Source organism: Pedobacter nototheniae (assembly GCF_032678625.1).
GTDB lineage: Bacteria > Bacteroidota > Bacteroidia > Sphingobacteriales > Sphingobacteriaceae > Pedobacter > Pedobacter nototheniae_A.
Window position 1 is genome coordinate 576,402 of sequence record NZ_JAVTSO010000001.1, and the last position, 115,343, is coordinate 691,744.

115 protein-coding genes and 1 tRNA gene (1 of these 116 only partly in view) are annotated in these 115,343 nt (G+C 36.6%); 43 read left to right on the forward strand and 73 right to left on the reverse strand.

The window, feature by feature from the left end:
• The 9 genes from R2Q77_RS02575 to R2Q77_RS02615 all read right to left on the reverse strand — a co-directional run.
• Positions 1-948 carry the 5' portion of a lipopolysaccharide biosynthesis protein gene (locus tag R2Q77_RS02575; RefSeq protein ID WP_316802144.1) on the reverse strand. Its footprint begins 162 nt before the window's first position, so only the first 948 of its 1,110 coding nucleotides appear in the window; the start codon lies at positions 946-948; the stop codon falls past the left edge of the window.
• Positions 949-966: 18 nt separating this feature from the next.
• Positions 967-3,435 (reverse strand): SLBB domain-containing protein, encoded by a 2,469-nt coding sequence (locus tag R2Q77_RS02580; protein ID WP_316802145.1) that lies wholly within the window; start codon positions 3,433-3,435, stop codon positions 967-969.
• 92 nt (positions 3,436-3,527) lie between these two features.
• Positions 3,528-4,664 carry a GDP-mannose 4,6-dehydratase gene (gene gmd / locus R2Q77_RS02585; protein ID WP_316802146.1) on the reverse strand — a complete coding sequence of 379 codons (1,137 nt, stop codon included), beginning with the start codon at positions 4,662-4,664 and terminating at the stop codon, positions 3,528-3,530.
• Between the two features lie 65 nt (positions 4,665-4,729).
• Positions 4,730-6,013 carry a nucleotide sugar dehydrogenase gene (locus R2Q77_RS02590; RefSeq protein ID WP_316802147.1) on the reverse strand — a complete coding sequence of 428 codons (1,284 nt, stop codon included), beginning with the start codon at positions 6,011-6,013 and terminating at the stop codon, positions 4,730-4,732.
• Positions 6,014-6,131: 118 nt separating this feature from the next.
• On the reverse strand, positions 6,132-6,992 hold the full coding sequence (gene rfbA, locus R2Q77_RS02595) for a glucose-1-phosphate thymidylyltransferase RfbA (RefSeq protein ID WP_316802148.1): 861 nt from the start codon (positions 6,990-6,992) through the stop codon (positions 6,132-6,134).
• A 9-nt stretch (positions 6,993-7,001) separates the two neighbouring features.
• Entirely contained in the window at positions 7,002-7,868 is an 867-nt protein-coding gene (rfbD, locus tag R2Q77_RS02600) for a dTDP-4-dehydrorhamnose reductase (RefSeq protein WP_316802149.1), read from the reverse strand.
• Positions 7,861-8,409: a dTDP-4-dehydrorhamnose 3,5-epimerase gene (gene rfbC / locus R2Q77_RS02605; protein ID WP_316802150.1), complete on the reverse strand. Its 549-nt coding sequence runs from the start codon at positions 8,407-8,409 to the stop codon at positions 7,861-7,863. The genes rfbD and rfbC overlap by 8 nt, the downstream gene beginning before the upstream one ends.
• Entirely contained in the window at positions 8,409-9,461 is a 1,053-nt protein-coding gene (gene rfbB, locus R2Q77_RS02610; protein ID WP_316802151.1) for a dTDP-glucose 4,6-dehydratase, read from the reverse strand. Before rfbB ends, rfbC begins: the two co-directional genes overlap by 1 nt.
• An 84-nt stretch (positions 9,462-9,545) precedes the next feature.
• On the reverse strand, positions 9,546-10,256 hold the full coding sequence (locus R2Q77_RS02615; RefSeq protein WP_316802152.1) for a hypothetical protein: 711 nt from the start codon (positions 10,254-10,256) through the stop codon (positions 9,546-9,548).
• Between the two features lie 106 nt (positions 10,257-10,362).
• Between R2Q77_RS02615 and R2Q77_RS02620 the strand changes: the two genes are divergently transcribed.
• The gene (locus tag R2Q77_RS02620) at positions 10,363-11,013 is read left to right on the forward strand and encodes a helix-turn-helix transcriptional regulator (RefSeq protein WP_316802153.1); all 651 of its coding nucleotides are present in this window, start codon (positions 10,363-10,365) and stop codon (positions 11,011-11,013) included.
• A 13-nt stretch (positions 11,014-11,026) separates the two neighbouring features.
• On the opposite strand, the gene R2Q77_RS02625 is transcribed toward R2Q77_RS02620, so the two are convergent.
• The 4 genes from R2Q77_RS02625 to R2Q77_RS02640 all read right to left on the reverse strand — a co-directional run bounded on the left by R2Q77_RS02625 (position 11,027) and on the right by R2Q77_RS02640 (position 15,119).
• Positions 11,027-11,596 (reverse strand): DUF3109 family protein, encoded by a 570-nt coding sequence (locus R2Q77_RS02625; protein ID WP_316802743.1) that lies wholly within the window; start codon positions 11,594-11,596, stop codon positions 11,027-11,029.
• A gap of 2 nt (positions 11,597-11,598) precedes the next feature.
• The gene (locus R2Q77_RS02630) at positions 11,599-12,372 is read right to left on the reverse strand and encodes a DUF3108 domain-containing protein (protein WP_316802154.1); all 774 of its coding nucleotides are present in this window, start codon (positions 12,370-12,372) and stop codon (positions 11,599-11,601) included.
• A gap of 80 nt (positions 12,373-12,452) precedes the next feature.
• The gene (locus tag R2Q77_RS02635) at positions 12,453-12,968 is read right to left on the reverse strand and encodes a DUF2480 family protein (protein WP_316802155.1); all 516 of its coding nucleotides are present in this window, start codon (positions 12,966-12,968) and stop codon (positions 12,453-12,455) included.
• 66 nt (positions 12,969-13,034) lie between these two features.
• Complete coding sequence (locus R2Q77_RS02640) at positions 13,035-15,119, reverse strand: SurA N-terminal domain-containing protein (RefSeq protein ID WP_316802156.1); 2,085 nt, start codon at positions 15,117-15,119, stop codon at positions 13,035-13,037.
• Positions 15,120-15,521: 402 nt separating this feature from the next.
• Here R2Q77_RS02640 and R2Q77_RS02645 point away from each other — a divergent pair, with 402 nt between their 5' ends.
• Complete coding sequence (locus R2Q77_RS02645; protein ID WP_316802157.1) at positions 15,522-16,169, forward strand: hypothetical protein; 648 nt, start codon at positions 15,522-15,524, stop codon at positions 16,167-16,169.
• A gap of 85 nt (positions 16,170-16,254) precedes the next feature.
• Positions 16,255-17,052 carry a hypothetical protein gene (locus tag R2Q77_RS02650; protein WP_316802158.1) on the forward strand — a complete coding sequence of 266 codons (798 nt, stop codon included), beginning with the start codon at positions 16,255-16,257 and terminating at the stop codon, positions 17,050-17,052.
• A gap of 248 nt (positions 17,053-17,300) precedes the next feature.
• Here the strand turns inward: R2Q77_RS02650 and R2Q77_RS02655 are convergent, their stop codons facing one another.
• The 7 genes from R2Q77_RS02655 to R2Q77_RS02685 form a co-directional block, all read right to left on the reverse strand.
• On the reverse strand, positions 17,301-17,873 hold the full coding sequence (locus R2Q77_RS02655; RefSeq protein WP_316802159.1) for a hypothetical protein: 573 nt from the start codon (positions 17,871-17,873) through the stop codon (positions 17,301-17,303).
• Positions 17,873-19,165 (reverse strand): hypothetical protein, encoded by a 1,293-nt coding sequence (locus R2Q77_RS02660; protein ID WP_316802160.1) that lies wholly within the window; start codon positions 19,163-19,165, stop codon positions 17,873-17,875. Before R2Q77_RS02660 ends, R2Q77_RS02655 begins: the two co-directional genes overlap by 1 nt.
• A 1-nt stretch (position 19,166) precedes the next feature.
• The gene (locus tag R2Q77_RS02665) at positions 19,167-19,901 is read right to left on the reverse strand and encodes a type III pantothenate kinase (protein WP_316802161.1); all 735 of its coding nucleotides are present in this window, start codon (positions 19,899-19,901) and stop codon (positions 19,167-19,169) included.
• A gap of 137 nt (positions 19,902-20,038) precedes the next feature.
• Entirely contained in the window at positions 20,039-21,019 is a 981-nt protein-coding gene (locus R2Q77_RS02670; protein ID WP_316802162.1) for a DUF6427 family protein, read from the reverse strand.
• Between the two features lie 63 nt (positions 21,020-21,082).
• The gene (locus tag R2Q77_RS02675; RefSeq protein WP_316802163.1) at positions 21,083-22,075 is read right to left on the reverse strand and encodes a glycosyltransferase family protein; all 993 of its coding nucleotides are present in this window, start codon (positions 22,073-22,075) and stop codon (positions 21,083-21,085) included.
• Positions 22,076-22,101: 26 nt separating this feature from the next.
• On the reverse strand, positions 22,102-22,953 hold the full coding sequence (locus R2Q77_RS02680) for a UDP-2,3-diacylglucosamine diphosphatase (protein WP_316802164.1): 852 nt from the start codon (positions 22,951-22,953) through the stop codon (positions 22,102-22,104).
• Positions 22,954-23,340: 387 nt separating this feature from the next.
• Positions 23,341-25,836 carry a YfhO family protein gene (locus R2Q77_RS02685; protein WP_316802165.1) on the reverse strand — a complete coding sequence of 832 codons (2,496 nt, stop codon included), beginning with the start codon at positions 25,834-25,836 and terminating at the stop codon, positions 23,341-23,343.
• A gap of 223 nt (positions 25,837-26,059) precedes the next feature.
• Here R2Q77_RS02685 and R2Q77_RS02690 point away from each other — a divergent pair, with 223 nt between their 5' ends.
• The 3 genes from R2Q77_RS02690 (at position 26,060) to R2Q77_RS02700 (ending at position 28,399) form a co-directional block, all read left to right on the forward strand.
• A complete protein-coding gene (locus R2Q77_RS02690; RefSeq protein ID WP_316802166.1) occupies positions 26,060-26,566 on the forward strand; it encodes a GbsR/MarR family transcriptional regulator in 507 nt (168 codons plus the stop codon).
• Between the two features lie 86 nt (positions 26,567-26,652).
• Positions 26,653-27,468: a DUF393 domain-containing protein gene (locus R2Q77_RS02695; protein WP_316802167.1), complete on the forward strand. Its 816-nt coding sequence runs from the start codon at positions 26,653-26,655 to the stop codon at positions 27,466-27,468.
• A 4-nt stretch (positions 27,469-27,472) separates the two neighbouring features.
• Complete coding sequence (locus R2Q77_RS02700; RefSeq protein WP_316802168.1) at positions 27,473-28,399, forward strand: TIGR01777 family oxidoreductase; 927 nt, start codon at positions 27,473-27,475, stop codon at positions 28,397-28,399.
• Between the two features lie 201 nt (positions 28,400-28,600).
• Here the strand turns inward: R2Q77_RS02700 and R2Q77_RS02705 are convergent, their stop codons facing one another.
• From R2Q77_RS02705 to R2Q77_RS02730, 6 genes are all read right to left on the reverse strand, one after another.
• Positions 28,601-28,861 carry a DUF4834 family protein gene (locus R2Q77_RS02705; RefSeq protein WP_316802169.1) on the reverse strand — a complete coding sequence of 87 codons (261 nt, stop codon included), beginning with the start codon at positions 28,859-28,861 and terminating at the stop codon, positions 28,601-28,603.
• Between the two features lie 106 nt (positions 28,862-28,967).
• The gene (locus R2Q77_RS02710; protein WP_316802170.1) at positions 28,968-29,480 is read right to left on the reverse strand and encodes a hypothetical protein; all 513 of its coding nucleotides are present in this window, start codon (positions 29,478-29,480) and stop codon (positions 28,968-28,970) included.
• Between the two features lie 3 nt (positions 29,481-29,483).
• Entirely contained in the window at positions 29,484-29,681 is a 198-nt protein-coding gene (locus R2Q77_RS02715; RefSeq protein ID WP_316802171.1) for a YwbE family protein, read from the reverse strand.
• 107 nt (positions 29,682-29,788) lie between these two features.
• Entirely contained in the window at positions 29,789-31,831 is a 2,043-nt protein-coding gene (gene uvrB / locus R2Q77_RS02720) for an excinuclease ABC subunit UvrB (protein ID WP_316802172.1), read from the reverse strand.
• Positions 31,832-32,072: 241 nt separating this feature from the next.
• On the reverse strand, positions 32,073-34,445 hold the full coding sequence (locus R2Q77_RS02725) for a M1 family metallopeptidase (RefSeq protein ID WP_316802173.1): 2,373 nt from the start codon (positions 34,443-34,445) through the stop codon (positions 32,073-32,075).
• 11 nt (positions 34,446-34,456) lie between these two features.
• Complete coding sequence (locus R2Q77_RS02730; RefSeq protein ID WP_316802174.1) at positions 34,457-35,041, reverse strand: HupE/UreJ family protein; 585 nt, start codon at positions 35,039-35,041, stop codon at positions 34,457-34,459.
• 90 nt (positions 35,042-35,131) lie between these two features.
• Here R2Q77_RS02730 and R2Q77_RS02735 point away from each other — a divergent pair, with 90 nt between their 5' ends.
• The 12 genes from R2Q77_RS02735 (at position 35,132) to R2Q77_RS02790 (ending at position 45,667) form a co-directional block, all read left to right on the forward strand.
• Positions 35,132-35,644 (forward strand): DUF6702 family protein, encoded by a 513-nt coding sequence (locus R2Q77_RS02735; RefSeq protein ID WP_316802175.1) that lies wholly within the window; start codon positions 35,132-35,134, stop codon positions 35,642-35,644.
• Between the two features lie 151 nt (positions 35,645-35,795).
• Entirely contained in the window at positions 35,796-37,064 is a 1,269-nt protein-coding gene (locus tag R2Q77_RS02740; RefSeq protein WP_316802176.1) for a DUF7033 domain-containing protein, read from the forward strand.
• Between the two features lie 84 nt (positions 37,065-37,148).
• Entirely contained in the window at positions 37,149-37,793 is a 645-nt protein-coding gene (gene upp, locus R2Q77_RS02745; RefSeq protein ID WP_316802177.1) for a uracil phosphoribosyltransferase, read from the forward strand.
• Between the two features lie 115 nt (positions 37,794-37,908).
• Positions 37,909-38,598: a YjjG family noncanonical pyrimidine nucleotidase gene (locus R2Q77_RS02750; protein ID WP_316802178.1), complete on the forward strand. Its 690-nt coding sequence runs from the start codon at positions 37,909-37,911 to the stop codon at positions 38,596-38,598.
• 73 nt (positions 38,599-38,671) lie between these two features.
• A complete protein-coding gene (locus R2Q77_RS02755; protein WP_316802179.1) occupies positions 38,672-39,379 on the forward strand; it encodes a DUF4476 domain-containing protein in 708 nt (235 codons plus the stop codon).
• A 17-nt stretch (positions 39,380-39,396) separates the two neighbouring features.
• Positions 39,397-39,921 carry a DinB family protein gene (locus R2Q77_RS02760; RefSeq protein WP_316802180.1) on the forward strand — a complete coding sequence of 175 codons (525 nt, stop codon included), beginning with the start codon at positions 39,397-39,399 and terminating at the stop codon, positions 39,919-39,921.
• Positions 39,922-39,953: 32 nt separating this feature from the next.
• Positions 39,954-40,487 carry a hypothetical protein gene (locus R2Q77_RS02765; protein ID WP_316802181.1) on the forward strand — a complete coding sequence of 178 codons (534 nt, stop codon included), beginning with the start codon at positions 39,954-39,956 and terminating at the stop codon, positions 40,485-40,487.
• 32 nt (positions 40,488-40,519) lie between these two features.
• Positions 40,520-41,839 (forward strand): flippase, encoded by a 1,320-nt coding sequence (locus tag R2Q77_RS02770; RefSeq protein ID WP_316802182.1) that lies wholly within the window; start codon positions 40,520-40,522, stop codon positions 41,837-41,839.
• Entirely contained in the window at positions 41,836-42,483 is a 648-nt protein-coding gene (locus R2Q77_RS02775) for an FkbM family methyltransferase (RefSeq protein WP_316802183.1), read from the forward strand. Before R2Q77_RS02770 ends, R2Q77_RS02775 begins: the two co-directional genes overlap by 4 nt.
• A 14-nt stretch (positions 42,484-42,497) precedes the next feature.
• On the forward strand, positions 42,498-43,259 hold the full coding sequence (locus R2Q77_RS02780; RefSeq protein WP_316802184.1) for a class I SAM-dependent methyltransferase: 762 nt from the start codon (positions 42,498-42,500) through the stop codon (positions 43,257-43,259).
• A 3-nt stretch (positions 43,260-43,262) separates the two neighbouring features.
• Positions 43,263-44,174 (forward strand): glycosyltransferase, encoded by a 912-nt coding sequence (locus tag R2Q77_RS02785; protein WP_316802185.1) that lies wholly within the window; start codon positions 43,263-43,265, stop codon positions 44,172-44,174.
• Positions 44,175-44,215: 41 nt separating this feature from the next.
• A complete protein-coding gene (locus tag R2Q77_RS02790; RefSeq protein ID WP_316802186.1) occupies positions 44,216-45,667 on the forward strand; it encodes an alpha-L-fucosidase in 1,452 nt (483 codons plus the stop codon).
• A gap of 76 nt (positions 45,668-45,743) precedes the next feature.
• Here the strand turns inward: R2Q77_RS02790 and R2Q77_RS02795 are convergent, their stop codons facing one another.
• Entirely contained in the window at positions 45,744-46,493 is a 750-nt protein-coding gene (locus R2Q77_RS02795; protein ID WP_316802187.1) for a class I SAM-dependent methyltransferase, read from the reverse strand.
• A gap of 124 nt (positions 46,494-46,617) precedes the next feature.
• Here R2Q77_RS02795 and R2Q77_RS02800 point away from each other — a divergent pair, with 124 nt between their 5' ends.
• From R2Q77_RS02800 to R2Q77_RS02815, 4 genes are all read left to right on the forward strand, one after another.
• Complete coding sequence (locus R2Q77_RS02800; protein WP_316802188.1) at positions 46,618-47,898, forward strand: glycosyltransferase family 4 protein; 1,281 nt, start codon at positions 46,618-46,620, stop codon at positions 47,896-47,898.
• Between the two features lie 184 nt (positions 47,899-48,082).
• Entirely contained in the window at positions 48,083-48,829 is a 747-nt protein-coding gene (locus tag R2Q77_RS02805) for a glycosyltransferase family 2 protein (protein ID WP_316802189.1), read from the forward strand.
• Between the two features lie 79 nt (positions 48,830-48,908).
• Entirely contained in the window at positions 48,909-49,583 is a 675-nt protein-coding gene (locus tag R2Q77_RS02810; protein ID WP_316802190.1) for a phosphatase PAP2 family protein, read from the forward strand.
• Between the two features lie 76 nt (positions 49,584-49,659).
• Positions 49,660-50,220, forward strand: a complete 561-nt coding sequence (locus R2Q77_RS02815) for a type 1 glutamine amidotransferase domain-containing protein (RefSeq protein WP_316802191.1) — start codon at positions 49,660-49,662, stop codon at positions 50,218-50,220.
• Positions 50,221-50,294: 74 nt separating this feature from the next.
• Here R2Q77_RS02815 and R2Q77_RS02820 read toward each other — a convergent pair whose 3' ends face one another.
• From R2Q77_RS02820 to typA, 7 genes are all read right to left on the reverse strand, one after another.
• The gene (locus tag R2Q77_RS02820) at positions 50,295-51,338 is read right to left on the reverse strand and encodes a hypothetical protein (RefSeq protein ID WP_316802192.1); all 1,044 of its coding nucleotides are present in this window, start codon (positions 51,336-51,338) and stop codon (positions 50,295-50,297) included.
• A gap of 246 nt (positions 51,339-51,584) precedes the next feature.
• Positions 51,585-52,778: a serine hydrolase gene (locus tag R2Q77_RS02825; protein WP_316802193.1), complete on the reverse strand. Its 1,194-nt coding sequence runs from the start codon at positions 52,776-52,778 to the stop codon at positions 51,585-51,587.
• 31 nt (positions 52,779-52,809) lie between these two features.
• Positions 52,810-53,724, reverse strand: a complete 915-nt coding sequence (locus tag R2Q77_RS02830; protein WP_316802194.1) for a lysophospholipid acyltransferase family protein — start codon at positions 53,722-53,724, stop codon at positions 52,810-52,812.
• A gap of 89 nt (positions 53,725-53,813) precedes the next feature.
• Complete coding sequence (locus tag R2Q77_RS02835) at positions 53,814-54,740, reverse strand: lysophospholipid acyltransferase family protein (RefSeq protein WP_316802195.1); 927 nt, start codon at positions 54,738-54,740, stop codon at positions 53,814-53,816.
• A 129-nt stretch (positions 54,741-54,869) separates the two neighbouring features.
• Positions 54,870-55,448, reverse strand: a complete 579-nt coding sequence (locus tag R2Q77_RS02840; protein WP_316802196.1) for an NAD(P)H-dependent oxidoreductase — start codon at positions 55,446-55,448, stop codon at positions 54,870-54,872.
• A gap of 61 nt (positions 55,449-55,509) precedes the next feature.
• Positions 55,510-56,073, reverse strand: a complete 564-nt coding sequence (locus tag R2Q77_RS02845) for a Crp/Fnr family transcriptional regulator (RefSeq protein ID WP_316802197.1) — start codon at positions 56,071-56,073, stop codon at positions 55,510-55,512.
• Positions 56,074-56,341: 268 nt separating this feature from the next.
• Entirely contained in the window at positions 56,342-58,138 is a 1,797-nt protein-coding gene (gene typA, locus R2Q77_RS02850; RefSeq protein WP_316802198.1) for a translational GTPase TypA, read from the reverse strand.
• A gap of 261 nt (positions 58,139-58,399) precedes the next feature.
• Here typA and R2Q77_RS02855 point away from each other — a divergent pair, with 261 nt between their 5' ends.
• On the forward strand, positions 58,400-58,750 hold the full coding sequence (locus R2Q77_RS02855) for a DUF4180 domain-containing protein (RefSeq protein ID WP_316802199.1): 351 nt from the start codon (positions 58,400-58,402) through the stop codon (positions 58,748-58,750).
• A gap of 33 nt (positions 58,751-58,783) precedes the next feature.
• Here R2Q77_RS02855 and R2Q77_RS02860 read toward each other — a convergent pair whose 3' ends face one another.
• Entirely contained in the window at positions 58,784-59,230 is a 447-nt protein-coding gene (locus R2Q77_RS02860; protein WP_316802200.1) for a VOC family protein, read from the reverse strand.
• A 219-nt stretch (positions 59,231-59,449) separates the two neighbouring features.
• Here R2Q77_RS02860 and R2Q77_RS02865 point away from each other — a divergent pair, with 219 nt between their 5' ends.
• Positions 59,450-59,815 carry a hypothetical protein gene (locus tag R2Q77_RS02865; protein WP_316802201.1) on the forward strand — a complete coding sequence of 122 codons (366 nt, stop codon included), beginning with the start codon at positions 59,450-59,452 and terminating at the stop codon, positions 59,813-59,815.
• 61 nt (positions 59,816-59,876) lie between these two features.
• Complete coding sequence (locus tag R2Q77_RS02870) at positions 59,877-60,554, forward strand: TIGR02117 family protein (protein ID WP_316802202.1); 678 nt, start codon at positions 59,877-59,879, stop codon at positions 60,552-60,554.
• Positions 60,555-60,562: 8 nt separating this feature from the next.
• Here R2Q77_RS02870 and R2Q77_RS02875 read toward each other — a convergent pair whose 3' ends face one another.
• Positions 60,563-61,372: an alpha/beta hydrolase gene (locus R2Q77_RS02875; protein ID WP_316802203.1), complete on the reverse strand. Its 810-nt coding sequence runs from the start codon at positions 61,370-61,372 to the stop codon at positions 60,563-60,565.
• A gap of 172 nt (positions 61,373-61,544) precedes the next feature.
• Here R2Q77_RS02875 and R2Q77_RS02880 point away from each other — a divergent pair, with 172 nt between their 5' ends.
• From R2Q77_RS02880 to R2Q77_RS02925, 10 genes are all read left to right on the forward strand, one after another.
• The gene (locus R2Q77_RS02880) at positions 61,545-62,252 is read left to right on the forward strand and encodes an esterase family protein (RefSeq protein ID WP_316802204.1); all 708 of its coding nucleotides are present in this window, start codon (positions 61,545-61,547) and stop codon (positions 62,250-62,252) included.
• 171 nt (positions 62,253-62,423) lie between these two features.
• Positions 62,424-63,464, forward strand: coding sequence for a hypothetical protein (locus tag R2Q77_RS02885; RefSeq protein WP_316802205.1), 1,041 nt, complete (start codon positions 62,424-62,426; stop codon positions 63,462-63,464).
• 30 nt (positions 63,465-63,494) lie between these two features.
• Complete coding sequence (locus R2Q77_RS02890; protein WP_316802206.1) at positions 63,495-64,598, forward strand: carboxylate-amine ligase; 1,104 nt, start codon at positions 63,495-63,497, stop codon at positions 64,596-64,598.
• Positions 64,599-64,602: 4 nt separating this feature from the next.
• A complete protein-coding gene (locus R2Q77_RS02895; protein ID WP_316802207.1) occupies positions 64,603-65,430 on the forward strand; it encodes a glutamine amidotransferase-related protein in 828 nt (275 codons plus the stop codon).
• Between the two features lie 111 nt (positions 65,431-65,541).
• On the forward strand, positions 65,542-66,729 hold the full coding sequence (locus tag R2Q77_RS02900; protein WP_316802208.1) for a hypothetical protein: 1,188 nt from the start codon (positions 65,542-65,544) through the stop codon (positions 66,727-66,729).
• Positions 66,730-66,761: 32 nt separating this feature from the next.
• Positions 66,762-66,977 carry a FeoB-associated Cys-rich membrane protein gene (locus R2Q77_RS02905; RefSeq protein ID WP_316802209.1) on the forward strand — a complete coding sequence of 72 codons (216 nt, stop codon included), beginning with the start codon at positions 66,762-66,764 and terminating at the stop codon, positions 66,975-66,977.
• A gap of 12 nt (positions 66,978-66,989) precedes the next feature.
• The gene (locus R2Q77_RS02910) at positions 66,990-67,577 is read left to right on the forward strand and encodes a Crp/Fnr family transcriptional regulator (RefSeq protein WP_316802210.1); all 588 of its coding nucleotides are present in this window, start codon (positions 66,990-66,992) and stop codon (positions 67,575-67,577) included.
• Between the two features lie 166 nt (positions 67,578-67,743).
• The gene (locus R2Q77_RS02915) at positions 67,744-68,274 is read left to right on the forward strand and encodes a YceI family protein (RefSeq protein WP_316802211.1); all 531 of its coding nucleotides are present in this window, start codon (positions 67,744-67,746) and stop codon (positions 68,272-68,274) included.
• 55 nt (positions 68,275-68,329) lie between these two features.
• Positions 68,330-69,208 (forward strand): pirin family protein, encoded by an 879-nt coding sequence (locus tag R2Q77_RS02920; RefSeq protein ID WP_316802212.1) that lies wholly within the window; start codon positions 68,330-68,332, stop codon positions 69,206-69,208.
• Positions 69,209-69,407: 199 nt separating this feature from the next.
• Positions 69,408-72,815 (forward strand): glycosyltransferase, encoded by a 3,408-nt coding sequence (locus tag R2Q77_RS02925; protein ID WP_316802213.1) that lies wholly within the window; start codon positions 69,408-69,410, stop codon positions 72,813-72,815.
• A gap of 57 nt (positions 72,816-72,872) precedes the next feature.
• Here the strand turns inward: R2Q77_RS02925 and ispF are convergent, their stop codons facing one another.
• The gene (gene ispF, locus R2Q77_RS02930; RefSeq protein ID WP_316802214.1) at positions 72,873-73,352 is read right to left on the reverse strand and encodes a 2-C-methyl-D-erythritol 2,4-cyclodiphosphate synthase; all 480 of its coding nucleotides are present in this window, start codon (positions 73,350-73,352) and stop codon (positions 72,873-72,875) included.
• 58 nt (positions 73,353-73,410) lie between these two features.
• A complete protein-coding gene (porV, locus tag R2Q77_RS02935) occupies positions 73,411-74,601 on the reverse strand; it encodes a type IX secretion system outer membrane channel protein PorV (RefSeq protein ID WP_316802215.1) in 1,191 nt (396 codons plus the stop codon).
• 592 nt (positions 74,602-75,193) lie between these two features.
• Here porV and R2Q77_RS02940 point away from each other — a divergent pair.
• Positions 75,194-76,849: an SUMF1/EgtB/PvdO family nonheme iron enzyme gene (locus R2Q77_RS02940; protein WP_316802216.1), complete on the forward strand. Its 1,656-nt coding sequence runs from the start codon at positions 75,194-75,196 to the stop codon at positions 76,847-76,849.
• 102 nt (positions 76,850-76,951) lie between these two features.
• Here R2Q77_RS02940 and R2Q77_RS02945 read toward each other — a convergent pair whose 3' ends face one another.
• The 29 genes from R2Q77_RS02945 to R2Q77_RS03085 all read right to left on the reverse strand — a co-directional run bounded on the left by R2Q77_RS02945 (position 76,952) and on the right by R2Q77_RS03085 (position 104,029).
• A complete protein-coding gene (locus R2Q77_RS02945) occupies positions 76,952-77,452 on the reverse strand; it encodes an acetyl-CoA carboxylase biotin carboxyl carrier protein subunit (RefSeq protein WP_316802217.1) in 501 nt (166 codons plus the stop codon).
• 4 nt (positions 77,453-77,456) lie between these two features.
• Positions 77,457-78,041 carry a DUF4159 domain-containing protein gene (locus tag R2Q77_RS02950; protein WP_316802744.1) on the reverse strand — a complete coding sequence of 195 codons (585 nt, stop codon included), beginning with the start codon at positions 78,039-78,041 and terminating at the stop codon, positions 77,457-77,459.
• Between the two features lie 125 nt (positions 78,042-78,166).
• Positions 78,167-78,871, reverse strand: a complete 705-nt coding sequence (locus tag R2Q77_RS02955) for a 16S rRNA (uracil(1498)-N(3))-methyltransferase (RefSeq protein WP_316802218.1) — start codon at positions 78,869-78,871, stop codon at positions 78,167-78,169.
• A gap of 8 nt (positions 78,872-78,879) precedes the next feature.
• On the reverse strand, positions 78,880-80,235 hold the full coding sequence (locus R2Q77_RS02960; RefSeq protein WP_316802219.1) for a hemolysin family protein: 1,356 nt from the start codon (positions 80,233-80,235) through the stop codon (positions 78,880-78,882).
• Positions 80,236-80,306: 71 nt separating this feature from the next.
• Positions 80,307-80,858, reverse strand: coding sequence for an inorganic diphosphatase (locus R2Q77_RS02965; protein WP_131538358.1), 552 nt, complete (start codon positions 80,856-80,858; stop codon positions 80,307-80,309).
• Between the two features lie 7 nt (positions 80,859-80,865).
• Complete coding sequence (locus tag R2Q77_RS02970) at positions 80,866-81,519, reverse strand: DedA family protein (RefSeq protein WP_316802220.1); 654 nt, start codon at positions 81,517-81,519, stop codon at positions 80,866-80,868.
• A 50-nt stretch (positions 81,520-81,569) separates the two neighbouring features.
• Positions 81,570-82,943, reverse strand: a complete 1,374-nt coding sequence (locus R2Q77_RS02975; protein WP_316802221.1) for an NADH-quinone oxidoreductase subunit N — start codon at positions 82,941-82,943, stop codon at positions 81,570-81,572.
• 3 nt (positions 82,944-82,946) lie between these two features.
• Positions 82,947-84,410 carry an NADH-quinone oxidoreductase subunit M gene (locus tag R2Q77_RS02980; protein ID WP_316802222.1) on the reverse strand — a complete coding sequence of 488 codons (1,464 nt, stop codon included), beginning with the start codon at positions 84,408-84,410 and terminating at the stop codon, positions 82,947-82,949.
• 20 nt (positions 84,411-84,430) lie between these two features.
• Positions 84,431-86,332: an NADH-quinone oxidoreductase subunit L gene (nuoL, locus tag R2Q77_RS02985; protein WP_410479240.1), complete on the reverse strand. Its 1,902-nt coding sequence runs from the start codon at positions 86,330-86,332 to the stop codon at positions 84,431-84,433.
• Positions 86,333-86,345: 13 nt separating this feature from the next.
• Positions 86,346-86,675, reverse strand: coding sequence for an NADH-quinone oxidoreductase subunit NuoK (nuoK, locus tag R2Q77_RS02990; RefSeq protein WP_316802223.1), 330 nt, complete (start codon positions 86,673-86,675; stop codon positions 86,346-86,348).
• Positions 86,675-87,178 carry an NADH-quinone oxidoreductase subunit J gene (locus R2Q77_RS02995; RefSeq protein ID WP_316802224.1) on the reverse strand — a complete coding sequence of 168 codons (504 nt, stop codon included), beginning with the start codon at positions 87,176-87,178 and terminating at the stop codon, positions 86,675-86,677. Before R2Q77_RS02995 ends, nuoK begins: the two co-directional genes overlap by 1 nt.
• Positions 87,179-87,291: 113 nt before the next feature.
• Entirely contained in the window at positions 87,292-87,795 is a 504-nt protein-coding gene (locus R2Q77_RS03000) for a NuoI/complex I 23 kDa subunit family protein (RefSeq protein ID WP_025146332.1), read from the reverse strand.
• 2 nt (positions 87,796-87,797) lie between these two features.
• Positions 87,798-88,835 carry an NADH-quinone oxidoreductase subunit NuoH gene (nuoH, locus tag R2Q77_RS03005; protein WP_316802225.1) on the reverse strand — a complete coding sequence of 346 codons (1,038 nt, stop codon included), beginning with the start codon at positions 88,833-88,835 and terminating at the stop codon, positions 87,798-87,800.
• Complete coding sequence (locus R2Q77_RS03010; RefSeq protein ID WP_316802226.1) at positions 88,835-89,845, reverse strand: 2Fe-2S iron-sulfur cluster-binding protein; 1,011 nt, start codon at positions 89,843-89,845, stop codon at positions 88,835-88,837. The genes nuoH and R2Q77_RS03010 overlap by 1 nt, the downstream gene beginning before the upstream one ends.
• Before the next feature lie 145 nt (positions 89,846-89,990).
• Complete coding sequence (gene nuoF, locus R2Q77_RS03015; RefSeq protein ID WP_316802227.1) at positions 89,991-91,358, reverse strand: NADH-quinone oxidoreductase subunit NuoF; 1,368 nt, start codon at positions 91,356-91,358, stop codon at positions 89,991-89,993.
• A gap of 76 nt (positions 91,359-91,434) precedes the next feature.
• Positions 91,435-91,950: an NAD(P)H-dependent oxidoreductase subunit E gene (locus R2Q77_RS03020; protein ID WP_316802228.1), complete on the reverse strand. Its 516-nt coding sequence runs from the start codon at positions 91,948-91,950 to the stop codon at positions 91,435-91,437.
• The gene (locus R2Q77_RS03025) at positions 91,943-93,157 is read right to left on the reverse strand and encodes an NADH-quinone oxidoreductase subunit D (protein WP_316802229.1); all 1,215 of its coding nucleotides are present in this window, start codon (positions 93,155-93,157) and stop codon (positions 91,943-91,945) included. The genes R2Q77_RS03020 and R2Q77_RS03025 overlap by 8 nt, the downstream gene beginning before the upstream one ends.
• 5 nt (positions 93,158-93,162) lie before the next feature.
• Positions 93,163-93,663, reverse strand: a complete 501-nt coding sequence (locus tag R2Q77_RS03030) for an NADH-quinone oxidoreductase subunit C (protein WP_316802230.1) — start codon at positions 93,661-93,663, stop codon at positions 93,163-93,165.
• Complete coding sequence (locus R2Q77_RS03035; protein ID WP_039472971.1) at positions 93,663-94,205, reverse strand: NADH-quinone oxidoreductase subunit B; 543 nt, start codon at positions 94,203-94,205, stop codon at positions 93,663-93,665. Before R2Q77_RS03035 ends, R2Q77_RS03030 begins: the two co-directional genes overlap by 1 nt.
• A gap of 201 nt (positions 94,206-94,406) precedes the next feature.
• Positions 94,407-94,778 (reverse strand): NADH-quinone oxidoreductase subunit A, encoded by a 372-nt coding sequence (locus R2Q77_RS03040; protein ID WP_131538340.1) that lies wholly within the window; start codon positions 94,776-94,778, stop codon positions 94,407-94,409.
• Between the two features lie 84 nt (positions 94,779-94,862).
• On the reverse strand, positions 94,863-96,575 hold the full coding sequence (locus tag R2Q77_RS03045; RefSeq protein ID WP_316802231.1) for a tetratricopeptide repeat protein: 1,713 nt from the start codon (positions 96,573-96,575) through the stop codon (positions 94,863-94,865).
• Between the two features lie 70 nt (positions 96,576-96,645).
• A complete protein-coding gene (locus tag R2Q77_RS03050) occupies positions 96,646-97,545 on the reverse strand; it encodes a substrate-binding domain-containing protein (RefSeq protein WP_316802232.1) in 900 nt (299 codons plus the stop codon).
• Between the two features lie 236 nt (positions 97,546-97,781).
• Positions 97,782-98,603 carry a TonB family protein gene (locus tag R2Q77_RS03055; protein WP_316802233.1) on the reverse strand — a complete coding sequence of 274 codons (822 nt, stop codon included), beginning with the start codon at positions 98,601-98,603 and terminating at the stop codon, positions 97,782-97,784.
• Between the two features lie 18 nt (positions 98,604-98,621).
• Positions 98,622-99,128: a biopolymer transporter ExbD gene (locus R2Q77_RS03060; protein ID WP_316802234.1), complete on the reverse strand. Its 507-nt coding sequence runs from the start codon at positions 99,126-99,128 to the stop codon at positions 98,622-98,624.
• Positions 99,129-99,131: 3 nt separating this feature from the next.
• Positions 99,132-99,746 carry a biopolymer transporter ExbD gene (locus R2Q77_RS03065; RefSeq protein ID WP_316802235.1) on the reverse strand — a complete coding sequence of 205 codons (615 nt, stop codon included), beginning with the start codon at positions 99,744-99,746 and terminating at the stop codon, positions 99,132-99,134.
• A gap of 78 nt (positions 99,747-99,824) precedes the next feature.
• The gene (locus tag R2Q77_RS03070) at positions 99,825-100,655 is read right to left on the reverse strand and encodes a MotA/TolQ/ExbB proton channel family protein (RefSeq protein WP_316802236.1); all 831 of its coding nucleotides are present in this window, start codon (positions 100,653-100,655) and stop codon (positions 99,825-99,827) included.
• 303 nt (positions 100,656-100,958) lie between these two features.
• The gene (gene pckA, locus R2Q77_RS03075; RefSeq protein ID WP_316802237.1) at positions 100,959-102,554 is read right to left on the reverse strand and encodes a phosphoenolpyruvate carboxykinase (ATP); all 1,596 of its coding nucleotides are present in this window, start codon (positions 102,552-102,554) and stop codon (positions 100,959-100,961) included.
• 180 nt (positions 102,555-102,734) lie between these two features.
• A complete protein-coding gene (locus R2Q77_RS03080) occupies positions 102,735-103,085 on the reverse strand; it encodes a translation initiation factor (RefSeq protein WP_316802238.1) in 351 nt (116 codons plus the stop codon).
• 41 nt (positions 103,086-103,126) lie between these two features.
• On the reverse strand, positions 103,127-104,029 hold the full coding sequence (locus R2Q77_RS03085; RefSeq protein WP_316802239.1) for a diacylglycerol/lipid kinase family protein: 903 nt from the start codon (positions 104,027-104,029) through the stop codon (positions 103,127-103,129).
• A gap of 202 nt (positions 104,030-104,231) precedes the next feature.
• Between R2Q77_RS03085 and metK the strand changes: the two genes are divergently transcribed.
• Positions 104,232-105,482 (forward strand): methionine adenosyltransferase, encoded by a 1,251-nt coding sequence (gene metK, locus R2Q77_RS03090; protein ID WP_316802240.1) that lies wholly within the window; start codon positions 104,232-104,234, stop codon positions 105,480-105,482.
• Positions 105,483-105,537: 55 nt separating this feature from the next.
• Here metK and R2Q77_RS03095 read toward each other — a convergent pair whose 3' ends face one another.
• Positions 105,538-106,065, reverse strand: a complete 528-nt coding sequence (locus R2Q77_RS03095; RefSeq protein WP_316802241.1) for a biopolymer transporter ExbD — start codon at positions 106,063-106,065, stop codon at positions 105,538-105,540.
• 129 nt (positions 106,066-106,194) lie between these two features.
• Between R2Q77_RS03095 and R2Q77_RS03100 the strand changes: the two genes are divergently transcribed.
• On the forward strand, positions 106,195-106,542 hold the full coding sequence (locus R2Q77_RS03100) for a hypothetical protein (RefSeq protein ID WP_131538327.1): 348 nt from the start codon (positions 106,195-106,197) through the stop codon (positions 106,540-106,542).
• A 41-nt stretch (positions 106,543-106,583) separates the two neighbouring features.
• On the opposite strand, the gene R2Q77_RS03105 is transcribed toward R2Q77_RS03100, so the two are convergent.
• Positions 106,584-107,786 carry a redoxin domain-containing protein gene (locus tag R2Q77_RS03105; RefSeq protein WP_316802242.1) on the reverse strand — a complete coding sequence of 401 codons (1,203 nt, stop codon included), beginning with the start codon at positions 107,784-107,786 and terminating at the stop codon, positions 106,584-106,586.
• 124 nt (positions 107,787-107,910) lie between these two features.
• Here R2Q77_RS03105 and R2Q77_RS03110 point away from each other — a divergent pair, with 124 nt between their 5' ends.
• From R2Q77_RS03110 to R2Q77_RS03120, 3 genes are read left to right on the forward strand one after another with little or no spacing between them, the layout of a single operon-like run.
• The gene (locus tag R2Q77_RS03110; RefSeq protein ID WP_316802243.1) at positions 107,911-109,413 is read left to right on the forward strand and encodes a HAMP domain-containing sensor histidine kinase; all 1,503 of its coding nucleotides are present in this window, start codon (positions 107,911-107,913) and stop codon (positions 109,411-109,413) included.
• The gene (locus R2Q77_RS03115) at positions 109,401-110,096 is read left to right on the forward strand and encodes a response regulator transcription factor (protein ID WP_316802244.1); all 696 of its coding nucleotides are present in this window, start codon (positions 109,401-109,403) and stop codon (positions 110,094-110,096) included. The genes R2Q77_RS03110 and R2Q77_RS03115 overlap by 13 nt, the downstream gene beginning before the upstream one ends.
• Before the next feature lie 53 nt (positions 110,097-110,149).
• Complete coding sequence (locus R2Q77_RS03120) at positions 110,150-111,004, forward strand: DMT family transporter (RefSeq protein WP_316802245.1); 855 nt, start codon at positions 110,150-110,152, stop codon at positions 111,002-111,004.
• 72 nt (positions 111,005-111,076) lie between these two features.
• On the opposite strand, the gene R2Q77_RS03125 is transcribed toward R2Q77_RS03120, so the two are convergent.
• Together R2Q77_RS03125 and R2Q77_RS03130 are read right to left on the reverse strand one after the other, a co-directional pair.
• Positions 111,077-111,361, reverse strand: a complete 285-nt coding sequence (locus R2Q77_RS03125) for a putative quinol monooxygenase (RefSeq protein ID WP_316802246.1) — start codon at positions 111,359-111,361, stop codon at positions 111,077-111,079.
• Entirely contained in the window at positions 111,333-111,962 is a 630-nt protein-coding gene (locus tag R2Q77_RS03130) for an NAD(P)H-dependent oxidoreductase (protein WP_316802247.1), read from the reverse strand. Before R2Q77_RS03130 ends, R2Q77_RS03125 begins: the two co-directional genes overlap by 29 nt.
• Before the next feature lie 94 nt (positions 111,963-112,056).
• On the opposite strand from R2Q77_RS03130, the gene R2Q77_RS03135 reads away from it, so the two are divergent.
• Complete coding sequence (locus R2Q77_RS03135) at positions 112,057-112,965, forward strand: LysR family transcriptional regulator (protein ID WP_316802248.1); 909 nt, start codon at positions 112,057-112,059, stop codon at positions 112,963-112,965.
• 6 nt (positions 112,966-112,971) lie between these two features.
• Here the strand turns inward: R2Q77_RS03135 and R2Q77_RS03140 are convergent, their stop codons facing one another.
• A complete protein-coding gene (locus R2Q77_RS03140; protein ID WP_316802249.1) occupies positions 112,972-114,141 on the reverse strand; it encodes a DUF1015 family protein in 1,170 nt (389 codons plus the stop codon).
• A gap of 539 nt (positions 114,142-114,680) precedes the next feature.
• Between R2Q77_RS03140 and R2Q77_RS03145 the strand changes: the two genes are divergently transcribed.
• Positions 114,681-115,148: an Lrp/AsnC family transcriptional regulator gene (locus R2Q77_RS03145; RefSeq protein WP_316802250.1), complete on the forward strand. Its 468-nt coding sequence runs from the start codon at positions 114,681-114,683 to the stop codon at positions 115,146-115,148.
• 83 nt (positions 115,149-115,231) lie between these two features.
• On the opposite strand, the gene R2Q77_RS03150 is transcribed toward R2Q77_RS03145, so the two are convergent.
• Positions 115,232-115,305, reverse strand: a tRNA-Asp gene (locus R2Q77_RS03150).
• Positions 115,306-115,343: the final 38 nt, after the last annotated feature.

Consider the following 115,343-nt stretch of genomic DNA (forward strand, 5'->3'; position numbering starts at 1 on the left):
TTTCAACAAGACCATTTTACTCATTTCCAAGTTTTGTACTAAGGCACCTAAAACGGCCTTATTTGTTTCAGCGGAAAACTGAGCTCTTTGTGTAGGAACGACTCGCTGTACCTGCCTTGTTGGATTAAGGTTTGGAGTAGCATCACTAACAGCCACAGCAGTATAAATGGCACCATTCATTACCGCCCTAACCGAATCGGTCTGAAGCTGCAAAATTCTTACATTATCTTGTGATTTTTTAGTTTTAGTTTGAATATAAAAATCATTAACATTTTTAACCAACTCATCATTAAAAGCTTTGGCAAAAAATTCATCTGGTGCTTTTACATTAACTTGTATGGTACTTAATTTTTTATCTGGCTTAGCAACTAACAGATAATTCTTATTAATATCCATTACAATTACTCCTAAAATGCTATCGCGTAAGCGATTTGGTACTAAGAAACTACTCCTACCCTCTAAACTGTCAACTGAAAAGCGTAAATTAAGTAATTCGGTTTTTTTTACCCATTTTTTTCTTAGTTCATTAAAGTCAATATATTTTTCAACTAACAATTGCTTTTCCCCATTAATATCAATAGGGGTGAGCAATGTTTTCTCAAGCATAGTTCTTGATTTATATAGTTGTAGTATATTATCTCCCTGAAATATACCTCCGCCGGCACCACCTAAATCCACTCCGGCCATTGAAGCAAGCCCAGCGAGATTCCCAAAACCTCCACCACCCTTTTCATCTTCCAAAACAAATGTTGTAGTTGCTGTATAGAACGCTTTTTTACTATAAGCATAATAAAAACCTAAAGCACCACCTAAGAGACCAAAAATTAAAATAATTAACCATTTCGATAAAAGATATCCCCACCACTCATGAATTTTAAGAATAACTTCTCTTAGTGTGATTTCCTCACTCTGCTCAACCGAATTATTTTGTTGACTTGCTGTTGCCATTATTTGTTTAAGATTGAATTAACGGAGTAAACTCACTATAATGGCCCCCAAAGATGCAACCGCAGTCCCGATACCTATCCAGCTTTGCGCACTCAATCGCTCTCTTTCGGCTCGCTTTGGCACTAATATTTCTGCTCCTGGTTTTATTATAGGATTATTGTTAAAGAACAAAAACTTGCTCACTGCTGCTGCAGAACCATTTGCGTATTTAACATATACACCAGATTTGCGTGCGTTTGATGTAAAACCACCAGCACCATTGATATATTGTTTTAAGCTTTTACCAGATAAAAACACGATACTATTGGGATTTAAAACCTCTCCTGTTACTTTTACGGTTTGCAGTGTACGCGGAACACGAATCACATCGCCATCCTCCACAATTAGATCATATTTGGAAAGTGGATTTTCCATAATCCGAACTAAGTTAATTCCAACTAAATCGCTTTGAATTAGTTTCTGTTCTACTTCAGCTTTAACAGTATCTTTCACGCCTGTTTCCTGTGCTCTCTTTAGATTCAAGAATTTTTTATCTTCCTCATCCTTATTATTGATTGCATTTTTATCAGTAGGATTAATCTTTTCTGCGCCTGGTCTTTTTAATGAAGCACCATCAGCATAAGCATAAGAAGTTAAGCCTCCGCCTCTTTTAATCAAGTCTGAAATTCTTTCATTTTTATTGGTGATGGTATAAGTTCCCGGATAAAGAACCTCACCTTCTAATTTAACTTGTTTTTGTACGGTATATCCCTCTGAATTCCGCACAGAAATAATATCAAAGGGTTTAAGTATAAAAGGCTCTCCATCTAATTTAAGATCTGGACTAACATTTACAGTAAATACTTCTGCTGTACGAGCGGCAACAGAAGTGGCATCACTGTTTTTTACCCTTCTGGAAATTTCAATTCGATTTGGCGTCGCGCCTTCCTTAAATCCACCCGCCATTTGAATTACAGATTCCAGTGTCATATTATCTGCGTACTCAAAAGTACCTGGAGCCCTCACCTCACCTTGAATACTTACTTTGTATTCATCTCTTAAATCGAATAAAGATGAAATCGTAATTTTATCTTCTCTTTGAAGTGTAATGTCGCCATCGGCACCTGAGATAATTTTAGCTACATCAAAAGAAATTAAGGATTGGGTGTTATCTGGATTTAAGCGGTTAATGTAACCACGATTTAGAAAAGCATCTTCAGTTAATCCATCTGATTTATTAATTAATCCACGTAAAGTTAATCCTTTATCCAGCTCGTAAACACCGGGGCGGAATACAGCACCTAAAATCTCAACACGATTGGCAAAGCGGTCCAATATCGCTTCAACAACAAATTTATCTCCATTTTTAGGGATATAAGAATTAAAGTCTGCGGCTGGAACATCTAAAATCTTGCGTTCTTTATCCGTATTTTGGAAAGATTTAATTTTTGCAGTGTAAGCCTGTGTTGTAAAACCGCCAGCAAAGTTTAATACACTTTGTAAGGTTTCTCCATTTACGACTTCAAAAAAAGCAGGAACTTTTATCTCGCCGGTAATTTCAACTCTTTTATCAAATACAGGAACATTAATTACATCCTGATCTTGTAACCGGATATTATTTTGTTGAATTCCTTTTAGCAGAAAATCATAAACATCAACTGTTGAAACAACTTTGTTATTTCTAATGACCTGTATTTTACGAAAAGATCCATTGTTAGATGGACCACCAGATGCATAGAGCGCATTATATACAGTTGATAATGAGGATAATGTATAAGTCCCTGGTTTTACCAATTGCCCCGTTAACGTAACCTTTATGCTCCTGATATTACCCAGATTAATGGCCAAACTTGTTCTGCCAGACCTTAATGATGGATAAGTTTTACCCATCGCACTTTTGATTTTTGATTCTGCTTGTTCAATAGTTAAGCCACCCACCGAAATCCGTCCAACATATTGCAGGTTGATAACTCCATCTGGACTAACTAAAAGGTTATAATTTGCTTCGTTATCGCCATTCAGATCAATTAACAATTTATCATCAGGGCCAATGATATAACTTTTAGGTGTAGCTATACGTAAATTTGGTTCAAAAGTTATTGCTCCATTTTTAAACATTTCAGAGCCAAAAATCTTTGGTCCAACTTCTTCGTCCGCTACTTTTTTCTCGTTGTCAACTTTTCCTCCATCAGTTGTTTCGCTAATTTCACGTCCGGTATTCGTTGGTTTATCTTCCGCTTTAACAGCAGAACCTTGTTTGCGAACTTTTTCTACACGTAAACGGAGTTTTGCAATTTCATCTGCTTTCATCCCTTGAGCCGCTGCCATCTGCTCCAATTGAGCATCGCCATAACCTATGGACTCGGCCTTCTTAATCATCTGTAGGATTTGCGCATCGGATAACTCATCAACCTTAACATTGGCGTAATTGGTTTGAGCGATTGCAGCGGTATTAAAACCTATATATATTACAATTAGGACTAATAATTTCAGTATTTTTCTTTCCATAAATAGTATTAATTCAAGCTCCTTATAAAGTTAGGGAGATGAAATTTATTATGTTAACTGGGAGGTTTTTATATGTAATATTAAGAATAATATTATTCAAAATAATTAAGGGTTTTAAATCCACCTTTTTTCAGGTACTCGTCTTTTTTCATAAGTTGTAAATCAGCGTGAGCCATATCTTTCACCAAAGCCTGTAAATCATACTTTGGCTGCCAGCCCAACTGTGTTTTTGATTTCGTAGGATCCCCCAATAATAAATCAACTTCTGTTGGCCTGAAATACTTTGGATCTACCCGAACTATAGTCATACCAGGTTTTAAAAAATCAACTTTAATATCCAATTGGCCTGCAAGTACTTCATCAACATCAATAATCACTCCTTTTTCGTGTTCATCTTTGCCGCTAAACTCAATTTCTATGCCAAGTTCTGCAAAACTCATCCTTACAAATTCTCTAACGGTGGTTGTTACACCAGTAGCAATTACATAATCTTCTGGCTTTTCTTGTTGAAGAATAAGCCACATTGCCTCAATATAATCTTTGGCATGCCCCCAATCTCTTTGTGCAGAGAGGTTTCCAAGATAAAGACAATTTTGCAAGCCTAAAGAAATTTTGGCTGCGGCCCTCGTAATTTTCCGGGTAACAAATGTTTCGCCTCTTAGCGGACTTTCATGATTAAACAAAATTCCATTGCAAGCAAACATTTTATAAGCTTCTCGGTAATTCACAGTGATCCAATATGCATACATTTTTGCAGCTGCATAGGGCGATCTGGGGTAAAACGGGGTAGTTTCACTTTGTGGAACAGCTTGCACTAAACCATATAATTCGGAAGTAGAAGCCTGATATATCTTTGTTTTTTCCGTAAGTCCTAAAATTCTGATAGCCTCTAATAATCTTAAAGTACCAATTCCGTCAGCATTTGCGGTATATTCAGGCATTTCAAAGCTCACATGAACGTGGCTCATTGCAGCAAGATTATAAATCTCATCTGGTTGGGTTTCCTGAATAATGCGTATTAAATTAGTAGAATCTGTTAAATCTCCGTAGTGGAGTTTGAAATTAACATTTTTTTCGTGCTGATCCTGATATAAGTGATCGATCCGATCGGTATTAAATGAAGAGGAACGTCTTTTTAAACCGTGAACAAAGTATCCCTTTTTTAGCAAAAATTCTGCTAAGTAGGCGCCATCCTGGCCCGTTACTCCTGTAATTAAGGCAACTTTCATAAACTATTCCGTAGGTATTAAGCTTGCAAACATACACAATAATTTATTTGTAAAAAAAGACAGTGTTATAATCTGGCATCAACTAAACTCCGATCGATAAAGGATTTTGTATCAAATATGATCGCTCCTTTGTTCTTATAAGTTTTAAAATCTAGCGTTAAAAACTGTTTATGTGCAACGGCTAATATAATCGCATCATAATTCTTTAATGAGTCATAATCGCTTAGATTAATATCATACTCCTTAAAAACATTTTCTTTACTTGCCCAGGGATCGTATACATCCACATCGATACTAAATGAGCTAAGCTCTTTATATATATCAACCACTTTTGTATTTCTGGTGTCCGGACAATTTTCTTTAAAAGCGAAACCAAGAATAAGCACCTTGGCGTGTTTAATGGTTTTATCCCTGGCTATCATCATTTTAATGACTTTATTCGCAACAAATACCCCCATATTATCGTTAACCCTCCTGCCTGAAAGGATTACTTCTGGTTTATAGCCTAATGATTCTGATTTATGTGCTAAATAATAAGGATCTACGCCAATACAATGTCCACCAACCAGCCCAGGTTTATAATTAAGAAAATTCCACTTTGTTGCCGCTGCAGACAAAACATCTGAAGTATCAATATTCATTCGGTCGAAAATCAATGCCAATTCATTTACAAAGGAAATATTGACATCTCTTTGTGCATTTTCGATAGCTTTAGAAGCTTCGGCAACTTTTATGCTTGGTGCAAGGTGTGTTCCCGCTATTATGATGCTTTTATAAAGCTCATCAACCCTTAATGCTGTTTCAGGATTTGATCCTGAAGTAACCTTTTTTATTTTGGTCAGTGTATTTACCTTATCGCCGGGATTAATTCTTTCTGGTGAATATCCGCAAAAGAAATCTTCATTGTATTTCAGTCCAGATATTCGTTCTAAAACAGGAACACAATCTTCTTCCGTACAACCAGGGTAAACGGTAGATTCATACACAACAGTATCCCCTTTTTTTAAAACCCTTCCCACCATTTCAGAAGCACTCAAAAGTGGCTCCAAATTTGGCTGTTTAAGGTGATTAATCGGCGTAGGTACCGTAACAATATAAATATTACTTTCACTTATATCCGGAAGATCAGAACTGAATGTTAGTCCCGAAAATTCATTGCTTTCTTTTAAAACTACAGATAATAACTCCAGATCGGCTTCCTGTGTTTGATCGAGTCCTTCCTGTAATTCTGCCACCCTATTTTTATCAATATCGAAACCGATTACCGGATATTTTTTCGCAAATTCTAAAGCCAATGGTAAGCCAACATACCCTAAACCAATAATTGCAATTTTTGGAAGATCTGTCATTTATTTTGATTCTGATTACAAAGATGCACTTAAACAACTGATTATTGCGCACCACTATTAACAATTTAGCCCAAATCCTTTTCGGAGACTTGGGCTAAATAAATTGACTTATGCTAATTTATTTTATCTGTTTAAGCAAATAACTGCCATAACCACTTTTTATCAATGGCGTAGCAATAGCTTTAAGCTGCTCTGCATTTATAAAGGCCATGCGATACGCGATTTCTTCTATACAACCAATTTTTAAGCCCTGACGTTCTTCAATAATCTGAACAAACTGGCCGGCCTGCATTAAAGAAGTAAAAGTTCCGGTATCTAACCAGGCTGTTCCACGACTTAAAACACCTACTTTCAATTTTCCGCGCTCTAAATAAACCCGGTTAACATCTGTAATTTCGTACTCTCCACGTGGAGAAGGCTTTATATTTTTAGCAATTTCTACCACTTCGTTATCATAAAAATATAAACCTGGAACGGCATAATCAGATTTAGGTTTTGCTGGTTTTTCTTCAATAGAAATTGCTTTTTTATTTTCATCAAACTCAACTACGCCATAACGTTCCGGATCAGAAACTTGATAAGCAAATACTATACCGCCATCCGGATCAGAACTTGATTGCAGTAACTTCGCCATGCCATCTCCATGAAAAATATTATCACCCAACACTAACGCAACTTTATCTTTTCCGATAAACTCTTCTCCAATTACAAAAGCTTGCGCCAGGCCGTTCGGCTCATGCTGTACCGCGTAACTAAATTTACAACCTAAATGACTTCCATCACCCAATAATTTTTCAAAATTAGGCAAATCGTGCGGCGTGGATATAATCAGGATTTCTTTTATACCAGCCAACATCAAAGTAGATAGTGGATAATAAATCATGGGCTTATCATAAACCGGCATCATTTGCTTGCTACATGCCAGTGTTAAAGGATGCAAGCGTGTTCCACTTCCTCCGGCCAGAATTATACCTTTCATATTATAGATTTATGGTTGGTTATTTTTTAATTGTTTTATACATTCCACTAAACTATCTCTCCAGTAAGGAATCGACAAATTAAATGTGGTTTTAATTTTAGTTTTATCCATTACCGAAAATGGAGGACGAACGGCTTTAGTTGGATAGGCTGAACCTGGAATTGGATTCACTCTAACCTTTGTCTCACTAATATCAAAAATAGCCTTTGCAAAATCGAACCAGGAAGTTACCCCTTCATTACTGTAGTGATATAAGCCGTAAGAATTGTTTTCCGAACTAATGATTTCGAAAATGGTATTTGCCAAATCAATTGCATAAGTAGGCGTACCTACCTGATCTGCTATAATATTTAATTCATCCCGATCCGCACCTAATTTTAGCATGGTTTTAACAAAATTGTTTGCAAACTCTGAATACAGCCAGCTGGTACGAATGATAAAATACTGCTCTAAAACGGATTCAATAGCTTTCTCTCCATCAAGCTTGGTAATACCGTAAACGTTAATTGGTTTTGCGAAATCCTCTTCAGACAACAACTTCACCTCATTACCTTCAAAAACAAAATCGGTAGATATATGAATTAATGTTGCATTATACTTTTTGCAAACCTCCGCCAAATTTAGCGCACCTGTTTCATTAACCGCTTTAGCCAAGTCAATTTCATCCTCTGCCTTATCCACAGCGGTATATGCTGCACAATTAATAACATATGCAGGTTTTTCTTTTTCAAACAGAACAGCTAAGAGTTCGGGCTTCAAAATATTGGCCTCCTGCTCTGCAGTAAAAACAATCTCGGTTATCCCTCTTCTCCCGGCAACCGTTTTAAGGCATTGCCCTAACTGGCCACCGGCGCCTATCACTAATATTTTATCCATTTGATAAAGATGAAAATGAATTTAATATAAGGTCTTTTTCTGAAACAGATTCTTTTCCTGAAGGAATCAGCCAATCAATATTTAAATCGGGATCGTTAAACATAATTCCCTGTTCTGATTCTTTATTATAAAAATTATCGCACTTATAAAAAAACTCTGCGGTTTCGCTTAAAACAGAAAAACCGTGTAAAAATCCTCTGGGAACATACAATTGCATCTTATTCTCCGCACTTAGTTTTATGGCAATGTGCTTACCAAAAGTCGGAGAACCAATTCGTGCATCAACAGCTATATCTAAAACCTCTCCCTTTAAAACGCTTACCAGCTTAGCCTGCGCAAATTCGCCAGCTTGTTTGTGCAAACCTCTGATTACTCCATAGGAAGAAAAAGACTGATTATCTTGTACAAAAACGCCAGACAAACCCGTTTTCTCTTCAAAAGTATTGCGATTGAAACTTTCAAAAAAATAACCTCTCGGATCTTCGAACACCCTTGGTTTTATAATTATGCAATCTTTTAACCCCGTTTGCTCTATTTCCATTATTTATTGTTGTACTGTTGTTCGTAATATGATTGATAATTACCAGAGGTAACATTATTTAACCAGTCTTCATTCTGAAGATACCAATCTACTGTTTTAGCTAATCCTTCTTCAAATTGTAAACTTGGTACCCAATCCAGTTGGTTTTGTAACTTGGAAGAATCAATTGCATAACGTAAATCATGGCCTGCACGATCAGTAACGTACGTGATCAACTTAGCTGATTCTCCGTCTTCCCGTCCTAACTTCTGATCCATAATGCTGCATAACAGATTAATTAAATCAATATTTTTCCATTCATTATGCCCACCAATATTATAAGTATCGCCGGTTTTTGAGTTATGAAAAATTACATCGATGGCCCGCGCATGATCTTCTACCCATAACCAATCGCGTACATTTTCACCTTTACCATAAACAGGTACAGGCTTATTATTTTTGATGTTGTTAATTGCTAATGGTATTAATTTTTCCGGAAAGTGATGTGAACCATAATTATTTGAACAGTTAGAAATCACACAATCCATTCCATAAGTATCATGATAAGCCCTTACAAAATGATCAGAGCTTGCTTTTGAAGCCGAATATGGGCTATGCGGATCGTAAGCGGTCGTCTCGGTAAACATACCCTCTTCTCCCAGTGCGCCATACACTTCATCGGTACTTACATGGTAAAATCTTTTTTTATCGTAATCACCTTTCCAAAATTCACGTGCAGCATTTAATAAATTTACTGTTCCGATAACGTTGGTCATAACAAAAGCAGTAGGATCAGTAATAGATCGATCTACATGGCTTTCTGCTGCTAAATGAATAACGGCATCAAAGTTTTCTTTTTTAAACAGTTCACTTATTGCTATTGCATCCGTAATATCTTCTTTAACAAACCTATAATTTGGTTTATTTTCAATATCAGTTAAGTTAGCCAGATTACCAGCATAAGTAAGTTTATCTAAGTTTACAATTTCGTATTGCGGATAATTGTTCACAAAACGACGAACTACATGAGAGCCAATAAAACCTGCCCCACCGGTAATTAATATTTTTTTCACAGTATATATTTTACAGTTTGCTAAAATAACATAGAATTTGCAATTAAGCAATTAATATGCCATGAGTTAATGAACCCTATAATTTTAGTTTAACAATTCAATCTGTTTATCAACCGTTATAATTAAATAAAAACCTTCTAAAATCTTAGTCATCAATTCGTATTGTTCAAACAAGTAAATTGGCTCTAAATCACTTATGTTACTCTTTTTACTTAGCACTGCATATAACCATTCGAGCATTCCATAGCGTAACCTTTGTACCTTTTTAAAAGTAAGGTGATGTTTAAAAAACAAATAGGGATCATTTTTCTCTTTAATACTCAAAAATGAAACATCACACTGACCGTGGTAATAATCTCCTTTTGAAATGGAATTTATCCGGATTTTATCTAACCACTGACCAAATGTTTCTGTATCATTATTAAATACTCTTTTTGGCGAATACTTAATTTGCTTATTAACGATCAAGCACCCAACATTTAGTAACTGCGTAAACATATTGTGAAAGAATACAAAGTTTTGAGAATTAGCGATAGTTCCACTTTCTGTTAGAGATGTTTTAAACCATTTCCGCAATCGTTTTTTGTGCCCGCCTAATCCATCAATGCTAAAAAAATACTCTACAAAAAGAAATGGGCTCTCTTTATACTTTTCATCCAAAGTTAATGGACAAGTGTACTCAAACCAATTAACATCTGCCTGATAATTCTTAATCACTTTATCAAAGTCGAAAAACTGACTGGCCGCCTCAATAAAGTAACATTCGTCTAAATAAATTTTATTAATGCTTTTCATAACCTTCATTCTAAATTTGTATCTTTACAACTACGTACTTATAATCAAATTTAACAAAAAAATTATATTATCTATAAATAATTATAAAATCTTATTAACATTTTAAATGACTGAGAACCAAAGATTAAAATCATTAATAGACATTTTGCATTTTAAGACACAAAAGGAATTTGCTGAGAAGATCAAAATCCAACAAGGTTCACTTTCTGATATCCTCAGAGAGAAAAATGGTATGGGCATATCCAATGCACTCAAAGATAAACTGAGGCTTATTTTAGGTGTAAATATAGAATGGTTAGAAACAGGAATTGGTGAACCTATTAATAAAGAATCTATTATATCTAAACCAAAAGAAGGTGTTCCATATTTTGACATCAGCTTATCTGACACAGATAAATTGGTCCTTGAGGAAGAACGTGCCGAATATTTAGTTAACTACCAGCCCTTTAACGATTGCAGCGCCTACCTCCCGGTTTATGGAGACAGCATGTATCCAAAGTATGCTGCCGGAGAAATTATTGCGGTAAAAGAGATTACAAACTATGAAATATTACAATGGGGAGAAGCTTATATTGTAATGACAGATGCTAAAACAAACAACCTTAGAAGTATAAAATTAGTATATGAACATAAAAACGAAAAGAAAATTATTCTTCGTTCGTCAAATCCAGATTATAAAGGCGACATTATTTTAAATCGGGACAATATTATTGCCTTATACATCATTAAAGGTAAAATTACCAGAAATTCAATTTGAGCCTGATCGAGACTTAAAGATTTTCGAGTTCGATGCTTTCTTCAAGTGATTTGTACCATTCTTCTCCATACTTACGAATAAGCGGTCCTTTAAGAAAGCTGTAGACAGGAACTTTGAGTTCGCGGCCAAAAGTACAGGCATCATGGCAAATATGCCATCTGTCGTAATTTAAAACGTCAAATTCAGGATATTTAGTAATTCTTATTGGATATAAGTGACAGGAAATTGGTTTTTGCCAATCTACAATTCCTTGTTCGTATGCTTTTTCAATGGCACATTTTGTGATGCCACCTTCGAAAAGAACGTAAGCGCACTCTTTATTTTTATCTACACAGGGCGTGGTTAAGTCTCCGTCTTCATCAACAACATATACACCTTGTTCTTCAATTGCTTTTATCCCCTTTTCATTTAGCAAATGCTTAATTTTTGGATAAACATCTTCCAGAATACCTTTTTCCTCATTGTCAAGGGGGGCTCCAGAATCGCCTTCCACACAACAAATCCCTTTACATTTGCTTAAGTTGCACACAAAGTTCTCTTTCAAAACATCTTCGTGCACAAGCACCTGTTCTACTTCTATCATCATTATTCTTTTGCTATTGCATATTTTAAGCCTGCTGCAGATTTTAATTCCATCGTGACAGCGCCAACCAATATTTCTACTTGTGCCTTTACCGGAACACGGTTTCCATCATCTGTTACCCACAAATATAGGCGGCTGTCTTTTTTAAAAATGCGGCCCGGCTTTATGGAGGGACTAAATTTCAGGCACCTAATATTACCTAATTTATTTTTAACGGTTTCTTTACCTACATATTCTATTTCTAAAGCCGATATTTCATCGCCTAAGAAATAGTTAAGTTTAAATTTATCACCAATTTTAAGCTTACTGATATCCAGGCTTCTTGCAAAATAATAGGCCGAAACCAAATCAAAAGTTTGTGTAGTTGGTGTAGTAAATGTACCCCTATTGGATACTACTTTTTTTGCATCTTGTGTAAAACGTGCCTTATCCTGTCTTTTATAACTGGCTTCTTTAATATTTTCCTGGTAGAAATATGGTGTTAAATCCGTTTTATCTATATAAGAATCGTAATGATCTCTTATTTTATAAAAAATATCGAACGTACCTGATGTTTGCGCATCAACGGTAAGTTTATAGGTTGGTTTATTATCAAATTTAAGATCAGAGTTTGTCACTTTAATTGTAGCTTCTGCAGCTGTAATAAAGCCATACCTAAGTTTATACTGCAAAACTTCCCCATCCTGAAAAACAGGTTCCTTTTTCAATGGCAATTCCTGAGCCTTTGTAAACAGCGCACTTGCCGTGACTATTGCGATTAAAAATAGTTTTTTCATTTGCATATTTTATTTCATTTGTGTTGGTACTGCAACCCCTACAGTAACAATGATGAAGATATGCAAAAAGTAAACCAATTTTAATCTTTTCTTTTAAATACAGGCACTGTAGAGCATGGTTCGCCAAACATAATGCTTTTAACTACAGGTGTTAGCAAATTTGTTATTTCAACATATGCTGCTACCGGCACATCAATATCGCCACATCCTTTTACTACTACGCGCTCATTGGCATAAGCCTTAGGATCTATCTTAGCAATTGCCTTCGAAAACATAACAGCCTCTAATGTTTCTAAACTACCAAAAACAACCTCTCTTGCAAAAGGACTAATTCGGTTAGCCAATAGCATATAAGCCCAGGTTGGAACTATCGCATCTGCAGAGCAAATAATGGCGACATTTTTATTCTGGTACTGCGACCAATCATGGTTTTTAATAAATTCTCTGAAATCTTTTTCTCTTAGCATTAAACCATGGAAAAGATTGTCTTTAATATCGTAGAGAATTCTTTCACCATTATCGTAATAATCTTCAAGGTTTAAAGTAACCAAACCACTATTTGCTACTTTATTGATGATGTTTTCCTGGATTTCCATTTTGCTTATATAAAAAAACCGTTCCAACTCAACATTGGAACGGTTACAAAATTACGCAATTTCTAATTAATAGAATTTCACGCGATTGTCTTTTATCTTCGCATTATCTTGTAAAGCCTGGAAAGCTGCTCCTAACGAACGCTGACCTAAACTTAACAACATACTTTCTTTTTGTTTAAACATATTTGCAATTGGTGCCGGATTTGTAAATCCATCAACGGAGAAAACATATACGCCACGTTCTCCATTTACAGGAGAAGACACTTTACCTGGCTGAGAGCCGAATACGCTACCCACTAAGGCATTTTCTTGCGCTACACCAGGAATAATTGGATTTGCAAAAACAATATTTTGAACCGGATTAACTGTGCGGCCAACTTTAGATGCAATTTGATCTAAGCCAGCTTTCCCTGCTTTTTCAAACTTGTCTTTTAACATTTTAGCTTTTACTGCATTGCGAACCATTGGCTCGATTTCTTTTTTAACAGATTCCAATGGCAAAATGCCCTTTGGATTAACAGCTGTTAAATGCGCAACTACATACGCATTCGCCATATTGTAAATCTCAGGTAATACCTCACCTTTATCAGCTGCGTACGCATCCTGAATTAATTTACGTGGGTTATCTAAACCTGGCGCAAAGCCTTGTGTTGGTGTAATTTTATCGGCAATAGCTACTTTAAGTCCTTTTTGCTGAGCAAGTTTATTGAAGTCATTTCCTTTAACCTCACTTAAGAAATTACTTGCCGCTTTGTAAGCTGCTGCTTGTGTTTTGCTACTTGCACCTAAAGTTTTCTCCACATAAGCCAACTTAGCTACCTTAGATGAACCAATTTGTTTTTCAATTTTAATTACATGATAACCGAACTGAGATTTAACAACTTTAATATCTCCAGTCTGACCATCAAAAGCTGCATTCTCAAACTCAGGCACCATAGCACCACGTGCAAATGTACCCAGTTCGCCGCCTTTATCTTTAGAACCGTCAACACTATAGTTTTTAGCCAATTCAGCAAAACTACTTCCTTTTACAACCAATGCTTTTAATGAATCAGCAAGTTTTAATGCTTTATCATCTCCACCAACTTTAGCCGGATCGATTAAGATGTGACTTGCTTTAACAGAATCAGGAGAAAAACGGGTAGCAATAACTTTTACTACTTTATAAGAATTGCCTGATAACTTCGGTCCGTAAAAACTTCCTGCAGGTAAAGAGAATACTGCAGAATCTACAGCCGGATCTAATTTACCTTTAGTTAAATACGTATAAGGAACTTTAACATCAGAATTAATTGCGGCAAAAAGTGAATCATTTTTAGCTACTTTAAAATCTTCAGCTATTTTATCAACCTGAGTTTTAATCGCTAATGAATCTGCCGCGGTTGGTTTAATACTGAAAGTAACATATTCAAATGCACGGGTATCTTGTGGATTATTGAAACGTGCTTTGTTTTCGTTGTAGTAATCTGAGTAATCAGACTCTGCCAGCTTTACAGATGCATCTGGAATTGAAGTATAATCCAGGCTTACATATTTAAAGTTAGCCAGTTTATTGCGGTTTGTATACTCGTCAGTTGCTTCCAAAGAAGTTACATAAACAGAGTTACGGACTAAGTTTGAATATTTTTGCTGTAAAGCCTGATTTTTTATTTCCTCCTGCAACATGTTGGATTGTTGCAAAGCTTGCGGCTCTTTTGATTTAAGAAACTGGTTTAAAGACAACCTGTTGATCTGACCTGTTTGAGGATCAGAAAAATATTGTTTAATTAATGGACTTGGGTTTTGCCCAACCAATAAATCCATTAGCTCATCATTAGAAACGATTAAGCCCAAACGATCATATTCTTTAGTTAACAATACACCAGCTAATTCTGCATTCCATGCCTGATCTACTGCCATAGCTGTCATCTGTGCATTTGCACTTCCACCATATTGCTGTTTAAACTGGTTTAAATTTTGATCCACTTTTGGTGTAAACTCATCTATGCTGATATCCTTTCCATCAATTGAACCTACTGTTTTCTGATTTGCAGCCCAGAAAGGCTTACCCACGTTAATTGCATCGCCTACTAAAAATGCAACAATTGCAAAACCTATAGCAAAGACCAGGATATAGCCTGCACGGTTACGCAAAAATGTCATTAATCCCATATTGTACTTATAATTTATTTAGTTTTTTTAAGAGGGCGCAAGATACAAATTTGTGTCAAAAAAGAAAATTGATTTTATTATTAATTTTATTGTAAAAAAAGCCCATCCATTTTCCGGATGAGCTGATTTAGAGAGCGGTATTAATTTATTGTATTGTCATTTTTGCATTAATAGATACTTTACCATCTTTATCATAAGCGATAAAATCCATTACAATAACGGCGGTAGCTGTATTGTGCTTTTAGCGATATTGGTAAGGTATAAAATAATAGATTTTTATTCTTTTAAAATTAATGAGATACTAACTAAATCTGTAATGATTAGGATACAGAGATTATATAATATATCCTTATATTTAATTTAGATAAGCCAGTTAACCTTTAAATTAATTAAAAAACAAGTATGAAAAAAAAGCTTATTACTTTAAAAACATCGAAAGTCGCTTTAATACTTTCTGTATTATTCCTTTCAAATTGTAAAAAAGATGAGATTGTTAATCATCCTGATGGTTATGGGACTAAGAAAAATGAAGTTTTAGCCTATAATAAAAATACCACGGGTACATCAGATATAATTTCGTTACCCACTAATACACAGTTGGAACTTGGCATATTAGATTCTGTAACGCTTAACAAAATAGAAGGTTTAACTCTTAATGAACAGAAAGCCTTTTGGTATATTGTGTCAGATATTGAAACTGAAGGTTTCGATGAATTTGCGATTAGAATTCATTCAGCTAATCTCAATATTTTTCCTTTTCCAATGATTGAGCCTAATTCGCAACCCTCATCTGCAGGTGAATTTGTTGCAACTCCAAGTAATTTATATACAAGAATTTCTAATCCTCACTCTTCACTTACAGCTCGAAAAATAAGAAATTTCGATAATTTAATTGATGCAATGCCATTAATTAGTGGATATATAAATGTCTTTACGGGAGAGTTATTATATTCCATTCTATTAGCTAATGATGGTTCCCCATACTTTAGTGTAGCTGCTTTAAGCGTGCCAATAGTCGAAGATCAGGATAACCCGGGAAATCCAGAATAAATCAAATAATTCTTATTCTAAGTAGAATTTAATTAGTAATTAATTAAAAAGTATTTTTCAAATTATAAATTTTAACGTTAAACTCATGAGATCTTTTATTCTATTACTTTTATTTCTTGGTCTTTTCATTTCCTGCCAGAAAGAAATACCTATCCCATCGTTATCTGCAAATAATGATAATTTAGAAAAAAAATTAAATGCAGGACATAGTACATCAAACGATGTCGTACCCCCAGGTTTACTTAATGAATTTAATGCTCTGAATTTTAAAGAAAAATGGATTTTTGTAATTTCATCATTAGCTATTGAGAACAATATAGTTAATCCAGGCTTTCAAACCGGAGCCCTTTACCAAATACAAATTGACTTTGATATTTTAGCAAACTTAACCCCCTTAGACACTATCGAAGGACCCGGATCAAATCTTTTATATCCGTTTTTATTTCAAGAACTTTCTATTTCTGCTGGCTCAAGTGTACCTAATTATATGTCTTACCCTTACAGCGCTTACAACACTCAAAAATCCTTTAAAACCCAAAATGAGTTAATTGAGGTTGTTAAGCACATCTATAACGAATCTTTAGACTATGTATTTAATCCATTTGCGTACACAACAAAGTTTCATTTTTTTATAGTAAAGAAAGATGATCATGTAAATGGCGGCGTTTATTATTCTATCTTCTTAGGTCAAGAAATATATGTTCAAGATCAAACAGCGATTGTAAACGAACCAGAATATACTGGTGGTACAATGACTCAACCTATTAATGTTGGATGCGATGTGAAAAGGAAAAAAGTTTTAAAAGCGGAAGAATCTGAGCAAGAAAAACGACTAATTAACATGATGCCATGTTCTGTAATTAATTCTATGTATCCTAATTAGTTATGCAATGCCTTTTCTCAAGTCTTTTGATACTAATTTAGTATATTAAATTAAGGCAATCTTTAGTCAAAGCAAGGGATCATTTTGATTTGAAAACAATCTCTTGCTTTACGGTTTTCTGAAAAATATCTCCAATTAAATCCTTATATGATTTTACTCAACTTATCACAACAAGCCTCCACTTTTTTACAAGTCGATTTGGTTTATTAATAAAAGCAAAGCGTAAGACAAGTGATCTATAAAACTGTTTAAGGCGCTATGCCTTCTTTCATATTGAGTTCGCCACTTCCCTTATCCATTTTATAGGTACTAAAATCCTGAGGAGCCTCAAAGTTTATACCATCTCCAATATTGCCATCAGCACCTTTAACATACACACGTTGTGTGGAATAAAAAATCTTTTTGGCTTCATCCCAAATCAGCTCTTCAGATGAAAAGGTATCTCCTTTATCATTTTTAACCACGACATTTTTTTTAAATGTAGTTCTAAGTTCCTGGTCGCGCCGAATGGCATATTCGCACGTCAGTGTACCATCTATAGCGCCGTTAGGATTGTAAAAATCAATTTTTACACCCTTTACCATTTCCTGGTAAGTACTACCAGTTGTGGCCGTTACTTTATCCAAAATTGGTGCAACGCCACGCGCCTTTACCCGGGCAGAATCACTGTAAATGATATCAACGCCTAAAGTACGGTCGCGACTGAGTATTACTTTTTGTGTAGAAACAGAGTTGGCTTTTTTTAGGTCGTCCTCTCCACACGAAGTCAGGAAAAGTGACAACCCAAGAATTAAACCATATAAAGGCGTATTAAATCTCATTAATCTACTTTATACCTGCGGAACCAGGTATCGTTCAAAGTAAAGCCTAAGTGAAAGTTAATAAATTTCTCTTTAACCAAATTATCAGTTAGGGTTCCTCTTTGTCCTAATTCTGTAGTAAAGTTTATTTTGTAAAATGCTGATCCTGCATTAGCGGAAGGCAGTGGGAAACCAAAACCAAAAGATGCAGCCATTTGCTTAATGTCTTGATTGCCTATTTTAATGTAGGTTTTATCATAACTTACTCCTAAACGATAATCAACGCGTTTAAAATAACTATTATACGAAGTATAATCTGGTGTAAACTGGCCTCCTAATGATGCACCATAACTATTTTGTAAATTCTGGTTAACATCATTAATGGTTAACTGCGACCATTTACCCAACCTAAAATCGGCTCCTACCAGCCATTTATCACTTTGTTGAATCGAGATACCAAAGTTATGGCTTGTTGGTAATTTCAAACTTGATTTGCCGTTTTCAATAGAACTTAGGGTATCTAATGCTGTTTGCTCGTTTCCACTTGCATCCCTAAGATATTGAGTAGCGTAGAACGACTGGGTTGAATTAACCTTGCCTGAAGTACTTCCTGAATAACCCAAGGTAACTGTTGTTTTTGGGCCTACACTAAAGTCGTATTGAATGCCGTATGAATAATTAAACCCTCCAACACTATTTTTATTTTGAAGTTTTGCATTATAGGCACCACTAACATTATACTCTGTTGAACGGGTAGTTAACAAGTTACCAAAAATATATTCTAAGTTACCTCCAATTCTTAAATGATCGCCAATGCGGTAACCATAACCTAAATAGGCTTTTGATAAACCACCTTCGCCTTCATAAAGCTGATCTACAGACATTGTATCTACTTTAGTTGTATTTCTGTAAGAATAACCCAAATCAGAATAAGGCATAATACCAAAACTTAAAGCAGATCTTCTGTTTACCGGAATAGCAAAAGCTAAATGGCTAAAAGTAGAGTTAAAACTTGTTTCGCTTAAATTAGCACGCGATAAATTGGTAATATCAGCACTCATACCAATATCAATTGTGGTTAAGTTAATACCTGAATAAGATGCAGGATTCTGCATATTGATATAATTAAATCCTGTAACCTTGTTAACTGCGGTAGAAATTCCGCCCATTGCCCTTAGCTGAGGTAATAAAGAGCCTTTTATATTTCCAAGCCCGTATCTTGAATATGGCGATGAAGTGGTAACCTGTGCCTGAACACCTAAACCACAAACTAAAACGAGTATGGCTGCAATATAATTTATTCTTTTGTACATTTTAATCTGCAATAGCTTCATTTAATCCTTTTAACACTAAAAAGGGATCTGTTATAATTTGAGGCGCAAAGATGCTGTTTTGTAATTGCTTATACAAAAAATTAGCGTCTCCCCCCGTTAAAATCACCTGTAAAGTACTTTCTTTTTTATTATTTATGGCAATAAAGCCTTCAATTTCATTTATTACTCCCTGTAATACGCCATTTAACATTGCTGTTTGCGTATCATTTCCTTCAGGAATTGCAGCTTCGGCATCCCACTCCACTAACGGCAAACGCCGGGTAAAGGTATGCATGGCTTTAAATCTCATTTCTATTCCAGGACTAATGCTTCCGCCGTAATATTCTTTAGCATGGGTCAAGATGTCGTATGTAATGCATGTTCCAGCATCAATAACTAAACTTGCTTTATCTGGAAATAATCCATTTGCGCCTAAAACAACTGCCCATCTATCTAAGCCCAAAGTAGCCGGGGTTTTATATTTATTTGCGACTCCATTGCTTAACACTGTTGAAAACCGGGTGTACTGTGTATGGTGTTGCAAAAATAATTCAAGCGCTCCTATTTCTTCACTTACCGAACTGATTATAGCTTTTTCTGGTGAAAATTCTTTTATTAAACCGGCTAAATCGGCTACCCCAAGTTTTTCAATACGTTGGTGGTCAACAATCTCCAGTCCAGCAAAAACAGCAATTTTAGCAGCAGAATTACCGATATCAATACACAGCTTATGCATTTATAAAACAAGTAATTTTCTTCAAGGTTACAAGAACACTCCTGTTATTGTCATTTAAAAAAGATTTTACCTCAACCTTCATGGCACAAAGCTATTAATCTTTAGCAAGTTTCGGGTGCGTATTTTGTTAAAAAAGGTTAAACAAAAAGAAAATACTGTACACTCAGTACAAATAACAGGAATAGCGTTTCATAAAACCATCGTTTTTTAGCGTTGCTAAAGTAGTAGGCCAGTAATACAGCTCCTGGCGGTACACATAGCAGGAAGTGCCATATCCTGAAATCGGGTTTAAGGTAAAAACTTGCTGCTGATACGATAAACATAAAAAATAAAAGCTGGAATCCTTTACGGGTACTGATAAAGCTCCTGAAAAAGTTTTCTCTTAGCTGTAAAGAGGCCAGGATAATAATTACAACCACTGGTATGAGCACCAGGTAATCATTATAATTTATTTTAAAAACAGATGGAAATTTATTTCCCAAAGGCTTCCAGATTTGATAAAACGAACTGAGGTTATTATTCCAGTAATAAAAAACTGCAAGAAAAAAGAATACTGTTAGGTAGCCAACTATCCCTCCAACCCACTCGCGCCAGTTAAAAGAACGAAACAGCAACAAGGCCAGAAAAATGGTCAGGAACATCGCAATAAACGGAAAGTAGATCAAGGTGCCTATCCCGATAATCATTCCAATATCGAAAACTGTTGTAATGGAATTGGCACTTTTACCCAGCTTTAAAAATTTATCAATCATCCAGATTAATAAAAAATTACAGATTAATGCCGGGCTTAAAACCATAAAAGGCATAAATAAGCTCGATCCGGTTACAAACATTAAACCTGGCAAAAAGCTGGGTTTACTTAATAAATTGTGGTTATTAATAATTCTGTTAAAAGTCAAGGCCTGTATAAAAACCAAAATTCCTGCAAAAAAAACATTGGTGGCCGGAGAGAAGGCATTTTCCAGGTTTATATTAATCAGCAACCGGGCAAAAGGCTCCAGAAAATCAAAATTGAGTTGTGCAGGCATCTCATAAAAAATAGCCATACGCATAAAAAATGTGTAAGCCAGCAACAAAATGAGGTTAACCGGATTTAGCTTTCTAAACTGATTGATCATGCCTTTTTAAAGAGTAGGCAAAGTAAAGAAAATATTTTGAGACCTAAGCAGAAAGCGTAGGCACTAAATTTTCCTGACGTATTTCTTTACCATGTCGTCAATAATCTGAGCGGTTTCATCCGGAAAATTAAACTGATGCTGTTGTGGATTTTCTACCCAGTTTTTTATAACCGGCAACCAATTGCGGGTGCTGCCCCAAATCACAGGCAAACCAAATTGTTTTAAAGCATAGGCATTGCACTGCTGTTCAAATTGGAAACGCATTGGCGCTACCAATAACTTTTTTCCCAAATAAAGAGCTTCGGCAGGCCCTTCAAAACCACCGCCGGTAAACATACCTTCGCAAGCGGCTAAACTTTTATTAAACTTTTCGTTATTAACGGGTTCAACCATTACATTACCTTCCTGATATGCTATTTTATTATGCTTGGAAAATACCTGCCATTGAACTTGCGGTATTTGAACAAGTAATTTCACCAGCCTTTTGTCATCAATGGCCGGGAGATATACCGTATAATGTCCTAAATTCTGACGCTCCATTTGCCGTATTTCGGCCCTGATTACCGGTGTATGGATAAAAGTATCATAACGATCAAAATGAAAGCCTATATGGTGTGTTGTGGGTGCGTAATGACTTAAAATAACTTTACCCCAATCAATCGTTTTTGGCCTCGGTACTTTTTTTGATTTAAATGCTGCCTGATGGCTTAAAGATACGCATTCAATGCCTTGTAACTTACAAGCCCAGGCACTTACGGGTTCAAAATCATTTACAATTAAGTTATAGTCTTTTAAAGGCAATTGTTTCATGTCTTTTCTAAAGCGAAAAAGATTCATGCTCAGCCAGGTTTTAAAATGATCTACTCCTCCCTTCTTACCAAAAATAAAACTGAAACCATGCAATTGATATTTTACCGGCTGGCTAAGTTTTACGTCGGCCTGTGTACCACTAATTAAAATATCCAGTTCTCCGTATTTTTGTAAAAGCGGAATAATTTCCCTTGCCCTGCTGATGTGGCCATTGCCTGTTCCTTGTATTGCGTAAAGTATCTTCATTTTATTTGCCCGAATATCTATAATTATTAGGCAATTTCATATTTAATATTGTTTAAAAGTAAATTTATATCCAGCTTACTTCTTAAATCTTCCGCGTCAGACATCATTCCTTCATCCGCTTCGTCCTTTACAAAATCCTTATATTCATATTTAAAAATAGACCAGCTTTGCTCCTTATATTCGAGGGCTGTTAAACTCTCTACCCAATCGCCACTGTTTAAATAGGTAACCTTTCCGCTCTCACTGCTAATTTCTCTTTTTTCTGCCTGATGGATATGCCCGCAAACCACATAATCATACCCTTTTTCTATAGCAAGCTCTGCGGCAACCTGCTCAAAACTATTGATAAACTTTACAGCATCTTTAAATTTTGCTTTTATCTTTTTCGAAAAACTCATTTTCTCCCGCCCCATTGCATTAAGTACCCAGTTTACAAAACTGTTAATCAAAATCAATGTATCGTAACCAACAGCCCCCAGTTTAGCCAGCCATTTTGAGTGCTGCATGGTTACATCAAAAACATCCCCATGAAAGAACCAGGCCTTTTTACCATCAAGCTCCAAAATAAGTTTGTTTTGCAGATGAAACGACCCCATTTCCATTCCGTCAAATTTCCTTAACATTTCATCATGGTTCCCCGTTAAGTAGTGAACCTTAACCCCTTCTGCCACAAACTTCATAATCTTACGGATTACTTTCATGTGTGATTCTGGCCAATAGCTTTTACTAAACTGCCATATATCAATAATATCACCGTTTAAAATTAAAGTTTGGGGTTTAATACTTTTCAGGTATTTTAAAAGTTCTTTCGCGTGGCAACCATAAGTGCCAAGATGCACATCGGATATTACGACTACATCGACATTTCTTTTATCCATAAACGGGATTTTTTAGGGGTAAAAATTCAGGTACCGCCCTTTTCAGGCAGTTTAAAAAGGAGATAATTGTATTACCACTCTTCTTCCTCATCGAGTTTTACCTCAAAGGGGCTAAAGAAATAAAGTACAACAATTAATAAACAGATGGCAAAAAATGATTCTAACATACTATCAGTTTTACAATACAAAGGTAAGACGCTGTCTATCAAACAAATGTTACGGTATTGTTAAATTTTAAATTGTATTTGATAAAGAATGTTAAAATGACATTATGTAGGGAATTTCGATTTAGCAGCACATTTAGCCTATTAGAAGAAAAGTGCAAAATAAATCCAATAAAAAGCCCCATAAGAATAAAATCTTATGGGGCTTTTATTTAAAAGTGGCTTAGGCCACTTTCTTTTTTTTGTTTTTATTTTCAGAATAAATTCCGAAACCTAAACCTGCTAATAGTAAAACTGTACCGGCTAAAGAGATTTGTTCTCCGGTGTAATAAGATGCCGGATGGAAAATAAATTCTAATTTATGGTTACCAGCTTCCAGTTGCGCAGCACGTAAAACGTAATCAGCCCTAAAATATGGTTTCTCTACACCATCAATAAACATTTTCCAGCCTTTATCATAATAAATTTCTGAGAAAACCGCAATTGCATCCTTTGCACTTGAATATTCATAAGTTAAATGGTCAGGATTATAATTGGTTAACTTAATAAAACCCTCCTGTCCTGTACCAAGGCGTTTTGTATCAATTAAGGTTTTATAGCTTTCATCAACAATGGCTTCTTTTTTAGGATCAAAACTGCTAATTGCTTTCATTTCCTCATCTGAGTTTTTAGCAAATTGTACGCTTGGCACAAACCATGCATTTCCAGCCGCTGTTGCATTCCGTTCCATTTTATACGATCCGTTTTTAGGATCCTGCGAAATGATGTATTTGGTGTTCAACATATCCAGAACATCATGATTTATACTTTTTGTAAATTGATTCTGGATCAATTCATCATAACGCTTAAGTTTAGCGGCATGGTATCCACCTATTGTTTTATGGAATGCAGAGGTACTGGCATTGTTAAATGTATTGATAGACTGATCGTAAACCCTGAAGTTGGGATCTTTATCTGCCAGGATAAAATTATCAACATCGCGAGGCTGAAAATAGCTTTCTAATGAAGTTTTGGTTTCAAAATTTGTATTGTTTAAATATCTTTTATCAATCTGCCACATATCTACTAAAACAGCTAATGCCAATAAACCAAAAGCAAACTGCATATTCATTTTTTTGGTGATAAAAGCCCAAACAATTCCAAAACCTACTAAAATGAAAAAGAACGAACGGAATGCATCGGTACGCGCAATAGAAATTCGATCTTCAACTAAAGCGTTTGCAATTTTTTGTGCAATACTTGCATTGTTTTGAAGGCTTTGGGTAAGTGCCTGAACAATTTCAAGGTGGTTTGAGGCTTTAAAACTAAAAAACAAGGTCGGTGCAATACCAACAAGCAAAGCAAAACCACCAGTTATCCCTGCAGACCATGTTAATTTTTTAACCAGCACCTTTTGATCAATATTGCCCTCTTGTGCTTCTTTCATCGCTAAAAGCGCTAAAACAGGAACCATTAAACCCACTACGGCTAAAATAGATTCAACCGCCCTGAATTTGTTGTATAAAGGAAAATAGTTGAAGAATATATCACTAACAAAAGGAAAGTTTTTACCGAAAGCAAGTAAAATGAATAATATAGTTGTAATTAAAATCCACCATTTTAAAGGACTGCGAACGATAAATAAGCCAAATACAAATAAGAAACAAATGATAGCCCCAAAGTAATATCCGCCTTGGGTAAAAGGTTTTTCGCCCCAATACTGCTGCATATTTAATTGCTGACCTAAAGATTGGATGGCCTGGCCGGTTTGATTTGGATCACCACCTGTAATCTCCGAAACGGCTTTATACATATGGCTATCTGGATTAAGCAAACGCTCAGAGCCTGTTGCCCCACCGTATAAATCGGGAATAAGAAAAGTAAAACTCTCTCCCACACCCTGGCTCCATTGGTAAGCATATTCCTTTGACATTCCTGCATCTTTTGTAGTTGCAGCAGTTGTTAAATTAGATTTGCCACGATTGGTTTCTTTAGCATATTCGGCGGTAGACCACAATAAACTCGCGTTAATCATTACTGCAATCACAATTGATAAGGCTAAAAATCCAAACGATTTACCTAAAGCCTTTAAAGTTTTTGTTTTATAGGCCTGATAAATTTCTACACCTGCAAAAATTAATATGGCCAAGAAAAGGTAATAAGTCATTTGAACATGGTTGGTTCTTATTTCCAATGCCAAAAACAAAGCCGTTAAACTGGCACCATACCAGTACCTGCCCCTAAGGGTTAAAACTATACCTGCTATTATTGGTGCAAAAAATCCAATTGCAAGCGCTTTACTACTGTGTCCGCTGGCAATTAACACAAAATTGTACATTGTAAACGTAAACGCTATAGCACCTGCCGCAGCCAGCCAGGGGTTAATTTTTAAAACAATAAACAAAAAGTACGCACCAAAAAGCAATAATAAAACTGTTCCTACAGGGTTAGGCAATGCTTTTGTAATTAGAGCAACACCATAGGTTGCACCGTTGTAAGCATATTGAACCCAGATTTGATAGGCTGGCATACCGCCAAACATCTGATTTGTCCAGAGCGGGCCTTTTCCGTCCTTCTCTTTAAAATCCATAATTTCTTTTTGCATAGCCTGCGACTGAAGCACATCGCTTTGTGCAGGCGCTTTACCCTGTAAAACAGGACTGAAGTAGGCAAAAGTAATGACTACAAAAATTGCAACAATGGCTACATGGATGCCATTTTTATTAAACCAGTTATTCATTAAGGTTTGTTTAAGTTTAAACGAATGTCAAAAATAAAAAATTGGGCGGGATAAAAAAGGAATTAATTGAATGCCCGCGTAATAAAAATATTATTCTTTAAAAGCTTAACCAACATACCTGTTCCGGGCGGGATTAAAAAAGGATTACTTTAATAAAAATCTTTCAATTAAAATAAACTTTCAATAACTATTGAAAGTTTAAAAAGTTTATTTATATTTGTTCATGGAATTAGCAGCAGCAAAACTGAAATTTATTGAAGCATGGGGCAAATTAGGCTCTGAATGGGGCATTAACAGAACAATGGCTCAGGTACACGCCTTGTTACTAATTTCACCTGATGCGCTGACAACAGAAGAAATAATGGAAAGTTTGAGCATTTCAAGAGGAAATGCCAACATGACACTACGGGATTTAATTGGCTGGGGCTTGATTGAAAAACAACATAAAGTCGGAGAACGTAAAGAATATTTTTTTGCCGATAAAGATGTTTGGAACATCGCCCGCCAGGTAGCTAAAGAACGTAAAAAACGCGAACTCGAGCCCGTTTTGAAAATTCTGACCGAATTATCTACGGTTGAAGGCGATGAAAAGGATACTGAATTTAAAACATTTAAAAAATCGGTGGCTGATATTAATAAATTAGCGAACAATGTAGATAAAACGCTGGAAACTATGCTCAAAGCTGAAGAAAACTGGTTCTGGGGTTCCGTTCTAAAAGTTTTTAAATAAAAATAAAATATTCATTAAGCCTTAAATGGCTTAATTTTTTAACATAAACTTTCAATTTATATTGAAAATACTAAAAATAAAAGAACATGAAAACACTCGCCAACCATGTAATCTTATTCGATGAAGAATGTCCAATGTGCCATCTTTACACCAAAGCTTTTACCCAAACCGGAATGTTACCCGAAAACGGGCGAAAAGCCTACCAAAACATGCCCCATGAAATTTGTTCTTTAGTTGACAAACAGCGGGCAGTAAATGAAATTGCTTTAGTTAACACAGCAACAGGAGAAGTAAAATATGGAATTCATAGCCTATTTAGCATAATTGGCAATGCTATGCCTGTTTTTAAACCACTATTTGGATTTCGTCCATTTATTTGGTTAATGAGCAAGGTTTACGCTTTTATCTCTTACAATAGAAAAGTAATTATCCCTGCTGAAGTAAAGGCCGATCAAATTCAGCCTACATTTAAACTTAGATACCGCTTGGCCTATTTATTTTTTACCTGCTTAATTACAGCGTATATTTTAACTAACTATGCCCATTTGCTCACCAGCTTTGTACCGCTTGGCCACACCTATCGCGAATACCTGATCTGCGGTGGACAAGTATTTTTTCAAGGCATTGTAATCTCATTTTATAAAAAAGACCAGTTATGGGCGTATCTTGGAAATATGATGACCATTTCTTTTGCCGGTGCTTTGCTCCTCCTTCCGGCTTTACTTATCGGAAAATATTTTACCATTCACCCAATTTTCTTTCTGGGCTATTTTTTAAGTACTGCCGGCCTGATGTTATTGGAGCATTTGCGTAGAAGCAAAATTTTAAAATTAGGTTATGTACTTAGCATCACCTGGGTTATTTATCGTTTAATTGTATTGGGATTAATTTTTAGCATTTAAAAACATGAAATACGGGAAAATTATTTTAGTTGGTGGAAATGGTTATGTTGGTGGTGTTTTAGCAAGTCACTTTAGTGAAATTGCCGATGAGGTAATTATTCTATCAAGAAAAGCTGGAACTCCTGACAGAAACATAAAAACCATATTATGGGATGGTAAAACACGCGGCGCCTGGGAAAACGAATTTGCAGGTGCAGATTTACTGGTTAATCTTTGCGGGAAAAATGTTAATTGCCGTTATACTGAAAAAAATAAGAAGGAAATTATAAATTCAAGGTTGATTCCCACAAAATTAATTGGTGAAGTAATTAACGGGATGGATAATCCGCCAAAACTCTGGATCAACGTTACGTCTGCAACCATTTACCGCCATGCAGAAGACCATCCGCAGGATGAATTTAAAGGAGAAATAGGGTATGGTTTTTCCATTGATGTTTGTAAACGCTGGGAGAATAGTTTTTTTGAAAGCACAACACCAAACACCCGTAAAATAGCACTTCGTATGGGTATTGTTATGGGCAGAAAAGATGGCGCTTTTCCACGCCTGCTTAACCTGGTAAAATTGGGTATGGGCGGAAAACAAGGTGATGGCAAACAGTATGTAAGCTGGATCCATGAACAGGATGTTGCCTTAAGTATTGAATGGTTAATTGATCAGCCGCAAATTAATGGTGTTGTAAACTGTACAGCTCCTGAAGCCGTAAAAAATGAAACCTTAATGAAAACAATCAGAAAGGTTTATGGTATGCCAATAGGTTTGCCTGCTCCAGCATGGCTTTTAGAAATTGGAGCTCGATTAATCGGGACGGAAACAGAATTAATACTTAAAAGTCGTTGGGTTAAACCAACGGTTTTGATGGAAAATGGCTTTATTTTTCAGTACGGAAAATTAGAAAATGCTATTCATGACATCATTAGTCTGAGGATTTAACATGCGCTTAACTCCTTATATCCTTTGTTAACTGATATTGCCTACAGATTGCTTCGTTCCTCGCAAAGACGAAAAAAGGAGCGTCATTGCGAGGAACGAAGCAATCTCATTAAGAACAATTTTATCTAACTACTTTCTTAAAATATTAATCTATAAAAAATCAGGCAGAAAAAAAGCCCTGGCTATAACCAGGGCTTTGCTTTATTGTTTAACTTCTTCGTAATCTACAAAGTCGCCCAACTTGTCCGTTTTACTTTGATCCGGTTTAGGTGGCATGTAGTCAATTGAGATTGAACCTTCGGGTTTCGAACGCCTTTGCTGGCGTTGCTGTTGTCCTCCTGTAGCTTGCTGTTGCATTTTAGAAGCCACGTTATTGAACAACATTGGCAACAATAAGCGTATCAGTAATCTGATGGCCCAAAGCACCAATATGGTTATGAATATAAATTTTATTAACGGCATATTAATTTACTCTTAATACAAATATAGACGTAGCTAAATTTATTTTGTTACTTTTTTATCCTTTAATTGCAATTTAATTACAATCAAATATACGAATAAGAATCAATTAGGGTTTTAGGGAAATTTTTATAACCTCCAACTTTCCCGATAGCTTATCTTCTGTTTTTATAAATTCGACATTCTTTACCTTATCCTCAACAATGTAAAAATCGTTAAAAGTTACCAATCTTCTTTGTTCGACAAATACAGGCAAGTTCCAGTTTTTGCTATGTATCTTAAATTTTTTAAGGACATCTGCTATACTTACTACTTTAACATCGTTATTTAATGTAATCTCAATAGCTCCATTGTTACCTCTATATCCGTATTTGGCAAGCGCATCCTTTCCGTTAACTATCTTAATGCCTTTTACTTTCGAAACACCTAAATACTGTACATCCGTATTAGATATTTCCTTTTTATTAACAACATAAAGTGGTTGATTTGTTAAAAATCCGGTTCTTGAGGGTGTACAAATCCGAATGACCTTTTCTTTCTTTAAAGAATCATTGACAAGAGTTTGAGCAGCTAACTTTGCGTTTAAAACAGTTATTAACAAAATTAGCCAGCTGTATTTCATAAATTAGTCTTCTACTATTTCTGCTACACGACCAATCTGGCCATCATCTAATCTTACTTTTATTCCGCGTGAATGAAATGCTGAAGAGGTTAACAGATTCTTAACAACACCATAAGTAACATTACCTGACCGCTGATCCTTTTTTAAAATAATCCCCACCTCTAACCCCGGGTAAATATCCTTTCTGTTTTGTCCGTTCATTTTTTATTTATTTATTCTTTTTGAAAATATGATGTTTAAATAATCAAAATTCCATAATTAACAAGATGTGGAACTGTGTCAACTTTAATTGATTAGCACATCATTTCTTACTTCGGGAATTTTTCATTAAACATTTTCTCTAAGGCAAACATTTCATCCCGTAATTTTGCAGCCTGCAAAAAGTCCATATCTTTTGCAGCCTTTTGCATTTCCTTTTTTGTATTATCAATCGCCTTCTGCAGATCGGGTTTACCCATATATTGCACTATCGGATCTGCAGCAATGCTAATTTCAGCATTTTCTACATAAGCCCTGGCTATATTATCACTTGCTCTCTGAGAAAAGTCCAATACAGAGGTTTGCTCCAGAATGGCTTCGCGAGATTTACCAACAGTCATTGGCGTAATTCCATGTTCCAGATTATAAGCAATCTGGATATCACGACGACGATTGGTTTCAGAGATGGTCTTCTCCATGCTGTCGGTAATTCCATCGGCATACATAATTACCCTACCTTTATCATTACGGGCTGCACGGCCAATGGTTTGGATTAATGATTTTTCTGATCTTAAAAAACCTTCTTTATCTGCATCTAAAATGGCAACTAAAGTTACTTCGGGTAAATCTAAACCTTCTCTTAAAAGGTTAATCCCAATTAATACATCAAATTCGCCTAAACGCAAGCCCCGTAAAATCTCTACACGTTCCAGTGTTTTAATTTCTGAGTGAATATATCTTGTTTTAATATTTAAGCGGTCCATATACTTAGTAAGCTCTTCGGCCATACGCTTGGTTAACGTTGTAACCAAAATACGCCCACCCTGTTTTATGGTGATGTCAATTTCGTCTAAAAGATCATCTACCTGGTTAATCGCAGGTCTGATTTCAATTATAGGATCTAATAAACCCGTTGGGCGAATCACTTGTTCAACCACCACTCCATCAGATTTTTCCAATTCATAATCGGCAGGTGTGGCACTTACATAAATAGTTTGTGGTGCAAGGGCTTCGAATTCGTTAAAGTTTAACGGGCGATTGTCTAATGCAGCAGGTAAGCGAAAACCATATTCAACCAGTGAAAGTTTACGGGATCTGTCTCCTCCATACATGGCCCTAATTTGTGGTACCGTAACGTGGCTTTCATCAATCACCATTAAATAATCATCCGGAAAATAATCCAGCAAACAAAAGGGGCGCATACCCGGGCTGCGTCCATCAAAGAAACGCGAGTAATTTTCTATTCCAGAACAATAACCAAGTTCCTTCATCATTTCAATATCAAAGTTGGTACGTTCTTCCAGTCGTTTAGCTTCCAGTAAATGCCTGTCGGCAATTAACTGGTTTTTACGAATCTCCAACTCTTCCTGAATGCCCCAGATGGATTGTGTAAACCTGTCTTTTGGTGTTACAAATAAGTTGGCCGGATAAATGGCCATATCTTCCAGTTTTTCAATGGTTTTGCCCGAAACGGGATCAATTGCTGAAAGTTCTTCAATATCATCACCAAAAAAAGAAATGCGGTAAGCATGATCCAGGTATGCTGGATAAATATCGACCGTATCGCCTTTAACCCTGAATGTTCCGCGCTTAAACTCAGTTGTAGCCCTTGAATAGAGGATTTCTACCAGACTATGCAAAAATGCGTTCCTTGAAATCCGAAGTCCTACCCCAAAACGGAAAACCATCCTCGAAAAATCTTCCGGATTTCCCATACCATAAATACAGGAAATTGATGATACCACGATGATGTCCCTTCGCCCGCTCATTAAAGAGGAAGTGGTGCGTAAACGCAACTTTTCAATTTCTTCATTAATGCTTAAATCCTTTTCTATATAAGTATTACTGGATGCAATAAAAGCTTCTGGCTGGTAATAATCGTAGTACGAAACAAAATAATTCACCGAATTTTCAGGGAAGAAGTTCTTAAATTCTCCGTAAAGCTGTGCAGCAAGGGTTTTATTGTGGCTTAAAATTAAGGTCGGCTTTTGTGTCTGCTCAATTACATTTGCCACTGTAAAGGTTTTACCGGATCCGGTAACGCCCAATAAAGTTTGATAATGTTCTTTTGAATTTACACCTTCAACAAGCTGTTTTATAGCTCCTGGCTGATCGCCTGTTGGTTGATACGCGGATGTGATTTTAAATTTCATAGGCAATATCAAATATAGGGAATTAGGTTGAAATGCTAAAGATTATAGCACAGCTATTAAAACATTTGATGATATAATGATAAAAAGTTACGCCTTAAAAAAAGCGTGGCTTACATTCATTTTTCACGATTTTATTCTGTTGAACTTATTTAAATGACTTAAACGTATTTAAGCAAGTCCTATGAGAGGATCGAGATTATAAATTGAATGTATGCCACGCGCGCTAATAACTTAAACCGGCTTATTTTCCGGAAGCTTTTTGCATTGGGTTCTGACCAACAGACTGGCCTCTTACCGCAGCATTTGCTTTAGTTTTATAGATTTTAAATTTACTTTCCTTTGCCTTACCGCCCCAGGTATTATTATTAGTATCAATGTCGGCGGTTTCTCTTAACGGATCAACAAGAATCGATTCTACTTCTTTATCTTTTACATAGAACTTCGAGGTTTTTAATTCGTTGTGTCTCCAAATTTGAGCGGGTATGCGGTCAATTTCCTTAGTGCCATCTTTATAGGTAAATTCTACAATTATTGGCATCACCAACCCACCTTTGTTGCTAAAGCTCAGCTCGTAAAAATACTTATTTTCATATTTTTGCTGATCGCCACTTGCAACGACCTCAAATGGAGCAGTCATTTCGGTTTTTATAGCCGTTGTGGTATCTACAGTAACTAAACCTCTATCATAGTTGTAATAAAAATCGTGAGTTGCAGGATTTTTATCTACGTAAAAGTTTATTTTTTTATCTGCCCTGTTTCTAATCTTGGAAAGATCATCAAAAGCATTTACGGCAGGTTTGTCTATTTTTACCATTCTCGATCTTGCAGCAGGTATTGTAGTTGGAAAATCGGCTTTGGCAAACTTTACACTATCCAAAGAAATATCGCATGGATCAGTACCATAAAACCAGCCTCTCCAAAACCAATCTAAATCTTCGCCACTGGCATCTTCCATGGTGCGGAAAAGATCGGCTGGTTCGGGGTGTTTAAAAGCCCACCTTCTGGCGTATTCTTTAAAAGCATAATCAAACAGTTCTCTACCCATAATCGTTTCCCGAAGAATATTTAAACCTGTAGCAGGCTTTGAATAAGCATTTGGTCCAAAACGGGCAATATTTTCAGAATTGGTCATAATTGGTTCCAGCTCATCTTTTGGCAACTTCATATAATCTACAATGGTGTATGCCGGGCCTTTTTTACTTGGAAAAGTATTGTCCCAAAGCTCTTCGGTCAGGTATTCTACAAAAGAATTTAAACCCTCATCCATCCAGGTCCATTGGCGTTCATCACTATTTACAATCATTGGGAAAAAATTGTGGCCAACTTCATGTATAATTACACCCAGCATACCATTTTTAGTGCTTTCGCTGTAGGTACCATCGGCATCTGTACGGCCATAGTTAAAGCATATCATTGGGTATTCCATTCCATTTGCGGCTTCTATGCTTTGTGCAACAGGATAAGGGTAAGGAATGGTAAAATCAGAATAGGTTTTAATGGTATGGGCTACGGCACGGGTAGAAAACTTGCTGTATAAGTTGTAGGCCTCTTTTCCATAAAAACTCATGCACATCACCGTATTATTGTTTGCGGCTATTTTTTGTGGCATGGCATCCCAGATAAACTTCCGGGAAGATGTCCAGGCAAAATCGCGAACATTATTAGCCTGGAATACCCAGGTTTTTTTTGTGGTAGTTTTTTTGGTTTCAGCAGTTTTTGCCTCAGCCAATGTTTGAATTTCTACTGGAGCCGATGCTGTTTTAGCCGTATTGTACCTGCTTAACTGTGTAGGGTTTAAAACTGCACTATAGTTAATACACTCACCCGTTGATCCAACCAGGTGGTCTGAAGGAACAGTCATTTGTACTTTAAAATCTCCGAAGGTCAAAGCAAATTCGCCTCTGCCGGTAAACTGATGGTTTTGCCAGCCCTGGAAATCACTGTATACGCATAAACGGGGATACCATTGCGTCATTGTAAATAAATAATTACCGTCAGCAGGGAAAAACTCATAACCGCCCCGGCCACCAACGCTCATTCGATCGGTAATTTTATAGTTCCAATCAATATTGAAGATAAATTTTTGTCCTGTTCTTAAAGCAACGGGCAAATCAATCCGCATCATGGTTTTATTTACGGTATAGCTTAATTTTTTACCCGTAACATCGGTCAGTTTCGTGATGTTAATTCCATAACCATTATTGGTTTTGCTACTCAGCTGATCTATGCTTTGCGTGGTTCCGTAAGCAGGCATTTTAGTGGCATCCTGGTAATTTGCACTTTTATCCGTACTGTGCTGGTTTTCATCAAGCTGCAACCAGATATAGGTTAACGGATCGGGAGAATTATTGGTATAGGTAATACTTTCAGATCCAGTTAACAGTAAATTTTTCTCATCCAGCTCGCACTTAATGTTATAATCAGCACGTTGTTGCCAATACTTAACGCCAGGCGCACCGCTGGCTGTACGTTGTTCATTTGGTGTTGGCAAAATGGTGCCAAGTTGTTCAAATTTATTCCCGTGGTTGCTACCGGGATTATTCTGAATGTTTTGGGCAAAAGCCAGGCTTCCTGAAAAAATCATTAGGCCAGTCAGCGTAAACAGTTTATTCATGCTATGTTTGTTTAAATTGGAATTCTTTCTAAAGCCATTTTTAAAGCCAGGCTAAATACGGCTGCGGATATAAATAATACCCAACTCAATCTTTTTATATGTGTATAATTAAAAACAATCCATGTTATGGCTAAAATAATTATGACCATAAATATTTGTCCGGCCTCCAGCCCAACATTAAAACCAAATAACCCCCAGCCAATGTTTTGATCTTTTGCCAGCATAATCCTGATTGAATTTGCAAAACCCATTCCATGAATTAAGCCAAAACCCAAAGCCAGATAATAGTTTATTCTTACGGATTTCATGGAAAAATTTTTCCTGAACAAATTGCTAACAGCCGTTAAAACAATGGTACAGGGAATCAAAAACTCTACCCATTTACTTTCAAACCGGATGATATCTAAAACGCTTAACAAAAGTGTTAAAGAATGCCCAATGGTAAAAGCTGTAACCAAAATTAACACCTGTTTTAAATTTTTGTAACTATAAATGGCTACAAGTGCTAAAATAAACAATTGATGATCCAATGCATCCGAACTTATGATGTGTTCCCAACCTAATTTGAAGTAAAAAATAAAATCTTGTAAGGGCATTTTTTAAATTTAGCTTTATATTAATAAGCTTTAGTACTTTTGAATGCTTAAAATTAAAATTTTAATTACAAAAAATTTAAAATTGCCCTAATGCAACTGTTAAATACCAAATTTGTTACCCTATTTCTGCTTTTTCTGCTTTCAACATTAACAAAAGAGTATAAACACCCTCTTCATGTAAGTACAACTGAAGTAAATTTTAATGCCAAGGATAAAACACTTGAAGTAAGTTGCAGGATTTTTACAGATGATTTTGAATCCATCCTATCTAAATTGTACAAGCAAAAAACAGACCTTTCCAAACCAGCGATGAAAATTGCAATGGACGATCTGGTTAAAAAATACCTGACTACTCACTTACAAATTAAAGTCAACGGAAAAATAGTTGCATTGAGCTATGTTGGCTTTGAGATAGACCACGAGGCAACAAATATTTATTTAGAAATTGAGAAAATAGCTGCGGTTAAATCCGTTGAGGTTAACAATACCATTTTATACGATTTATTCGATGATCAAATGAGCATTGTGCATGTTGTTAAAAACGGAAACCGAAAAAGTGGTAAGATTCTTTATCCAGACAAAAGCTTTACAGCAAACTTTTAATTATAATCTTTGTATTAAATATTAATCCGTTTTAATAAAACGTTAACTTTAATTTAAAGTACATTACCAAACAAATGACGAGGAAGATAATATTTGTCATGTAAAATTGTTTGTAACCTTAATTTATACGTCCCTATTGTTTAAATAAGTTATGCACTTGATCATTTTCTCTTCCACGTTAACACCCAGGATAAAATATATCTTTAATTTTATATTTAAGGATATTTTAAAAGCCGAGGTTGAGTTTACCGGGAACAGCCAATATTTTTCGCAGAGCGATCACGCTAAAATCAGTTATGGTGATCAGCCATTGGGCGATGAATTATTTTTTAAAAGCACGGGCTTGCTTTTTTCAAACAAAGTTGAAGATTTTACTTTAAAAACAACCACATTTGGCGATTATGAGGTTCCTTTTCCTGTTGAGGGCTCTGCACTGCCTTTTGATGTTTTTGCAGCATCATTCTTCCTCGTTAGCAGATTTGAGGAGTACCTGCATCATAAAAAATCAGCTGAAGATTTTAAACCGTCGAAAAGTTACCAGCACAAATGGAAATTGCTCGACAAACCCATTATTGATGGCTGGGCACTGATTTTAAAAAACATGATCAGGAAAAAATATCCGGCTTTTAAATTTCACGACAAAAGCTTTAGCCATCATCCAACCATAAACTTTAAAATATTACCAACTGCCCCCGATGGGTTTTTATTAAAGACTAAATTCTTTTTTCAGGCGATTTTTAAAAAGGAAACAGAATATTTCAATTCCAGGTTTGATAAAGCCACGGGTTTAAGTGCTAACCATGATTTATTGATTACAGAAGTTGAAAAATATTTTGAGAGCAAAAAGAATCATCCGATTTATTTTATCGAATTTCCAAATGTTCCTATAGAATTTATCCAGAAAGATAAAATTTCAAAATACTTAGACGATAAGGCGGTGGGTTTGTTAAGACCATGCGCCAATGAAAGTCAGAAAGCCATTTCCATTAAGGATACCATACTTAAACTTAAAAAACTCTATCCGGCAAAGGTTAACTTAATGAGCCAGCAACTGGAAGTATTGGAATTCCCGACCTGCTATTTAAAACTTTTAAATTCGGGCATTACCTCAGATTATTCAATGGGTTATGCCAATACACCTGGTTTCAGAGCCGGTACCTGCACAGCTTTTAACTGGTACGATTTACAGCTCGAAAAGGTTACCCCGTTAAACATTAAGCCTTATTGCATTACCGATACTGCTTTGGAGCATTTGCCCGCCAAAGAAGCCTTAACCTTGGTAGAAGAATATGTAGCCATTGTTAGGTTTGTTGATGGTACTTTTTACAGCAGCTGGCAGTTAAAAAGCTTATCGAATAATTTAAAGGTTAAAAAACTAAAAAACCTATTTAAAGAAATGTTGAAACATGCAGGTAATTAATATGTTCTAAACCTGTAGTACAGAAATATTAAATTTACAACAGGTGGCTTTAATTAAATCATTATTTTAGCCGATAAACTGATTATGATTTTTAACCTTAGCAAAACCAAATCCATAGCGAATACTTTTGTATCCGAACTTCGCGATATAGAAATACAAAAAGATTCGATGCGTTTTAGAAAAAACCTGGAACGTGTAGGAGAATTTTTCGCTTATGAAATTGGTAAAACACTTTCTTATAAAGTTAGGGAAGTAACCACTCCGCTGGGTACTTCAAATTGCGAAGTATTGGAATCGCAACCCGTTTTAGCGACTATTTTAAGGGCTGGACTTCCACTTCAACAAGGTTTACTTAACATTTTCGACCAGGCTGATTGCTGCTTTATATCGGCTTACAGAAAAGTAAAGAAAAGCGGCGATTTTGTAATCCAAATGGATTACGTTTCTACGCCTGATTTGGATGGAAGAGTTTTAATTATGGCAGATCCAATGTTGGCTACGGGGCAAAGTATGGTGATGTGCTGCAAAGAACTAATTAACCGCTATAAACCCTCAGCCTTACATATCGTTGCTGCCATTGCAAGCGCTGAAGGCGTGGCCTATGTAAGGGCCCATTTACCAAAAGCTACATTATGGCTTGGTGCAATTGATGAAGAGATGACCAGCAAATCTTACATTGTTCCAGGTTTAGGCGATGCCGGTGACCTTGCGTATGGAGAAAAAATATAGTGACTATTCTTTTTACTCCTCCCTCACAACATACATGTAAAAGTTTCAGATTATTTCTAAACCAGGCGTAATAGCAACTATCTTTGGCAGAAATTAGAAAACAACCACATTCCCAATGAAAAAACACATTTTTTTTGATTTAGATCATACCATTTGGGATTTTGACCGGAATGCTGAAGAAACACTAAACGAACTTTACCATGCTTATGATTTAAATAATCTCGGCCTAACTTCCTGTGCCGATTTTATTGCTACTTATACAGAAAACAATCATCAGCTTTGGGCAGATTATCATCTTGGAAAAATTACCAAGGATTTTTTAAGGTCGGAGCGTTTTAGCAAAACCTTTATTCAATTGGGCATTCATCCAGATGCTGTTCCGCATCAGTTCGAAGATGATTATGTAAATATTTCGCCAACAAAAACCAATTTATTTGAAGCCGCTGAAGAAGTTTTAGCTTATTTACAACAAAAATATACCCTACACATTATATCAAACGGGTTTAAAGAAACAACACTAACCAAAATGAAGGTTTCTAATCTTAACCCTTATTTTCATCATGTTATTATTTCCGAAGACGTGGGTGTTAATAAGCCCAGTCCGGTAATTTTTCAACACGCTTTAGATGTAGCCAAGGCCAGCAAAGAAGAAAGCATTATGATTGGCGACAGTTTAGAGGCCGATATTTATGGTGCCTTAAACTTTGGAATGGAGGCTATTTTCTTTAACCCGTTAAAAAAAGAAAAGCCTGAAAATGTAAAGCAGGAAATTACGCACCTCAAAGAATTACTCCTTTTATTTTAAATGGATCTGCAATTGTTTGATTTTGGCATTTGTTTGGCAATACGCAACACACACACAAATTAAACAAGTAATTATGAAAAAAATCATCCTGTTAGGACTGGCACTGATCAGTTTTAACTTCGCGTTTGCGCAAGGCAGTCAAGGAAAATCAGAAGTTTTTCTTCAAATTGAAGCACCTGGTACCTACACCGTATATCTGGACAATGAATTTGTTGGCTCGGCAAACGGTCGTTTTAGGTTTTATGATGTTTACAATTCAGCACCCACCCTGTCTATAATACAAGGCAATACAACTTTGTATAAGAGAAAAGTGCGGACCAATCCCGATCAGCGGATAATTTTAAATTATTCCAAAAGAGATGGCCTCAGCATTGTCAAAGAATTAAACATATATAGAAATCGCCAGTATGCCTTAAATGATTTTGACGATTATACAGACGCATTTAATACAGGTATTGTTCCACCAATAATTTCATTCCCCGACCGCAATTACAGGCTATTATCTTCTGAGGCTTTTCAGCAATTTTACGATCAATACAAAAAAGAGAGTTTTGATAATGACAGAACCCGGTTAATTAGTGCGGTTAGTAAAAATGCATCGCTTTCATCAGCGCAGGTTAGAATACTTTTAAAACCTTATACTTTTGATCAGAACAGATTAGAAACGGCCAAAACATTATACAAAGACGTTGCAGACCCGCAGAATTATTTCACGCTTTCTGACGTTTTTGAATTCTTTAACTACAAAAACTCATTTTTGGAGTTCATAGCAAAACAGTAATTCGATATCTTTATTAAATGAATATAGCAAAAGTCAATTCATCTATCCAAAAAATAGTTGATGCTTACAAAGCAAAATTATCTGTTTATTCGGAGGAAGTTTATCAAACTACCCCGCCAATTAATGGCTGGAGTTATAGTGAAGTGTATTCGCACATCTTCGATTCGAGCTTACTCTCTATAATGGCTTTACAGCATTGTTTAACTAATAAAGGAGAAGATAAACCAACGGCTTTTGCAGTAAAAGTGATTCTATTTCTGGGGTTTTTACCTCCGGCAAAAAAATATAAGGTACCAAAAAGATTAATGGATAGGGTTAAAAAAATCAGCAAAGCGGAGGCATTTGACTTTATCCATCAATTTGAAAAAGAATTAGCAGCGGTATATGGCTCTATTGCAAATTCGAATAATTCAAGCAAAACTAAGCACCCGCGCCTGGGCTATTTAAATGCCAAACAATGGTTTCGTTTTATAGAAATTCATTTAAAACACCACTTAAAGCAACTTGGCCGCATAGAAAAGAGTTTTCAGGATCAGGGTTAATTTTCGCATATTTGAGTATAACCATCAAACAAATGAAAAAACTCTATTATTTAGCGGCAATTGTTCTTTTTTGTAGTTGCAACAATAATAAACCAGCACCTCAGGTTATTACACCAACACCAACCGGAATCTCTGGATTACAACCGACCAAAACTTCGGGGCCTGTAAACCAGTTAACGAGTAATTTAATATACAATCCTGCACATGGGCAACCTGGCCACAATTGCGCAATTGCTGTTGGTGCCCCTCTTAATCAACGTGTTACTGCTAAACCAGGCTTAACCCCTTCGCAAACTTCAACACCTTCTCCAGCCGTTACTATACCTGCGGTTACAGGTAATAATAAATCGCAGAAACTTAATCCAAAACATGGTGATCCAGGGCATAGGTGTGATTTAGCTGTGGGTGTTCCGTTAAATTCTAAACCAGCAGAAACGCCAAAAGTGAGGGTATCGCCTGCTAAAATTGACAACAGCCTTGAAACAAAGAACAGCATAAAAATAAATCCCAAACATGGCGAAACCGGTCACCGTTGCGATATTGCGGTGGGTGCCCCATTAACATAAAAACCTGAAGCATTTTTCACATATTTGCGCTAATGAAAATACCCACCATAAAAGGTTTTGATGAGGAGGCATTTAACAAGTATTTTAAAAATGCAGGTTGGTTAATGTTCGGCAAGGCACTCAGCCTTATTGTAAACCTTTTAATTGCCCGTTATTTAGGCCCCATATTATTTGGAGACTTAAGTTTTGGTCTATCTCTCGTGGCAATTTTAGCCGCTGTTGGTGCCTTGGGGCTTGATACTTTTATCATTCGCGAAATTATCCAGGAACCATCCAGGCGTGATGAAATTTTAGGCACCTCTTTATGGCTTAGAATGGCAACCAATGCTTTACTTATTCCTGTTGCTGTAGCAATTTATTTAATTAGCCACCACTTAACCCCCAGCCCAGGCGAACCATTAACCTTATTAGTTGGTTTGTTGGCCCTCGCCTCCTTCTTCAAATCGTTTAATGTAATCGATGCTTACTTTCAGTCGCAGGTTCAATCCAAATATGTCGTTCAGGTACAAAACATCTGTTTGATCATTACTTCAGCAGTTAAAATTTTACTTATTACGCTAAATCTTCCTTTAATTTATATCGTTTTGGCTTACGTTTTAGATGGATTCATTTTAGCGTTAGGCCTGATTATGGTTTATCAGAAAAGAGGTTTAAATATTTTTAACTGGAAATTTGATAAACAAAGGGCAAAATCATTGCTACAGAAGTCATCACCACTTATTCTTTCTGCGGTAATGGTAACCATTTATATGAAAATAGATGTGGTTATGCTTAAAAGTGTGGGCAGTAAAGCTATAGGAATTTACAGTTCAGCTCAAAACCTAAGCGAAGCCTGGTATTTTATACCAGTTGCGATCGTTACATCCGTGTTTCCGGCCTTATTAAATGCCCGTAAAACAGATTTAGACCGGTATCAAAAACGCCTTGGAAACTTGTACGATTTATTAGTTTTTATAAGCATACCGGTTGCATTATTTATAAGTTTTTTTGCTTCAGATATTATTCAGATTATTTATAAAGGTAAATACGACGGTGCAGGGCCAATGCTATCCATACACATCTGGTCAGGTATTTTTGTATTCTTAGGAACCGCAAGTTCTCAATATTTAGTTGCAGAGGGTTATACCAAAATTTCATTTTACAGAACAGCCGCAGGCGCGCTGATAAATATCCTCCTAAATCTTTGGCTGATCCCAAAATATGCAGGAGTAGGTGCTTCAATTGCGACATTAATAGCCTGTTTTGTATCTACTTTTTATCTTTTATTAATTCCAAAAACTCGTCAACAAGGTATAATGATGTTAAAATCATTATTTTTGGTCACAGCATTTCAAAAAATATTTAAACGTTGAGCAATCTTAAAGCACTAACAAATTTAATTGCAAAGCCCGCAAGGCTTAAAGCACTACTATCATATGGTCATAAAGGCTATTTAAACAGCATTGGATGGTTTACGGCCTTTGATAAAAAACAGGCTGTTGACGGAAACGGGAAGGCATTACCCTGGGTTACTTATTCCTTTATAGATTTTATTAAAGAACGAATCAATAAAACACAACATATTTTTGAATATGGATCGGGTAGTTCTACTTTATTTTATGCAGAAAGGGCAGCAACAGTTACTTCAGTAGAGCACGACAAGAACTGGTTTGAAAATGTAAAAAACACAAGTCCATCTAATGCAGAGATGATTTTCTGTCACCTCGAAAAAGATGGCGAATATGCTAAAAAGGCAACTTTACTAAATAAGAAGTTCGACATCATCATTGTCGACGGTCGTGATCGTGTAAATTGCTGCAAGTATAGTATTGAAGCTTTATCAGCTGAAGGTGTTTTAGTTTTAGATGATAGCGAACGTGAGGTTTACAATGCGGCCAGACTATTATTAAAAGAAAAAGGGTTTAAAGAAATCAGCTTTAGCGGCATTTCTCCCGGTTTGTTTTATGAGAAAGCAACTTCTGTATTTTACAAAACAAATAATTGTTTAGGAATATAATCTCCAGTTAACACATGCTAAGCGAAGAAGTAAAAACAGCCTACGATAATTTTTATACGCAAAGCGATGTAGCCTGGCGCATGCTGGGTGCAAAATACAAAGCCCAAAACATTATTGATGTTTGCAAAAGTATAAAACCAAAAAAAGTACTTGAAGTTGGGGCCGGCGATGGCAGCATTCTTCATTTTTTAAACGAATGGAATTTTGCACCTGAAATTTATGCCCTTGAAATTGCTCAAAGTGGTGTTGATTTAATTCTTGACCGGAAACTGACCAACCTTAAAGAAGCTAAAACTTTTGACGGATATAAAATTCCGTTTGCCGATGATAGTTTTGACCTCGTTATACTTGCACACGTTTTAGAGCATGTTGAACATGAAAGAATTTTACTTCGGGAACTTAAAAGAGTAGCTAAATATGTAGTTGTAGAAGTGCCAAAGGATTATCGCTTTGGCATTGATAAACGAATGAAACACTTTCTCGATTATGGCCACATTAATATGTATACGCCAACATCTTTAAGGTTTTTACTGCAAAGTGAAGGTTTGGAAATTATAGAGGATAAAGTTTCTATGACGGCTACTGAAACGGTAAAATTTAATGAGTTTATCAATAGAAAAGCACCAAAAACATTTGCCAAAAATTTAAAAATAGAATTAGAATACCGAATCAAAAAAGCTTTGGGTAATCTACTGGGGCAAAAGAAAAAGGAACAGTTTGCAAATGCATATACCGTTTTAACCAAAAAATCTGATCATAACCTGCATATTTTTTAATCCATGCAAAACCTCGCCCCTATTGCACTTTTCGTTTACAACCGTCCGCAACACACCTCAAGGACGTTAAAATTTTTGCAGCAAAATGAACTGGCGGCCGATAGTCGTTTATACATATTTTCTGATGGTGCAAAAACAGAAAAAGATGCGCAGAAAGTTACCGAGGTAAGGGCGATTATTAATGGAATAGACGGCTTTAAATCGGTTAAAATTATCGAACGCAAAGAAAATTCGGGATTGGCAAATTCGGTTATTGCGGGCGTATCTCAATTAATTAAGGATTACGGACAGGTTATCGTTTTGGAGGATGATTTGGTTACGTCGCCACATACCTTAACTTATTTTAACGATGCATTGAATCGGTACCGCAATGAAGAAAAAGTAATGCACATTGGTGCTTACATGTATCCTTTGGCAGAAAACCTGCCACAAACTTTTTTCTACAGGGCAGCAACCAGTTGGGGATGGGCGACCTGGGAAAGAGCCTGGAAAAATTTCGAACCCAATATAGATATACTCATCAATCAGTTTGACAGCAAAAAAAAGAATGCATTCTCGATTGATAAAACCATGAATTTTTGGAAACAAATGCAGGAATTTAAAGCGGGTAAAAATAACAGCTGGGCCATTCGCTGGTATGCTTCCATTTTTTTAAAAGGAGGCTTAACACTTAATCCATCACAATCTCTTGTAAACAATATCGGTCATGATGGAACTGGGGTACATTCGGGTATAAACGACATTTATAACGTGATTATCAATCCCAGGCCAATTACTCAATTCCCTGATGTAATAGCAGAAAATACTGAAGCCTATCAGGCCATTAAAAGCTTTTTGGCCAATAGAAAAGGAAATCTATGGGATCGTGTTAAACGTTTCTTGACAGAAAAGCTGAATAAAATGCCAATTTTTTAGTTTTAATAATCTATACCTTAGAAATTCAAATCTATAACCGGATGAAGATTCTAACCTTTTTATTATTGCTTCTTGGCAGCACCGCTTCTTTTGCACAAAATGCACCTAAACCATATGGCGCAACACCTTCAAAAAGGCAATTGGCCTGGCACGATGTGGAAGTTTATGGCTTAATTCATTTTACCCCAACTACATTTGAAAATAAAGAATGGGGTTTTGGAGATGCAGACCCGAAAACATTTAACCCTACAGATTTTAGTGCCGAGCAAATTATCAAAGCAGCGAAAGATGGTGGCTTAAAAGCAATTATCCTGGTTTCAAAGCACCACGATGGCTTTGCCCTTTGGCCAACAAAAACAACTTCGTACAACATTTCTAAAAGCCCTTTCAGAAATGGAAAGGGTGATTTAGTAAAAGAAATTGAACAAGCTGCACGCAAAAACGGATTAAAGTTTGGTGTATATTGCTCACCCTGGGATAGAAACAATCCGCTTTACGGCACAGATAAGTACTTAGCCATTTATCAGGCGCAGTTAAAAGAATTATACAGCAATTATGGCGAGCTTTTTATGAGCTGGCACGATGGCGCCAATGGTGGAGACGGTTATTATGGCGGTGCTAAAGAAAAACGTTCTATTGATAATACAACCTATTACGACTGGAAAAACACCTGGGCAATTACCAGGAAAATGCAACCCATGGCAAATATATTTAGTGATATTGGCCCCGATATACGTTGGGTAGGCAGTGAAGACGGTACTGCAGCAGAAAACAGTTGGGCTACTTTTACACCACTTCCGCCCGAAGGAAAGAGCGTAGCTGTTCCTGGTCAGGCTAATTATCCGCAAAGCCCTATGGGCATTAGAAATGGCAAATTCTGGATGCCTGCAGAATGTGATGTTCCTTTAAGAAAAGGTTGGTTTTATCATGCTAATGAAAAGCCTAAAACGGCTGAAATGCTTTTTGATTTATACTTAAAAAGTGTTGGGCACGGGGCTGGTTTAGATTTAGGCCTCGCACCTGATACGCGTGGACAATTACATAATGATGATGTTGCGGCCTTAAAGGGCTTTGGAGACCTTGTTAAACATACATTTGCCAATAACCTTGCAAAAGGAGCAATTGTAAAAGCAAGCAATACGCGTGGTAAAAACTTTGGCAGTGCTAAACTTACAGATAATAATAAACAAACTTACTGGGCAACCGCAGATCAGATTCATACGGCCAGCTTAGAGCTTGATTTAAAAACACCTAAAACTTTTGACATTGTGAGTTTGCAGGAATATATTCCCTTAGGGCAAAGAATTGAAAGTTTTAATGTAGAGGTTTTTGAAAATGGCGGATGGAAAAAGGTTTATGAAGGCGAAGCCATCGGTGCTAAAAAACTAATTAAACTTGAAACACCTGTAACTTCAGCCAAGGTTAGGCTAAACATTACCAAATCGCCGGTTTGTATTACTTTAAGCGAGTTTGCACTTTACAAGAAAGCATAGCTGTAACGCACGTTCCCCACAACGATATGCTTTGATGCAGGTTTAATGGTGTTTGCTTATTAAGGGGCAAATACCATTAAACTTTCTTCGCTTCTAATATAATATAGGGCGACAAACTTTTACTCTCAAAAGGAATGATTTTAGTAAAAACTTTACCCGTCAGCCAAACCGCTTTTTTAAATAAGCGAACCCCCGCTGATTTTTCCTTTTCATTTTCAAGCCAAACGCTAAATTTACCAAAGTAACCAGCCTTAATCTCTTTTAAGCCTGCTTTTTCGCAGATAGAAGTTAATAAAGCCGGGTTCATGCTGTTGATGTTGTGTTTATCGTAATTCTCTTTATCAAAATTGCGCTGAAACCAGCCATTTACCGCTTTAAAGTTGGGTAAAGTAATAAATAAGGTTCCCCCAGGTTTTACGAAAGCAATGTGGCGGTTAATAATATCTGCCGTATCATTAAAATGCTCTATTAATCCACAGCTTAAAACCAAATCATATTGCTGAGTTGGCTCGTAATTAAATAAATCCGTTTCAATAATGTGAATATCCTTTTCTGTTAAATTATTTTTCTCCAAAAGTTCATTGACCACAGGCGGATGAACAAAATAATCCAGCAAGGTTACATCAAGCTTTAAATATTTTTTTAAAAAAACGGCATAATAACCTGGGAAACCACCCAATTCAATAGCGGTTTTAATATGATTCTTACTAACTAAATCTGCAAGTTGATGATGAAATAAGTAATTTGATGGTAATTGAACCGCCAACCCCTTTTTACTTTCCCAATAATTTACCCAAAAAGCCCTGTCAGTTAATAAATTTGTCATGTCTTAAAATAATTCAAAGCCCAAAGAAACACAAAGAATAAGAGATTTGATATTTTTACGTTTAATTATTTTTATATCTTGTAAACTTAGCTACCATAGCAGGGTTAAACAATAAAATGTATTTTTGATCGATTTGAAAGTAGTACACTTAAACACTTATGATGGAAACGGGGGCGCAGGCAGGGCTTGCCTACGATTGAGCGATGCGCTGAAAGCATCTGGCGTGGAATCTAAAGTGCTTGTTTATTACAAATTCGGGCAAAATCCGAAAATCGATACCTTTAGCAAAAGTCCTGTTGCTAAGGCCAAGGCCGTTTATAACATCTTAGCCGAAAGATATTTTTCCAAGTGGCTAAGCAAATCGGTAAAAACTCCTTTTAGCCTGCAATGGTTTGGACGCTCTATAATTAAACATCCTGATGTTAAAAATGCAGACATCATCCATCTCCACTGGGTAAACCATGGTTTTTTAACACCAAAGTTTCTTGCAGAACTTGATGAACTGGAAAAACCTGTTGTATGGACCTTTCACGATAGCAATGCCTTTACTGGTGGCTGTCATGTACGTTATGGGTGCGAAAATTTTCATCACCAATGTGGAAATTGTCCGGTATTAAAAATTAGTGGTGATCACGATATTTCACATAAAACCTGGCTGCGGAAACAAAAGGCTTATACCGAGCTTAACTTTCATATAGTTGCGCCGAGTACATGGATGGCGGCATCAGTTAAGTTTAGCAGCCTGCTGGGCACCAGAAAAAGTTCCGTAATTCCAAATACCATTGAAACCAATATTTTTAAACCTTATGTTAAAGCCGAAGCAAAAAAAATATTAAAAATAAATCCTGATAAATTTGTTTTGATGAGTGGTTTTATGCCCTCTAAAAACGATAAACATAAAGGAACACCTTACTTAATTGAAGCTTTAGAAATCTTATCTAAAAGGCCCGGTTTAAAAAAAGAAAACATAGAACTCGTAATTTTTGGCAATAAGGAAAATGCAGAAATGCCAACCTTTCCTTTTAAAACCACCTTTTTGGGCACCATTAATAAGGATGATCATTTAGCAAAATGCTATTCGGCTGCCGATGCTTTTATAACACCTTCGCTGGAAGATAACTTACCCAATACCGTAATGGAAAGCCTTGCCTGTGCAACTCCTGTAGTTGCATTTACAACCGGTGGAATACCAGATATGGTTCAGCATTTACAAAATGGATATCTTGCCGAATATAAAAATGCTGAAGATTTAGCCAATGGCATTGAATGGCTGTATCACGATGACCAGAAGGAAGAAATTCAAAAGGAGGCCAGAAGATCGATCTTAGAACACTTCTCAGAAAAAGTAGTTGCAGAACAGCACATCGACCTTTATAAAGCACTGATAGATTTGCAACCAAAATAATCGGCAAAAAATTCTTTGTACTCAAGCAAAAAGGATTTTCTATTATTTGGGCGACAGTTCCAAGGGCTGCCGGCGCTTTTTATCCTCAACATAAAAATAATGTTTGCCAAATTTCATTTTCGCCTGAAGGCAGAAAAATTTGAGCAATGTTTATTAAATTTACTGCAATCCAAAATAAATTCCCTTGCCCAAACTAACAGTCATTACCATTGTATACAATAATGCCCGCGATATTGAGCGGACAATTCACTCTGTATTAAATCAAACGTATAAAAAAATAGAATACATTATTATTGACGGCGCTTCTACGGACGGTACGCTGGAAATTGTACAGCAATATAAAGATCGCATTTCTAAAATTATCTCCGAACCTGATAAAGGAATTTACGATGCCATGAATAAAGGTTTAGCTTTAGCCACCGGCGATTATGTTTTATTTATGAATTCTGGAGATGAAATTTATGACGAAAATACTGTTGAAGAGATTTTTGATACAGCCGAAGGTGCAGATATTTATTATGGTGAAACTGAAATGTTTAATGATAACTGGGAAAGTTTAGGCCGCCGCAGGCACGAAGCCCCTGAAGAATTCGACTGGACAAGTTTTAAATTTGGAATGAATATCAGCCATCAGGCCATTTACATTCGCCGCAGCATTTTAGTTCCATACGATTTAAAATATAAATACAGTTCTGATATAGACTGGATTATTAAAGCCACTAAAAAGGCATCGAGCATTGTTAATGTGCACCGCTATGTAGCCAAGTACTTAGTTGGAGGAATGAGCAAGAAAAAACATCGCGAAAGTCTGAAAGAGCGCTTTTCAATATTCACCAAGTATTACGGGCTTATTCCGAATATTTTTAACCACCTTATTATTGCAGGTAACCTGGCGCTGTATTTTATAAAACACCGCAGAACAAACGATTAATCTTATAGATTTCTTTCGTAATTATAGGTTTAAACTATATTAATATTGGCATGATACTTTTGTGACATATTTAGAAAATATGTTACGCCTGATCAAAAAACATCACCTGTATTTTACGCTAACCTCCATAACCCTATTTATTTTTTTAGGAATAAGCTTAATACTAAACAAAAAAGAAAGTTTTGTTCTTTTAAACGGCTTTCATTGCGAATGGCTTAATAATTTTTTCATTTTTTATACTCATTTAGGTGATGGATTAGTATTTATAGCGGTTGTTATTATTTTCATCGCTTTTAAAAAGAGGAAAAAGGCTGCAACTTTACTGTTGGGTTATTTAAGTTCGGGAGTGGCTACACTAGCTTTAAAAAGGATTTTTCTTTTGCCAAGGCCAAAACTATATTTTGAAAATATGGCTTTTGAATATGGCCATTTTATTCCCGGCGTTACCCTGCATGGTTCAAATGCTTTTCCTTCGGGTCATACTACTTCAGTATTTTGCCTGGCCACGATATTAATACTCATTTTTAAAAAACAAAAACTCTGTATCCCCTGCTTTATCGTAGCGGTTACTGTTGGCTATTCGCGTATCTATCTTGCGCAGCATTTTTTACAGGATGTAGTATTTGGCGTATTTATAGGAACTTTATTCGGCTTGTTAAGTTACCACTGTGTGTATAAGCAAAAAATACTAAAACCGATTAAGAAGTTTTTCAAAATTAAAAAACAAAAAAGCTTACCATTAGCCGATACATAAGTCCCTTTTATCTACAATTTTAAAACAAAATTTTATTACAGCTGTCTATAATATAATCACCTATTAAAAATATATTATGGCACAATTAAATAATCAGCATATAGCAGTACTTTCAGAAAGTGGATTTGAAGAGGTAGAATTAACTGAACCGGTTAAGAGATTAAAAGAAGAAGGCGCAACTGTTCATATTATTTCTTCAAAAAGTGGCAAGATAAAAGCATGGGCTCATGACCATTGGTCGATTGAAGTTGAGGTTGATAAAACTCTTACCGAAGCTAATGCGGATGATTATTCGGGCCTTGTTCTTCCTGGTGGTGTAATTAATCCCGATCAGCTGCGGGTTAATGAAGATGCGATTGCCTTTGTAAAAGCATTCTTTGCCGCAGGGAAACCTGTTGGTGCAATTTGCCACGGGCCACAGACTTTAATTAATGCGGATGTAGTTAAAGGCAGAAAAATGACTTCAGTTAAAAATATAGCGCAGGACTTAATTAATGCAGGCGCAAATTGGGTAGATGAGGAAGTTGTTGTAGACCAGGGCCTGGTAACGAGCCGCACACCCGATGATTTACCTGCTTTTAATGATAAGATAGTTGAAGAATTTGCAGAAGGCGTACATGATGGGCAACACGCTTAAGCGTTTTGGACGCTCTTTCTAAATTCACTCAGAAACGGTTGGCTTAGGTCAGCCGTTTTTTTTATTGGGTTACACTATAATTTTACCTGCCTGATGATGTTTTTAATATTCAGTTCGATAATGTCTGTCATGGTTTTACAATTTAAATAGTGTGCATCCTTAAAATATTCGGCCATCCCCTGCTTTAATAAAGCAATGTTTTCGGGTGTTGTTAACTCCTCCTTATTCGAAACATCGCGTAAATCTGTTAACCGGTGTCGCTCACTCCTTACCCGATGCACAATAGAAGATCTTTCTTCCTGTTGATATTGCAATACCGTTTTTTCGGTTAGTTGCTCCATACTCATTTTAACATAAGGTAAATTCTCTTTAAAATACTGCGGTAAGTATACTTTAAGATTCCCTTCATAAAACTGCTGATCAAAATCTATTGCCCGAATTCTAAACTGTATATCGTCAAAATCTGGTGTAATCTGTACCACAAAATTATATGCCCTCATATCGCCCAAAAGCATAATTAAACAACGTTCGTTAAACTTTACAAATTCTTTAGCAATACGTGTTGGGTTAAATTCTGGCGTGTAAAGCTGGCTTTTCGTAAATACATCGCCTGGAATACCTGCAATATGCTCCTCAACTAAGGTGTCGCCATCCACTAAATAGTTAACCTGGTTAGGCGATAATATTTCTTCCATTTCCAGGCCATAAATTCTGGATGCATCGGCCTTTTTAATGTAGAAATAATCATAAACATCGTTGAGCCGGTTTACAATTCTAATCCTGAAAGGATGGGTATTCCCAAATGTGCAATACTCGATTTTATCGATATATTTATGCTGTACAATGCGGAGATTTCCGGAAGCTTTTAAGTTTGCATAAATTTCTTTTAAGCCATTATGCAAACTTTCGATTAAATCCTGTGCATAAATTGGCCCTTCCCAAAGGGAGTCCTTTCCATTTTTATCCATCAAAGGAAAAGCCTCGTTAAACTGCATTAAATCGTTATAAGAAATTGGCAACCTGGCCTCACGCTGGTAGCTGCGCAGATATTTCTGCAAGGCAGGTGTAACCGGAAAAATCGGTTTCTTTCTTGAAATTTTTACATCGTTGTTTTCCATGCAGAGGCAATTTACTATTTTATAGAAACATGTTTAAATTTTTAATCCATAAGAACAGCATAATGGCAAGATTTATTTTTCAATTGTAAATGCTGTAACTGTACTTTCCGCCTTGCTAAATTTATTTCAGCATCTTTTAGCAATAAAGACCCAGAAATAAATCAGGGTGAAGACTGTAAAAACTTAATGGTAGATAAAAATAATAAAGAAATAGTTGTTTCAACTCTGTGCAGGTGAACTGTGCAATTAATTAATTTTAGGATAACTAAAGGGCAAGTCACTCAAATACCGGCTTATTTTACGGTAAGGATAATTACCAGCACCGTGATCAGCAAACTGTACAATAATGGTATTGGTTTTCGGATCGATGTATAACCTTTGCCCTAACATTCCTTCCGCAGCATAATCACCATTATCTCCTTCTTGCGGAATCCACCACAAATAATGATGTGCAGATTTTTGCCAGCCCTTGGCTGATGCAGGTTTTTCATTCCCAATTTGAACCGATTCATTAACCCAGTTTTCAGGAACAACCTGCTTCTGCTTATACTTTCCTTTATTTAAGTAAAGTTTTCCAATTTTGGCAAAATCAATAGCCGTAATCTGAAAACGGCTTGCAGTGTTGGCTAAACCATTTTTATGATCCAGGCTCCAGCTTGCATTATACTGAGCGCCAATTTTACGCCAGGTATTTTCCTCGAAATATTGTGCAACAGATTTACCGGTTGCTTTTTCCAATACCCAAGCCAACAAAATCGGATCTATGCTTTTATACACCCAAACTGTTCCCGGTTTATTCACCAGCCTCACTTTCATCAGTTCGGCTTTCATGTCATGGGTATAATAGTACTTTGCTTCATCAGAAAAAAAGGCTTTTGCAATCCCGCCCAGTGCATCCTGAAACTCCAGTCCAGACTTCATATCAAGCAGGTTCTTTAAAATGATATGGTCGAAAGCAGGATTTGACTTTAACTCCGGGATATAATCAGTAACCTTATCTTTTAAGCTTTTAATTTTTCCTTCAGCTATTGCTTGTCCAATCATAATTGAAACCATGCTTTTCGCACCCGAAAATATAGAAGTTATGGTACTGTCACTATAACCAGGATTATATCTTTCATATAAAACGCTGTCGTTTCTAATTACTAAAAAAACATTAATTGCGCCTATTTTCAGATAATCTTTTAACATAATGGATTGATTATTTCCATCCAAAACATGGAGTGTATCCAAATCATTCCGCGGTTTTGATGATCTGATGAAATGAAAAGCACTGTCGCTTTTATGCACCACGGCCTGTGGGAAAATTTTATAGGTTTCAGCCCGAGGTGTTCTGTACTGCAAAACACGAATCAGGTATGGGTGCCAAACAAATAATGCTATTGCCGAAACTATAATCAATGCAAAAAGCGCAAGAAGAATTTTCTTAAAAGTACTCATTGGCAATATCAAAAATAATATAAATCTGGGGTTATGCCTGCTTCAAATATTCATTCTCCATCACCTCAACTGCCTGCTTTGGTTTATGCTTCCATCTTCGATGGCTCCAAAGCCAAAAAGGCGGCGATTCCTGGATATTTCTCTCCAGTATCCGGGTGTGTAGTTCGGTAATTTCGAATTCGGAAGTTTTAGCCGGCTCTAAACAAAGTGGAATACAATCTACCTCATAATAACCTCTTTTTAAAACTTTTACTTTTAAATAAAACACAGGTCGGTTGGTCTTTTTAGCAATTTTTTCTATTCCCAACTGGATGGATGCGGGCTGATTTAAAAAAGTAGTCCAGTAATGTAGGTCGTTAACTGTTGGCGACTGATCGTTACCGAAGCTAAAAATACTGGCTTCATTTTGGGTTTCACCTATAATCCTAAGCGTTTTCCGCATAGAAACCATACGGTTTCCAAAACGGCTGCGCACTTTTAAAAACCACTGATCAAAAATAGCATTCGTAAGTGGTTTATAAATTGGATAATGATTTACGGGCAAGGAAAGCCCAAGTGCTAAAGTGCCCCATTCCCAGTTTCCATAGTGTGCCGAACAAATAAGAACGCCTTTATTTTCTTTAAAATACCCGGTAAGCTGGTTTAAGCCATTAAACTTATATCGTTTATGTAATGTAGATTTAGAAATGGCAGGCATTTTAACCACCTCCAAAATCAAATCGGCCAGGTACTTATAATACTGTTTCTCAATAAGCACAATCTCCGTTAAAGTTTTTTCAGGAAACGATTTTTGCAAGTTCTGGCGAACTATTTTTTTCCGGTAACCAAAAACGTGATAAAGCAACACATATACTACGTCTGCAATAACGTACAAAACCGACAAGGGAAGCAGGGATAATATTGATAAAAAAAATATTCCCAGATAGGAAAAGCCCTTTTTAATCATACTATAGTTGATAAGCAACAAATTTAAAATCTTGCCTAAAAATTTATGCCACAACAATGTTAGATTTTAAACTTTATTCACCGTCACGATCAAGCCACAGTATCCATCAGGTTTTCGTTACCCGCTTTAACTTTTGGCACTTTTAACTCAGGTTTATATTTCCATCTTCTATGGCTCCATAACCAATAGGCTGGACCTTCTACAATCATTTCTTCCAGCACATGTTTTTGCATTTCAGTAATTTCAAATTCCGCAGTTTCTGCAGGGTTTAAACAAACAGGCACACAATCAACTTCATAATAACCACGTTTTTTATAGCTTATTTTTAAATAAAAAACAGGTCTGTTTGTTTTTTTTGCAATCTTTTCAATACCCAGCTGAATAGAAGTTTCCTGATTTAAAAAGGTCGTCCAGTAATTCGATTCCTCTTTTGATGGCGCCTGGTCGCTACCAAAGGTAAATATACTTGCTGTGTTTTTATTGGCTTGAACCGCTCTTAAAGTTTGACGCATGGAAACCATTTTATTGCCAAATTTGCTTCTCATTTTCAAAAACCAATTGTCAAAAGATTCGCTTCTTAATGGTTTATAAATCGGGAAATGTTCACCGGAAAAAGTTAATCCAATCGCCATACAAACCCATTCATAATTGCCATAATGAGCCGAACAGAAAAGAACACTTTCATTGTTTTGCAAATAGGCTTCTACAAGATCAGCATTTTTAAATTTTACCCGCTTATTAAGTTCCTTGCGCGAGATACTTTTCATTTTAACAATCTCAATAATCAGCGAAGAAAGATATTTGTAATAAGTCTTCTCAATCAGGTCAATTTCGCCGATACTTTTCTCGGGAAAAGAGTTCATTAAATTCTCTCTTACAACCTTTCTTCGATAGCCGAAAACATGATAAATCAATACATAAAATGCATCAGCAATGATGTATAAAATAGATAACGGTAATAGAGATAAAAGCGTTAACAAAAATATTCCCAAGTGGGAAAAGTTTTTCTTAATCATGGGATGTGATTATAATATCCGGCAAAACTAGATTGTAGGCATAAATTAATTGCCATCAAATTGTTAGATTATTATTCTTATAGGTTTTATGAAAAATCGCTGACGAAATTCTAATCAATCGATTAAGTTTTATCCATTTTTAAGCCCTAGTTTGTAAATATCATTTACCCATTTGGCCCGTAATTGCGCAGTTGATGTTTTAACAATGGCTATGGCAGTAACTTTAACGGGCTTAACGCCACAAAACTCAAGCACACTTTTTTTCAATTGATTTACGCTGGGCCGACCAAACATTAACCAATAATACCACGATGGCTGATCGAGCGTAGTAATCATGCGTGCAGTTTTTCCTTTTAAAAGTTTATCCCACCAAACGCTGTTGTCTTTATACTTAAATGTAATACCCGGTAGAAACAAGCGATCTATAAAGCCTTTCATTATTGCCGGCATGCCACCCCACCAAACCGGATGCAACCAAACTAAATGATCTGCTTCTTTTATCTTCTCCAGGCTTTCTAACAAGTCAGGCTCCAATTCCATTCGCTTTCTATATCCATACTGTAAATTTGGATTGAAATTTAAATCACTAATATGAAGAACAGATACCGTTGCTCCTGATTCTATCGCACCTTTTTGATAGGCTTCGGCGAGCGCAAAAACTAAACTTTCTTTATTAGGATGCCCGTTTATAATTAAGATATTTTTCATTGTTCTATTTTAGATGGACAAAAATAAAGCAATGGCAAGGCCTCAAAGGCAGACAAATGTCCTATAAATGAATCTCGCTCCGTAAACGACTTAAATGCCTTGGTGTAATGGCCAGAAAAGATGCCAGATACTTAACAGGAATTTGTTTAATATAATCGGGATGGGTTTTAAAAAGCTCCAGATAACGCGCTTTAGCGGCATCTTTTTGATACATAAATATCCGCTTCTCTAAATGGAGGTATTGTTGTTCGGCAATGGTTTTTAAAAAGTAAAGCCCATTTTTACTGGTTTCGGCAAGTTCATCAATAACCTCCTTTTTAATTACAAGCATTTCAACTCGGGTTATGGCTTGAATATTCTCTGGCGTTGCCAATCCGGTAATAAAAGAGGAATAGGCTGTCATAAACTGATTTGGAAAAGTAATGCAATACGTATATTCTTCGGCATCCCTGGAAGTATAAAATGAGCGCAGAATCCCGCTCTTTATAAACACCACATCATTACAGATTTTACCTTCGGTAATAAAATAATCGCCCTTTTTAAGTATTGCAGGTCTTGCCGCAGCCATTAACAGTTCAATTTCTGAAGAGGAAAGTATATTAAAAGACTTAAGATAATTTTGCATAAATGATTGTAATTCGGGATAAAAGTAATCGAAATAAGAATTGTTTTATTGAAATTTCTATTTGATTAGCATCGACTTGATTTTATAAACCTTATTGTAGCGGTATCTCCCGATGTTTTATCGGGAACTTAGCGAAAAGAAGGAGAAACATCTAAAATAGCTCCTGCCGTATCTTTCCAAAAACAGCACAAAAAAAATCCCGCTTCGAATAAACGAAACGGGATTATAATATTTATAGATAAGTTTTAAACTTATGTGATTAAGCGAACTATCTACCTTTATTTTTACGTTCTTGCTCTGTTAAGTAGATTTTACGTAAACGCATGCTTTGCGGCGTAACTTCAATATACTCATCAGCCTGGATATACTCCATTGCCTCTTCTAAAGAGAATTTAATTGCAGGTGCAATACGAGCATTATCATCTGTACCAGAAGCACGCATGTTGGTTAATGCTTTTCCTTTAACAATGTTAATTACTAAATCGTTATCGCGAATGTGCTCTCCTAAAATCTGACCTTCGTAAATATCAGCTCCCGGATCAACAAAGAAACGACCTCTATCTTGTAATTTATCGATTGAATAAGCAGTAGTCATACCTTTATCCATAGAGATTAAAACGCCATTTAAACGACCAGGGATTACACCTTTCCAAGGCTCGTAAGCTTTGAAACGGTGAGCCATAATCGCCTCACCAGCAGTAGCCGTTAATACGTTGTTACGTAAACCGATAATACCACGTGAAGGAATTTCGAATTCTAAGTGTTGTAAATCGCCTTTTGGCTCCATAATTAACAACTCGCCTTTACGTTGAGTTACCAATTCGATTACTTTACCAGAAACTTCACCCGGTACATCTACAATTAAAGTTTCAATTGGCTCATGTTTTTTACCATCGATTTCTTTAACGATAACCTGTGGCTGACCAACTTGCAACTCGTAACCTTCGCGACGCATGGTTTCGATTAATACCGATAAATGGAGAATACCACGACCGTAAACCAACCATGAATCTGCACCTTGAGTTTCAACAACTTTAAGCGCTAAGTTTTTCTCCATTTCCTTCATCAAACGATCTTTGATACGTTGAGAAGTAACTAATTTACCTTCTTTACCAAAGAAAGGTGAGTTATTAATGGTGAACAACATGTTCATTGTTGGCTCATCAATGCTGATTACCGGTAATTGTTCTGGTGCTTCAAAATCAGCGATAGTATCACCAATATCAAAACCATCAATACCTACAACAGCACAAATATCGCCCGAACTTACTTCTGTAGTACGGATTTTTCCTAAACCTTCGAAAGTATAAAGTTCTTTTACTCTTGATTTAACAATTTTGCCATCGCGCTTAATTAAAGTAACCGGTTGGTTTTCTTTAATGGTACCACGGTGAACACGACCGATTGCAATACGACCTACGAAAGATGAATAATCTAACGAAGTAATTTGCATTTGTAAAGTACCATCGTTAATTGGTGCAGGTGGGATGTTAGCCACAACAGCATCTAACAATGCGAAAATATCTGTAGTTGGTTTTTGCCAGTCAGTACTCATCCATCCTTGTTTAGATGAACCGTAAATTACTGGGAAATCCAATTGCTCTTCCGTTGCTTCAAGGTTAAAGAACAATTCGAAAATTTGTTCGTAAACCTCTTCAGGGCGACAGTTTTCTTTATCTACTTTGTTTACCACCACAATTGGTTTTAAACCCAGCGCTAAAGCTTTTTGCGTTACGAAACGTGTTTGAGGCATTGCACCTTCAAAAGCATCACAAAGTAAAAGTACACCATCAGCCATTTTTAATACACGCTCTACCTCACCGCCGAAATCCGCGTGACCAGGAGTGTCAATGATGTTAATTTTTACGTCTTTATATTGAACAGATACATTTTTAGATACGATAGTGATCCCACGTTCACGCTCTAAATCGTTGTTATCTAATATCAATTCTCCTTTTTGTTCGTTATCACGAAAAACCGAACAAGAGTGTAAAATTTTATCAACCAATGTGGTTTTACCGTGGTCAACGTGTGCTATAATAGCTATATTTCTAATCTTTTGCATAAAATGCGCCTATAAATTTGGCGCAAAGATAGTGTTTAAAAATGGGATTTCTACTATATGGCCCACTATTTAATGCTATGATAATGTTGCAATTATCTCATTTTTAATCAGAAAGGCAACAGGCCTGTTTACCCTTACTGCCAGTTTTAGCAATGGCCCTTCTGCAAATCATAAACTTAATGCTTAAATTGCCGTAGTAAACAAACTAACTCTATAGTCTGAAAGGCCACAAATTCGGGAACAAAGAAAGAATGAGAATCAATGAAAATAGAAACGCATAACATTAAAATTGCCGAAGTGATTTCGGACGAAGTGATTATTTACACAGCAAGCGACGGCCTCGATTTGCTGGGCGATTTATATTACCAGGGATTTGACAGCATTATCCTGCATAAAAAAAATATAACACCCGATTTTTTCGACCTGAAAAACGGTATTGCCGGAGAAATTCTGCAAAAGTTTTCAAACTACCGGATGCGTCTTGCAATTATTGGCGATTTTAGTCAACACCAAAGCAAAAGCATTCAAGATTTTATTTACGAAAGCAACCAGGGCAGGCACATCAACTTTCTGGATTCAGTGGCCGAAGCTGTTAAAAAATTCTCCAATTGATCTGGTTTTACCCTGGTTTTATCCGCAATAGACTTACTTAGCAAGCCATTCTTCATAAGAAACAAGACCTAAATCAGGTCTGGCTTCGCCTTCTAAAATGGCAATAAACTCTAATGCATGCCCGTCAGGATCGCTAAAATAAATGGCCACCGCAGGCATCCAGGCGAAAACCATGGGCTCGGAATTTCCACTTTTAAGGCGATTATAAGGCTTGAGATTTTTAGACTCCAGAAACTTCACCGACCTTTTCACTACATCTTCAACATCACAACGAAAGGCGAAATGCCTGATATCGATTTCAGCCTTCGGTTTTTCCCAAAGTCCAAGCATGGCTTCTTTAGGCTTTCCAATCCAGAAAAATGCAATTCGGCGTTCTTCCTCATAGTGGCATTGGGTTAAGCCCAAAACGTTTTTATAAAAGTCGATTGATCTTTCTAAATCTTCGACGTATAGGTGGGTTTCAAATAATCCTTTTATCATTTTGTGAATGTAAAGATATCCCAAGGCATCAAAAAATCATATTTTTCTATGTTCATATCAATAAAAATGATAATAATTTTAAGCCGTTATTAAATACATCATTACTGCTGTAATTTTATTTATTAGCTTTATTTAGAATTGTTAAGTATTTCAAAAATCAGATAAATTATGGTCGCAATCCAGAACATTACATTTAGACTCATAATATGCTTTATTTTTATGATTTTACCCGCTTATGCATTTTCACAAAAAGCATTTGAGTATGAATATTACTTAGGAAAAACAAAAGACATAACCATTAAACTTTCGCTAGCCGATGGCTATATTGCGGGCAGTGAAATTAGAACCGTTGCTATTAAAACTGGAAAAGCCTCTAAATTTTTAACAGAAACCGGATATGAACAACCGGATCGAAAAATGAAGTTTTATCACTACTCGCCTTCACAAAAAGAATTTCCGGATTATTTTATTATTGAAAACACAAGAGATACTTATGAAGTGGTGCCTGAAAAAATGATGGGCAAATACTATTATAAAAACCAAATAGTTAGTTTTAATTTAAAACACTTAAAAACCAAAAATTAGGGTTACCATTGGTAATCGGCTGTATTAAGGATGATGTTATATTTTGACATCATTTAACGGCATGACTAAAAAGATTCTACGCTACACCAGAAATTCATTGCTTTCATTTATAGGCTTTATTCTGCTTTATTTTTTTTCTGCCTTTTGCTTCTCCCGCATTACGATCAATAAAAACCCGGGCAACAAGCAGGAAATACCGATTTACATTATGACAAATGGGGTGCATACTGATGTAGTAATTCCTGCAAAAAATGAACAGAAGGACTGGACGGCTGAAATTAAATATGCAAATACCATTTCTGCAGACAGCACCTATAAGTACCTTGCTTTGGGCTGGGGCGACAAAAAATTTTATCTGGAAACCCCGGAATTTTCAGATTTAAAACTTAATGTGGCTTTAGGCGCCATAACGGGTTTAAATTCATCGGCTATGCACGCCACTTACTACAAAAATATAATTGAAGATGAAAGCTGCAAAAAAATGATGATTGATTCAGCTCAATATGCCCGTTTAGTTGCTTACATTTTAAAAAGCTTTAATAAAGATGCGAACGGTCACTTTGTCAACATTAAAACCAAAGCAAATTATGACCATGCAGATGCTTTTTATGAAGCCACCGGGCATTACAGCTTATTTAAAACCTGCAATACCTGGGCAAATAGTGCATTAAAAAATTGCGGGCAAAAAAGTTGCCTTTGGACCATTTTTGATACTCCGATATTTTTAAAATATAAGTAGTTTCAGGGTTATCCTTCGAAAGCCCAGTTTAAAAAAGCAGGCATTACACTTTCCCAGGTTGGCACATCATGCTTACCGCCAACTTTTTCATAGTAAAAAACGTTTTCAGGCCGTTTATAGCCTTTTCTCGATAATGCTTTAACAATATCTATCGTATCATCAATAGAATCAATAATCATGTTTTTATTACGATCGGCCTTTTCATCCTCGGTTCCGGTCATTAACCAGAATTTCATATCGGGTTTTGTAGCACCTGCATCAATAAGGGCATGCATTATTCGGTCGGCATCGGTATAACCATCGGCTAAATCTTTTTTACGCCACCAGAATGCTCCTGAAAAAACACCAATCACATCGAAAACATTTGGATTATTCCAGGCAATATCAAAAGCAGATAAACCACCCAAAGAGAAACCCGCAAAAGCAACTTTGCCGGTAACAGGCATGGCTATTTTTTTTTTAACAAAAGGCAAAAGTTCTTTTACTACAAAATCAGTATATAAATCTGCTTTGGCTCCCCGCCCTTTAAAATCCGGAACACCTGCCACTCCATATTCCATTAAACGTTCTGCCGATGCTTTAATGGCCACAACAATTAACCTGTTGTTTCTTTTATGCAGATGTGCATCTTCTAAAATTGTTGTAAAATCCATTTTGGCCACATCCTGGCCATCATTTAACAAAAGGAGTTCTATTTTTTCATTTCCTAAAATACCTTCTGGAACGTATACATCTATTTCAACCTCATGCTTTAAAAAAGTAGAAGGTACTTTATAACTAACTGTATTAACTTTTACTGATAAAATTGTATTGTACATATGCTTTAATCCCCTAACACACGGCTCATCGCCTCAGAATTCGGGGCAAAGGTACAAAACTCAGTAAACTATTAATTATCAGGGATCAATTTTTACATTAAGCTTTATTTTCATTGGATATAGGTTCTTTTTATAGAATTTAATTTATACCTTAAAACATTCAATTTTTTATATGGTTAAAGAAGAACATAAAAAGTGGTACAGCCCGAATTTAAGTGCTGAGATCGACATGCTCACTTTTGGCCACAGTGGTATCCCTATTCTACTGTTTCCAACGAGTATGGGGCGGTATTTCGAAAATAAAGACTTCAAATTAATAGACTCTGTTGAGGGTTTTATTAACGAAGGAAAGATTAAGATTTACTGTCCGGATGGCATCGATAAATTAAGCTGGTACAACAAAAGCATTCATCCCGCAGACAGAGTAAAAAATCACATCTGGTACGACAAATATCTGCTTGAGGAAGTTGCGCCTTTAGCCAGACATGAAACCGGGCATGATAAAATCATAACTGCAGGTTGCAGTTTTGGTGGTTTTCATGCCGCAAATTTTGCATTCAGGCATCCCTGGTTAGTTAGCCACATGTTTAGTATGAGTGGGGCATTTGACATTACCGGGCAGCTTGATGGATTTTATAACGACGATGTTTATTTTAATAACCCCGTTGATTACATCCCAAACAGCAGCAATCCAGATTTACATTACATGAAAATTGTTTTGGGCACTTCGGACCGGGATATGTGTAAACCGGATAACGAACGTTTATCGAGTATTTTAACCCAAAAAGGTATTAATCACTGGTTAGACATTAGACCGAATGCCGACCACGACTGGCCCATTTGGAGAGAGATGTTCCCGGATTACATTGCTCAACTTTAAATTAACACCTGCCAATTAGCAATAATAAAGCTAAACGGCAAACAATTAACCGATTAACCAGTTTCTCAATTAAACTAAATAGTAGCCATGAGGTTTCCAGGATTTCAAAATCAAAAATGACATGAAATAATCAGGATTGCTTCATCACCATTAAAAACTAAATTTATACAGATGAAAAAAATAGGGATTTTATTTGGCCAGGAACGTTCTTTTCCCGAAGCCGTAATTGAAAGAATTAATCAAAAAGCAGAGAAAGGCATTACCGCCGAAGCGGTTAAAATTGACAAAATATTTCAGAATGCATCGCTTGATTACGCTGTAATCATTGATCGCATCTCGCAGGATGTTCCTTTTTACAGGGCATCGCTTAAAAATGCAGCCATCACCGGAACTGCCGTTATTAATAATCCATTTTGGTGGAGTGCAGATGAAAAGTTTTTCAACAATGCACTTGCAGAACAGATCGGTGTTCCTGTTCCAAAAACAGCATTAATTCCTTCAAGAGAGCATCCTACAGGTACCACGGGCGAATCTTTTTCAAACCTCACCATGCCCTTAGATTGGGACGCCATATTTGAATACACCGGATTTCCGGCCTATATGAAACCATACGATGGTGGCGGATGGAGAGATGTTTACAAATTGCATGATAAAGAAGATTTTTTCAACAAACATGCTGGCACCGAGCAACTGGTAATGCTTTTACAAGAAGAAATTATTTTTGATGAATATTTTAGGTGTTACTGTATTGGCGGAAAACATGTACGCATTATGCAATACGACCCACGCAATCCACACCATTTGCGTTATGCGGTAGACCAGGCACCTTCGAGCGCCAAACTATTAAAAACAGTTGAAGAATACACGCTTAAATTGTGTAATTACTTAGGTTATGATTTTAATACGGTAGAATTTGCCGTGCGGGATGGTGTACCTATTGCAATTGATTTTTGTAATCCGGCACCCGATGCTGATATTAAAAGTGTAGGACAGGAAAATTTTGACTGGGTAGTGGAAACAACGGCTAACTATGCAATTGAAAGAGCCAAAGCACAAAAACCTGGTCAGGATAATTTAACCTGGGGCGAATACATTAAAGCATCTGTTAGTGGAAAACCTTTAGTGGCAAAAGCCAGTAAGCCGGCAGCGAAGCCTGTTGTAGCAAAAGAAAAAGCTGCCGCTAAACCCAAAAAAGCTGCAGAGAAAAAATAACCAAAGGGATTAAACTAAATGAGCATCAGGATGAATGAATTCACGCTTGGCGTAGAAGAGGAGTACATGGTAGTTGATCCCGTTACCAGGGAACTTACTTCGCACGACCAAAAAATTGTTGAAGCCGCACAAAAAATACACAAAGACCAGGTTAAGGCAGAAATGCACCAGGCCGTTGTTGAGGTTGGAACCGGTATTTGCCGCAGCACAGAAGAAGCCCGTAAAGAAATTTCGCAGCTTCGATATACCGTGTCGCAACTTGCAGGAGAACAAGGTTTACGCATTGGTGCAGCCGGAACCCACCCTTTTTCACATTGGGAAAAACAATTAATTACCGAACATCCCCGATATAATGAAATTGTTAACGAACTGCAGGAAGCTGCCCGTTCTAACTTAATTTTCGGTTTACATGTGCATGTAGGCTTCCAATCCCGCGAGCTTGCCATACACATTGCCAACCAGGTAAGGTATTTCCTTCCGCATGTTTTTGCGTTATCAACCAATTCTCCTTTCTGGGAATCAAGAAATACGGGATACAAATCTTTCCGAACAAAGATTTTTGATAAGTTTCCACGCACGGGCATTCCGGATATTTTCAACAGTATCGAAGATTACGATAACTACGTAAAACTGCTGATTAAAACCAATTGCATGGACAATGCAAAGAAAATCTGGTGGGACATTCGCGTTCACCCATTTTTCGATACAGTAGAATTCCGCATTTGCGATTGCCCGATGCTGATTGATGAAACCATGGCTTTTACGGCGTTATTTCAAGCTTTATGCGCCAAGCTGTACAAACTTCGGCTACAAAATATGGAGTTTATCAGTTATTCAAGAGCACTGATTAATGAAAATAAATGGCGTGCTGCACGTTATGGAATTGACGGAAATTTAATCGATTTCGGGAAAGAAATGGAAGTAAACTGTCGCAATTTAGTGTTAGAATTGTTGGATTTTGTAGATGATGTAGTGGATGAATTAGGTTGCAGAAACGATATTAATTACGTGCACAAAATACTGGAACACGGTACCGGTGCCGATAGGCAGTTGGCCGTTTACGAACAAACTGGTAACTTTGAATCGGTGGTAGATTACATTACTAATCAAACACTTATTGGCGCAAGTAATTAAAAAAATGGATAAAAACAGATTAAAGGTAGCCGTTATTGATTTGAATAATGGCGCACCTAATCAGGGCATGCGGGGAATTCAGGAGATTTTATCCCGTTTTAAAGAGGAAAACAACGTCGATCTTTCTTTTGATATTTTTGATTTAAGACAGAAAGGAGAAATACCTGGTATTGAGTACGATGCTTATATTTCGAGCGGAGGCCCTGGCAGTCCGATTGAAAGTAAAGGAGAAAAGTGGGAAAATGATTTTTTTCATCTCCTCGACCAGATTGAAGGCTTTAATAAAAGCAATGACGAGCAGAAGAAATACGCCTTTTTAATTTGTCATTCTTTCCAACTGGCCTGCCGCAAATATAATTTAGGCAACGTAACCGAGAGAAGATCAAATGCTTTTGGCATTTTTCCAATTACCCTGACTGAAGAGGGTGAAAAAGACGAGATTTTTAGCGGAATCACCAATCCTTTTTTCTCTGTTGATAGCCGCGACTGGCAGGTAATTGAACCTAATTTAACTGCTTTCGAAACCAAGGGAGCAAAACTGTTAGCCATTGAAAAAGAGCGAAAACATATCAACCTGGAGCGTTGTATGATGTCTATTCGTTTTACAAATGAAATTATAGGCACTCAATTTCATCCTGAGGCAGATCCTGTCGGGATGAAAATGTACTTGCTTCAGGACGAAAAGAAAAAGGTAATTATTGATACGCATGGAGAAGAAAAATATTTCGACATGTTGAACAGCCTTGATGATCCGGCAAGGATTGTACTTACTCAAAGTGTTATTTTACCTAATTTCTTGCAAAAGGCAATTGGAAATTTGCAGGAGGCGTGAACCTAAATAGGCATCGTCATTGCGAACGGAAGCCAATGGCTGAGCGCAAGGGTGAAGCAATCTTTCCAAGACTGAAAAATTCGCCATGACGATAAATTAAAGAAATTAACTATGATACCTGCTCAGCGACAAAAATATAACCAGCAATTTACGGAAGAAAAGTATCAGCGCTTTATAAAAAAACTTGAAGCAGGTTATCCGGAAATTCCTTTCAGGGTTGCAGAAACCCCTATTTTTATACCAAAAGCTTTAAAAGAAAAATTAATTGCGGCTGGAAATGAAATTGTAGATTTAATTAAGCAACCTAATTTTAAGGCTTTAACTCAAAGTGCCATTCCAAAACAATGGAATGTTCCAAACGAGAATAAACAACCTCATTTTTTAACCTTTGATTTTGGCATTTGTAAAAACGAAGCTGGTGATTTAACGCCAATGTTAATCGAAATGCAGGGGTTTCCATCACTCTATGGTTTTCAAAATCACCTCGCAAAAACCTACAGCCAATCCTTTGATTTGGATGATACGACCAATTATTTTTTAAATGGCTTTGATGAAGAAAAATACACCGAACTATTAAAAAAGGTAATTATTGGTAAACACAAGCCACACGAGGTTGCGTTAATGGATTTAGATGCCCCAAACCAGAAAACTGCAATTGATTTTTTTGTAACTCAAAAAATGCTGGGCATTAAAATTCTGGCGTTGGAAGATATTAAACAAATTGGAAAGCAACTTTATTATAAGGAAGACGGAAAGCAAATTCAGTTAAAAAGAATTTATAACCGCCTTATTTTTGATGAAGTGGCCAACAATGAAGCCATTTTTAAAAACAGCTTTGATCCTCGTGAAGAACTGGATATTGAATGGGTAACCCATCCAAACTGGTTTTATAGAATCAGCAAATATACCATGCCTTTTCTTGATAGTGAATTTGTACCCGAAACCCGTTTTTTAAACCAGGTAGACAGCATCCCTTCCGATCTGGAAAATTATGTTTTAAAGCCTCTTTTCTCTTTTGCCGGAATGGGGGTTATTATTGATGTAACGGAATCAGATATTGAAAACATTAAAGATCCGGAAAACTGGATCTTGCAAAGAAAGGTAAATTACGAACCTGCAGTGCAGGCATTGGATGGTGGCGTAAAAGTAGAAATAAGATTGATGTACTTATGGGCCGATGGAGAGGAACCTCAGCTTTGCATTAATTTAGGCCGGTTGAGCAGAGGTAAAATGATCGGCGTTCGGTACAATGCAGATTTTGACTGGGTTGGTGGTACGATTGGTTTTATGGAAAAATAGGCCTATTTCGATTAATAAAAGAACACGATTGTTTGTTAAAATTACATTCAATTGAACACAAAAGGGCAAAAGGCCGTTATATTTGTATCATGAATACTCAAACCATATTAGTCTTTTTACTTTTTGCGGTAGCATTAGTGTATGTTGGCCGCATGGTTTATAAATCTTTGCAAATCAAAAAAGATGGTTGCGGCGGTAATTGCAAATGCGGCGTAGATTTTTCTGATATTAAACCTGAAAAAAAGTAACGCCTATTCTTTATGATCGAACAGTTTAAAAATTACTTTCAGTCTAAAATAGAATTAACGGACGAGCAGTTCGACAGCATTTCGTCTACATTGCGGGTAAAAAAGTTCGAAAAAAATGAAATCCTGCAGTATAAAGGTGATATTTTTAAACACGGTTTTTTTGTAGGTAAAGGTTTATTAAGGGCTTATTCTATTGATGCCAAAGGCAAAGAACACATTTTACAGTTCGCTCCTGAAAACTGGCTTATTTCAGACCGGAATAATATGGTTAATGAACCTTCCATATTTTTCATTGATGCCATTGAAACAACAGAAGTTGTATTAATGAACAACGATTTTATGGCAGAAGCCTCACGCAAGGTACCTTGCCTGCTTCCCTTAAACATTACCATGCTCAATAATTCAATTCGTTTTATGCAAAAACGGATCAATATGCTGTTAAGTGCAACGGCAGAAGAAAGGTATCTTGATTTTATAAAATTATACCCAAATCTCACCCTTCGTGTACCACAATGGATGATTGCTTCTTATTTAGGTATTACACCAGAATCCCTAAGCCGGGTTCGCAAAGAGTTAGCAAATAAACATTTCAGGCCATAGGTTATTCCATTCCGGATAGACTTTCCTATCTTCTATTGCATAATTCAATCCCGCCATTATTCAACCCATTAATCATTTGGCAATTACTTACCATACATCAATTCTCAATTGAACATCCTGCTGTACATTTGTATTGTAAATATTAAACAATCTAATATTAAAAGATATGGCACAGCAAAAATGGGTTTTAGACCCAACCCACAGCGAATTACAATTTAAGGTAAAACACTTAATGATTACTACTGTAACTGGTAGTTTAAAAGCTTTCTCTGCAGAATTAACTTCTGAAGGTGATGAATTTGAAGATGCTCAAATTTCATTCAAAGGAGATATTGATTCTCTTGATACAGGCAATACAGATCGCGATACACACTTAAAAAGTGGCGATTTCTTTGATGCCGAAAAATTTGCACACATCGAATTTAAATCTAACTCGGTAAAAAAAGATGGCGACGATTATATTGTTAAAGGCGACTTAACGATTAAAGGTGAAACAAAAGCAGTAAAATTAACCGCAGAATTTGGTGGCATCGCTACGGATCCATGGGGCAATACAAAAGCAGGTTTTACCCTAAGTGGCAAAATTAACCGTACTGATTTTGGCCTTACCTGGAATGCAGCTTTAGAAACTGGTGGCGTTATGGTAAGTGAGGAAGTTCGCATTTTAGGCGAACTACAATTTGTAAAACAAGCATAGTCTGCATATTCAGCCTGCATTTTGCAGGCTGAAACTAAAATTTTCCATGGAGGTAATGATGGAAACAAAAATAAAAGGAATAAAAAACATATTAAAAGCCCCAGCCCCACATATGGTTGGCGATGGCTTTAGGGTTCATAATTTTTTTCCGGGTGGTTATGAAATAAATATGAGTCCGTTCTTCCTATTGGATTACGGATCAAAAATAGAGTTTTCTGCGCGTAAAGAACCTCGGGGCGTTGGCGTACATCCACATCGTGGCTTCGAAACCGTAACCATTGCATATCATGGTGCAGTTGCGCATCACGACAGCTCGGGCAATAGTGGTATTATCTATCCTGGCGATGTGCAATGGATGACAGCGGCCAGTGGTATCTTGCATAAAGAATATCATGAAGAAGCTTATAGCTTAACTGGCGGGCCATTTCAAATGGTTCAGTTGTGGGTTAATTTGCCCGCTAAAGACAAAATGAGTAAACCAAAGTACCAGGCCATTAAACAGTCAGAAATGGCTGTATTTAATTTGCCGGATAATGGTGGTAAAATAGAAGTAATTGCGGGTAAATATCAAAATATAAAAGGTAGCGCAAGTACTTTTACACCAATTGAAGTGTATAATGCCCGTTTGAACAAGGGCGGGAAAGCTAAACTTACTTTCCCTGCTGATTTTAATACTGGTTTTGTAATTATTGAAGGTGCCATAAAAATTAATGACACAGACGAAGCTAAGGTTAATGATTTTGTTCATTTCTCAAATGAGGGACAAGAAATTACGATTGACGCTTTGGAAAACAGTGTGATTTTAGTTTTAAGCGGTGCCCCTATTCACGAACCCATAAAACAGTATGGCCCGTTTTTAATGAATACAGAAGAAGAAATTCATCAGGCCATTTCTGATTACAACCAGGGTAAGTTTGGTTATTTAGAAGAATAAGAAAGGTTTAATAAATTATATATTTTCAGCCGGTACACTTTAAAAAGTTACCGGCTTTTTTTATCCGCTTTATTCATTCTTGTATTTACAAAAGTGGCATTGTTTAAGTGTCAAATAAAATGCTGAAATTGCGTAAATCTAATTTCATCCAATCTTCATGTGTTTTGTTGAGTTTTGTTAAATAAATCAGATCAGAAAAATGTCCGGAAAACAAATCTTTCAAACTGAGACTAAAAGACGCTGGCACACTTTTACGTGGGTAAGCAGAACTTTATTTTTAGTCTTCATTATCGCTATCATTTGCGTTGCTTACACCCTTTCTTCGGTACAGGCGCCAAATCTACCTTTTATAAACACCAACACGCCCCTTACCCAAAAGCAATTAGAGCGATTGAAAAAATCGCAGCAGTATAAAGATTTTACCATTTTAAAGTCTAAGCTACAAAAGATTAAAAAAGATCGCGAGCACCGCATACTTTCTAAACGTGGAGATAATAAGCGCATTAACATGGCTTTTTATGTAAGCTGGGCCGGCACTAAAGATAAATCACTTTCTAACTTAAAAAGAAACATCAGTCACCTGGATATGATTGCTACAGAATCCTTTTTTTTAAATGGAGATTCTATTGTAGATCAGGCAGATACTGCGGCATTAAGGGTGATTAGGGAAGGAAAAAAATCAGCAATAGCAGTTGTATCCAACTATAATAAAGACCATTGGGATGGAGCAGCGGTTAGAAGATTATTAAACGATGCCGATGCGCAGGAAAAGTTAATTGGTAACCTGATTAAAATCACAAAGAAATATGGCTTTAAAGGCATAAATATTGATTTTGAAGAGCTTAACCTGGAAAACAGTACCCCTTTTAATAATTTTATGAAAAACCTGTATACACAGTTTCATAATGAAAAGCTTATTGTTTCACAGGATATTTCGCCAGAAAACGACGACTATAAACCTGAAATACTTCAACAGTATAACGATTACATTATTTTAATGGCTTACGATCAGCATAGTGATCAGAGTAATGCCGGCGACATTTCGCACCAGGAATGGGTGGAGGATAAACTGGATGATATTTGTAGCAAAGTTGATCCGAATAAAGTAATTCTGGCCCTGGCTTGTTATGGCTACGATTGGCCAAATAAAAGTGTTGGCGTACCAGTTACCTACGAGGCAGCCATTACAAATGCGGTTAATTATAAAAGCACCATTAATTACGATCCCGCATCGGCAAATTTAAATTACACTTATAATGATGCTAATGGAATAAGGCACGATGTTTATTTTACTGATGCTGCAACCAATTTTAATTTAATCAGAAAAGCAGATGACTGGGGAATTGCCGGAATTGCTTTATGGCGTTTGGGATCTGAAGATAAACGTTTATGGCAATTTATTTCGAACGATTTAAGCCTGGATTCTCTGAAAAAGAAACCGATAGATCTGCGTAAAATTTCGGCACTGGTTATGGGCGGTATCTCTTACATAGGTAATGGGGAAATCCTGGATCTGGTATCAACACCATCTCCAGGAAGTGTTAAGTTTACGCTGGACAAAAGCAATTTCACCATTGCCGATCAGAAATACATTCGTTTGCCTTCGCAATATGTAATTAAACGTTTTGGCGAGGCGGATAAAAAAATCGCCTTAACCTTCGATGATGGCCCTGACCCAGTTTACACGCCCCAGGTTTTAGAAATATTAAAAAGAGAAAAAGTACCCGCTTGTTTCTTTGTTGTAGGCATCATGGCCGAAAAAAACATGGAGTTACTCAGACAGGAGTATAACGATGGCTATGAAATTGGAAACCACACCTTTTTTCACCCTGACATGTCGGCAATAGGTCCACGCAGGGTTAAATTTGAGCTTAATGCTACCCGCCGTATCATTGAATGTGTAACCGGTCATAGCACAATTTTATTCAGGGCACCATTTAACGCAGATGCTGAGCCGCAAAACATCTCTGAGATTTTGCCCGTTGCACAGAGCAGAAAGGAAAACTACATTAATATTGGTGAATATATAGATCCTGAAGATTGGGAACCCGGCAAAACCGCCGATCAGATTTTCGATGCGGTAGTAAAGCAAGAAGAAAACGGAGGTAATATTTTACTATTACATGATGCTGGCGGAAATCGTGAAGCAACCGTGGCAGCGCTGCCAAGAATTATAAAATTTTACAAACAAAAAGGTTATACATTTACAACCGTAGGCGATTTGATGGGCAAAAAACGCTCTGAATTAATGCCTGCAGTTCAATCAAGTGCCAACAGCGGTTTTACAGGTTCAAGTAATTTTCTTTTTCTGAGTTTCTTATATTACGCCAATATCTTTTTGGATATTGTATTTACCATTGCAATTGTACTGGCCATTCTTCGTACTATTTTCATTGCTTACCTGGCCATCAGGCAGAGGAGAAAATCGAAATTAAATGCGCATCTCCTGGTTAAAAATCCTTCAGAAAAGGTGAGCATTATTATTCCGGCTTACAATGAAGAAGTTACAGCCATACAAACCATAAAAAGCTTACTAAAAACAACTTATCCCGATTTCGAATTGATTTTTGTGGATGATGGTTCAAAGGACAAAACCTTTGAAATGGTAAATAGTGAATATGGAAATCATCCGCAGGTAAAGGTTTACCGCAAAGAAAATGGAGGTAAAGCTTCTGCCTTAAATTATGGTATAGCCCGCGCAACTGCTGATTACATTGTTTGTATTGATGCTGACACCCAGTTAAAAACGGATGCAGTAACCGAATTGATGCGCTATTTTTATGATGAAAAAATTGCTGCCGTAGCCGGAACGGTTAAAGTTGGCAACGCGCACAACATCATTACCAAATGGCAGTCTATAGAATACATTACGGCCCAGAACATGGATAGAAGGGCTTTCGATTTGTTAAATACCATTACGGTGGTTCCTGGCGCCATCGGCGCCTTTAGAAAAGCTGTAGTATTGGAAATTGGTGGTTTTACCATTGATACCCTTGCGGAGGATTGTGATTTAACCATGCGTATTTTAAGAGCAGGTTACACGGTTAAAAACTGTGCAACAGCTGTTGCTTATACAGAAGCGCCAGAAACCGTAAATATGCTTTTAAAACAGCGGTTCCGCTGGAGCTTTGGTGTGATGCAAAGTTTCTGGAAAAACAGGAAAACTTTGCTCAATAAAAAATATGGCTATTTTGGTATGGTAGGTATGCCAAATATCTTAATCTACCAGATTATATTACCTTTATTTTCTCCGCTGGCAGATTTCTTTATGCTGATTTCCCTGATTAGCGGTTTATTTTCGCTTAGTGCCATTAATAACTTAACGTTAACTGGTTTCTCCGGAATCCTTAGTTTGCATAATGGTTTTGGCCAGGTATTGTTTTACTACATTATTTTTATCCTGGTAGATATGATTTTTGCTGCCATTGCCTTTAAAATGGAAAACGAAAAGTTTAAAAACCTTCTTTACATCTTTCCGCAAAGATTTTTCTGGAGGCAATTGATGTACATTGTTTTATTCCGTTCGTTCCGTAAAGCCATAAAAGGCGAACTGGAAAGCTGGGGAACTTTAAAAAGAACGGGAAATGTGAAAGAAACTGTCTCTTAAATAAAAAAAGGTCCAGACTAAATTATTAGTCTGGACCTTTTTTTATCTAAATTCGATCTATAATCGTTCAATCAAACATACAGCATAAGCCACTACGCCCTCTTCTCTCCCAATAAAACCCATTTGTTCGTTAGTTGTAGCTTTGATCGAAATATCTTCAGTAGAGATGCCGATTGCATCTGCTATGTGTTGTTGCATGGCAGGAATATGCGGGTTAATTTTTGGTGCTTCCAAACAAAGCATAGCATCTATATTGCCTACCTGCCAGTTCTTTTCTGTTAATAATTTTACGGTTTCCTTTAGTAAAACCAGGCTGCTGATTCCCTTCCAGCGATCATCAGTATTTTTAAAGTGAAAACCAATATCACGTAAATTTGCGGCACCTAAAAGTGCGTCGCAAATGGCATGCAGCAAAACATCAGCATCAGAATGACCGAATGCACCTTTATGGTGTTCAAGGGTAACACCACCAACCACAAAAGGGTGTTGATCTTTTAATTGATGGACATCAAATCCAAAACCTACTCTAATCTTCATAAAAATAAAATTATTTTGATGGTATGAGTTTAAATCAACTCACCAAATACCAAAGAAACTATTTTTTTAGCCCCTTTTTGTCTCCAAAGTTAAACAAAAGACTAAAACGTAAGGTATTTGCTAAAGGACTTGTTTGTGCATTTGCAACCAGATAGGCAAAATCAATATTAAAGACATTATACTTTAAACCGGCACCAAATGTAAAATAACGGCTATCGCCTTTCATTGGATTTTGATAATTATAACCCGCTCGTAAAGCAAACTGCTGATTGTACCAGTATTCTAAACCAGTAGAAATACCTACTTCTTTCAATTCTTCGCTAAAACCACCTGGTGCATCACTAAAAGAACCAAAAATTCCGGCAGGTACAGATCGGTTCGGATCTTTTCCGCTTATGATATTATTATTAGAATCATATATAGGCTGTGTTGGAACAAGCAGCTTATTAAAATCAAGTGCTAAAGTAAATGTACTTAAATCGTCAATAGCGATGGTTGATGCCCCACCAATTTTAAGGTTGGTTGGCAAAAAGAAGTTCGTTCCTCCATCCGAATAACTCATTTTGGTCCCGATATTTGAAATATTAGCGCCGGCCGATAAAATTGTGTTTTTACCAAAAACCATGGTTGATGTTTTATACAAACCTGCAATATCAACTGCAAGGGCATTCCCTCCATGAACCTGTCCTGTAGAAGAAAATTGCCCGCTGGCCAGGTTAGAATAAATATACCTTACCGAACTGCCGAGCGAAAATTCGTTTCCAAATGTTCGGGCAAAAGTTACATCAAAGGCCAGTTCATTAGGATTAGAAATACCTAAATCCTGCTGATTAATATCGGTTAACTGGATTTGCCCTAAAGAGAAATATCTTAAAGAAGCACCAATTGTATTTCGGTCATCAAGTTTATAAAAACCTCCCAGATAAGCCAGGTTAATATCAGGAACCAAGCTTTTTAACCATGGACTATAAGAAATAGAGAAGCCGTAAGGCTGGTCTAAAAATGCAAGTTTAGCCGGGTTAATGCTTGCCGAATTTACATCTCCAGGTACTGCAACACCAGCATCGCCCATTGCACCTGCGCGTGCATCAGGTGTAATCAGCATAAAAGGTACAGCTGTAATGATATTGTTAGATACACTCCCGTTGGTTTGGGCACCTCCAATAGTAACCTGGGCATTTGATTTACCAAACACCAAAACCATTGAGATTGCAGAAAAAGCAAGTTTACTGAGGTACTTGAAATTCATCCTTGAAGGTACGTATTTTTAGATTCGGGTCTTAGTATTAATTGGAGATTATTTTAGAAACGTAAATTAATAATTAATATTTTAATTTACGTTTACAATTCGTAAAAAAACACTAATTAAACATACAAACAGAATTAAAAGCCTGAATGAATGTACTTTGCAAGTATATGCAATTAGCTTTAAATATCAAGGCCTATCATTTCAATGAGGCAGTTATTGAAAAATGACACCCGAAAAAAGAAAAAATTAATTCTTTTCTTTAAAAGGGCATTTCCTTTAAAGGCAGGTGTAGGTTAAAATTTATTAATTGTCCATTTGGGTATTGAGTAAAATTTAAGATTTTATTTTTTTCGAAAATTAAAGTTGGCATGCATATAACAACAGAAAGCAATCCAAAAACCTATAATACTTATTATTAAAAGGTTACTAAAAAACACGTTAAGATTAAACTAAACACAATACCCGTTTACTTATTACGTTATGCCTTTGAAATTATATTCAACATTTTGTTGTTACAAAGTTTATTAAAATCATATAAATTTGCTTAATTTTATCAATTGATTGCCCTATAGGCAATATTCCGTAGTATCATATGAAAAAACTATTACTATATTCATTTACTTGTTTGTCACTTATTGGCTTGCTTTCGAGTTGCAGTAACTCTAAAAGCTCAAATAGATCCAGTAAAACGGGTATTCCCTATGCGGATAAGAAAAACAAAACTTATGGCAGTTTTGCTGTTGCCACCAAATATAAGCGTGCACCAGGACCTGGGTTAATTCCAATTGAAGGTGGTGTTTTGGTTGTAGGTGGTAGTGCTATTGAAGTTGCAGGTGTAGAACCAAGCATTTATAATTATAAAAGACAGGTAACTGTTCCTTCATTTTATATGGATGAAACAGAAGTTTCCAATACTGACTGGTTAGAATATTTACACTGGATCAGGGTAAGTTATCCTGAAGATCGTGAATATTACTACAATGAATTGCCTGATACATTAGTTTGGCGCAGGGCATTATCCTATAATGAACCTTACGTTGAAAATTACTTAAGACACCCGGCCTACCGTGATTACCCTGTTGTGGGTGTTTCCTGGGAGCAGGCTTCACGTTTTTGTGAATGGAGAACTTCTCAGGCAAATGAGTTTATTTTACGTGAAAAAGGCATTTTAACAGATTACAAAACATTAGCTGGAGGAGGTAGCAGAGGAAATAACAGTACAACCGCCGCAACTGCAAGACCTGATAAGCCATTTAATACAGATGCTTATTTAAATGGCCAGTATGATGATAAGGGTAAAAATGCACCTAAAGATTATAATGCCGCTGCCGGTGCTTCAGTTGGTGCCGCAGGTGGCCGTGGAGGTGCAACCCCAACCAGGAATGCAACTTTAGAAGATGGTGTAATCATGCAACCTTACCGTTTACCAACAGAAGCAGAATGGGAATATGCCGCTTTAGGCTTAATTGGCAACACGGAATACGAAAACATTAACCAGAATAAAATTTACCCATGGAATGGTTTGGGTGTTAGTTCTGCAAAGAAAAAAACCAGAGGTATGATCCAGGCCAACTTTAAAAGGGCATCAGGAGATTATATGGGTGTTGGTGGTTCATTAAATGATAAGGGAGATTTAACTGTTCCGGTTATTTCTTATGCACCAAACGATTTTGGTTTATACAATATGGCGGGTAATGTAAACGAATGGGTTAACGACGTTTATCGTACAGCAACCTTTACAGATGCGGATGCTTTCAACCCTTACCGTGGTAACCAATTTCAGGATAAACAATTGGCTGATGCCGCAAGCGGTAAAATTGCATTGGATAAATATGGTAAACCGATTAAAGAAAATGCTTACTCGGGTAAAAAATTAACCTGGGCTGAGAAACAGGCTTTAGCAAAGAGAGCCGATTCAATTGCAAAATCTCCGGACCCAAAAGCTGCTGTTACTTCTTACCAGGCTGATGAAAGAGGTTACCGCGACAGACAAAACAAATTATTGAATGACGAAGGTGTTTCCTTAATCAATGATAAATCGAGGGTTTACAAAGGCGGTTCATGGAATGACATGGCTTACTGGCTAAACCCCGCAACACGTCGTTTCTTACAGCAGGATGAATCATCAGCTGAAGTCGGCTTCCGCTGCGCAATGACAATGTTAGGTGCGCCTGAAATCAGCACAAAAGGCAAAAGAGAATTTAAAAATGCTCCGCCGAAGGCTTTCAGAGTTAATAAAAGCAGATAATATAAAAGCCCCGATTAAAAAATCGGGGCTTTTATATTTTTAAGACTATTATTCAAAAATAATCTGTACAATACTTGCACGTTTGATTTGTGGTAAAACCTTCTATTTGAATTGGATCAAAACCTGATTCTTTTCTACTTTATCTCCTTGTTTTACCAAAATCTTTTTAACAATTCCATCGGTTGATGACTTGAGAATATTCTCCATTTTCATGGCTTCCAAAATCAATAAATTATCGCCTTTTTTTACTTCTGTATCTTCGCCAACCATTACATTTAGAACAAGACCTGGCATAGGGGCTTTAATTTCAGAAACCTTGTTTGTGGCTAAATTATCAAGTCCAAGCTGTTTTAATAGCTGATCAAACTGATCTTCTACCTTAATGTTGTATATATGGCCATTTACTTTGATGATACAGGTCTTTTCTGCTTTGTTCAGTTCTACAACTTCTGTATTAAAAGATTTATTCTGATATAAAACATGAGTAAGGCCATTGCCTAAGGTACTCATATCCATTTCAACCGGGGCACCATTAATTGACAATGCAGTGGGCTTAGCTTCCACATCAAATTGAAATTTATCGTTAACTTTTACTTTATGCATTTTATTATTGTGTTAAAGCATACTGAACTAAATTTGCGCCCATTTTAAGCGCTTTTGTTCTTGTTTCTTGTGTATCATCAGGATAAGTACCAAAATCTTCCCAGCCGTTCCCTAAATCGCATTCAAAGGTGTAATAACAAACTACCCTACCCTTATAAATTAAGGCAAACCCCTGAGGCCTTTTACCATCATGCTCGTGTATTTTAGGCAAACCTCCCGGGAATTTAAATTTCTGATTATAAATAACGTGGTTAGCCGGTAACTCTACAAAGTTTAATTCAGGAAAAACCTTTTTCATTTGCGGCCTGATAAACTTATCCAAACCATAATTATCATCAATATGCAGAAAGCCACCGCCTGTTAAATACTGCCTTAAGTTTTTAACTTCCTGATCGCTAAAAACCACGTTACCGTGCCCGGTCATATAGATAAACGGGTAGTTATAAATTTCCTTACTGCCCACTTCAACAACGCTTTCTTCCGGGTAAAAATTAGTTTTAAGATTTGAATTGCAAAAGGCAATTAGATTAGGAAGCGCAGTTCGGTCAGCATACCAGTCGCCACCACCGCTGTACTTTAATTTTGCCATGCGATAGGTTGGAACACTAAAAGAAAAAAGCAGGAAGCTAAAAGCAAAAAGGCTAAAGCAGAAGGCTAAAAGTTTTGCTCTTTTATTCGAAAGTGGAAAGCCAAAAACTGAAAATTTCAAATTGATTATCGGTTAAGGTAATTGATTTCAAAACAAACAGATAATGCAGCCGTTTCTGTACGCAATCTGTTATCACCTAAAGTTAATGCTTTAAAGCCTTTATTCAAAGCTAAATCAACTTCATCAGGTGTGAAATCTCCTTCGGGACCGATCAGGATTAAATATTTTTGATGTGGAGCTACAAGTTCGGATATATATTGCTTCTCTCCGTTATCGATACAATGCGCGATTAATTTATCACCTTCAAAAGGTTCTTTCAAAAAGGCATCCAAAGAAATGGCGTCATTTAATTTTGGATGGTATGCTTTTATAGATTGTTTTACTGCTGAGGTAATCACTTTGTTCAGGCGATCTTCTTTAACCACCCTTCGTTCAGACCGATCGGTAATAAGAGGGGTAATTTCATCAATACCTAATTCAGTGGCCTTTTCTAAAAACCACTCCAAACGATCGATGTTTTTGGTTGGGGCAACTGCAATATGCAGGTAATGATTTCGCTTATGAAACTCCGTTTCTACTTTTAATATAGATAAAGATACTTTTTTGGGATTATCGGAAGTAATTTCAGCAGTGTAAAAGCCGCCTATTCCATCTACCAGATTAACGATTGAGCCAATGCCCAAGCGAAGTACCCTAACACAATGTTTACTCTCTTCTTCGTTAAGGGTATAACTATTTTGGGTTATATCTGGTGTATAAAAAATATGCATGGTTGCAATTAGTGGTTATCCACCATATCTTCCTTATTAAGGACCAATTCTAACTTTATGGTTTCGATATTTTGTTCAGTTTTTTTCAGGATGGTAAACAAATACCCGTAAGATTCATTGTTTTCTCCAACTTCTGGTATGCGCCCAAAAATATGCGATACCAACCCGCCAACGGTATCGAAATCCTCATCTTCTGGTAAATCATGAGGTAAATGTTCATTTACATCATAAACCGTAGCAAAAGCATTTACGATAAATTCATTATCTGAAACTTTTTCAACCAGTGGTTTTTCCTCATCATATTCATCCTGGATTTCGCCAACAAGCTCTTCAACAATATCCTCCAGGGTTACCATACCCGCCGTTCCACCAAATTCATCTAAAACAATGGCGATTTGAATGCGGTTTAATTGCAACTCGCTCATCAAATCATTGATTTTTTTGGTTTCCGTTACAAAATATGGTTTGCGGATAATGTCGCTTACTGTCCAGTGTTGATTGCCCGAGGCGACCAACGGTAAAATATCTTTGGCATGGATAATACCCACAATCTTATCCATAATATCATCATAAACAGGTAACCTGGAGTATCCTTCTTTTATAATGGTATCAATTACTTCTTCTTTAGGTGAACTTAATTCAATACCCGAAATCTTGGTTCTTGGAACCATGATGTTTTTAACCACGCGTTCGTTAAAATCAAATACATTTTTGATTAACTCATGCTCGTTGGTATCTAAAGCGCCGCTTTCCTTTCCCTGATCCAATAAATACTGAAGTTCTTCGGTACTGTGCAATGATTCGTGCCCGGCAGAAGTATCAATTCCAAAGGGTTTAAGGATTATTGCTGCAAGACTGTTTAAAGTCCAAATAAATGGCCTGAAAACAACATAAAACAACTGTAAAGGAACCGACACAAATAATGTTGTGGCAACGGGTCTTTGAATGGCAAATGATTTCGGAGCCAACTCACCAAATACGATGTGCATTACCGTAATTAAAGAGAAGGCAACAATGGTAGATGCGGTGTGAATAGTAGCATCGCTTAATCCCCATTGAAGACTATCGAAAAGATTTTTAAAGATGGTATGCATAACGCCTTCACCTACCCAACCTAAGCCCAGTGATGCAAGCGTTATACCTAATTGTGTTGCGGCTAAATAGCCATCGAGATTGTGGATAATGGTTTTAGCCATTTTACCTACTCTGCTACCTGTTTTTGCTTTTATTTCAATTTGAGATGCACGAACTTTAACGATAGCAAACTCAGCCGCTACAAAAAATCCGTTTAATAAAACCAAAAATAAAGCTAAAAATAAGCGCCATCCTACTGATGTTGTATCTGGTTCTTGTACTGCAATCATCCCTAAATTTGTTGAAGGAAGAATTGCACTTAACTTTAAATTTAAAAACAAGCAGACCGTGGGTAAATCCATTAAGCTAATTCTCTAAATGTTGTATTATAAAGTTCTATGCTTTCTTTAATTACTTTGTGCGCATAACGTACACCCAGTAAATGTTCAATAGTTACATTTTTACCTTCTAATGCTTTATAATCCTGAAAGAAACGAACAATTTCTTTCATCTGGTGCGGAGGAAGTTCCTCTAAGTCATTGATATAATTTACAGACATATCGTGAGCTGCAACAGCGATAATTTTATCGTCTTGCTCTCCGTTGTCTACCATATGCATTACACCTACTACTTTAGCTTCGATAAGTGTCATTGGATATACATCAACAGAACATAATACCAAGATGTCCAATGGATCTTTATCATCGCAATAAGTTTGCGGAATAAAGCCATAGTTAGCCGGGTACATTACTGATGAGAAAAGAACTCTGTCTAATTTAATTAAGCCAGATTCTTTATCTATTTCATATTTTGCTTTTGATCCTTTTGGAATTTCAATAATTGCATTAACCGTTTCTGGAAGGTTATTGCCTGGTGATACGCTATGCCATGCGTGATGATCGTCTTTGCCCATTTCTAATTTAAATCTGTTTATCCTCATCCGGATCTTTAACCACTTTACTTTTTACAAAGGTAATTAATAATGGTATAGTTGTGATGATGATAAACCCAATAATAATATATAATAAATAATCGTTTATTTCCTTTTCAAATCTTTTGCCTAAAAAATAACCCAGTAGCGTTAGGGAAACAATCCATAAAACACCACCAACTATATTGTAGAAAGCAAATTTTTTGAAATCAAGTTTTACTACTCCTGCAAAAATCGGTGCAAAAGTTCTAACAATTGGCACAAACCTGCCCATTATTAATGCAAATGCGCCTTGTTTATTGTAATATTCTTCTGCAGCCTTTAAATATTTCTTTTTAAAGAAGAAACTGTCTTTTCTATGGTACAACATTGGTCCGGTTTTTCGGCCAAACCAATAGCCGGTAAAATTTCCCATAATTGCTGCTACAGATAAGCCTGCAAGCAGTACAGCTATGTTTACGTCGAGTTTGCCCGTAGCAACAAACATGCCCGCTAAAAACAATAAATAATCTCCGGGAAGAAAGAAGCCAAAGAACAGGCCTGTTTCTGCATAGATTACAAATAGCACTAAATAGAATCCGCCCTCCCTCAATAATTTTTCGGGAGCGATCAGTTGATGCAGGTTATTCCAAAAATCGTGCATATTTCAATTATTCGTAAAACTACAAATAATTTATCAATATCAACAGGATGTTAAATCAGGTTTAAAACGATTGCCGGGTAAATACCTATCACAATCGTAATAACTACTGAAATTAACAAAACAACCTTGTATTGAACTGGCGTACTTAACTCTGTTTCAGCTCCATCCTTAAAGTACATGGCAACAATTACCCTGAAATAGTAATAAAAACCAACCAATGCATTTAAAACGGCGAAGCCTACCAAAAGTATGCGGTAGTCTGACATTACATTTAAAAACATTAAATACTTACCTATAAAACCTGCTGTAAGCGGAATACCTGCTAATGACAACATAGCAACCGTTAAACATAAGGCTACTAATGGATTGCGTTTTCCTAAGCCATTAAAGCTATCGAAGCTGTCGCTGCCTGTTTTTTGTTTCACTAAAATTAAAACGGCAAAGGCAATAATTGAGGCGAAAGTATAGGCTGCTGCATAAACTAAAACATTATTACCTGATTGTGGTGACACATAAATTAGGGAAAACAAAAGATAACCTGCATGCGAAATACTGGAATAGGCAAGCATGCGTTTGAAATTCTTCTGGAATAAAGCCGTAACGTTGCCGATAAAAAGGGTTAAACAAACAATAACCATTAATGGCATTACCCAAAAATCGTGCAGTGGAGACAAGGCACCTGCAAATAACCTAAGGAAAGCTGCAAAACCAGCAGTTTTAACAACTGTACTCATAAAAGCCGTAATTAAAGATGGCGAACCTTCGTACACATCTGGTGTCCAGAAATGAAAAGGAGCCGCCCCTACTTTAAAGCTTAAACCAATCATCATTAAAACTACACCCGGGTAAAATATCGGAGAAACGGATTGAGGGTTTGCAATCAGATAAGCTTCAATCTTATCTAAATCAAATGATCCTGTTGCCCCATAAATTAGGGTAATACCAAATAATAAAAAGCCCGTTGAGAAAGCGCCCATTAAGAAATATTTCAATGAGGCTTCATTTGAAGCAAAATCCTTTTTTCTAATCCCCGCAAGGATGTATAAACTTACCGACATGATTTCTAAACCCACAAAAAGCATAGCCATGTTTTTGTAAGAAACCATCATAATCATTCCTGCAAGTGCAAAAAGAATCAGGGTATAATATTCTGCTATATTATCACTCTTGGAATGAAAGTAGTTTTGTGTAAGCAGAAAAATAAATAAAGTACCTACAATACAGATGCCTGAAAATGCCAGGGCAAAATTATCCGTCTGCATCATTCCAAAATGAACAGCGTTGCCACCCCAGGCACAGAAAGTAAATCCTAACGCAGTAAGTAAGCCAACAACGGTAAGCGGTAGTAATGCTTTTTTTGCTTTAAACAAACCTGCATAAAGCACTAAAAAAGCTGTTATACTAATGGTTATAATAATATTCATTGCTTAATTTACTGTGTTTAATTTTTGATTTACCTGTTCTAATAAATGTTGTACAGATGCCTCTGTTAAGTGCAATAATGGTTTTGGATACACACCCAGAACAATAATTAATGCACAGATTATATAAAGGACTAATTTCTCTGTCCCATTGATATCAGTAAAACTGATGGTTAATTCATTCGTTTTGCCAAGCATTACATTCTGGTACATGCGCAACATGTAAACGGCTCCAAAAATAATGGTTAAACCCGCAATTGCCGCTGCCCAGATGCCATAATTATAAACACCCATTAACAAAAGAAACTCTCCGATAAAACCATTGGTTCCGGGTAAGGCTACTGTTCCTAAAACAATAATTAAGAAAACAATGGCCAGTTGTGGTGCAACTTTGGCAATACCACCCAAATCTTCGATTTTATTTGTTTTCAAGCGCGAGTAAATAATATCCAATACATAGAATAAACCAACAACATTTATACCGTGACTTAGCATTTGAACCATTGCACCTTGCATGCCTTGCTGGTTTAAAGCAAAAATGCCTGCAGAAATTAAGCCCACGTGGGCAATAGAGGAGTAGGCTACTAAACGCTTCGCGTCTTTTTGAGTAAATGCGATGATAGAAGCGTAAACAATACCTATGATGGATAATACAATGGCAACGTTAGCCCAATCGTGCACACCTTGAGGTACAATTGGCAACAACCACCTGATTACACCATAAATACCCATTTTTAACATAATACCTGATAAAAGCATCGTACCCTGAGTAGGTGCAGCGGTATAGGTATCAGGCTGCCAGGTATGAAAGGGGAAAATCGGCATCTTGATGGCGAAAGCAATAAAGAAAGCCCAAAATATCCAACCTTGCTGGTATGCATCTAAATTTAAAGCGTAAAATGCTTGCAAATCAAAGTTGTGTGCCGGGTTTTGCAAATACAAATAGATAATCCCCATTAACATAAATAAAGATCCTGCTATGGTATAAACAAAAAACTTCATGTTGATGCGAATGCGATCTTTACCACCCCAAACTGCACAGATAAAATATATCGGGATTAAAGCTGCTTCCCACCCAATATAGAATAAGAAAGCATCCATCGAAGTAAACACAAGCAATAATCCGGTTTGCATAAACAGTATTAATGCATAAAATGCGGATGGATTTTTATAATCGTGTTTATAACTCGATAAAATGATAATCGGGATTAAAATGTTTGTCAGTAAAACGACTAACATGCTAATACCATCAATACCTGCATGGAAACGAATACCTAAATCGGCAATCCACGGTAAGTTAGTTTCAAATTGTGTACTTGCATCAGGAATAAAACTGCATGCCATAAACAAAGCCAGACCTAAAGAAATCACCGCAATTACGGTAGAGATTATTTTGGCCGACTTGCCTGAAAATGCAGTAATAACAGCACCTGCAAGCGGAAGAAATATAAGTAGTAAAAGTTGTTCCATTATTTAATTTTGAACCCTTTTTATATGTATAAAAATGTATATAACAGCAATGCGACGATACCAAATACCATCATAAATATATAGAAACCTACGTTTCCACTTTGTAACAAACGAACGCCTTTACTGGCCTCATTTGTTCCCCAGCCTAAACCGTTTACAATTCCATCAATAACCTTGTTATCCAATATCCTATAGAAGAATTTAGAAAGTGCATCCAATGGTTTGGTGATTAAAAAGTCGTAAATCTCATCTAAATAGAATTTATTGTAAGATAATTTCGCCAGTGCAGAGCGTGGTGCTTCATCAGCAACCGGAACGTGTGCACCTTTAACATATTTACTATACGCATAAATTGTAGCGGCTAAAGCAGCCAATACAGATACGCCCATTAAAGCATATTCCGTAGTATGATCCAAGCTCAATTCGTGTTGTGCAACGCCTGCGCCCGATAACCAATGTGCTAACCACTCATTTCCACCAAATACATGAGGGATATTGATTACTCCACCAATTGCAGCTAAAATTGCTAAAATAATTAATGGAATAGTCATGGCTTTTGGCGATTCGTGGATATGGTTCTCTGCATGATGTGTACCTCTGTATTTTCCAGAGAAAGTAAGGAACATCATCCTGAACATATAAAACGCTGTTAAAAAAGCCGTAAATAAACCTATTGCCCAAAGTACTTTATTGTGTTCGTAAGCATTTGCTAAAATTTCATCTTTAGAGAAGAAACCCGAGAATGGAGGTAAACCTGCAATGGCAATGGTACCAATCATCATGGTTAAGAAAGTAACCGGAAGTTTTTTCCTTAATCCACCCATATGGCGCATATCCTGCTCGTGGTGCATGGCATGGATAACCGAACCTGCGCCTAAGAATAATAAAGCTTTAAAGAATGCATGCGTTAATACATGGAAGAATGATCCTGTATAAGCGCCAACGCCCAAACCTAAAAACATATAGCCCAATTGAGATACGGTTGAATAAGCCAATACCTTTTTAATATCTGTTTGTGTTAAGGCAATAATTGCGGCAATTAAGGCCGTTGCCGTACCAATAATTGCAATAATATTTTGGGTAAATGGTGCAAGATCAAATAATACACTTGAACGTGCTATCATATAAATACCCGCCGTTACCATGGTAGCCGCGTGGATTAACGCCGAAACTGGCGTTGGTCCGGCCATTGCATCTGGTAACCAGGTAAACAAAGGCAACTGTGCTGATTTACCGCAGGCACCAATAAATAATAAAATAGTAATTAATGTTAAAGTCTCCTTACCAGGCATCATGTTAGCGGCTAAAGGGAATACTTTAGCAAACTCAACACTTCCGAAAGTATTGAAAATTAAAAATACGCCTAATAAAAAGCCTAAATCACCAATACGGTTCATTACAAAAGCTTTTTTTGCGGCCGATGCATAAGCACTGTTGGTGTACCAGAAACCGATTAACAGGTATGAGCATAAGCCTACGCCTTCCCAACCGATAAACATCACGATATAGTTTGATCCTAATACCAATAAAAGCATAAAGAAAACAAACAGATTCAGATAGCTGAAAAATTTACCGAAACCTGCATCATCATGCATGTAACTGGTAGAATACAAATGGATTAAAAAGCCAATACCTGTTATAATCAACAGCATGATTGAACTTAAAGGATCAACCAGGAAAGATAAAGGGATGTGTAATTTTCCGGCACTAATCCAATCAAATAAAAATACTTCGTGAGATTTCTGTGCATCGCCATTTAAGCTAAAAAAGATAAAAAGGCTAATGATAAAAGAAGCTAAGATTACCCCGCTCCCGATAACACCAACAAGCCCTTTTGATAAAGAGTTTCTGCCCAGTCCATTAATTACAAACCCTAAAAAAGGAAGTAATGGAACCAACCAAATCAATTGTTCTATTGTCATTCTTAGTATATATTTACCACTTAAGGCGATTTAAAACATTAATATCTATAGATTTCGTATTCCTGTAAACCATTACAATGATGCTTAAGCCAACGGCAACCTCTGCTGCGGCCAATGCCATAATAAAGAATACGAAAACCTGTCCTGATGGATCATTGCTATGCACAGAAAATGCTGTTAAAAGCAGGTTTACTGCATTTAGCATTAACTCTACCGACATAAAAATTACGATTGCATTTCTACGGGTTAATACACCAATTACACCTATTGTGAAAATAATTGCACTTAAATAAATGTAATGGTTAAGCGGAACGCCTGCGGCTTGTGTGAATAAATTTCCCATTATGCTTCTACCTCATCTTTTTTAGATAATAAAACGGCTCCAACCATTGCTGATAACAGTAAAAGCGATGACAACTCGAAAGGCAATAAGAATGGTCCGAAAAGCTCCTTTCCTAAATTTTCGACCAAACCCAATCCCGGATCTTTCAGGATTAAAGGGCTTGTAATGGTTGCTGCTTTTAACGATCCGATTAAAGTTACTACTAAACAACAGCCGGCGATAACACCTACTATTTTGATTAATGGCGATTTAGAAGGTTCAGTTTCCTTATTCAGGTTGAGTAGCATCAGTACGAATAAGAATAACACCATGATGGCCCCCATATAAACAATAAAGTTTACCACGGCCAAAAACTGTGCATTTAGCAGCACATAGTGCACTGTAAATGTAAAAAAGGTAAGAATTAAGTACAATACACTGTGGATCGGATTTTTTGCAAAAATCACCATCAGTGAAAAGATGATACTTAATGTGGCTACGAAATAGAATACTTGTGTACCCATTAATTTGTTTATTTATTTACTTTGTTTCTCCACGCCATACGAGGCATGGAGCAATCTTATTAATTTACGCGTATTCCATTAGGCTCCGGCTAATCGGGAGACAGAATGGTTTTTTATTTCTTCATCTCTAAAGGCGCCTCTACCAGTTTATCTTTTCCGTAAATAAAATCTTTACGTAAATAATCTGCCGGCACTATAGGTCCATCTAAATAAATGGCTTCTTTAGGGCAAGCTTCTTCACATAAACCGCAGAAAATGCAACGCAACATATTGATTTCATAAGTTGCAGCATATTTTTCCTCACGATATAAATCTTTCTCTTCTGGCTTACGCTCAGCGGCAATCATGGTAATGGCTTCCGCCGGACAAGATAGTGCACATAAACCACAAGCTGTACAACGTTCTTTTCCGTTTTCATCACGTTTAAGAGAGTGCATCCCTCTAAAATTTGTCGAAAACTCGCGCTCAACTTCTGGATATCTTATCGTAGCTTCCTTTTTAAATAAGTGGCTAATGGTTATGCCCATTCCTTTTGCAATTGCAGGAAGGTACATTCTTTCCATAAAGCTCAAAGGCTTTTGCTCCAGTACTTTTTTCTTATTACTTAATGATTCCATAATTAAAACTTCTCAATAATCGCAATCACAATTCCTGTTATTATAATGTTGGCAATAGCCAAAGGTATCAATCCTTTCCAGCCTAAGTTCATCAATTGATCGTAACGGAAACGAGGGATTGTCCATCGAACCCACATAAAGAAAAAGATGAAAGCAAATATTTTTGCAAAGAAAACTGCAGTTCCGATAAGCGGTGCCCATGTTGTTCCTGCATGTGTAGCTACCCAGTCCATTCCCGGATAATTGTACCCACCCCAATATAATGCAGCCATTACCGCCGATGATACAAACATGTTAATGTATTCAGCAAATAAGTAAAAACCCAATTTCATGGAAGAATACTCTGTATGATAACCACCAATTAATTCCGTTTCACACTCTGGTAAATCGAAAGGCGCACGGTTGGTTTCTGCAAAAGAACATACCATGAATATTAAAAACCCTAACGGTTGATATAATACATTCCAATGCCATCCATGTTGCTGATTTACAATTTCTTTTAAGCTTAAGGTATTGGTCATTAAAAGCAAAGCAATTATTGATAAACCCATCGCAATTTCATAACTGATATTCTGTGATGCTGCACGTATAGCACTTAGCAAAGAATACTTATTGTTTGATGCCCAACCACCAATCATTACGCCGTAAACGCCTAAAGAAACAACACCAAAAATGTACAATACCCCAACGTTGATATCAGAAACCTGTAAAGGAATTACTCTGTCGCCAATAACCATCGGGCTTCCCCAAGGAATAACTGCCGTACCAATACAGGCACACAGTAAAGCTAAACCCGGGCCAGCAATAAATAACCATTTGTTTGATGTAGTAGGAATAATTTCCTCTTTCATAAACATTTTAACACCATCTGCCAGGGGTTGTAAAATACCGAAAGGACCGGCACGGTCTGGACCTAAACGATCCTGCAAAAATGCAGCTACCTTACGCTCTGCATAGGTAGAGTACATGGCAATGACTAAGCTGATGCCGAAAATTACAGCAACCAGAATAAATTTTTCTATGATAAAACTGCTATCCATTAGTATTTAACTGTTTTATGTAATTCAATTTCGTTTGCTGCCTGTAATGCCGCATTTGGTTTAATAACCGGAAGCGGAATTAGCGTTTCGTAGTGGTTTGATGCAATTACCGAAGTATCATCAATATGCGTTGGGTGCTCAATAGTCCAGTCGGAAGTTGCTTTTTTATCAAATCTGCAGGTATTACAGATAAATTCTTCCACCTCTCCAAATTGATCCTTGCGGGCAGTAACACGCAAAACATCTTCTCCTTTGTACCAAAGCGTTACTTTACCGTTGCACTTTTCATGGTCGCAGTTGCGGTGTGCATCAACAGGTTTGGTAAACCAAACACGGTTTTTAAAACGGAAAGTTCTATCGGTTAAAGCACCCACCGGGCAAACATCAATTACGTTTCCGGAGAAATCGTTATCAACTGCCTGCTGGATATAAGTAGAAATTTCAGAATGATCGCCACGGTTTAAAATACCATGAACACGTTTATTGGTAATCTGATCGGCTGTAAAAACACAACGATAGCACAAAATACAACGGTTCATGTGCAGTTGGATTTTATCACCTATATCGATACGTTCAAAGGTACGGCGCTCAAATTCGTAACGGGTTTTTTGTAAACCATGTTCGTAACCTAAGTTTTGAAGATCGCACTCTCCGGCCTGATCGCATACCGGGCAATCCAACGGATGGTTAATCAATAAAATCTCTACAACACCTGCACGTGCTTCCAAAACTTCTGGTGAAGTAATGTTAAGTACTTCCATCCCATCCATTACTGTTGTACGGCAAGAAGCGACCAACTTAGGCATTGGGCGAGGATCTTTTTCAGAACCTTTGGTAACCTTAACTATACAGGTACGGCATTTACCGCCACTTCCTTCTAATTTAGAATAATAGCACATTGCTGGCGGAACGATATCACCTCCTATTTGCCTTGCGGCATTCAGGATCGTAGTTCCGTTATCAACTTCTACTGTTATTCCATCTATCGTAACCTTAACTTTTTCACTCATGGTTAATGATAATCATTTTGTTTTTTATGCTTATGCCGTTATTAAGGACAAAAGCAATCTTTTTTCTTGTTAAAGTCTATCGCATTAGGATTGCTTCGTTCCTCGCAATGACGTTTAGCCTAAGGTTGCAAAAACAACCTCAAATCTATTTTTCTTCCGTTACCGGAGCTTTTTCTATCGGCACTGCATAATTCGCAATACCATAATTTTGTTGCTGGCTCTTAACTGGCTCTTTAATGTGCCATTCAAATTCATCTCTAAAATGACGGATTGCACTGGCTACCGGCCATGCTGCAGCATCTCCCAGTGGGCAAATGGTATTTCCTTCAATTTTACGTTGAATATCCCAAAGCAAATCTACATCTTCCATGCTGCCATGGCCATGTTCGATTTTGTGTAATACTTTTTCCATCCATCCGGTACCTTCGCGGCAAGGCGAACATTGCCCGCAACTTTCGTGATGATAAAATCTGGAGAAATTCCAGGTATTACGCACAATGCACTGATCCTCATCAAAAGCAATAAAACCGCCTGATCCCATCATGGTTCCGGTAGCAAAACCACCTTCAGACAATGACTCGTAACTCATTAAACGAGGTTCGCCGTTAGCGTATTTCAATGTAAGGTTAGCTGGTAAAATCGGCACAGATGAACCACCTGCAACCGTTGCTTTTAATCGTTTTCCATTAGCAATACCACCACAGTACTCATCAGAATAGATGAATTCTTCTACTGGTAAACCCAATTCGATTTCGTAAACACCTGGTTTTACTAAATTACCCGATGCTGATATTAATTTTGTACCGGTACTTCTACCAATACCAATTTTTGCATATTCATCGCCACCATCGTTAATAATGGGCACTACTGCAGCAATGGACTCAACATTGTTTACCACTGTTGGGCAACCATATAAACCTGCAATAGCCGGAAATGGCGGTTTAATACGTGGATTACCTCTTTTGCCTTCAAGCGACTCTAACAATGCGGTTTCTTCACCACAAATGTAAGCGCCACCACCCGGCTGAACATATAATTCGAGATCGTAACCTGTACCTAAAATATTTTTACCCAACCACCCGGCTGCTTTTGCTTCGGCGATTGCTCTTTCCAAGATACGGATTTGAGGCATCATTTCGCCACGAACGTAGATGTAAGAAACTTTTGCGCCTAAGGCAAAACTCGCAACAATCATTCCTTCAATTAAAGCATGAGGAATGTAGGTCATTAAATAGCGGTCTTTAAAGGTTCCCGGCTCAGATTCATCTGCGTTACACACCAAATAGCGTGCAACACCTTCCGGCTTGGCTAAGAAGCTCCATTTCATCCCGGTTGGGAAACCCGCACCACCACGACCGCGTAAGCCTGATTTCTTAACTTCTTCAACAATCTCTTCAGGTGTTAAAGTTTTAAGGGCTTTTTCTACGGCACGGTACCCGCCTTTTTGGCGATAGACCTCAAGTGTATTGATGCCTGGTACGTTTATATGCTCAAGTAACAGTTTTCGAGACATTTCTATTAGTCTATAGTCTGTAGTCTGTAGTCCATAGTCTTGAATCTGATATGACTCGCGACTTAAGACTTTCGACTTAGGACTTATTTGTCAAATCTTCAATCAATTTATCTACACTTTCGGTCGTCAGGTTTTCGTAGAAAGTATATTCCGGGCTAATTTGCAATACCGGACCAAAACCGCAGGCGGCTAAACATTCTACTCCTCTAAAGCTGAACAAGCCATCTGCTGTAACTTCTCCCTCTTTAATACCCAACTTATTTTCCAAGTGATCTAATATCTTTTCTGCACCAACTAAGCAACAAGGACCTGTACGGCAAACCTCCAAAGCATATTTACCTTGAGGTTTTAAAAAGTACATGCTGTAAAATGTTGCTACCTCATACACTTCAATTGGCTGAATGTTTAAATATTCGGCAACTTTATCCATTGCTGATGTAGGTACCCAAAGGTATTCGGCTTGCACCAAATGTAATAATGGTAACAAAGCAGATTTACTTTTATCTGCTGGGTAACGCGTTTTAATATCATCAAATTTGGTCAGCAATTCTGATGAAAACACTACAGGTGTTTGTTCTTCTACTTTAAGCATCTAATTCTCCTGCAATAATGTTCATACTACTCATGTTTATAATGGCGTCAGACAATAACATGCCTTCGCTCATTGGTGCAAACATCTGGTAATTTATAAAACTTGGTCTGCGGAAGTGTAAACGGTATGGGGTACGGCCGCCATCATTAATCAGATAGAAACCCAATTCGCCATTTCCACCTTCTACAGCGTGATAAACTTCTGCTTTTGGTGCATCAATTTCGCCCATCACAATTTTGAAGTGATAGATTAATGCCTCCATATTGTTGTAAACCTCTTGTTTTGGAGGAAGGTAAAATTCAGGAACATCGGCATGGAAAATACCTTTTGGTTCTGATTTTAATTTTTCTAAAGCCTGTTCAACAATGCGCAAACTCTGCCACATTTCCTCGTTACGCACTAAATATCTATCGTAAATATCGCCACTTGTACCCACCGGAACCTCGAAATCAAAATCCTGATACGAAGAATACGGATCGCTTACACGCACATCGTAATCTACACCGGTTGCACGTAAAAGCGGCCCAGTCCAGCTATATTCTAAAGCAGCTTCCTTGGTTACTTCAGCAACGCCAGCTGTTCTATCGATAAAAATACGGTTACGGGTTAAAAGGTTTTCGAATTCTTTTAAAGCTACCGGAAATTCTTTTAAAAATTTATTGATTTTCGCAAAAGCGATATCGTTGAAATCTCTTTCAAAGCCACCTATACGACCAATATTTGTTGTTAAACGCGCTCCACAAACCTCTTCAAAGATTTCGTAAATATGTTCACGAAACTGGAAAAGGTAAAGGAATGTAGTTGTTGCTCCCGTATCCTGACCAATAATCGTGTTACAGATAATGTGGTCGGCAATGCGTGAAAGCTCCATTACGATAACGCGCAGATAATCTACACGTTTTGGCATCTGGATATTCAACAACTTTTCAACCGTCATGTGCCAGCCCATATTGTTAATGGGTGATGAACAATAGTTCAATCGATCGGTTAATGGTGTAATTTGATAAAACGGGCGGTGTTCGGCAATCTTTTCGAAAGCACGGTGAATATACCCAATGGTTGAAACGCCGCTTACAATACGTTCGCCATCTAATTGCAAAACGTTTTGAAAAACACCGTGGGTTGCAGGGTGGGTTGGGCCTAAGTTTAAGGTTACCAGCTCACTTTGCGGGTCGTTATCTGTAAATACCGGATGGTTATGATTCATATATATTACCTTCCAAAAAATTCGTCTTTTTTATCTACCCTGTTCGGGTCTTCCAGTGGATATTGTTTAAGCATTGGGTGAACACCTAAATCATCCATATTTAATATTCTGCGTAAATCAGGATGTCCTTCAAACTTAACCCCAAAGAAATCATAAGTTTCGCGCTCCATCCAGTTGGCACCTTTCCAAACCGTTGTTGCCGTAGGGATGGTTGGATTTTGCTCTGAGATAAAAACTTTGATTCTGATTCTCACCCGCTCTACCATATTGTTCAAGTGGTAAACCACTGCAATACCATGATCTTTTCCAGGATAATGAACAGCAGTAATATCGGTTAAGAAATTAAAGCTTAAATCGTTTTTAAGAAACGAAAGTACATTGATAATAACATCCTTCGTAGTTGCAAAAGTTAACAAACCATAAGGCTCAGAAACCGCAGTTACCTTTTCGCCAAATTTCTCATTAAGCTTCGCTAAAATATTGTTATTTAGAGTCGTTTCTTCCATTATTTAATGCCGTATTGACCTAAAAGTTCTTTATAATAATCAGAGTTTCTTCTTCTGCCCGATTCGTTTTTAACTAAATCCTGAATACGTTGAAAGCCATCTAAAATAGCCTCTGGTCTTGGCGGGCATCCCGGAACGTAAACATCGACAGGGATCACTTCATCAATACCTTGCAAAACAGAATAGGTATCGAAAATACCACCACTACTTGCACAGGCTCCAACAGCCATTACCCAACGTGGCTCTGCCATTTGGATATAGACTTGTTTTAATACCGGGGCCATCTTTTTTGCGATGGTACCCATTACCATTAAAACATCGGCCTGACGGGGGGAGAAACTTAAACGCTCTGCACCGAAACGACCTAAATCGTAGTGAGAACCCATCGTTGCCATAAATTCAATTCCACAACATGAAGTTGCAAATGGAAGCGGCCATAAGGAGTTTGAACGAGCCAAACCAATCACTTTATCTAAAGAGGTGGCAAAGTAGCCAGGCCCTTCTGTTCCCGGCGGCGCATCTACTATATTAATTTCACTCATGTTTATAAACAAAAAATGCTCATCCTTTTACAGAATGAGCAACAAATTTACAATATTTTAAAGGCATTCGAACAAGCTTAACCTGATTTAGAACCTTTCTAAATAAATGAACGCTATGAGAAGTAAGTGTAGTTAATACACACTATTTGTTGTGGTTATTCGCCGTTTTCATCTAAACTCAAACTGAGCACAACAAGCAAATTAGTTCCAGTCTAAAACCTTTTTCTTAATTACATAAATAAAACCTAAAAGAAGTGTCCCCATAAATATGAACATCTCAATCATTCCGTCCATTCTTAATGTTCTGAAATTAACAGCCCATGGATACATAAAGATTACCTCTACATCGAATAAAACGAAAAGAATAGCCACCACAAAATATTTAATAGAGAATGGCTGACGCGCATTACCCACCACTTTTATACCAGCCTCAAACGTTTCAAGTTTATCGCTTGTTTTACGCTTTGGGCCTAAAAAATGTGTTGCAACCAAAGTTGTAACTACAAATCCTAAAGCAACAACTACTTGAAATATAATGGGTAAGAAATCTATTGGGGCACTTTGCGCTTGCATAATCTTTTATTTTTCTACTGCAAAAGTAAAAGAAAAAGGCAGGATAACCAAACCCTGCCTTTTCTTATTTTTAAATATTATTTATTACTTACCTTTTCCCTTTGGAGGAGCTGGTGCTTGTAATTCTTTTAACTTAGCTGGAGCATAAGTTCCAGCTGGATCGATTTGAATACTCTTAGTAAAGTATTCAATTGCTTTAGTTTTATCTTTATTAGTGTACCAAGAACCTAAAACATCATATGCTTCACTTAAATTAGCTTTGTTTGCAGCTGTTTCTTCAGGCTTAACCATACTGATAAATTTCTCATAAAAAGGAATAGCTGTACCTTTAGGATTGGTCTGATCGTCTAATATATTCGCAATCCTACCTCTCATAATATAGGCTAAAGCAAAATCTGGTTGTACTTGATTTAAATGACTTAGTGCAGAATCAGCTTCAACTAAAGCAGCAGTATTTACTGGCTTTTTATCTCTTTGAGCATAATATGCCTCATAGAATCTGTTTTCACCAATATAATAATAGTTCGTTAATGAACCTTTACCATTAGGGTTATATTTAGTCGCCAATTTAAAGATTTCAGCAGCCTTTGCAAATTTCTTAGCTTTTCTCAATGACAACCCGGCTTCGGCTAAAGCATCAGCATTTGTAGAATCTAACTTAGTTGCTTCAATAATATTATTAACAGCTAAGCTATCTTGTCCGGCTTTTAATTGTGCCTTACCCAAATAAAGATAATCGTTACCTAAAACTTTAGATTTATCAGTATTCTTAGCAAAAAATTCAGTCATATTAGTTAAAGCCTGAGGATAATTTTTATTCTCGTAGGCCGCCCAGCCTTTCATTCTTGATACTACTGCAATTTTTGGATTATCAGCAGGTACTTGGATAGCAGATGCTACTTGCTCTAAAGTCTGAAAATCTTTCGCATAAAATAGGAACTGCGCATAACGCAATTGTGATTCTAATGACTTATCAGTTAAATCAAGGTATTTTTTATAATTCTCGATTGCTTTTGCTGCTTTTTCTTTATCTGTACCAAAGCTACTCCATTGTAAGTATAACTCACCTAACTCACGATAAGCTGGGCCGTAATTTGGATCAGCAGCAATTACATCCTGTAATTCTTTTTCTCCTTCAGCGAAGGCTCTTGACTCTTTGTACATTCTCCCAATTTGGGTCTTTGCTCTTCTGTTGTTAGGATCAATATCACCAACACGTAAGTAAGGGCTTAATGCTTCTGAATTTTTCTTTTGTAAAGCATAAGTATCACCTAAAGCTAAAAACACTTCTGCATCTTTATCTTTTGAATCTAACTCATCTGCCTTGGTAATATTAGCTAATGCATTTGCAAAATCAGGTTTTGAAGTCTCATCATCTGGTTTATCTTGTGATAAATAAGCCTTACCTAATGCTAAATAAGTTTTATAATCCTTTGGAGCCATTGAAACGGCTTTATCGAAATTAGTTTTAGCAGAAGTTGGATTATTAGACAATAAATCAGCCTCTCCCAAACCAATCAGGTTAAGGTTATTTTTTGCATCTGCTGTTACACCTTTAGTAAATACTGCTCTTGCAGAATCAATGTAACCCGTTTTTAAATAAACCAGACCAAGGTTATAATAATTATCGCCGTTAGATGCTTGCGAGCTCACCAATGATTTAAGCATTGATGATGCTTTTTGATACTGTTCAGCGTCAATGGCTTTTTTCGCGTCGTTTAAATTTTGAGCAAAAACTGCAGAACCCATCAACACTAAACCTACATTTAAGGTTATTGCTTTCTTTAAAATTTTCATTGGATATTCTGTTTTTAAATAATTATGAAGCGCCTAATTTAGTTACTTCGTGGTTCAATTTATAATTTTCTTATTTTTTAGTTAAGTTAATTTCCCTGGGCATCAGCTTATGTGGTGCAAGTCCAGATTTAAGTACAATTAACTGTCCCCTCTGACTTCTTAACCATGTTGCAAATCCTGTGCCTAAACCATTCCTTCCCTCGCAATCAATAATATTAATATTTCTTAAGAAAGGATAAATTCCGCTAATTAAATTATCCTGTGTTGGCTGATAGAATTGATCATCGCCAGGCTTTCCTTTTATATTTTTAACCCCCATCGTCTTCACCCTACCCAGTTCTTCCAACACTTTCGAATTTACATCTGTAAGCCAGTTCACACCTAAAACGCCGATAAAAGTTTTATCATTTGCAACAAGTTTAATCACATCATTGCTTGAATTTTTAGAATAAACGCCGTTTGCAGGGAATTGGTTTATATTTGCTAAGTTTTTAAAGTATTGAAAAGTACTTGAGTACGTATTATCGAACACGAGTTTTTTATCAGTCTTTTTACCTTGCAATATATCAATAACTTCACTAACGTTAATTGTGCTGTCAATATTGTCTGCATTTGTAATTAATGCAATACCATCAATGGCAAAACGCGAAGTATTGATTTTGATGTTACGCTGATTATAGTATTTTTCTTCCGCTTTGGTCAGCATTCTTGGCAATACAATTACACGAACACTGTCATTCAAAAATGCAGGCAGGATTTTTTCTTCCGGTTTATATGTTGTTTCAAATGTAGCCGCGGGGTAATCCAAACTAAAAACATCTATCTGTTGCTGAACAAGAGGTCCAACACTTTCATCGACTAACATTTTCAAAGTCCCGCTTGTTCGGGTTTCTTCAATGGCTTCTTGCTTGTTCTTTCTTTTACAGGAAAGAAATGCAAGTAAAACAAATATATAAAGGGTATTTCTCATCAATAATTAATCACGCCTTCCAAGGCTTAATAATCTTACAAAAGCATAAAGGATAAGGAAAATGCCAATCCCAATTTTATAGGGTCTTGCCAGGTTTAATGGAAGATCTTTCCAAAAGATACATGCGAAGCCAATTACCAGGTAAAAAACAAACATGATAAGGCCTAAAATGAGCAAAAACCGCTGTTTAGGCGATTTTTGCTTGAAGATATCAAAATTTAACATCTAATTTTCTACTAATTTAAAGTAAAGTTAACATTGATGTTGAATTTTACCCTTACTGGTTTACCATTCTGAATACCTGGATCCCAACGAGGACTTGCCTTAAGTACACGAACAGCTTCTTCATCAGTACCGCTACCCAAACCGCGGGTAACTTGTATATCTGTTAATTTACCGTCTTTTTCAACAACGAAAGATAAAAATACTTTACCCTGAACGTTATTTTCCTGTGCCATTGGCGGGTATTTAATTGCTTTACTTAAATAAGAGTAAAACTTAGGCATACCGCCTGGAAAACCAGGTTGTTTTTCGATACTAACAAAGTCATAAACTTTATTATCATCTACTGCTACGGCTGCTTCTCTTTTTGGTCCTTCACCTACTGGTTCAGCAATTACAATATCAGCTGTTGGATCACCTTTAATATCACGCTGACCTGGATCTGCCTCTTTCAATTTCTCTACAGTAGGCGGTTCCTCATCGCGCACCAAATTATCTGGTTTAACGATTGCCGGTGGCATTTTTACCTGATCCACTTTTGGTGGGGGTGGCTCTACCGGTGGCGGAGGTGGAGTTTTTGGATCCACTGGTGGTGGCGGGGCTATAATTACTTCCTGCGCTTTTAACTGCTCATCCTGCGTATTTATAGATCCTTTAATAAGGCTATAGATTTTAGGTGAGAAAAATAACACTAAAAAGATTATAGAACCAATGATCAAAGCTTTAGTTGTGTTAGCACCATTGGTCTTACGCAACTGATAGGCTCCATAGTTTTTGTTTTTATCAGCAAAAACTACTTCAAGCCATTCTTTTCTAAAAATATCTAATTTTGACATGGTTTCTGTTTTTACTTATTATAAAATACCTTGTTCTTTCATAGCCTGTTTTTCATTATCAAGGATGTTTTCATCATCAATCTGACGAACTTTCACCTTAAGAATTTCCAAATCGTCCATAATATCAACAAAGTTTCTAAAGGTAGAACCACTTGTAGGTTTTACAAGTACTACAAATTCACCTTTAACACCTGATGCATCAGCAATTTTTCTGTTTGCAATAATTGATTTATCAACTATAGATAAATTTTCAACTGTTGGCGCTGTTTTACCAGCTTCGCCCATATACCATGCAACTTTATCTTTTTTACCTAAAAGGATAGTCATGGTTTTTGATGCTTTTAACTCCAACCTGTTATCTTTATTATTGTCGTCTTTATCTGGCTTTACAATATCCATCGCTTGTGGCGTAGAGATTGAGGTTGTTAAGATAAAGAATGTTACTAAAAGAAACATCAAATCCACCATCGGAGTCATATCAACCCTTGGTGTGGCCTTCTTCCCGCCTGTATTTAATTCTGCCATTTCTTATTTCTTTTTTGCTTTAGCGTTAGTAACCAACAAAAATTTGTTCACTTTTTGCTTCTGAAGCACATCAACGATCTTTTTAATTACAGGATATTCTTCCTGGGCATCTCCTTTAATACTTACACGCATAGGTTGTTGATTAACTTCAGCGGTAGCGGTACGAGCCTGTAAAACCCATGAATTTAACTGATTATCCGTAGAATCAGTCGGAATACCTGTTTGTACGCCTTTCTTCATCCTGTCTGAACCAGACATCGCAATAAATTTCTTTAAATCTGAAATTGGCACACCAAAAGTTGAGATTACAGAAAAACGTTGTATTTCTTCCGGAGTAAAATTAACATTGTATTGTTTACCAATTAATTCAAGAGTTCTCGCTCTTACTTTATTTCCTGCTACTTCAAAGAAAACCTTTCCCTGGCCAATGGTTAAAATGGCGTTATTTTCGGCTGGCACTTTAAACTCATACGATGAAGATGGAGTTTGTACTGCCAATGGTTCGGGTTGCCTTGCAGTTGCAGTTAAGATGAAGAAGGTAAGCAACAGTGAAGCCACATCACACATGGCAGTCATATCTGTTACTGTACTTGTTCTTTTAACTTTTATTCTAGGCATAATATAAATTACTAGTTTTAATAATGATGATCTTTTTTCCGGTTTTCCATAAAGCCGGTAAAAATTTTTTCAAAATTTTTATTTATGCGAACTAGCGTATGTTTGAACGATACTGAAACCAGCTTCGTCAATAGCGTAAGTTAACTTGTCAATTTTAGAAGTTAACACGTTGTACATGATAATAGCTACAGTTGATACCAAGATACCAGTTGCTGTGTTGATAAGTGCCTCAGAGATACCTACCGCTAATGCCGACTGATCTGGAGCGCCAGAGTTTGCTAAACCGGCGAATGCACGGATCATACCTGTTACTGTACCTAATAAACCTACTAATGTACCGATTGATACTAATGTTGCAATTACAGTTAAGTTTTGCTCTAACATTGGCATTTCTAAAGCAGTTGCTTCTTCAACCTCTTTTTGGATCGCAACGATTGATTGCTCAACATCCATATTGGTGTCAGCCTCAACTTCGCTATATTTTTTCAATCCTGATTTAATTACGTTTGCAACAGATCCTTGTTGTTTATCGCATTCTGCTTTTGCAGCTTCGATGTTACCTGCGCTTAATAATCCTTGTACTTTACGGATGAAAGTATCTAAGCTTGATTTTCCACTTGCTTTACCAATAACGATAAAACGCTCAATTGAGAATACGATTACTACTAATAATAACCCAACTAAGATGGCAACAATTGGGCCTCCTTTATAAGCTGTTCCAAGATAGTTTCCAGGTAGAGGTAATTTCTCTCTGTCGCCATCAATAAAGTTAGTGCCTTCCCCGAACACGAATCTCCAAACACAGAATCCAATTACGATACAGATTGGAATAACGAACGTTGCAAATAAATTTGCTGCACTTGAAGAGCTTTCTTTTTTAACAATTGTTGGTTTTGGTGCGTTTGCCATTTTTTTTAAATTTTTAGTTTTTAGTTCTTGTTTTTAATTTTTTAGCTTTTTTTCACTTTTGTAATACTCACAACGTTTGTTCACCTTGATTTGTTGCGAAAAACAAATTTATAAATTGATTTTAAATTACAAATTAATAAATCAATAAACAATTAAATCGTTACTTAATCATTTAGCTTACGGTTCCTCAGTATGGCGTATAACAAAAAAATTGCCTCAGCCGGAGGCAATTCTTTCACAATAAAAACTAAAAAAAAACCTAATTGCAAATTTTTCGGTGAAAAAATGCATTTTAAAGCCGAATTAGCACAATTTTAACGCTTCTTCGGGAGAATCGGCTTGTTTCACCGCTTCGAATTGCTTAAAATTCTCTAAAAATGCCGCTTCTAATTCTTCTGCTTTAATTGTATATTCTTCTTTATTTGCCCAGGTTTCGGAAGGGTCTAAAATTGCCGACGGAACATCCGGGCAACTTACCGGCATCATTAATTTAAATACATCATGTTCTTTATAGTTAACATGATTTAAACTTCCGCTTAACGCTGCCGTAATCATCGCCCTGGTATAACTCAGCTTCATCCGCTGCCCTACCCCGTACGCACCACCAGACCAGCCGGTATTTACCAACCACACATTTACGTGATGTTTCTCCATTTTTTCGCCAAGCAAAGCGGCGTACTTAGCCGGGTGTAGTGGTAAAAATGCTTTACCAAAACATGCAGAGAAAGTTAATTGAGGTTCGGTTATGCCCGTTTCTGTCCCTGCAACTTTAGCGGTATAACCGCTCATAAAATGGAACATGGCTTGTTCTACATTTAGCTTTGATATCGGAGGCAATACGCCGAATGCATCAGCCGTTAAAAAGAAAATATTTTTGGGCACAGAAGCCACTGAAGGCAAAATTGCATTGTCAATATAATCAATAGGATAGGCTACGCGGGTATTTTCTGTCTTTTTGATATTTGAAAAGTCTACATCCCTGCTGCCTTCAAAATAATTGATATTCTCTAATAAAGAACCAAATTTTATGGCTTTGTAGATTTGTGGCTCTTTTTCTGCAGTTAAATCCACGCACTTTGCATAACAACCGCCTTCAAAGTTAAAGACAGAATCTTGCCCCCAACCATGTTCATCATCGCCAATTAATCCTCTTTTCGGATCTGCAGACAAGGTTGTTTTTCCAGTGCCGGATAGTCCAAAAAAGATTGCGGTGTCACCATCGGCGCCTACATTAGCCGAGCAATGCATGGATAGTGTATTTTTATAAACGGGCAGAATGAAGTTAAGAACTGAAAAAATTCCTTTTTTTATTTCGCCTGTATAACCGGTTCCACCAATCAAAATCATTTTTTTACTGAAATTGATTACCGAAAAATTTTCCTGCCTGGTCCCATCAACCGAAGGGTCGGCTAAAAAGCCCGGGGCAGCAATAATGGTCCATTCGGGTGTTGTACCTAAAGTCTCTTCTTCAGGCCGGATGAATAAGTTATTAGCAAATAAGTTTTGATAGGCTGTTTCTGTAATCACCCTGATGGAAATGGCATAATCCGGATCAGCACAGGCAGATGAATCTCTTACATAAATGGCTTTATCGGCCAGGTAACTTGTAATTTTATTAAATAACTGCTCAAAATTTACGGGTGTGATTTTAATGTTAACATCACCCCACCAAACGGTATTTTCAGTTACTTCATCGCACACTACAAAACGATCCTTTGGAGATCTTCCGGTGAATTTTCCGGTATCAATAGCCAGCGCACCAGACGATGCCAGGCTTCCTTCTTTATTTAATAATGCTTCTTCAATTAGCTCTGCCGGAGCTAATTGGTAATGTACAGCAACATTTTTTCCTAAATTTAAATAACCTAAATCAGGCGTTTGCAGTTTCTTTATGCTCATAACAACAAGTTAGTTAGTGGAGCAAAGGTAAAAAGATATCTTTCAAAAAACCGAGCCTTTTTTGCTTATTTTTTACATATTGTAGCAAATACACTATCAATTAAACAATTGACAATCAGCGTATTAAAACCAGAATAAAGGTATTAAAAAAACCGAATTTTACACTAAGTACAGAAATATTTAGCCACCTGCTTTTTTTACTTTATAACCTTCTTTTTGAAGAATGCCAACAACTTTATCCCGAACATCACCCTGAATTAAGATTTCGCCATCTTTAACTGAGCCTCCAACCCCGCATTTAGTTTTAAGCATTTTTCCCAACACCTCTAAATCTTCACTTTTGCCTTTAAAGCCTGTAATTAAAGTAACCGCTTTACCACCACGATTTCTTTTATCAAGCTGCACACGAAAATCCTGTTGCTGGTTTGGAGGGGTTATTGTATCCTCCACTTCTTCTTCGTATTCAAATTCAGGATTTGTAGAGTACATAATCCCGCCCAAGTCGCTTAAATTATTTTTCTTTGGTTTCATAACTATAAATTAACGGGCACATTTTACCAATAACCGTTTTACTAAGGAACAATTACCTGCAAAGATAGTGGGTTAACGCTTATTTCTAAATCTTTTCCCATGTACAGGGGTTCGCCATCTACATGCACAGCGGATTCTTTCTGGCGAATTATTTTAATGTTTTTACCTTTAATAATTTCGATCATATCAGAGGTTTCTGCCGTTCCCCTTAGCATTACATAGCTTAACACTGGTAATTTAAGGAGTGAAAACGGCCTGATGATGCAAACATCAAGCAAACCATCTTTTACAGATGCATTAGGTGCGATAAAAACATCATTGCCGTATTGCGAAGAATTGGCAATGCTAACGGCAAATGCTTTCCGTTTATATTCTACACCGTCTATATTAATCAGGTATTCTTGTGGCTTATAATTAAATACTTCCTGTAGCCCCAGTTTTAAATATCCACTTAATCCTCTCTTCTTATCGTTTGAGAATACTGAGCTTAAATGCGCATCGAAACCCATACCTGCCAAATTAAAAAATGGGCGGTCGTTAAAGACTGCACTATCTATCTTATCCACTTTTTGGGCATTAAGCAATAGTATTGCTTCTTTTAAGTCTGTAGGGATTTTAAGAAATCTTGCCAATCCATTCCCTGATCCTAAAGGCAAAACACCAAGTATTTTTTGATGCAGCATAACTTTTGTTGCCACCTCATTTATAGTACCATCGCCACCGGCTGCCACAATTATGTCAAAATTTTTGCTCGCAGCCTCCTCTGCAATTTCCGCAGCATGCCCAACATACTCCGTAAAACTAAAGTTTGGGCTAAACTTTTCCTTATCCAAATACCTATCTATAAGTGCTGGAATACGTAATTTCCCCTTCCCGCCCGAGATTGGGTTTATAATGAATAAGATATTGATTTTGACTTGCAAAGCTTTTGAATGTGGGCACAAAATAATCTATAATTTTTGAAATAAAGAAAATATGCTAATTTTGCAGCATTAAAAGTGGACTGATTTGCTACTCTAATTAATTGGAGCCGGATTGCAACCACTTAAAAAAAAGTGCTAATGCCACCTTCAATCATTTTAAAACCTGTTTCCAGGGGTCATTGGCGATATTAATTGTTTATTTATATTATTAATTATTTAATAAATGTCGTATTTATTTACATCAGAATCCGTTTCTGAAGGCCACCCGGATAAAATTGCTGATCAAATTTCGGATGCACTGATTGATAACTTTTTAGCTTTCGACCCCGAGTCGAAGGTTGCATGTGAAACTTTGGTTACAACAGGTCAGGTTATTTTAGCAGGTGAAGTAAAATCTAAAACTTATTTAGACGTGCAGCAAATTGCACGTGATGTAATCAAGAAAATTGGTTACACCAAAAGCGAATATATGTTTGAGGCAAATTCTTGTGGGATTTTATCTGCAATTCATGAGCAGTCGCAAGATATTAACCAGGGTGTTGACCGTACCACTAAAGAAGAGCAAGGTGCGGGCGATCAGGGGATGATGTTTGGTTATGCAACAAACGAAACTGAAGATTTTATGCCTTTGGCATTGGATCTTTCTCATAAATTACTACAGGAGCTTGCTGTTTTAAGACGTGAAAATAATGAAATTACTTATTTACGTCCGGATGCAAAAAGCCAGGTTACTTTAGAATATGATGACAACAATAAACCTGCCCGTATTGATGCCATTGTAATTTCTACACAACATGATGATTTTGATGAGGAAAGCACTATGCTTGCTAAAATCAAAAAAGATTTAGTGGATATATTAATTCCGAGAATTATCAAAAATAATCCTCAATATGCACATTTATTCAACGATAAAATTGAGTACCACATTAACCCAACCGGTAAATTTGTTATTGGTGGGCCCCATGGTGATACGGGTTTAACCGGAAGAAAAATTATTGTAGATACTTATGGCGGTAAAGGTGCGCATGGTGGTGGCGCTTTTTCTGGTAAAGATCCAAGTAAGGTAGATAGAAGTGCTGCTTATGCAACCCGTCATATTGCTAAAAACTTAGTTGCTGCAGGTATTGCTGACGAAATTTTGGTACAGGTATCTTATGCCATTGGTGTGGCAAAACCAATGGGTATTTATATTAATACTTATGGTACTGGTAAAGTGAATAAAACAGATGGCGAAATTGCTAAAATTGTAGAATCTATTTTTGATATGCGTCCGTACTTTATCGAGCAACGCTTAAAATTAAGAAATCCTATTTATAGCGAAACTGCTGCTTATGGCCACATGGGACGTAAATCGGAAACGGTGAGTAAAACTTTCAGAACACCAAACGGTGAAGAAAAAACAGTTTCTGTAGAGCTATTTACCTGGGAGAAATTAGATTACGTAGATCAGGTTAAAGCTGCTTTTGGCATTTAAGAATTTAATAAAATAATTTTAAAGCCTTCCCAACAATCGGGAAGGCTTTTTTGCTTTACAAGCCTTTGCTTTTCATGAAATCTTTCTCCCGATCAGAGATGTGTTCATCATCAATGGAATAAGATTTTATTGCGCCTATTTTCATTTCGTCCAGCACATCAACAAAATCCTTAAATTTTGAAGTTTTTGTTGGTTTAATAACCACAATCATATGCTTTGCAGGATTATTCTGATGTGTTTTAGCAACCACTTGTTTGTTTAGTCTAATGACCTGTTGTATATTTTTCATCGGGCTAACTTTCAGCTCTCCCTTTTCCATTTCGCCCATATAATAAACAACTTTGTTGTTTTTCCCCAATAAAATAGTCATAGTCCGCGATGCAGCCAAAGGCATTAGCTCTTCGCTTGGAATAGGCTTTGCTATTTCTGCTGCATTTAAACTTCCCAATGAAGTGGTGAGCATAAAAAAAGTGGTCAGCAAAAACATCAGATCCACCATTGCGGTAAGATCTACCCTTGGGGTTGGTTTTTTAGTTCTTCCTTTAACAGCCTTGCCATTTTGAGGAACATTTAGAGTTGCCATATTCGTTTAGGTTTTTAATGATGATGGCAAAGTGAGGGAAATTGCATAAGCAGATTAAATTTAATTAATCGTGTTAAGAAAACCATTTGCGCGGCCACTTGTTTAATTAGTATTAAAAATCATATAACTATGGAACAGTCGACTGCAATGAACACTTTAAGTCAGATTTTAGAAAAGCTGAGGTTAAAAGGAAAAGATAACGAATTAAAAATGTCTGATCACGGTAAAATGCAGGCATTAAGTTTAGGAAAAATTTACAAACCAGAAGATTTAACTATTGTTAAAACTTACCGTTTTGAAGGTGATTCTGATCCGGCAGACAATTCGGTTCTTTATTTAGTAGAGGATCAGGATAAAAATATTGGCTATATTTTAGATGCATATGGTATTTATTCTGATCATATCGGATCATCTTTTGATGATTTTTTAAAGAAAATACCAACCGCCGACCGGGACGAACAAGAATTGTTCTCCTAAAACAAAAAGGCACGATTAAATCGTGCCTTTTTGTTTTAAAATTATTTATAAAAAACTAAAACCCTCATTTTTTTATTCTTCTTTACCAGATCAAGGCCCACATCGGTTATTGATTTCATTACCCCTGCCCTGTTTCGTATTTCCACATTGGTTTTAATATCATAACGCTGTGTTAAACCTGTTTCATCAACCACAGGCAAATCAAATTCATTGCTTAAATAATCATTGGCAAACTCAGCCAAACTAACACCAGTTCCTTCGTAGCCCATGCCACTAAAACCATAACTTAATACAGTTTCATGAGATTCTTTTTGATTAAAACCAATATTTATTAAGGCATAAACTGGCATTTCTCTAAGCTCTATCCTTGCTTTTACAGGCATTAACTGTGCAAGTTTATTTTGTAGTGCGTTATATAAGCTATCCTTATTACTTGGTTTAATTAATAAATCGAGGCAAAATAAGCGCTCTTTATTTTCAAAATCAGAAACCATTTTTTCTGGAACTTCATAAGCGACCTGCTTAGGTGAAACAATATCATATGCATCCCGGTATATCATTTCGGCCGAATTATTTATAAAAGTTATTCTCCTGTTTCTAAAAGGGCTTTTGAGTCCGTATTTTTTAGCCATGCTTGATTGCCCAACCATGTAACTTCTAATGGTAAAACTCTCGGTTAAAGTTGTATCAACAGCAAAAAGATCTTCGTTTCCGTTTGCCGGCTTCTCTTTTAAGACAGCACTTGATTTTATAGCTTCACCTTTGATCAGTTTATCGATCATCATTTGGTTTATCGAATCGGTTTTAACCAAAGCAACTACTTTTCCCTTTGGATTTATGATGGCACTTTGTCCAACATACGAAAATCCAAATAGCTGATAAAATGTAGAGCATGTATCGCTTGCCAGCCAAAGTTTTGATGGCTTCTTCTTTAAAAAATTAACCAACCTACCGGGTTCGTCATTAGAAATGGCAATAACTTGAATAGTTGAAGCATTTTGATTTTGAAGTTTAGCCAAAGCATCCATTTCAGGAATACAGGGACTACACCAGGTACCCCAAAAATTTAAAATGTATATTTTATTTTCATTGGTTTTACCCGGTTGAATAACTTTTGCCGGAGCATTAAATAAATTGTGTATTGGTATAGCTGGAAATTGATCGCCATTTTTTATTTGCAATCCTTGTGCAACGGCAGATAACGTTAGTACCCAAAAAAGAAGATTTAGAAAAATTGTTTTCATGATTTTAGTTTGTTTCCTCAAAATTGAAAAACAGGAGGATCAAAATAGGTTATCTTCCATGTTATTTTAGGTTATATTATGTTAATGAACATTTCAGATTTACAGATTTAGCCTACATTTGAGCATGCGAAAAAGCACCAATCTGCTTATTTTAATCTGTTTTACTGCAATGGTTGCCCTTTTGACGCTACAGGTTTATTGGATTGTAAAATATTACAGCAACACAACCGCAAATTTTGAGAAAGAAATTAACCTCGCTTTTGAAGATGGCATAAAGAAGGAACTAAGTTTGAGATGCGATACTATACAAAATATAATTGAGCGTAAAATCCTCGATACCAATGCTTTTGTGATTAGTGCGAGGTTAGATAAAAAAGAACAAAAATATATTTACACAATAGCTTCAAAAGGCAACCTCAAAGATAAATTTTCCTCCTCTTTTTCCTTGCATGACTATAATAAACCATTACCGGCGAACAGCGCAGATACTACCGTAAGAAAGCATGTAGCCGGAACGCTTGCCTTATTAATGCGAGAAGAGGATTTAGAATCGCACAGCATTTACTACAGAACCCAAAAGCTGGGTGCTTTTATGGTTAACCAGGCTGCAAAGTATCAATTTGACACAACCCGTTTAAGACCCGCTTTTAATATTTATTTAAAAGAGAGAAATATTCATGTCCCATATCGTTTTATCGTTAAGAAAAATGACAGTACCAATAATAAGCGCACCATTACATCAAAAGATTATTCTGTTGTAACAAAGGCATTTGCAACCTATAGATATACTGATGACCAACGATTTGTACGTGCAGCATTTAAAAGCCCGTTTGCATATGTATTATCGCGTATGTGGCTTATGTTATTATCCTCCGTAGCTATGGTTATAACTGTATCGGCTTGTATGGTTTTTATTTTAAAAAGCCTTTTCAAAGAAAAAAGATTGGCTGTTATCAAAAATGATTTTATCAGCAATATTACTCATGAATTTAAAACCCCTATTGCCACTGTTACAGTCGCTATTGAGGCATTGAGCAATCCGGAGATTCGAAATAATGACGATAAGCACAGCAGGTATTTGCTTCATGCTAAAAATGAAATTGAAAGGTTAAATCTTTTAGTAGATAAAGTGCTCAATATTGCCATTTACCAAAACGGAGATTCGTTCTTGCATAAAGAGGATTTTAATTTTAATGAATGCATTCGCGAATTAATTAAGGTACATGAAATTACTGCTGCGAAAAATACAACTATTAGTTATGAAAGCGACAGTAAAACAACTTCCATAAAAGCTGATAAAATACAATTTCAGCATGCAATAAATAACATTATCGATAATGCTGTTAAATATTCAAACGATGCGGCAAATATCAAAATTACGGCATTAAAGAGAAATGATTTTTTAGTTATAGAAATTGAGGATAATGGTATTGGTATAGCAGAAAAAGATATAGATGTAGTATTTGAAAAGTTTTATCGAGTAGGAACAGGAAACAACCATCCGGTAAAAGGTTTTGGGTTAGGTTTAAATTATGTAAAGCAAATTATGAAACTACACAATGGCTGGTACAGAATGGAGAGTAAGTTAGGCGTTGGAACAAAAATCACCTTGGGATGGCAACTGTAAGTAAGATTCTTTTTACGGAAGATGAGCCCGCACTCGCTGAAATCGTTAAAGAAACCCTCGTTTTAAAAGGTTTTGAGGTTTTTCATGCCACAACTGCCAAAGAAACAATTGGGTTGTTCCATAAAGTAAAACCCGATATTGTTGTACTGGATGTTATGCTACCTGATGGGAATGGCTTTTCTATTGCTAAACAGCTCAGGCAAACGGATTATGTAACACCAATTATCTTTTTAACATCAAAATCTCTTCCTGCTGATGTGGTTACTGGTTTTGAAAGTGGCGGAAATGACTATTTAAAAAAACCCTTCAGTATTGAAGAGCTTATAATAAGAATAAGGGCCTTGCTGAGTCAAAACCGCTTACTAATTAAAACAGAGGAAAATAAAAAGCAGGTAATTGAGATTGGGAATTACCAATTCCATTACCCTGAAGGACTATTAAAACTTGCTGAAAACAAAAAAATGTTAACCACAAGGGAGGCTGAAATTCTGCAAATGTTAGTACTGAATAAGAACCGCATGCTCGATCGAAATGTTATTCTAAATGCGCTTTGGAGCAATAACGATTATTTTTCAGGTAGAAGCCTGGATGTATTTATAACTAAATTGAGAAAATATTTAAAAGATGATCCCGCAATTTTCATTATTAATATAAGAGGACAAGGGTATAAATTGGTTTATTAGGCCTTTTCCTGGCTGGAAATGCGTAATTTTGCATTTTATTTCCCAATCCATTAATGAAAAGCAAGTTACTCAATATCCCTCCTCTTCCTGCCGTATTATTAGCCATTTTAAGTGTGCAATTTGGTGCCGCAATAGCAAAGGGACTGTTTCCTACAATAGGAGCGGCCGGTACTGCTTCATTAAGAATTGGTTTATCTGCCGTAATTTTAGTTATTGCTTACCGCCCTAATTTAGGCAAACTAACCGCCAAGCAATGGAAAGCCGTAATTCCTTATGGGCTTTCATTAGGCGCCATGAATATGGTGTTTTATTTGGCCATTGAAAGAATTCCGATTGGCCTTGGGGTAACCCTGGAGTTTTTTGGCCCCTTATTGGTGGCCATCCTTGGTTCGAAAAGAGTAATTGATTTTCTATGGGTTGTACTTGCCGGTGCGGGCATCGCTTTAATTGCACCATGGACTGGAAAAGGTGTTGACCTGGTGGGCGCTTTACTTGCGCTTACTGCAGGTGGATTTTGGGCAGCCTACATTCTATTGGGTGGCAGGATATCTAAAATTATGAACGGTGGCGATGCCGTAACCATTGGTATGTTATTTGCAACCGCGCTTATCGTTCCGTTTGGGATTTTTAGCGGAGGACTAAACAACCTTAACCCCAAATTATTAGGCTTAGGTGCTGCCCTTGCCCTATTATCAAGTGCCATTCCTTTTACACTGGAAATGAAAGCTTTAAAACAACTTCCTTCGCGTACCTTCAGTATTTTAATGAGTTTAGAACCTGCGGCAGCATCCATTTGCGCTTTTATATTTTTACAAGAAAAACTAAACTTCACAGAGTGTTTAGCGGTGGCCTTTGTTGTTATTGCCAGCGCCGGCTCTACCCTTACCGCAAAAAGGGCTAAATTATAATTACCATAACGAGTGGCAACCGCTTATTATACAGCTGCAACTCGTTCACCCTTTAATTGGTCTAATTTTTTACTACGCTAATTTCTCTGTGCTGTAAATCACGATTTCATTAGCCAAATCTTTAGATTTTTCTCCAAATGCTTTAATATAGGTCTGGTTATTATGTGCATCAAGGCCAGCCTGGCTGGCCCATTCTTCATGGAAAATAAAAATATTTTCTTCAACCTGCTGGTGGAGGTCGTATTGTAAACAGGCTTCCTCTCTTCTTGAGTTTACCACCATATCCAGTAAAATCGCTTTCAGTTCTTCTACTTTTTCTACTTTACCCTTAATGGTTACTGTTAGATAAATGCTCATATTCTTTTAAATTAATAAAATTTTGGTTTAAATGCGTTTGGTACAATTTCATATCGTTAATTACATCTGCATTTTTTTCTACATCGTGAAAGTGAATTCCAGGAATAGGTTCCATACCCGTAAATGCATTCATTCTATGAAAACCAAATAAGATGCCATCATCTACACTTGTTTGATTAAAAAATTCTCCAGGTAATGTAAACGCTTCTTTTGGTGCATTCCAGGAAGTAGTAACCATATATTTCCGTCCGTGCAGCATGCCCCCTGTTCCGTAATTGATTTTTGGATTTGCCGATGACCGACCATCGCTGTGGTAAATCCCACTGCTGTGTCCTTCGGTAAACACTACATCAATATATTTTTTAAATTCGTGCGGCAGCTGAAACCACCATATTGGTGTGTGGTAAATTACTATATCGGCCCAAACATACTTTGCAACTTCTTCTTTTGGATCGTAACTGTGGTTAACATTGGTGGTTTTAACTTCAAACGCTTCTAAACCAGAAAAAAATCCAGCCGTTGCTTCGGCAATGGTTTCATTAAATTTCCCGCCAGAATGCCCAAATTTTTGTCCGCCGTTAATGATGAATATCTTTGTCATATCGTTTTTCTTTTTTTGATGAAACAAAATTACTTGGATATTAATTATCATAAAAATAAGTTAAATCATATCTTTGTATCATAATTATAATAGCATGGTTAATTTAGAATGGTATAGAAGTTTTAAAGCGATTTATAAAACAGGTACTTTAACCGGTGCTGCTGAAAGTCTTTTTATTTCGCAACCAGGTGTAAGTCTGCACTTAAGTTCTTTAGAAAGTTATGTGGGCTACAAGTTATTTGAGCGTACCGGAAGAAGAATGTTGCCTACCGAGAAAGGTAAGGTTCTTTATAATTTTGTAGTAGAACCTTTAACCAAGCTGGAAGAAGCTGAAAAGAATTTCCAGAAAAGCACGGAAAAGCATACCCCTACCATAAGCGTGGGCATGTGTTTCGAAACTTTCCAGATTACACTGGAACAATACATCTCTACATTACCTTTTAATGTTATTATTAGATTTGGGGAGTATCCTGAAATGCTCGATCAATTGGATAAAGGCATTTTAGATTTAATTATTACGCCACAAAAAGGAAATTCTTCCAATATAGAACACGAAGCTTTTTCATCAGAAACCATTGTTTTAGTTGGCGGAAATGAAACCGATGAAGAAACTTTTAAAAAAATAGCCGGTAAGAAAGATAATGCAGCCATTGAAGCGTGGCTTAAAAGCCAGAAATGGTATGGCACCACCGGAGATATGGAACATTTATTGCGTTTTTGGCAGTTAAATTTTGGCAAGCACCCCGATTTCAGGCCAAATTATATCGTACCCAACTTAAACTCGATTGTACGCTGTCTTTCCGCAGGTAGCGGCCTGGCGATTATTCCTGATTTTTTATGCAAGAGAGAGGTTGATAAAGGACAGATTAAAGTGATTTGGGAAGGTTCGACCAAACTTAAAAACACGCTCTATTTTGGCTGCAGAAAGAAAACTCAATATTCTGGCGAGATTGATTTAATAAAAAGTTTATTCAAAAAGGTAATGGCAAGAATAGAAGATTAATGCGCGCTATTCATCATCAAGTTTGTGGCTGTATAAAAGTAAACCAAAAGGAATTTTAGGCTCAATAAAGGTAGATTTGGGTGGCAAAATAACTTTATTTTCAACCTGGCCAATCAATTCATCTATACTCATCGGGTAAAGTGAAAAAACAACAGCATCAGGATTTGCCCCGGTTACAGCTAACATTTCTTCCCATTGACTGGAAGAATAGGAATGTAAACAAAGATTGGATGCTGGGTTATCAATATTAAACACGGGCTGCAAAACTTTGCGCTGCAAAATAACCACATCGGTTTCGTACTCAAGCGTGGATTGACCTGCTATTAAATCTAACCGATACCATATGCCATTATGAAAAACACCAAAGCAGTGCTGCTTATTTGGACGAAACGGGGTATTGCCCGGAATTGGTGAAACATAAAAATATTCTTCAAGTACTTTAAATAATCCGGTTTTTGATATTTTCTTTTCGGGAATAATCAGTCGGTTAAATTCACTTATTTTAATCTGATTACTGGGCACGTACAAGGCTGTAATCCATTGTGCCCTGGTTTTATGCAATTTCTCTGCGGCGGCCAGTCTATGATGTCCGTCGGCAACATAAACGCGATCAACGTTTTGAAAAGCTTTTTTAAATTTTTCGATAAGAAGGTTATTCTTAACTTTCCATAAACGATGTTCATTCTCTCCTATCGTAAAAACATCCGCCTTTTCAGATTTTATTATATTTTCGATTAAACTATTAATTTCAGCCTGCGGACGGTAGGTTAGCAAAACGGGCGACCCTTCTAAACCAATATCTTTTCTATACGCAATCAGCCGGGTTTCACGCTCTGCCAAAGTATTTTCGTGCGTAATCATAGATCCATTCACCAAATCCTCAATATCAGTCATCACCCACACACCGTATTGCTTACAATGGTTAATTTCTAATTCATATATGTAAATCGCCGGGTGTTTTTCCTGATGGTATAATCCGGCATCAATAAGTTCACTTAGGTTCCTGTCATAAGTCTGGATACTTTCAAAACCTAAAGAAGTTCCTTTTTTTGGTTCAAGCATCCTTTTTATTTCCAGCATTTCCTTTCCCAATCCAGCCTGGGCTTGCGTTACAAACCGACTATTAATCTGGTCGCCATTAGGGCGCAAAGCGCTGAATGCTTTAATATTTGCCATATGCCTAAATTGTTATTGCTAATTTGAACCAAAAAAATTTAAACCTCTGCTCTGTTGCCACCACTGTAATCCTTCATAAAACAAAACCTTAGTCAATCAGCGACAGGAAATTGAGATTAACATCTGCATACAACGTTTGCACTATCCTTTTGTTTAAATTAATGTTGAAGCGGAAATAAATCAATTCTCTGCATCCCTATGCTAATCATAAAAGTTGAGACATCAATATTCGGTTGTTACTTACCCCGTAAATATCAGCTGTTTATCGGTTTAAAAGCTATAGCGTCCAAAATTTAAGTGAAAAAACTATTTCTAACATCTTTTGCCTTTTATTTATTTGGTTTGTAAATGATTGCTGCAACAAGTACAGAATTAAATTCTTTACATGACGTCTTCAAACAAGTATTTATTGTATAATTTACACTAAGAAAACAATACCTTTTTAGATATTTTATTGCTTCACATTAAAGTAAGTTTAATTTTTAGATATATTTGAGTATCCTTAAAAAAGCAAAAATAAAACACTAAGTCAAACATCTATGAGTGCTAATACATTGGATCAAACTGATATTGCCATATTAAATTTGCTGCAAAAAGATGGCTTGATGACACAAAAGGAAATGAGCCATCAACTTCAAAAGAGCATAACTTCTGTTGTTGAACGTGTAAAAAAACTAAAAGAGGCTGGCTTTATTAAAAACACGGTTGCTTTGGTTAATATCCAGAAGATAAAATCCTTATTTATTGCTTTTCCGCACATCCAACTCACCAACCACTCAGAAGAAGTTTTAAGACAATTTGAACTGGAAGTTGTAAAATTACCCGAGGTAATGGAATGTTACCGCCTGACTGGTAATTTTGATTTTATGCTTAAAATGGTGATGCCTGATATGGTGACATACAACGAGTTTTTACAAGGGAAATTACGGTCGCTACCCCATGTAGGAAGCATTCAGAGTTTTTTAGCCTTATCAGAAGTTAAACATCAAACGGCTTATCCCCTGTAATCGTTACTATTCATCCTTCCTGGTCTTATTCAAAAAAAATAAAACAAAAAAGCCGTAACTTTTTCAAGTTAAGGCTTTTGTTGCGGAATGGACGGGACTCGAACCCGCGACCTCCTGCGTGACAGGCAGGCATTCTAACCAGCTGAACTACCACTCCTTTTGTTCTCCTTTAAAGTTCAGAACCTCTTCCCCTTT

Excerpts from the sequence above, each read along its gene's own strand:
- R2Q77_RS02795 (WP_316802187.1), bottom strand. The coding sequence starts at position 46,493 with ATGACAAATTTATTAACTGACAGGGCTTTTTGGGTAAATTATTGGGAA.
- R2Q77_RS03130 (WP_316802247.1), bottom strand. The coding sequence starts at position 111,962 with ATGACAAAGATATTCATCATTAACGGCGGACAAAAATTTGGGCATTCT.
- R2Q77_RS03145 (WP_316802250.1), top strand. The coding sequence starts at position 114,681 with ATGAGTGCTAATACATTGGATCAAACTGATATTGCCATATTAAATTTG.
- nuoH (WP_316802225.1), bottom strand. The coding sequence starts at position 88,835 with ATGGATAGCAGTTTTATCATAGAAAAATTTATTCTGGTTGCTGTAATT.
- R2Q77_RS02665 (WP_316802161.1), bottom strand. The coding sequence starts at position 19,901 with ATGCATAAGCTGTGTATTGATATCGGTAATTCTGCTGCTAAAATTGCT.
- R2Q77_RS02755 (WP_316802179.1), top strand. The coding sequence starts at position 38,672 with ATGAAAAAAATCATCCTGTTAGGACTGGCACTGATCAGTTTTAACTTC.
- R2Q77_RS03040 (WP_131538340.1), bottom strand. The coding sequence starts at position 94,778 with ATGCAAGCGCAAAGTGCCCCAATAGATTTCTTACCCATTATATTTCAA.
- R2Q77_RS02615 (WP_316802152.1), bottom strand. The coding sequence starts at position 10,256 with ATGAAAAGCATTAATAAAATTTATTTAGACGAATGTTACTTTATTGAG.
- R2Q77_RS02750 (WP_316802178.1), top strand. The coding sequence starts at position 37,909 with ATGAAAAAACACATTTTTTTTGATTTAGATCATACCATTTGGGATTTT.
- R2Q77_RS02970 (WP_316802220.1), bottom strand. The coding sequence starts at position 81,519 with ATGCACGATTTTTGGAATAACCTGCATCAACTGATCGCTCCCGAAAAA.
- R2Q77_RS03065 (WP_316802235.1), bottom strand. The coding sequence starts at position 99,746 with ATGCCTAGAATAAAAGTTAAAAGAACAAGTACAGTAACAGATATGACT.
- R2Q77_RS02910 (WP_316802210.1), top strand. The coding sequence starts at position 66,990 with ATGATCGAACAGTTTAAAAATTACTTTCAGTCTAAAATAGAATTAACG.
- R2Q77_RS02865 (WP_316802201.1), top strand. The coding sequence starts at position 59,450 with ATGATTTTACCCGCTTATGCATTTTCACAAAAAGCATTTGAGTATGAA.
- R2Q77_RS02915 (WP_316802211.1), top strand. The coding sequence starts at position 67,744 with ATGGCACAGCAAAAATGGGTTTTAGACCCAACCCACAGCGAATTACAA.
- R2Q77_RS02980 (WP_316802222.1), bottom strand. The coding sequence starts at position 84,410 with ATGGAACAACTTTTACTACTTATATTTCTTCCGCTTGCAGGTGCTGTT.
- rfbA (WP_316802148.1), bottom strand. The coding sequence starts at position 6,992 with ATGAAAGGTATAATTCTGGCCGGAGGAAGTGGAACACGCTTGCATCCT.
- R2Q77_RS02685 (WP_316802165.1), bottom strand. The coding sequence starts at position 25,836 with ATGAATAACTGGTTTAATAAAAATGGCATCCATGTAGCCATTGTTGCA.
- R2Q77_RS02845 (WP_316802197.1), bottom strand. The coding sequence starts at position 56,073 with ATGCAAAATTATCTTAAGTCTTTTAATATACTTTCCTCTTCAGAAATT.
- R2Q77_RS03030 (WP_316802230.1), bottom strand. The coding sequence starts at position 93,663 with ATGGAAGAAACGACTCTAAATAACAATATTTTAGCGAAGCTTAATGAG.
- R2Q77_RS02925 (WP_316802213.1), top strand. The coding sequence starts at position 69,408 with ATGTCCGGAAAACAAATCTTTCAAACTGAGACTAAAAGACGCTGGCAC.
- R2Q77_RS03070 (WP_316802236.1), bottom strand. The coding sequence starts at position 100,655 with ATGGCAAACGCACCAAAACCAACAATTGTTAAAAAAGAAAGCTCTTCA.
- R2Q77_RS02690 (WP_316802166.1), top strand. The coding sequence starts at position 26,060 with ATGGAATTAGCAGCAGCAAAACTGAAATTTATTGAAGCATGGGGCAAA.
- porV (WP_316802215.1), bottom strand. The coding sequence starts at position 74,601 with ATGAATTTCAAGTACCTCAGTAAACTTGCTTTTTCTGCAATCTCAATG.
- R2Q77_RS02855 (WP_316802199.1), top strand. The coding sequence starts at position 58,400 with ATGAAAATAGAAACGCATAACATTAAAATTGCCGAAGTGATTTCGGAC.
- R2Q77_RS03105 (WP_316802242.1), bottom strand. The coding sequence starts at position 107,786 with ATGAAAACAATTTTTCTAAATCTTCTTTTTTGGGTACTAACGTTATCT.
- R2Q77_RS02885 (WP_316802205.1), top strand. The coding sequence starts at position 62,424 with ATGAAAAAAATAGGGATTTTATTTGGCCAGGAACGTTCTTTTCCCGAA.
- R2Q77_RS02825 (WP_316802193.1), bottom strand. The coding sequence starts at position 52,778 with ATGAGTACTTTTAAGAAAATTCTTCTTGCGCTTTTTGCATTGATTATA.
- R2Q77_RS03120 (WP_316802245.1), top strand. The coding sequence starts at position 110,150 with ATGAAAAGCAAGTTACTCAATATCCCTCCTCTTCCTGCCGTATTATTA.
- R2Q77_RS03080 (WP_316802238.1), bottom strand. The coding sequence starts at position 103,085 with ATGAAACCAAAGAAAAATAATTTAAGCGACTTGGGCGGGATTATGTAC.
- R2Q77_RS02840 (WP_316802196.1), bottom strand. The coding sequence starts at position 55,448 with ATGAAAAATATCTTAATTATAAACGGGCATCCTAATAAAGAAAGTTTA.
- R2Q77_RS03135 (WP_316802248.1), top strand. The coding sequence starts at position 112,057 with ATGGTTAATTTAGAATGGTATAGAAGTTTTAAAGCGATTTATAAAACA.
- R2Q77_RS02895 (WP_316802207.1), top strand. The coding sequence starts at position 64,603 with ATGGATAAAAACAGATTAAAGGTAGCCGTTATTGATTTGAATAATGGC.
- R2Q77_RS02625 (WP_316802743.1), bottom strand. The coding sequence starts at position 11,596 with ATGATAGAAGTAGAACAGGTGCTTGTGCACGAAGATGTTTTGAAAGAG.
- R2Q77_RS02780 (WP_316802184.1), top strand. The coding sequence starts at position 42,498 with ATGCTAAGCGAAGAAGTAAAAACAGCCTACGATAATTTTTATACGCAA.
- R2Q77_RS03110 (WP_316802243.1), top strand. The coding sequence starts at position 107,911 with ATGCGAAAAAGCACCAATCTGCTTATTTTAATCTGTTTTACTGCAATG.
- R2Q77_RS02900 (WP_316802208.1), top strand. The coding sequence starts at position 65,542 with ATGATACCTGCTCAGCGACAAAAATATAACCAGCAATTTACGGAAGAA.
- R2Q77_RS02820 (WP_316802192.1), bottom strand. The coding sequence starts at position 51,338 with ATGGAAAACAACGATGTAAAAATTTCAAGAAAGAAACCGATTTTTCCG.
- R2Q77_RS03055 (WP_316802233.1), bottom strand. The coding sequence starts at position 98,603 with ATGTCAAAATTAGATATTTTTAGAAAAGAATGGCTTGAAGTAGTTTTT.
- R2Q77_RS02920 (WP_316802212.1), top strand. The coding sequence starts at position 68,330 with ATGATGGAAACAAAAATAAAAGGAATAAAAAACATATTAAAAGCCCCA.
- R2Q77_RS02875 (WP_316802203.1), bottom strand. The coding sequence starts at position 61,372 with ATGTACAATACAATTTTATCAGTAAAAGTTAATACAGTTAGTTATAAA.
- R2Q77_RS02870 (WP_316802202.1), top strand. The coding sequence starts at position 59,877 with ATGACTAAAAAGATTCTACGCTACACCAGAAATTCATTGCTTTCATTT.
- R2Q77_RS03100 (WP_131538327.1), top strand. The coding sequence starts at position 106,195 with ATGGAACAGTCGACTGCAATGAACACTTTAAGTCAGATTTTAGAAAAG.
- R2Q77_RS02860 (WP_316802200.1), bottom strand. The coding sequence starts at position 59,230 with ATGATAAAAGGATTATTTGAAACCCACCTATACGTCGAAGATTTAGAA.
- R2Q77_RS03025 (WP_316802229.1), bottom strand. The coding sequence starts at position 93,157 with ATGAATCATAACCATCCGGTATTTACAGATAACGACCCGCAAAGTGAG.
- R2Q77_RS03020 (WP_316802228.1), bottom strand. The coding sequence starts at position 91,950 with ATGCTTAAAGTAGAAGAACAAACACCTGTAGTGTTTTCATCAGAATTG.
- R2Q77_RS02660 (WP_316802160.1), bottom strand. The coding sequence starts at position 19,165 with ATGTACAAAAGAATAAATTATATTGCAGCCATACTCGTTTTAGTTTGT.
- R2Q77_RS02645 (WP_316802157.1), top strand. The coding sequence starts at position 15,522 with ATGAAAAAAAAGCTTATTACTTTAAAAACATCGAAAGTCGCTTTAATA.
- R2Q77_RS02680 (WP_316802164.1), bottom strand. The coding sequence starts at position 22,953 with ATGGATAAAAGAAATGTCGATGTAGTCGTAATATCCGATGTGCATCTT.
- nuoL (WP_410479240.1), bottom strand. The coding sequence starts at position 86,332 with ATGACAATAGAACAATTGATTTGGTTGGTTCCATTACTTCCTTTTTTA.
- R2Q77_RS02730 (WP_316802174.1), bottom strand. The coding sequence starts at position 35,041 with ATGCCCTTACAAGATTTTATTTTTTACTTCAAATTAGGTTGGGAACAC.
- R2Q77_RS02580 (WP_316802145.1), bottom strand. The coding sequence starts at position 3,435 with ATGGAAAGAAAAATACTGAAATTATTAGTCCTAATTGTAATATATATA.
- R2Q77_RS02725 (WP_316802173.1), bottom strand. The coding sequence starts at position 34,445 with ATGAATAAACTGTTTACGCTGACTGGCCTAATGATTTTTTCAGGAAGC.
- R2Q77_RS02695 (WP_316802167.1), top strand. The coding sequence starts at position 26,653 with ATGAAAACACTCGCCAACCATGTAATCTTATTCGATGAAGAATGTCCA.
- R2Q77_RS02995 (WP_316802224.1), bottom strand. The coding sequence starts at position 87,178 with ATGGGTACACAAGTATTCTATTTCGTAGCCACATTAAGTATCATCTTT.
- pckA (WP_316802237.1), bottom strand. The coding sequence starts at position 102,554 with ATGAGCATAAAGAAACTGCAAACGCCTGATTTAGGTTATTTAAATTTA.
- nuoK (WP_316802223.1), bottom strand. The coding sequence starts at position 86,675 with ATGGGAAATTTATTCACACAAGCCGCAGGCGTTCCGCTTAACCATTAC.
- R2Q77_RS02940 (WP_316802216.1), top strand. The coding sequence starts at position 75,194 with ATGAAAAAACTATTACTATATTCATTTACTTGTTTGTCACTTATTGGC.
- R2Q77_RS03140 (WP_316802249.1), bottom strand. The coding sequence starts at position 114,141 with ATGGCAAATATTAAAGCATTCAGCGCTTTGCGCCCTAATGGCGACCAG.
- nuoF (WP_316802227.1), bottom strand. The coding sequence starts at position 91,358 with ATGTCTCGAAAACTGTTACTTGAGCATATAAACGTACCAGGCATCAAT.
- R2Q77_RS03060 (WP_316802234.1), bottom strand. The coding sequence starts at position 99,128 with ATGGCAGAATTAAATACAGGCGGGAAGAAGGCCACACCAAGGGTTGAT.
- R2Q77_RS02635 (WP_316802155.1), bottom strand. The coding sequence starts at position 12,968 with ATGGAAATCCAGGAAAACATCATCAATAAAGTAGCAAATAGTGGTTTG.
- R2Q77_RS03045 (WP_316802231.1), bottom strand. The coding sequence starts at position 96,575 with ATGAAAATTTTAAAGAAAGCAATAACCTTAAATGTAGGTTTAGTGTTG.
- R2Q77_RS02810 (WP_316802190.1), top strand. The coding sequence starts at position 48,909 with ATGTTACGCCTGATCAAAAAACATCACCTGTATTTTACGCTAACCTCC.
- R2Q77_RS02975 (WP_316802221.1), bottom strand. The coding sequence starts at position 82,943 with ATGAATATTATTATAACCATTAGTATAACAGCTTTTTTAGTGCTTTAT.
- R2Q77_RS02785 (WP_316802185.1), top strand. The coding sequence starts at position 43,263 with ATGCAAAACCTCGCCCCTATTGCACTTTTCGTTTACAACCGTCCGCAA.
- R2Q77_RS02655 (WP_316802159.1), bottom strand. The coding sequence starts at position 17,873 with ATGAGATTTAATACGCCTTTATATGGTTTAATTCTTGGGTTGTCACTT.
- R2Q77_RS03000 (WP_025146332.1), bottom strand. The coding sequence starts at position 87,795 with ATGGAATCATTAAGTAATAAGAAAAAAGTACTGGAGCAAAAGCCTTTG.
- R2Q77_RS03125 (WP_316802246.1), bottom strand. The coding sequence starts at position 111,361 with ATGAGCATTTATCTAACAGTAACCATTAAGGGTAAAGTAGAAAAAGTA.
- R2Q77_RS02835 (WP_316802195.1), bottom strand. The coding sequence starts at position 54,740 with ATGATTAAGAAAAACTTTTCCCACTTGGGAATATTTTTGTTAACGCTT.
- R2Q77_RS02710 (WP_316802170.1), bottom strand. The coding sequence starts at position 29,480 with ATGAAATACAGCTGGCTAATTTTGTTAATAACTGTTTTAAACGCAAAG.
- R2Q77_RS02945 (WP_316802217.1), bottom strand. The coding sequence starts at position 77,452 with ATGCATAAAGTAAAAGTTAACGATAAATTTCAATTTGATGTGGAAGCT.
- R2Q77_RS02620 (WP_316802153.1), top strand. The coding sequence starts at position 10,363 with ATGACTGAGAACCAAAGATTAAAATCATTAATAGACATTTTGCATTTT.
- R2Q77_RS03095 (WP_316802241.1), bottom strand. The coding sequence starts at position 106,065 with ATGGCAACTCTAAATGTTCCTCAAAATGGCAAGGCTGTTAAAGGAAGA.
- gmd (WP_316802146.1), bottom strand. The coding sequence starts at position 4,664 with ATGAAAGTTGCCTTAATTACAGGAGTAACGGGCCAGGATGGCGCCTAC.
- R2Q77_RS02960 (WP_316802219.1), bottom strand. The coding sequence starts at position 80,235 with ATGATTGCAGTACAAGAACCAGATACAACATCAGTAGGATGGCGCTTA.
- R2Q77_RS02640 (WP_316802156.1), bottom strand. The coding sequence starts at position 15,119 with ATGGGATTAATGACATTTTTGCGTAACCGTGCAGGCTATATCCTGGTC.
- R2Q77_RS03050 (WP_316802232.1), bottom strand. The coding sequence starts at position 97,545 with ATGAGAAATACCCTTTATATATTTGTTTTACTTGCATTTCTTTCCTGT.
- R2Q77_RS02950 (WP_316802744.1), bottom strand. The coding sequence starts at position 78,041 with ATGGCAAAATTAAAGTACAGCGGTGGTGGCGACTGGTATGCTGACCGA.
- R2Q77_RS03035 (WP_039472971.1), bottom strand. The coding sequence starts at position 94,205 with ATGAGTGAAATTAATATAGTAGATGCGCCGCCGGGAACAGAAGGGCCT.
- rfbC (WP_316802150.1), bottom strand. The coding sequence starts at position 8,409 with ATGGAAATAGAGCAAACGGGGTTAAAAGATTGCATAATTATAAAACCA.
- R2Q77_RS02705 (WP_316802169.1), bottom strand. The coding sequence starts at position 28,861 with ATGCCGTTAATAAAATTTATATTCATAACCATATTGGTGCTTTGGGCC.
- R2Q77_RS02590 (WP_316802147.1), bottom strand. The coding sequence starts at position 6,013 with ATGACAGATCTTCCAAAAATTGCAATTATTGGTTTAGGGTATGTTGGC.
- R2Q77_RS02765 (WP_316802181.1), top strand. The coding sequence starts at position 39,954 with ATGAAAAAACTCTATTATTTAGCGGCAATTGTTCTTTTTTGTAGTTGC.
- R2Q77_RS02650 (WP_316802158.1), top strand. The coding sequence starts at position 16,255 with ATGAGATCTTTTATTCTATTACTTTTATTTCTTGGTCTTTTCATTTCC.
- R2Q77_RS02770 (WP_316802182.1), top strand. The coding sequence starts at position 40,520 with ATGAAAATACCCACCATAAAAGGTTTTGATGAGGAGGCATTTAACAAG.
- R2Q77_RS02790 (WP_316802186.1), top strand. The coding sequence starts at position 44,216 with ATGAAGATTCTAACCTTTTTATTATTGCTTCTTGGCAGCACCGCTTCT.
- typA (WP_316802198.1), bottom strand. The coding sequence starts at position 58,138 with ATGCAAAAGATTAGAAATATAGCTATTATAGCACACGTTGACCACGGT.
- R2Q77_RS02760 (WP_316802180.1), top strand. The coding sequence starts at position 39,397 with ATGAATATAGCAAAAGTCAATTCATCTATCCAAAAAATAGTTGATGCT.
- R2Q77_RS03010 (WP_316802226.1), bottom strand. The coding sequence starts at position 89,845 with ATGAGTGAAAAAGTTAAGGTTACGATAGATGGAATAACAGTAGAAGTT.
- R2Q77_RS02815 (WP_316802191.1), top strand. The coding sequence starts at position 49,660 with ATGGCACAATTAAATAATCAGCATATAGCAGTACTTTCAGAAAGTGGA.
- R2Q77_RS02715 (WP_316802171.1), bottom strand. The coding sequence starts at position 29,681 with ATGAACGGACAAAACAGAAAGGATATTTACCCGGGGTTAGAGGTGGGG.
- ispF (WP_316802214.1), bottom strand. The coding sequence starts at position 73,352 with ATGAAGATTAGAGTAGGTTTTGGATTTGATGTCCATCAATTAAAAGAT.
- R2Q77_RS02955 (WP_316802218.1), bottom strand. The coding sequence starts at position 78,871 with ATGCATATTTTTTATACACCAGATATAACCCAAAATAGTTATACCCTT.
- R2Q77_RS02890 (WP_316802206.1), top strand. The coding sequence starts at position 63,495 with ATGAATGAATTCACGCTTGGCGTAGAAGAGGAGTACATGGTAGTTGAT.
- metK (WP_316802240.1), top strand. The coding sequence starts at position 104,232 with ATGTCGTATTTATTTACATCAGAATCCGTTTCTGAAGGCCACCCGGAT.
- R2Q77_RS02740 (WP_316802176.1), top strand. The coding sequence starts at position 35,796 with ATGCACTTGATCATTTTCTCTTCCACGTTAACACCCAGGATAAAATAT.
- R2Q77_RS02675 (WP_316802163.1), bottom strand. The coding sequence starts at position 22,075 with ATGAAGATACTTTACGCAATACAAGGAACAGGCAATGGCCACATCAGC.
- uvrB (WP_316802172.1), bottom strand. The coding sequence starts at position 31,831 with ATGAAATTTAAAATCACATCCGCGTATCAACCAACAGGCGATCAGCCA.
- upp (WP_316802177.1), top strand. The coding sequence starts at position 37,149 with ATGATTTTTAACCTTAGCAAAACCAAATCCATAGCGAATACTTTTGTA.
- R2Q77_RS02670 (WP_316802162.1), bottom strand. The coding sequence starts at position 21,019 with ATGATCAATCAGTTTAGAAAGCTAAATCCGGTTAACCTCATTTTGTTG.
- R2Q77_RS02880 (WP_316802204.1), top strand. The coding sequence starts at position 61,545 with ATGGTTAAAGAAGAACATAAAAAGTGGTACAGCCCGAATTTAAGTGCT.
- rfbD (WP_316802149.1), bottom strand. The coding sequence starts at position 7,868 with ATGGATAAAATATTAGTGATAGGCGCCGGTGGCCAGTTAGGGCAATGC.
- R2Q77_RS02735 (WP_316802175.1), top strand. The coding sequence starts at position 35,132 with ATGCAACTGTTAAATACCAAATTTGTTACCCTATTTCTGCTTTTTCTG.
- R2Q77_RS02700 (WP_316802168.1), top strand. The coding sequence starts at position 27,473 with ATGAAATACGGGAAAATTATTTTAGTTGGTGGAAATGGTTATGTTGGT.
- R2Q77_RS02965 (WP_131538358.1), bottom strand. The coding sequence starts at position 80,858 with ATGGGCAAAGACGATCATCACGCATGGCATAGCGTATCACCAGGCAAT.
- R2Q77_RS03115 (WP_316802244.1), top strand. The coding sequence starts at position 109,401 with ATGGCAACTGTAAGTAAGATTCTTTTTACGGAAGATGAGCCCGCACTC.
- R2Q77_RS02830 (WP_316802194.1), bottom strand. The coding sequence starts at position 53,724 with ATGATTAAAAAGGGCTTTTCCTATCTGGGAATATTTTTTTTATCAATA.
- R2Q77_RS02630 (WP_316802154.1), bottom strand. The coding sequence starts at position 12,372 with ATGAAAAAACTATTTTTAATCGCAATAGTCACGGCAAGTGCGCTGTTT.